The 115011-nt window shown below is 54.5% G+C and carries 109 protein-coding genes and 5 tRNA genes (2 of these 114 running past the window's edge); 75 read left to right on the forward strand and 39 right to left on the reverse strand.

All coding sequences use genetic code 11. The features are described 5' to 3' along the window. The 12 genes from serC to NQH49_RS06920 all read left to right on the forward strand — a co-directional run. Window positions 1-131: the end of a 3-phosphoserine/phosphohydroxythreonine transaminase gene (serC, locus tag NQH49_RS06865; RefSeq protein ID WP_256696091.1), read on the forward strand. 955 nt of this gene lie to the left of the window's left edge; 131 of the gene's 1086 nt are visible here — the last part of the coding sequence; its start codon lies off the left edge, out of view; its stop codon occupies window positions 129-131. 81 nt (window positions 132-212) lie between these two features. Further along, complete coding sequence (aroA, locus tag NQH49_RS06870; RefSeq protein WP_256696092.1) at window positions 213-1499, forward strand: 3-phosphoshikimate 1-carboxyvinyltransferase; 1287 nt, start codon at window positions 213-215, stop codon at window positions 1497-1499. Window positions 1500-1697: 198 nt separating this feature from the next. After that, entirely contained in the window at window positions 1698-2378 is a 681-nt protein-coding gene (cmk, locus tag NQH49_RS06875; protein WP_256696093.1) for a (d)CMP kinase, read from the forward strand. Window positions 2379-2499: 121 nt separating this feature from the next. After that, entirely contained in the window at window positions 2500-4176 is a 1677-nt protein-coding gene (rpsA, locus tag NQH49_RS06880) for a 30S ribosomal protein S1 (RefSeq protein WP_052025984.1), read from the forward strand. Between the two features lie 86 nt (window positions 4177-4262). Then, window positions 4263-4547 carry an integration host factor subunit beta gene (gene ihfB, locus NQH49_RS06885; protein WP_003849360.1) on the forward strand — a complete coding sequence of 95 codons (285 nt, stop codon included), beginning with the start codon at window positions 4263-4265 and terminating at the stop codon, window positions 4545-4547. A gap of 206 nt (window positions 4548-4753) precedes the next feature. Beyond that, a complete protein-coding gene (locus NQH49_RS06890) occupies window positions 4754-7012 on the forward strand; it encodes a DNA internalization-related competence protein ComEC/Rec2 (RefSeq protein WP_256696094.1) in 2259 nt (752 codons plus the stop codon). Window positions 7013-7046: 34 nt separating this feature from the next. Then, on the forward strand, window positions 7047-8795 hold the full coding sequence (msbA, locus tag NQH49_RS06895) for a lipid A ABC transporter ATP-binding protein/permease MsbA (protein ID WP_256696095.1): 1749 nt from the start codon (window positions 7047-7049) through the stop codon (window positions 8793-8795). Continuing rightward, window positions 8792-9793: a tetraacyldisaccharide 4'-kinase gene (lpxK, locus tag NQH49_RS06900; RefSeq protein ID WP_256696096.1), complete on the forward strand. Its 1002-nt coding sequence runs from the start codon at window positions 8792-8794 to the stop codon at window positions 9791-9793. Before msbA ends, lpxK begins: the two co-directional genes overlap by 4 nt. A gap of 22 nt (window positions 9794-9815) precedes the next feature. Beyond that, on the forward strand, window positions 9816-11033 hold the full coding sequence (locus NQH49_RS06905) for a winged helix-turn-helix domain-containing protein (protein WP_256696097.1): 1218 nt from the start codon (window positions 9816-9818) through the stop codon (window positions 11031-11033). Window positions 11034-11123: 90 nt separating this feature from the next. Beyond that, complete coding sequence (locus tag NQH49_RS06910; protein WP_007887424.1) at window positions 11124-11306, forward strand: Trm112 family protein; 183 nt, start codon at window positions 11124-11126, stop codon at window positions 11304-11306. Further along, a complete protein-coding gene (gene kdsB / locus NQH49_RS06915) occupies window positions 11303-12052 on the forward strand; it encodes a 3-deoxy-manno-octulosonate cytidylyltransferase (RefSeq protein WP_256696098.1) in 750 nt (249 codons plus the stop codon). Before NQH49_RS06910 ends, kdsB begins: the two co-directional genes overlap by 4 nt. A gap of 110 nt (window positions 12053-12162) precedes the next feature. After that, complete coding sequence (locus NQH49_RS06920; RefSeq protein ID WP_256696099.1) at window positions 12163-13056, forward strand: YcbJ family phosphotransferase; 894 nt, start codon at window positions 12163-12165, stop codon at window positions 13054-13056. On the opposite strand, the gene elyC is transcribed toward NQH49_RS06920, so the two are convergent. Further along, entirely contained in the window at window positions 13036-13821 is a 786-nt protein-coding gene (elyC, locus tag NQH49_RS06925; protein ID WP_256696100.1) for an envelope biogenesis factor ElyC, read from the reverse strand. The genes NQH49_RS06920 and elyC overlap by 21 nt on opposite strands. A 124-nt stretch (window positions 13822-13945) precedes the next feature. Between elyC and cmoM the strand changes: the two genes are divergently transcribed. The 7 genes from cmoM (at window position 13946) to NQH49_RS06960 (ending at window position 24622) form a co-directional block, all read left to right on the forward strand. Further along, window positions 13946-14716: a tRNA uridine 5-oxyacetic acid(34) methyltransferase CmoM gene (gene cmoM, locus NQH49_RS06930; protein ID WP_154192122.1), complete on the forward strand. Its 771-nt coding sequence runs from the start codon at window positions 13946-13948 to the stop codon at window positions 14714-14716. Window positions 14717-14727: 11 nt separating this feature from the next. After that, the gene (gene mukF / locus NQH49_RS06935) at window positions 14728-16050 is read left to right on the forward strand and encodes a chromosome partition protein MukF (RefSeq protein ID WP_007887410.1); all 1323 of its coding nucleotides are present in this window, start codon (window positions 14728-14730) and stop codon (window positions 16048-16050) included. Further along, entirely contained in the window at window positions 16031-16765 is a 735-nt protein-coding gene (gene mukE / locus NQH49_RS06940; protein WP_256696101.1) for a chromosome partition protein MukE, read from the forward strand. Before mukF ends, mukE begins: the two co-directional genes overlap by 20 nt. Then, the gene (gene mukB, locus NQH49_RS06945; RefSeq protein ID WP_256696102.1) at window positions 16762-21228 is read left to right on the forward strand and encodes a chromosome partition protein MukB; all 4467 of its coding nucleotides are present in this window, start codon (window positions 16762-16764) and stop codon (window positions 21226-21228) included. Before mukE ends, mukB begins: the two co-directional genes overlap by 4 nt. Window positions 21229-21384: 156 nt before the next feature. Then, window positions 21385-23214, forward strand: a complete 1830-nt coding sequence (gene ldtD, locus NQH49_RS06950) for a L,D-transpeptidase LdtD (protein ID WP_256696103.1) — start codon at window positions 21385-21387, stop codon at window positions 23212-23214. A 187-nt stretch (window positions 23215-23401) separates the two neighbouring features. Further along, window positions 23402-23953, forward strand: a complete 552-nt coding sequence (locus tag NQH49_RS06955) for a peptidoglycan L,D-endopeptidase MepK (protein ID WP_008102370.1) — start codon at window positions 23402-23404, stop codon at window positions 23951-23953. 36 nt (window positions 23954-23989) lie between these two features. After that, window positions 23990-24622: an MBL fold metallo-hydrolase gene (locus tag NQH49_RS06960; protein WP_256696104.1), complete on the forward strand. Its 633-nt coding sequence runs from the start codon at window positions 23990-23992 to the stop codon at window positions 24620-24622. Window positions 24623-24667: 45 nt separating this feature from the next. Here NQH49_RS06960 and NQH49_RS06965 read toward each other — a convergent pair whose 3' ends face one another. The 4 genes from NQH49_RS06965 to pncB form a co-directional block, all read right to left on the reverse strand. Continuing rightward, window positions 24668-25858: an amino acid aminotransferase gene (locus NQH49_RS06965; protein ID WP_179451358.1), complete on the reverse strand. Its 1191-nt coding sequence runs from the start codon at window positions 25856-25858 to the stop codon at window positions 24668-24670. A gap of 199 nt (window positions 25859-26057) precedes the next feature. Beyond that, window positions 26058-27179: a porin OmpC gene (gene ompC / locus NQH49_RS06970; protein WP_305961170.1), complete on the reverse strand. Its 1122-nt coding sequence runs from the start codon at window positions 27177-27179 to the stop codon at window positions 26058-26060. 299 nt (window positions 27180-27478) lie between these two features. Beyond that, on the reverse strand, window positions 27479-28879 hold the full coding sequence (gene asnS, locus NQH49_RS06975; protein ID WP_256696105.1) for an asparagine--tRNA ligase: 1401 nt from the start codon (window positions 28877-28879) through the stop codon (window positions 27479-27481). Window positions 28880-29031: 152 nt separating this feature from the next. Continuing rightward, entirely contained in the window at window positions 29032-30237 is a 1206-nt protein-coding gene (gene pncB / locus NQH49_RS06980) for a nicotinate phosphoribosyltransferase (protein ID WP_256698389.1), read from the reverse strand. A 252-nt stretch (window positions 30238-30489) separates the two neighbouring features. Here pncB and pepN point away from each other — a divergent pair, with 252 nt between their 5' ends. Beyond that, window positions 30490-33105, forward strand: a complete 2616-nt coding sequence (gene pepN / locus NQH49_RS06985; protein ID WP_256696106.1) for an aminopeptidase N — start codon at window positions 30490-30492, stop codon at window positions 33103-33105. Between the two features lie 39 nt (window positions 33106-33144). On the opposite strand, the gene ssuB is transcribed toward pepN, so the two are convergent. The 5 genes from ssuB to ssuE are packed head-to-tail and all read right to left on the reverse strand — an operon-like array spanning window position 33145 to window position 37411. Beyond that, the gene (ssuB, locus tag NQH49_RS06990; RefSeq protein WP_256696107.1) at window positions 33145-33936 is read right to left on the reverse strand and encodes an aliphatic sulfonates ABC transporter ATP-binding protein; all 792 of its coding nucleotides are present in this window, start codon (window positions 33934-33936) and stop codon (window positions 33145-33147) included. Then, window positions 33933-34721, reverse strand: coding sequence for an aliphatic sulfonate ABC transporter permease SsuC (gene ssuC, locus NQH49_RS06995; protein ID WP_256696108.1), 789 nt, complete (start codon window positions 34719-34721; stop codon window positions 33933-33935). The genes ssuB and ssuC overlap by 4 nt, the downstream gene beginning before the upstream one ends. Window positions 34722-34732: 11 nt before the next feature. Then, entirely contained in the window at window positions 34733-35878 is a 1146-nt protein-coding gene (gene ssuD, locus NQH49_RS07000) for an FMNH2-dependent alkanesulfonate monooxygenase (RefSeq protein WP_008102354.1), read from the reverse strand. A gap of 2 nt (window positions 35879-35880) precedes the next feature. Then, complete coding sequence (locus NQH49_RS07005; RefSeq protein ID WP_305961171.1) at window positions 35881-36849, reverse strand: sulfonate ABC transporter substrate-binding protein; 969 nt, start codon at window positions 36847-36849, stop codon at window positions 35881-35883. Between the two features lie 10 nt (window positions 36850-36859). Beyond that, on the reverse strand, window positions 36860-37411 hold the full coding sequence (gene ssuE, locus NQH49_RS07010) for an NADPH-dependent FMN reductase (RefSeq protein ID WP_256696109.1): 552 nt from the start codon (window positions 37409-37411) through the stop codon (window positions 36860-36862). A 754-nt stretch (window positions 37412-38165) separates the two neighbouring features. On the opposite strand from ssuE, the gene NQH49_RS07015 reads away from it, so the two are divergent. The 5 genes from NQH49_RS07015 (at window position 38166) to NQH49_RS07035 (ending at window position 43432) form a co-directional block, all read left to right on the forward strand. Beyond that, window positions 38166-38993 (forward strand): hypothetical protein, encoded by an 828-nt coding sequence (locus NQH49_RS07015; protein WP_256696110.1) that lies wholly within the window; start codon window positions 38166-38168, stop codon window positions 38991-38993. 97 nt (window positions 38994-39090) lie between these two features. Continuing rightward, the gene (locus NQH49_RS07020) at window positions 39091-40608 is read left to right on the forward strand and encodes a lipopolysaccharide biosynthesis protein (protein WP_256696111.1); all 1518 of its coding nucleotides are present in this window, start codon (window positions 39091-39093) and stop codon (window positions 40606-40608) included. Window positions 40609-40610: 2 nt separating this feature from the next. Continuing rightward, complete coding sequence (locus NQH49_RS07025) at window positions 40611-41612, forward strand: glycosyltransferase (RefSeq protein WP_256696112.1); 1002 nt, start codon at window positions 40611-40613, stop codon at window positions 41610-41612. Between the two features lie 119 nt (window positions 41613-41731). Next, on the forward strand, window positions 41732-42742 hold the full coding sequence (gene pyrD, locus NQH49_RS07030; RefSeq protein ID WP_256696113.1) for a quinone-dependent dihydroorotate dehydrogenase: 1011 nt from the start codon (window positions 41732-41734) through the stop codon (window positions 42740-42742). 147 nt (window positions 42743-42889) lie between these two features. After that, window positions 42890-43432: a cell division protein ZapC gene (locus tag NQH49_RS07035; RefSeq protein ID WP_256696114.1), complete on the forward strand. Its 543-nt coding sequence runs from the start codon at window positions 42890-42892 to the stop codon at window positions 43430-43432. Between the two features lie 5 nt (window positions 43433-43437). On the opposite strand, the gene NQH49_RS07040 is transcribed toward NQH49_RS07035, so the two are convergent. Continuing rightward, window positions 43438-44547, reverse strand: a complete 1110-nt coding sequence (locus NQH49_RS07040) for a YcbX family protein (protein WP_256696115.1) — start codon at window positions 44545-44547, stop codon at window positions 43438-43440. A 108-nt stretch (window positions 44548-44655) separates the two neighbouring features. On the opposite strand from NQH49_RS07040, the gene rlmKL reads away from it, so the two are divergent. From rlmKL to rmf, 6 genes are all read left to right on the forward strand, one after another. Beyond that, the gene (rlmKL, locus tag NQH49_RS07045) at window positions 44656-46773 is read left to right on the forward strand and encodes a bifunctional 23S rRNA (guanine(2069)-N(7))-methyltransferase RlmK/23S rRNA (guanine(2445)-N(2))-methyltransferase RlmL (RefSeq protein WP_061717099.1); all 2118 of its coding nucleotides are present in this window, start codon (window positions 44656-44658) and stop codon (window positions 46771-46773) included. A 5-nt stretch (window positions 46774-46778) separates the two neighbouring features. Further along, the gene (locus NQH49_RS07050) at window positions 46779-48689 is read left to right on the forward strand and encodes an ABC transporter ATP-binding protein (RefSeq protein WP_256696116.1); all 1911 of its coding nucleotides are present in this window, start codon (window positions 46779-46781) and stop codon (window positions 48687-48689) included. Between the two features lie 15 nt (window positions 48690-48704). Then, window positions 48705-49988, forward strand: coding sequence for a membrane integrity-associated transporter subunit PqiA (gene pqiA, locus NQH49_RS07055; protein ID WP_256696117.1), 1284 nt, complete (start codon window positions 48705-48707; stop codon window positions 49986-49988). Continuing rightward, complete coding sequence (gene pqiB, locus NQH49_RS07060; protein WP_256696118.1) at window positions 49960-51603, forward strand: intermembrane transport protein PqiB; 1644 nt, start codon at window positions 49960-49962, stop codon at window positions 51601-51603. The genes pqiA and pqiB overlap by 29 nt, the downstream gene beginning before the upstream one ends. Continuing rightward, on the forward strand, window positions 51600-52166 hold the full coding sequence (gene pqiC / locus NQH49_RS07065) for a membrane integrity-associated transporter subunit PqiC (RefSeq protein WP_256696119.1): 567 nt from the start codon (window positions 51600-51602) through the stop codon (window positions 52164-52166). Before pqiB ends, pqiC begins: the two co-directional genes overlap by 4 nt. A gap of 271 nt (window positions 52167-52437) precedes the next feature. Beyond that, window positions 52438-52605, forward strand: a complete 168-nt coding sequence (rmf, locus tag NQH49_RS07070; protein WP_071531634.1) for a ribosome modulation factor — start codon at window positions 52438-52440, stop codon at window positions 52603-52605. A gap of 66 nt (window positions 52606-52671) precedes the next feature. Here the strand turns inward: rmf and fabA are convergent, their stop codons facing one another. Then, window positions 52672-53190, reverse strand: coding sequence for a bifunctional 3-hydroxydecanoyl-ACP dehydratase/trans-2-decenoyl-ACP isomerase (fabA, locus tag NQH49_RS07075; protein WP_007887361.1), 519 nt, complete (start codon window positions 53188-53190; stop codon window positions 52672-52674). A 67-nt stretch (window positions 53191-53257) separates the two neighbouring features. Then, entirely contained in the window at window positions 53258-55120 is a 1863-nt protein-coding gene (locus NQH49_RS07080) for an AAA family ATPase (RefSeq protein WP_256696120.1), read from the reverse strand. A gap of 53 nt (window positions 55121-55173) precedes the next feature. On the opposite strand from NQH49_RS07080, the gene matP reads away from it, so the two are divergent. After that, the gene (gene matP, locus NQH49_RS07085) at window positions 55174-55641 is read left to right on the forward strand and encodes a macrodomain Ter protein MatP (protein ID WP_256696121.1); all 468 of its coding nucleotides are present in this window, start codon (window positions 55174-55176) and stop codon (window positions 55639-55641) included. Window positions 55642-55714: 73 nt separating this feature from the next. Here the strand turns inward: matP and ompA are convergent, their stop codons facing one another. Both ompA and sulA read right to left on the reverse strand, forming a co-directional pair. Continuing rightward, window positions 55715-56782: a porin OmpA gene (gene ompA, locus NQH49_RS07090; RefSeq protein WP_256696122.1), complete on the reverse strand. Its 1068-nt coding sequence runs from the start codon at window positions 56780-56782 to the stop codon at window positions 55715-55717. A 350-nt stretch (window positions 56783-57132) separates the two neighbouring features. Then, window positions 57133-57624 carry an SOS-induced cell division inhibitor SulA gene (gene sulA / locus NQH49_RS07095; RefSeq protein WP_256696123.1) on the reverse strand — a complete coding sequence of 164 codons (492 nt, stop codon included), beginning with the start codon at window positions 57622-57624 and terminating at the stop codon, window positions 57133-57135. Window positions 57625-57846: 222 nt separating this feature from the next. Here sulA and NQH49_RS07100 point away from each other — a divergent pair, with 222 nt between their 5' ends. Further along, window positions 57847-58473, forward strand: coding sequence for a TfoX/Sxy family DNA transformation protein (locus NQH49_RS07100; protein WP_256698391.1), 627 nt, complete (start codon window positions 57847-57849; stop codon window positions 58471-58473). Here the strand turns inward: NQH49_RS07100 and yccS are convergent. Together yccS and NQH49_RS07110 are read right to left on the reverse strand one after the other, a co-directional pair. After that, entirely contained in the window at window positions 58470-60608 is a 2139-nt protein-coding gene (yccS, locus tag NQH49_RS07105) for a YccS family putative transporter (RefSeq protein WP_256696124.1), read from the reverse strand. The genes NQH49_RS07100 and yccS overlap by 4 nt on opposite strands. 9 nt (window positions 60609-60617) lie before the next feature. Continuing rightward, window positions 60618-61061, reverse strand: coding sequence for a YccF domain-containing protein (locus NQH49_RS07110; RefSeq protein WP_008101434.1), 444 nt, complete (start codon window positions 61059-61061; stop codon window positions 60618-60620). Window positions 61062-61184: 123 nt separating this feature from the next. On the opposite strand from NQH49_RS07110, the gene helD reads away from it, so the two are divergent. Then, window positions 61185-63239 carry a DNA helicase IV gene (helD, locus tag NQH49_RS07115; protein ID WP_256696125.1) on the forward strand — a complete coding sequence of 685 codons (2055 nt, stop codon included), beginning with the start codon at window positions 61185-61187 and terminating at the stop codon, window positions 63237-63239. A gap of 3 nt (window positions 63240-63242) precedes the next feature. On the opposite strand, the gene NQH49_RS07120 is transcribed toward helD, so the two are convergent. Together NQH49_RS07120 and NQH49_RS07125 are read right to left on the reverse strand one after the other, a co-directional pair. Next, on the reverse strand, window positions 63243-63704 hold the full coding sequence (locus NQH49_RS07120) for a methylglyoxal synthase (RefSeq protein ID WP_061717079.1): 462 nt from the start codon (window positions 63702-63704) through the stop codon (window positions 63243-63245). A 68-nt stretch (window positions 63705-63772) separates the two neighbouring features. After that, entirely contained in the window at window positions 63773-64399 is a 627-nt protein-coding gene (locus tag NQH49_RS07125) for a YccT family protein (RefSeq protein ID WP_256696126.1), read from the reverse strand. 177 nt (window positions 64400-64576) lie between these two features. Between NQH49_RS07125 and NQH49_RS07130 the strand changes: the two genes are divergently transcribed. Continuing rightward, window positions 64577-64990, forward strand: coding sequence for a CoA-binding protein (locus NQH49_RS07130; RefSeq protein WP_256696127.1), 414 nt, complete (start codon window positions 64577-64579; stop codon window positions 64988-64990). Window positions 64991-65022: 32 nt separating this feature from the next. Here the strand turns inward: NQH49_RS07130 and hspQ are convergent, their stop codons facing one another. Both hspQ and rlmI read right to left on the reverse strand, forming a co-directional pair. After that, window positions 65023-65340: a heat shock protein HspQ gene (gene hspQ, locus NQH49_RS07135; protein WP_008101422.1), complete on the reverse strand. Its 318-nt coding sequence runs from the start codon at window positions 65338-65340 to the stop codon at window positions 65023-65025. Window positions 65341-65399: 59 nt separating this feature from the next. Next, entirely contained in the window at window positions 65400-66590 is a 1191-nt protein-coding gene (gene rlmI, locus NQH49_RS07140; RefSeq protein ID WP_256696128.1) for a 23S rRNA (cytosine(1962)-C(5))-methyltransferase RlmI, read from the reverse strand. 85 nt (window positions 66591-66675) lie between these two features. Between rlmI and yccX the strand changes: the two genes are divergently transcribed. After that, window positions 66676-66954: an acylphosphatase gene (gene yccX / locus NQH49_RS07145; RefSeq protein WP_256696129.1), complete on the forward strand. Its 279-nt coding sequence runs from the start codon at window positions 66676-66678 to the stop codon at window positions 66952-66954. Here yccX and tusE read toward each other — a convergent pair whose 3' ends face one another. Both tusE and yccA read right to left on the reverse strand, forming a co-directional pair. Beyond that, window positions 66955-67281, reverse strand: coding sequence for a sulfurtransferase TusE (tusE, locus tag NQH49_RS07150; RefSeq protein ID WP_061717573.1), 327 nt, complete (start codon window positions 67279-67281; stop codon window positions 66955-66957). A 98-nt stretch (window positions 67282-67379) separates the two neighbouring features. Then, entirely contained in the window at window positions 67380-68033 is a 654-nt protein-coding gene (yccA, locus tag NQH49_RS07155; RefSeq protein ID WP_007887332.1) for an FtsH protease modulator YccA, read from the reverse strand. A gap of 222 nt (window positions 68034-68255) precedes the next feature. Here yccA and NQH49_RS07160 point away from each other — a divergent pair. The 3 genes from NQH49_RS07160 (at window position 68256) to agp (ending at window position 70343) form a co-directional block, all read left to right on the forward strand. Beyond that, a tRNA-Ser gene (locus NQH49_RS07160) sits at window positions 68256-68343 on the forward strand. 38 nt (window positions 68344-68381) lie between these two features. Further along, window positions 68382-68469 (forward strand) — tRNA-Ser (locus tag NQH49_RS07165). Window positions 68470-68726: 257 nt separating this feature from the next. Then, window positions 68727-70343, forward strand: a complete 1617-nt coding sequence (gene agp / locus NQH49_RS07170) for a bifunctional glucose-1-phosphatase/inositol phosphatase (RefSeq protein WP_256696130.1) — start codon at window positions 68727-68729, stop codon at window positions 70341-70343. 54 nt (window positions 70344-70397) lie between these two features. On the opposite strand, the gene NQH49_RS07175 is transcribed toward agp, so the two are convergent. The 3 genes from NQH49_RS07175 to wrbA are packed head-to-tail and all read right to left on the reverse strand — an operon-like array spanning window position 70398 to window position 72679. Next, complete coding sequence (locus NQH49_RS07175; protein ID WP_256696131.1) at window positions 70398-71771, reverse strand: NAD-dependent succinate-semialdehyde dehydrogenase; 1374 nt, start codon at window positions 71769-71771, stop codon at window positions 70398-70400. A gap of 56 nt (window positions 71772-71827) precedes the next feature. Continuing rightward, window positions 71828-72058, reverse strand: coding sequence for a YccJ family protein (locus NQH49_RS07180; protein WP_007887329.1), 231 nt, complete (start codon window positions 72056-72058; stop codon window positions 71828-71830). 21 nt (window positions 72059-72079) lie between these two features. After that, window positions 72080-72679: an NAD(P)H:quinone oxidoreductase gene (gene wrbA / locus NQH49_RS07185; RefSeq protein WP_256696132.1), complete on the reverse strand. Its 600-nt coding sequence runs from the start codon at window positions 72677-72679 to the stop codon at window positions 72080-72082. 297 nt (window positions 72680-72976) lie between these two features. Here wrbA and NQH49_RS07190 point away from each other — a divergent pair, with 297 nt between their 5' ends. After that, window positions 72977-73141 carry a con-10 family general stress protein gene (locus NQH49_RS07190; RefSeq protein ID WP_061717065.1) on the forward strand — a complete coding sequence of 55 codons (165 nt, stop codon included), beginning with the start codon at window positions 72977-72979 and terminating at the stop codon, window positions 73139-73141. A 109-nt stretch (window positions 73142-73250) separates the two neighbouring features. After that, entirely contained in the window at window positions 73251-74165 is a 915-nt protein-coding gene (locus NQH49_RS07195; protein ID WP_256696133.1) for a DMT family transporter, read from the forward strand. On the opposite strand, the gene rutG is transcribed toward NQH49_RS07195, so the two are convergent. From rutG to rutA, 6 genes are read right to left on the reverse strand one after another with little or no spacing between them, the layout of a single operon-like run. Beyond that, window positions 74162-75487: a pyrimidine utilization transport protein G gene (rutG, locus tag NQH49_RS07200; RefSeq protein ID WP_256696134.1), complete on the reverse strand. Its 1326-nt coding sequence runs from the start codon at window positions 75485-75487 to the stop codon at window positions 74162-74164. The genes NQH49_RS07195 and rutG overlap by 4 nt on opposite strands. 45 nt (window positions 75488-75532) lie before the next feature. Continuing rightward, complete coding sequence (gene rutF / locus NQH49_RS07205) at window positions 75533-76054, reverse strand: NADH-dependent FMN reductase RutF (protein ID WP_256696135.1); 522 nt, start codon at window positions 76052-76054, stop codon at window positions 75533-75535. Between the two features lie 15 nt (window positions 76055-76069). Beyond that, a complete protein-coding gene (gene rutD / locus NQH49_RS07210; RefSeq protein WP_256696136.1) occupies window positions 76070-76873 on the reverse strand; it encodes a pyrimidine utilization protein D in 804 nt (267 codons plus the stop codon). Continuing rightward, window positions 76873-77268: a pyrimidine utilization protein C gene (rutC, locus tag NQH49_RS07215; RefSeq protein ID WP_008109435.1), complete on the reverse strand. Its 396-nt coding sequence runs from the start codon at window positions 77266-77268 to the stop codon at window positions 76873-76875. The genes rutD and rutC overlap by 1 nt, the downstream gene beginning before the upstream one ends. A 42-nt stretch (window positions 77269-77310) precedes the next feature. After that, on the reverse strand, window positions 77311-78021 hold the full coding sequence (rutB, locus tag NQH49_RS07220) for a pyrimidine utilization protein B (protein WP_179451326.1): 711 nt from the start codon (window positions 78019-78021) through the stop codon (window positions 77311-77313). Beyond that, the gene (gene rutA, locus NQH49_RS07225) at window positions 78021-79112 is read right to left on the reverse strand and encodes a pyrimidine utilization protein A (RefSeq protein WP_008109441.1); all 1092 of its coding nucleotides are present in this window, start codon (window positions 79110-79112) and stop codon (window positions 78021-78023) included. The genes rutB and rutA overlap by 1 nt, the downstream gene beginning before the upstream one ends. A 307-nt stretch (window positions 79113-79419) precedes the next feature. Between rutA and rutR the strand changes: the two genes are divergently transcribed. Further along, a complete protein-coding gene (rutR, locus tag NQH49_RS07230) occupies window positions 79420-80055 on the forward strand; it encodes an HTH-type transcriptional regulator RutR (protein ID WP_036649823.1) in 636 nt (211 codons plus the stop codon). A gap of 23 nt (window positions 80056-80078) precedes the next feature. Next, window positions 80079-81053 (forward strand): metal-dependent hydrolase, encoded by a 975-nt coding sequence (locus tag NQH49_RS07235; RefSeq protein WP_256696137.1) that lies wholly within the window; start codon window positions 80079-80081, stop codon window positions 81051-81053. Between the two features lie 351 nt (window positions 81054-81404). On the opposite strand, the gene cycA is transcribed toward NQH49_RS07235, so the two are convergent. Then, entirely contained in the window at window positions 81405-82796 is a 1392-nt protein-coding gene (cycA, locus tag NQH49_RS07240; RefSeq protein WP_256696138.1) for a D-serine/D-alanine/glycine transporter, read from the reverse strand. Window positions 82797-83204: 408 nt separating this feature from the next. Between cycA and NQH49_RS07245 the strand changes: the two genes are divergently transcribed. Further along, window positions 83205-83903, forward strand: coding sequence for an extensin-like domain-containing protein (locus NQH49_RS07245; RefSeq protein WP_256696139.1), 699 nt, complete (start codon window positions 83205-83207; stop codon window positions 83901-83903). Here the strand turns inward: NQH49_RS07245 and NQH49_RS07250 are convergent, their stop codons facing one another. Then, window positions 83904-84578: a DUF4396 domain-containing protein gene (locus tag NQH49_RS07250; protein ID WP_256696140.1), complete on the reverse strand. Its 675-nt coding sequence runs from the start codon at window positions 84576-84578 to the stop codon at window positions 83904-83906. It lies immediately after the preceding gene. Between the two features lie 565 nt (window positions 84579-85143). Between NQH49_RS07250 and sdiA the strand changes: the two genes are divergently transcribed. Beyond that, window positions 85144-85866 carry an autoinducer binding domain-containing protein gene (sdiA, locus tag NQH49_RS07255; protein ID WP_256696141.1) on the forward strand — a complete coding sequence of 241 codons (723 nt, stop codon included), beginning with the start codon at window positions 85144-85146 and terminating at the stop codon, window positions 85864-85866. A gap of 121 nt (window positions 85867-85987) precedes the next feature. Further along, window positions 85988-86599 (forward strand): acyl-homoserine-lactone synthase, encoded by a 612-nt coding sequence (locus NQH49_RS07260; protein WP_256698392.1) that lies wholly within the window; start codon window positions 85988-85990, stop codon window positions 86597-86599. A gap of 32 nt (window positions 86600-86631) precedes the next feature. Here NQH49_RS07260 and NQH49_RS07265 read toward each other — a convergent pair whose 3' ends face one another. Next, complete coding sequence (locus NQH49_RS07265; protein ID WP_007887303.1) at window positions 86632-86859, reverse strand: DUF2594 family protein; 228 nt, start codon at window positions 86857-86859, stop codon at window positions 86632-86634. Between the two features lie 430 nt (window positions 86860-87289). Between NQH49_RS07265 and uvrY the strand changes: the two genes are divergently transcribed. The 6 genes from uvrY (at window position 87290) to NQH49_RS07295 (ending at window position 90949) form a co-directional block, all read left to right on the forward strand. Beyond that, a complete protein-coding gene (gene uvrY / locus NQH49_RS07270; protein WP_256696142.1) occupies window positions 87290-87949 on the forward strand; it encodes a UvrY/SirA/GacA family response regulator transcription factor in 660 nt (219 codons plus the stop codon). Beyond that, window positions 87942-89774, forward strand: a complete 1833-nt coding sequence (uvrC, locus tag NQH49_RS07275) for an excinuclease ABC subunit UvrC (RefSeq protein ID WP_256696143.1) — start codon at window positions 87942-87944, stop codon at window positions 89772-89774. Before uvrY ends, uvrC begins: the two co-directional genes overlap by 8 nt. Before the next feature lie 68 nt (window positions 89775-89842). Continuing rightward, window positions 89843-90391 carry a CDP-diacylglycerol--glycerol-3-phosphate 3-phosphatidyltransferase gene (gene pgsA, locus NQH49_RS07280; RefSeq protein ID WP_008102316.1) on the forward strand — a complete coding sequence of 183 codons (549 nt, stop codon included), beginning with the start codon at window positions 89843-89845 and terminating at the stop codon, window positions 90389-90391. Window positions 90392-90660: 269 nt separating this feature from the next. Beyond that, window positions 90661-90736: transfer RNA gene (locus tag NQH49_RS07285), tRNA-Gly, on the forward strand. A 42-nt stretch (window positions 90737-90778) separates the two neighbouring features. Continuing rightward, a tRNA-Cys gene (locus NQH49_RS07290) sits at window positions 90779-90852 on the forward strand. Window positions 90853-90863: 11 nt separating this feature from the next. Next, window positions 90864-90949 (forward strand) — tRNA-Leu (locus NQH49_RS07295). Here NQH49_RS07295 and NQH49_RS07300 read toward each other — a convergent pair. Further along, window positions 90912-91169, reverse strand: coding sequence for a hypothetical protein (locus NQH49_RS07300; RefSeq protein WP_256696144.1), 258 nt, complete (start codon window positions 91167-91169; stop codon window positions 90912-90914). The two genes, NQH49_RS07295 and NQH49_RS07300, sit on opposite strands and share 38 nt — an antisense overlap. Before the next feature lie 121 nt (window positions 91170-91290). Between NQH49_RS07300 and NQH49_RS07305 the strand changes: the two genes are divergently transcribed. Continuing rightward, complete coding sequence (locus tag NQH49_RS07305) at window positions 91291-92463, forward strand: type I restriction endonuclease (RefSeq protein ID WP_256696145.1); 1173 nt, start codon at window positions 91291-91293, stop codon at window positions 92461-92463. Window positions 92464-92612: 149 nt separating this feature from the next. On the opposite strand, the gene NQH49_RS07310 is transcribed toward NQH49_RS07305, so the two are convergent. Continuing rightward, window positions 92613-92783 (reverse strand): hypothetical protein, encoded by a 171-nt coding sequence (locus tag NQH49_RS07310; protein ID WP_256696146.1) that lies wholly within the window; start codon window positions 92781-92783, stop codon window positions 92613-92615. Window positions 92784-93156: 373 nt separating this feature from the next. Between NQH49_RS07310 and NQH49_RS07315 the strand changes: the two genes are divergently transcribed. Next, a complete protein-coding gene (locus NQH49_RS07315) occupies window positions 93157-93969 on the forward strand; it encodes a hypothetical protein (RefSeq protein WP_256696147.1) in 813 nt (270 codons plus the stop codon). Between the two features lie 190 nt (window positions 93970-94159). Here NQH49_RS07315 and NQH49_RS07320 read toward each other — a convergent pair whose 3' ends face one another. Together NQH49_RS07320 and NQH49_RS07325 are read right to left on the reverse strand one after the other, a co-directional pair. After that, on the reverse strand, window positions 94160-95659 hold the full coding sequence (locus NQH49_RS07320; protein ID WP_256696148.1) for a SulP family inorganic anion transporter: 1500 nt from the start codon (window positions 95657-95659) through the stop codon (window positions 94160-94162). A gap of 151 nt (window positions 95660-95810) precedes the next feature. Next, window positions 95811-96068, reverse strand: a complete 258-nt coding sequence (locus NQH49_RS07325; protein ID WP_256696149.1) for a biofilm/acid-resistance regulator YmgB/AriR — start codon at window positions 96066-96068, stop codon at window positions 95811-95813. Between the two features lie 484 nt (window positions 96069-96552). Between NQH49_RS07325 and NQH49_RS07330 the strand changes: the two genes are divergently transcribed. From NQH49_RS07330 to NQH49_RS07430, 21 genes are all read left to right on the forward strand, one after another. Further along, window positions 96553-96984: a MarR family winged helix-turn-helix transcriptional regulator gene (locus tag NQH49_RS07330; protein ID WP_256696150.1), complete on the forward strand. Its 432-nt coding sequence runs from the start codon at window positions 96553-96555 to the stop codon at window positions 96982-96984. 2 nt (window positions 96985-96986) lie between these two features. Beyond that, entirely contained in the window at window positions 96987-98654 is a 1668-nt protein-coding gene (locus NQH49_RS07335; RefSeq protein WP_256696151.1) for an MFS transporter, read from the forward strand. Continuing rightward, window positions 98651-99742, forward strand: a complete 1092-nt coding sequence (locus tag NQH49_RS07340) for an HlyD family secretion protein (RefSeq protein ID WP_256696152.1) — start codon at window positions 98651-98653, stop codon at window positions 99740-99742. Before NQH49_RS07335 ends, NQH49_RS07340 begins: the two co-directional genes overlap by 4 nt. Further along, window positions 99739-101109: an efflux transporter outer membrane subunit gene (locus NQH49_RS07345; RefSeq protein ID WP_256696153.1), complete on the forward strand. Its 1371-nt coding sequence runs from the start codon at window positions 99739-99741 to the stop codon at window positions 101107-101109. Before NQH49_RS07340 ends, NQH49_RS07345 begins: the two co-directional genes overlap by 4 nt. Before the next feature lie 234 nt (window positions 101110-101343). Continuing rightward, window positions 101344-101733 (forward strand): hypothetical protein, encoded by a 390-nt coding sequence (locus tag NQH49_RS07350; protein ID WP_256698393.1) that lies wholly within the window; start codon window positions 101344-101346, stop codon window positions 101731-101733. 189 nt (window positions 101734-101922) lie between these two features. Further along, window positions 101923-102660 carry a beta-ketoacyl synthase chain length factor gene (locus tag NQH49_RS07355; protein ID WP_256696154.1) on the forward strand — a complete coding sequence of 246 codons (738 nt, stop codon included), beginning with the start codon at window positions 101923-101925 and terminating at the stop codon, window positions 102658-102660. After that, entirely contained in the window at window positions 102650-103447 is a 798-nt protein-coding gene (locus NQH49_RS07360; RefSeq protein WP_256696155.1) for a lysophospholipid acyltransferase family protein, read from the forward strand. The genes NQH49_RS07355 and NQH49_RS07360 overlap by 11 nt, the downstream gene beginning before the upstream one ends. A gap of 3 nt (window positions 103448-103450) precedes the next feature. Then, window positions 103451-103708 (forward strand): phosphopantetheine-binding protein, encoded by a 258-nt coding sequence (locus tag NQH49_RS07365; RefSeq protein WP_007887282.1) that lies wholly within the window; start codon window positions 103451-103453, stop codon window positions 103706-103708. A gap of 11 nt (window positions 103709-103719) precedes the next feature. After that, on the forward strand, window positions 103720-103974 hold the full coding sequence (locus NQH49_RS07370; RefSeq protein WP_256696156.1) for an acyl carrier protein: 255 nt from the start codon (window positions 103720-103722) through the stop codon (window positions 103972-103974). Window positions 103975-103978: 4 nt separating this feature from the next. Beyond that, window positions 103979-104533 carry a COG4648 family protein gene (locus NQH49_RS07375; protein ID WP_256696157.1) on the forward strand — a complete coding sequence of 185 codons (555 nt, stop codon included), beginning with the start codon at window positions 103979-103981 and terminating at the stop codon, window positions 104531-104533. Next, window positions 104530-105858 carry an AMP-binding protein gene (locus tag NQH49_RS07380; RefSeq protein WP_256696158.1) on the forward strand — a complete coding sequence of 443 codons (1329 nt, stop codon included), beginning with the start codon at window positions 104530-104532 and terminating at the stop codon, window positions 105856-105858. The genes NQH49_RS07375 and NQH49_RS07380 overlap by 4 nt, the downstream gene beginning before the upstream one ends. Next, window positions 105845-106192 carry an ApeI family dehydratase gene (locus NQH49_RS07385; protein WP_008102287.1) on the forward strand — a complete coding sequence of 116 codons (348 nt, stop codon included), beginning with the start codon at window positions 105845-105847 and terminating at the stop codon, window positions 106190-106192. Before NQH49_RS07380 ends, NQH49_RS07385 begins: the two co-directional genes overlap by 14 nt. Further along, entirely contained in the window at window positions 106186-107880 is a 1695-nt protein-coding gene (locus tag NQH49_RS07390; protein ID WP_256696159.1) for a glycosyltransferase family 2 protein, read from the forward strand. The genes NQH49_RS07385 and NQH49_RS07390 overlap by 7 nt, the downstream gene beginning before the upstream one ends. Continuing rightward, the gene (locus NQH49_RS07395) at window positions 107873-108289 is read left to right on the forward strand and encodes an acyl-CoA thioesterase (RefSeq protein ID WP_256696160.1); all 417 of its coding nucleotides are present in this window, start codon (window positions 107873-107875) and stop codon (window positions 108287-108289) included. The genes NQH49_RS07390 and NQH49_RS07395 overlap by 8 nt, the downstream gene beginning before the upstream one ends. Continuing rightward, on the forward strand, window positions 108289-108897 hold the full coding sequence (locus NQH49_RS07400; RefSeq protein ID WP_372340031.1) for an outer membrane lipoprotein carrier protein LolA: 609 nt from the start codon (window positions 108289-108291) through the stop codon (window positions 108895-108897). Before NQH49_RS07395 ends, NQH49_RS07400 begins: the two co-directional genes overlap by 1 nt. Then, window positions 108863-111184, forward strand: a complete 2322-nt coding sequence (locus NQH49_RS07405; RefSeq protein ID WP_256696162.1) for an MMPL family transporter — start codon at window positions 108863-108865, stop codon at window positions 111182-111184. The genes NQH49_RS07400 and NQH49_RS07405 overlap by 35 nt, the downstream gene beginning before the upstream one ends. Next, complete coding sequence (locus NQH49_RS07410; RefSeq protein ID WP_154192213.1) at window positions 111181-111753, forward strand: DUF3261 domain-containing protein; 573 nt, start codon at window positions 111181-111183, stop codon at window positions 111751-111753. Before NQH49_RS07405 ends, NQH49_RS07410 begins: the two co-directional genes overlap by 4 nt. Continuing rightward, window positions 111750-112907, forward strand: a complete 1158-nt coding sequence (locus NQH49_RS07415; protein ID WP_256696163.1) for a beta-ketoacyl-[acyl-carrier-protein] synthase family protein — start codon at window positions 111750-111752, stop codon at window positions 112905-112907. Before NQH49_RS07410 ends, NQH49_RS07415 begins: the two co-directional genes overlap by 4 nt. Continuing rightward, entirely contained in the window at window positions 112900-113373 is a 474-nt protein-coding gene (locus tag NQH49_RS07420) for a hotdog family protein (RefSeq protein WP_256696164.1), read from the forward strand. Before NQH49_RS07415 ends, NQH49_RS07420 begins: the two co-directional genes overlap by 8 nt. Further along, a complete protein-coding gene (locus NQH49_RS07425) occupies window positions 113370-114101 on the forward strand; it encodes a 3-ketoacyl-ACP reductase FabG2 (RefSeq protein WP_256696165.1) in 732 nt (243 codons plus the stop codon). The genes NQH49_RS07420 and NQH49_RS07425 overlap by 4 nt, the downstream gene beginning before the upstream one ends. Next, a protein-coding gene (locus NQH49_RS07430; protein ID WP_256696166.1) for a beta-ketoacyl-ACP synthase crosses the window boundary here: on the forward strand, window positions 114098-115011 show its 5' portion. Its footprint extends 322 nt past the window's final position; the window shows 914 of its 1236 coding nt (coding positions 1-914); the start codon lies at window positions 114098-114100; its stop codon lies off the right edge, out of view. The genes NQH49_RS07425 and NQH49_RS07430 overlap by 4 nt, the downstream gene beginning before the upstream one ends.

Below are 115011 nucleotides of genomic sequence, written 5' to 3' on the forward strand. Positions count from 1 at the left end.
CTGGTCTGCATGCATTGAAAGGCCATCGCGTGGTTGGCGGTATGCGTGCATCGATCTACAATGCGATGCCGCTGGAAGGCGTTAAAACGCTGACTGAGTTTATGGTCGACTTCGAACGTCGCCACGGTTAATTGCTTTTTTCATGCCAGCTTGTCTGGTATCAGACCCCGTCACACGATGGGGTCTCGTATTTTCTGGAGATTTGGTTTCACATGCAGGACTCCCTGACTCTACAACCGATTGCTCGCGTTGACGGCACGGTAAATTTACCGGGTTCAAAAAGCGTCTCAAACCGCGCGCTCTTGCTGGCTGCGCTGGCAAAAGGCACCACTCGCCTGACTAACTTGCTCGATAGCGATGACGTTAAGCACATGCTGAACGCCCTGAAAGCGCTGGGTGTCAGCTATACGCTCTCTGACGATCGTACCGTATGCGAAGTCGTGGGTAACGCGGGACCTTTAAGCGCTGAAAAGCCGCTCGAGCTGTTTCTGGGTAACGCAGGCACCGCGATGCGTCCATTGGCCGCCGCGCTGTGTTTGGGCCAGCAGTCAATTGTCCTGACTGGCGAGCCGCGCATGAAAGAGCGTCCGATTGGCCACCTGGTTGATGCACTGCGTCAGGGCGGAGCAAAGATCGACTATCTTGAGCAGACCGATTATCCACCAGTGCGTCTTAATGGCGGTTTTATTGGGGGCGAAGTCAGCGTTGATGGCAGCGTATCAAGCCAGTTCCTGACGGCGTTACTGATGACCGCGCCGCTGGCGCAGCAAGACACGATCATCACCATTAAGGGTGATCTGGTTTCTAAGCCTTATATTGACATTACCTTGCACCTGATGCGCTGCTTTGGTGTGGACGTTGATAACCAGGATTACCAGCGTTTTGTGGTCAAAGGGCAGCAACAGTATCAGTCTCCGGGCGATTACCTGGTGGAAGGTGATGCGTCTTCTGCTTCTTATTTTCTCGCTGCGGCTGCGATTAAAGGTGGTACCGTGCGTGTAACCGGTATTGGCCGTAACAGCGTGCAGGGCGATATTCGTTTTGCTGATGTGCTGGAAAAAATGGGCGCAGTGATTGAGTGGGGCGATGATTACATCTCCTGCTCACGTGGATCGTTGACGGCAATCGATATGGATATGAACCATATTCCCGATGCAGCAATGACCATTGCAACCACAGCACTGTTCGCAGAAGGCATCACGCTGATGCGCAACATCTATAACTGGCGCGTAAAAGAGACCGATCGTCTGGCGGCGATGGCGACTGAGTTGCGCAAAGTCGGTGCTGAAGTGGAAGAAGGGCACGACTTTATTCGTGTGACACCGCCGGCTCATTTGCAACATGCGGATATCGGTACCTATAACGATCACCGCATGGCGATGTGCTTCGCGCTGGTGGCTCTGTCTGATACGCCGGTAACTATTCTCGATCCGGGCTGTACCGCGAAAACCTTCCCAAGCTATTTCCAGCAATTGGCGAAAATCAGTCATACTTCCTGATCGTCTAACCCGGCGCACTATGCCGGGTTACTTTGCTCTCCTTTGGCCTTATCAGGCGGAAATTGTTCTGAATCTGTCTATATTTCTAGCGCTGTCTACGCTAAAGGGTAACTAACCTGATGCAGGCAGCGTATAATGCCGCGCAATCCAGGCGGCCTAGAAGGGCTGACAATAAGCACGCAGCAACAGGAGAGAACAATGACGGCAATCGCCCCGGTTATTACCATCGATGGGCCAAGTGGCGCGGGTAAAGGGACTTTATGTAAAGCGATGGCGGAGTCGTTGCAGTGGCACTTACTGGATTCTGGCGCTATTTATCGCGTTTTAGCATTGGCTGCACTTCACCATCAGGTGGATATTGAGTCAGAAGAAGCATTAGTTCCGATTGCCGCGCATCTTGATGTGCGTTTTCTGTCGGTTAACGGTGAAATGCAGGTGGTGCTTGAAGGTGAAGATGTCACCGGTGAAATCCGCACGCAAGAAGTGAGCAACACCGCATCGCGCGTAGCCGCTTTTCCGCGGGTGCGTGAAGCGCTGCTTCGTCGCCAACGCGCCTTCCGCGAGGAGCCCGGTTTAATCGCTGATGGACGCGATATGGGAACCGTGGTTTTCCCAGATGCGCCGGTGAAAATTTTCCTCGACGCCAGCTCGGAAGAGCGTGCGCATCGCCGTATGCTACAGTTGCAGGAGAAGGGCTTTAATGTTAACTTTGATCGCCTTTTATCCGAGATAAAGGAACGCGACGACCGCGATCGTAATCGTGCCATCGCACCTTTAGTGCCTGCCACAGATGCTCTGGTACTGGATTCAACCAGTATGTCGATTGAGCAAGTGATTGAAAAGGCGCTTGATTATGCCAAGCAGAAGCTGGGCATTTAATCTTTCGGCAACCGAATTGCTGTAACCCTGTACCAAGGACCCGGTGCAGGGCATGTGAAACAACCCCATCCGACAATGAAGTCAGGTGGACGTTAAATTGAAGAATCCTAAGATTATCAATATGACTGAATCTTTTGCTCAACTCTTTGAAGAGTCCCTGAAAGAAATCGAAACCCGTCCGGGTTCCATCGTTCGTGGCGTTGTTGTCTCTATCGACAAAGACGTAGTTCTGGTTGATGCGGGTCTGAAATCTGAATCTGCAATTCCTGCAGAGCAGTTCAAGAACGCAGCCGGCGAACTGGAAATCCAGGTAGGCGACGAAGTTGACGTTGCGCTGGACGCAGTAGAAGACGGCTTCGGTGAAACCCTGCTGTCCCGTGAGAAAGCTAAACGTCACGAAGCTTGGATCACGCTGGAAAAAGCTTACGAAGACGCTGAAACTGTTACCGGTGTTATCAACGGCAAAGTTAAAGGTGGCTTCACAGTTGAGCTGAACGGTATTCGTGCGTTCCTGCCAGGTTCACTGGTAGACGTTCGTCCGGTTCGCGATACTCTGCACCTGGAAGGCAAAGAGCTTGAATTCAAAGTAATCAAGCTTGATCAGAAACGTAACAACGTCGTGGTTTCACGTCGTGCAGTTATCGAATCTGAGAACAGTGCTGAGCGCGATCAGCTGCTGGAAAACCTGCAGGAAGGCATGGAAGTTAAAGGTATCGTTAAGAACCTCACTGACTACGGTGCATTCGTGGATCTGGGCGGCGTTGACGGCCTGCTGCACATTACCGATATGGCTTGGAAACGCGTTAAGCATCCGAGCGAAATCGTCAACGTGGGCGACGAAATCACTGTTAAAGTGCTGAAGTTCGACCGCGAGCGTACCCGTGTATCTCTGGGCCTGAAACAGCTGGGCGAAGATCCTTGGGTGGCTATCGCTAAGCGCTATCCAGAAGGCACACGCCTGACTGGTCGTGTAACCAACCTGACTGATTACGGCTGCTTCGTAGAAATCGAAGAAGGCGTTGAAGGTCTGGTACACGTTTCTGAAATGGACTGGACCAACAAAAACATCCATCCGTCTAAAGTTGTAAACGTAGGCGATGTGGTTGAAGTAATGGTTCTGGACATCGATGAAGAGCGTCGTCGTATCTCCCTGGGTCTGAAGCAGTGCAAATCTAACCCATGGCAGCTGTTCGCTGAGACCCACAACAAAGGCGATCGCGTTGAAGGTAAAATCAAGTCGATCACTGACTTCGGTATCTTCATCGGCCTGGACGGTGGCATCGACGGTCTGGTTCACCTGTCTGACATCTCCTGGAACGCGACTGGCGAAGAAGCCGTTCGTGAGTACAAAAAAGGCGACGAAATCGCTGCCGTTGTACTGCAGGTTGATGCAGAGCGCGAGCGCATCTCTCTGGGCGTGAAGCAGTTGGCTGAAGATCCATTCAACAACTACATCACCCTGAACAAGAAAGGCGCTATCGTGACTGGTAAAGTCACTGCAGTTGACGCTAAAGGTGCTACAGTAGAATTAGCTGACGGCGTAGAGGGTTACCTGCGCGCTTCTGAAGCTTCTCTGGACCGCATCGAAGATGCAACTCTGGTTCTGAGTGTTGGCGACGACGTTGAAGCTAAATTCACCGGCGTTGACCGTAAGAACCGCGTTGTGAGCCTGTCTGTTCGTGCTAAAGACCAGGCTGATGAGAAAGAAGCTATCAACACTGTTAACACCAAACAGGATGAAGGCAGCAACTTCTCTAGCGCGATGGCTGAAGCGTTCAAAGCGGCTAAAGGCGAGTAATCGACCTAAGGCACCGGACGATGAAAATCGTCCGGTTTCGGTAAAAGCTGTCATACCTTTCCCAATAAGGATTAACCGGAGGTTACATGACCAAGTCAGAACTTATTGAAAGACTTGCTGGCCAGCATACTCATATTCCGGCGAAAGTCGTTGAGGATGCGGTCAAAGAGATGCTTGAGCACATGGCCACTACGTTGGCCCAGGGCGAGCGCATTGAAATCCGGGGATTCGGCAGCTTTTCTTTGCATTACCGTGCACCGCGTACGGGTCGTAACCCGAAAACGGGTGACAAAGTGGATCTGGAAGGTAAATACGTTCCCCACTTTAAGCCGGGCAAAGAATTGCGTGACCGTGCGAACATCTACGGCTAAGCCGTTACCGAACGATAAAAACGACACTTTAGGGTGTCGTTTTTTTTTGCTTAAAGCATGCTGAACTGGGAGCTAGTCTCCAAAATAAAGTCTCACCAAAGTAATCTCTGCAAAAGTCTCTGAACCCATCGCGACACACACTCTTTTCACTGAAGCAAATCCCCCGTCTTCACTGCACACTCTTCCACCAATGAGGGAGAGCACAAATGCATATGAACTGGATTCTTCTGGCAAGATTGATGATTGCTTCGGCGTTACCGTTAGGCCTGTTGCCGCACATACCCACAGCGAGCGTAATACTCACCATGGTTGGATTCGCGGTGTTACTCGGGTTGATGCCAATCACATTGCTGCGTATATCAGGGATTACTCTGTTAATGTTGGCCTGGACATTGAATGAAGCTCGGCTGATGATCAATGCAATTGAGGATCTGACTGCCACATCGATTGAAGCCACAGTACGAATTACCGAAGTGCGTGAACAAAAGCAGCAGCTAACCGTGCAAATCTTGCGAGTCGGCCAGCGTTATCAATTTCCACCTCTCTTTGTGACGCTCAATAGTGCTTCTACTGAGCAACCATTTTGTGCCGGTCAGCGCTGGAAGATGAAACTGCGACTGCGTGCCGTGCACGGCAGACTGAATGAAGGGGAGTTCGATCTGCAACGCTTTGCTTTGTCGAATCACACTCCGCTGCAAGGTCGCATAATCAGTCAGCAGGCGGAATCGCTAACCTGCAACTGGCGTACGCGTTTCATTGATTACCATTTAGCTAAATTTGAGAGTATCCAACAACCCGCAATTATGCAGGCTCTAGCGTTTGGCATACGTGCCAACATGACTGAAAAGCAGCGACAGTTGCTGCGGGAAACTGGCACCGCCCACTTAATGGCCATCTCAGGCATGCACATCGCATTAGCTGCCAGCGTTGGATGGCTATTGGCGCGTGCAATTCAGGTGATTTTCCCCGCTCATTTGATAGGCCATTTGTTTCCACTGCTGATTAGCATCATAACCGCAGCCATCTACACGTGGGTTTCTGGTAGCCATGCACCTGCTCAGCGCGCGATTATCGCGCTCATGCTTTGGACAGGTATTCGTAGCGTTGGTTGGCAACTCAGTGGCTGGCAAGTCTGGACGTTGTGTATTGGCGCATTGCTGGCCCTTGATCCTTTAACCGTTCTGTCAGAAAGCTTTTGGTTGTCAGCACTGGCGGTCGCGATGCTGATTGTCTGGTATCAATGGTTTCCATTGCCGCATCGCTTGCGTGCAAAACGTCGATGGCTGCTATTGCAATTGCTGCATCTGCAGCTCGGCATGATGATCCTCATGGCTCCGCTACAAATCTTCCTGTTTCAGGGAATAAGCCTGAGTGCTGTATTGGCAAATCTTATTGCGGTGCCGGTTGTGTCATTTGTCACGGTGCCGCTGATATTGCTGGCAATGCTCTTGCCTGTGCCGCCGATTTCAGCGGGATTGTGGTATCTGGCGGACCTTTCTATAGACAAAGTATTGCTGGTGCTGCAGTGGTTACCCGCTGGCTGGTGGGCATGGAGTGATACCTTACCCGCGATCGTGCTGCTTTGGGTGGGATTACTTCTTTGGCGCAGCAAGCTGATTTATTACAGCCTGATGCCGTGTTGTAGCCTGGTACTCGCGATTACCCTCTGGCGGAGTTCTACGCAGCGTGATGACTGGCAAATCGACATGATTGATGTGGGGCACGGACTGGCCGTTGCCATCACTCAGGGCAAAGAAGTGGTGCTCTATGACGTTGGACCCGGCTGGAAGCAGGATGATGCCGGTTCACGCGTCATCCTGCCATGGTTGCGGTATCACAGCAGGAGCCTTCATTCTCTGATCTTAAGCCACAAGCATCTTGATCACCGTGGTGGACTACACTCATTGCTCAAAATTAATCCAGCGGTAGTAATCCGTAGTGCCTTAGCGGAAAAGGGTCATCTGCCATGCTTCCGTGGCCAGCAGTGGCATTGGGGCAAATTGCAATTTACCGCCTTGTGGCCGCCGGAGAGTCAGACCCAGGGACAAAATAACGATTCGTGTGTGGTGCGAGTCGATGATGGGCAATTTAGCGTTTTGCTAACAGGTGATATTGAGTTAGAAGCCGAGAGAAAAATTGTCGCGCTGGAAAAAGATGCACTCAACGCGACGATTTTGCAGGTGCCGCACCACGGCAGCAGGACATCGTCAGGCGCGTTACTGTTACGTAATGTTGCTGGAAAAGCAGCATTTGCTTCGGTGGCGCGATATAACACCTGGCGTATGCCGGCACCAGCCGTAGTACAGCGCTATCGTCAGCAAGGCTATATGTGGTACGACACGGCTCAATCGGGGCAGATTCATGTGGGTATCAGACAAGGTCATTGGCAAATTAAGGGCTTAAGAGAGCAAATAAAGCCTCGCTGGTACCATCAGTGGTTTGGCGTCAAACGCGATTCCAGGTAGAATGAGCGGCTATTTCAAACAGCGTGAATAAATAATGCATCAAGATAAAGATCTCTCAACGTGGCAGACATTCCGTCGACTCTGGCCGATGATTGCGCCCCATAAGGCTGGTCTGTATGTGTCAGCGGTGGCGCTGATACTCAATGCGGCAGGCGATACCCTGATGCTCTCTCTGTTGAAACCTTTACTGGATGATGGCTTCGGTAAAGCTGACAGATCCGTAATGCTGTGGATGCCGCTGGTGGTAATCGGCCTGATGCTGGTGCGCGGTGTAACCAGCTATGTCTCCAGTTACTGCATCTCATGGGTTTCCGGCAACGTGGTCATGAACATGCGTCGCCGTCTGTTCGGCCATATGATGGGCATGCCGGTTACCTTCTTCGATCAACAGTCAACGGGTACGCTGCTATCACGCATCACCTACGATTCTGAGCAGGTTGCCTCTTCTTCTTCAAGCGCACTGGTTACCGTGGTGCGTGAAGGGGCCTCGATCATTGGCCTGTTCATCATGATGTTCTATTACAGCTGGCAGCTGTCTCTGATTCTCATTGTGCTGGCGCCGATCGTCTCTTTTGCCATTCGTACCGTTTCAAAGCGCTTCCGCAGCATCAGTAAGAACATGCAGAACACTATGGGACAGGTGACAACCAGCGCCGAACAGATGCTAAAAGGGCATAAAGAAGTGCTGATCTTTGGTGGCCAGGACGTCGAAGCGAAGCGCTTTTCTCAGGTTAGCAACAAGATGCGTCAACAGGGCATGAAACTGGTGTCAGCGTCCTCCATTTCTGATCCGGTGATTCAGTTAATTGCCTCACTGGCACTGGCATTCGTGCTTTATGCCGCGAGCTTCCCAAGCGTGATGGATACGCTCACAGCCGGTACCATCACTGTGGTCTTCTCTTCAATGATCGCCCTGATGCGTCCGCTGAAGTCACTGACCAACGTCAATGCGCAGTTCCAGCGCGGTATGGCGGCATGTCAGACGCTGTTCTCGATTCTCGACAGTGAGCAGGAAGTGGATAACGGCAAGCGTGAGATGGATCGCGCCAAAGGTGATGTTGAATTCCGTAACGTGACCTTTACCTATCCCGGCCGTGAAATCCCTGCGCTGCGCGATATTAACCTGTCGCTGCCAGCCGGTAAAACGGTTGCACTGGTCGGTCGTTCCGGCTCGGGTAAGTCCACCATGGCCAGTTTGTTGACGCGCTTCTACGACATCGACAGCGGTGAAATATTGCTGGATGGTCACGATTTACGTGAATACACTCTGCGCTCGCTACGTAACCAGGTCGCGCTGGTTTCCCAAAACGTGCACCTTTTCAACGACACCATCGCCAACAACATTGCGTATGCCCGCAATGGCCAGTACACGCGTGAACAAATCGAGCAGGCTGCGACCATGGCGCATGCGATGGACTTTATCCAGAAGATGGATAATGGCCTCGATACCGTGATTGGTGAGAATGGCGTGCTGCTTTCCGGTGGTCAGCGTCAGCGAATTGCGATTGCGCGCGCGTTACTGCGTGACTGCCCAATCTTGATTCTCGATGAAGCCACATCAGCGCTGGATACCGAATCTGAGCGTGCGATTCAGGCCGCACTTGATGAGCTGCAGAAAAACCGTACTTCACTGGTGATTGCGCACCGTCTGTCGACCATTGAAAAAGCTGATGAGATCGTCGTGGTTGAAGATGGTCGCATTGTCGAACGCGGTACTCACAGCGTGCTGCTGGAACAGAAGGGCGCTTATGCGCAGCTTCACAAGCTGCAGTTCGGTCAATGATTGAACGCATCTGGAGCGGGCGCTCGCCGTTGTGGCTATTGCTATGGCCGCTGAGTTTGCTTTATGGGGCGATCACCTGGCTGATTCGCCTCAGCTTCCAGCACGGGTGGCGAAAAAGCTGGCGCGCACCTTGCCCGGTGATTGTGGTGGGGAATCTCACCGCAGGCGGGAATGGTAAAACGCCCGTAGTGATCTGGTTGGTGCAGGCGCTGCAACAACGCGGCTTACGCGCTGGTGTGGTGTCGCGGGGTTATGGCGGTAAAGCTGAACGTTATCCGCTACTGGTTACCGCTGAAACGCCCACGGCGCAGGCTGGCGATGAACCTGTTTTAATCGCTCAGCGCACGCAGGTGCCGGTCGCGGTTGCGCCGCAGCGGCGTCTGGCGGTAGAAGGCCTACTCGCTGCGCACGATCTGGATGTGATCATTACCGATGATGGCCTGCAGCACTACGCGCTGCAGCGCGATCGTGAAATCGTGGTGGTGGATGGGATGCGTCGTTTTGGCAATGGCTGGTGGTTACCGGCTGGGCCAATGCGTGAACGTGCTTCGCGACTTCAGACGGTGAATGCGGTGATCGTTAATGGCGGTGATGCGCAGGCGGACGAAATTGCGATGACATTGCAGCCCGGTCTGGCGGTAAACCTGATCAGCGGCGCAACCGTAGCGTTAGAACAGCTGCCGGAAATCGTCGCCATGGCCGGTATTGGTCATCCGCCGCGCTTCTTTAACACGCTCAAACAGCAAGGTATTCAGCCAGTGGCAGAAATTGCCTTCGCCGATCACCATGCTTACAGCGAAGACGAATTGCAACGTCTGACTCAGGCACAACAGTGCTTACTGATGACGGAAAAAGATGCGGTGAAATGCCGTGGCTTTGCTCGCCCAAACTGGTGGTATCTGCCGGTAGATGCGCATCTGCAAGGCACGGCGGTGGCAACCTTGTTAGACGATATCACTCATCTCTGCACCAACGCGTGCGACGCCCGTTCGCGCTAACCACCGAAAGGGGAATTGAGTCATGAACCTCGCCGCTTCCCTCTCGTTACAAACTGCTCGTCACCTTCATCTGGCTGCTCAGGGACTGTTACGTCCTTTGGGCCGTCGGGCGCGCTTTACCGATATTCACGCCACTGTGCGTCAAATGTCTTTGCTGCAAATCGATACCATCAATGTGGTGGCTCGCAGTCCTTATCTGGTGCTGTTTAGTCGCCTTGGCGCATACCAGTCCAATTGGCTGGAACAGGCGCTGGCATCTGGCGCGTTATTTGAGTATTGGGCGCATGAAGCCTGTTTTATTCCTGTCGAAGATTACCCACTGCTGCGTCATCGCATGCTGGAACCGCAGCGACTTGGCTGGAAGTACAACCAACAGTGGGTTGAGGAACACCAACAAGAAATCACTGATCTTCTGCAACATATCTCCGCCAATGGTCCGGTACGTGCTGCCGATTTCAGCAATGATAAACAGACCAAACCAGGCTGGTGGGCGTGGAAGCCGCATAAGCGTCATCTGGAGAATTTGTTCAGTGCCGGTCAATTGATGGTGGTGGAGCGGCGCAACTTCCAGCGGGTTTACGATCTGCACAGCCGCGTAATGCCGGACTGGATTGATGAACAGCATGCACTGAGTGAAGATGAAGCAGTGATACAGATGTTGAGTCACAGCGCGCGCAGCCTCGGCATTTTTCGTGACAGTTGGCTAGCAGACTACTATCGCCTCAAACGTGCACCACTCAAGTCGTGGCTCGCGGATGCCGCCGCACGCGGAGAGATAGTTCGCGTTGAGGTCGAGCAACTGGGTGAAATGTGGCTGCACCACGCGTTATTGCCGCTGCTGGAAAAGCCACTCTCGGCCACGCATACCACGCTGTTGTCACCCTTTGATCCGGTGGTTTGGGATCGTCGTCGCGCGCTGGAGCTGTTTAATTTTGATTACCGCATTGAGTGCTACACGCCAGCGGAGAAGCGCAAATATGGTTATTTTGTCTTGCCAGTGCTGCATCGCGGATTATTGAAAGCGCGCATCGACGCCAAAATGGAGCGTCAGGCCCAGCAATTGGTCATTCGTGCATTCTGGCTGGAAGAAGGCACACGCGTCAGTAATGCTTTCCTTAATGACGTACATAAAGCCATTAATCACTTTGCTGCGTGGCAAGGTGCCAACGAAGTGATTATCGAAAATGCGCCTGCAGAACTGTTGGCGGCCTGGTCAAATCGCTGGTCAATGGTTGAATAACACCGCCACTTGTCTGGCTTTAGTGCGCCATTCCTGCGCACGCTATTATGATATGCTAACCGTCTGAATCGGTCCTGAATGGAGAAGATTATGGATCACCGTTTACTCGAAATCGTTGCCTGCCCGGTATGCAACGGAAAACTCTATTTCAACAAAGAGCAGCAAGAGCTGATCTGTAAACCAGATGGCCTGGCTTATCCGGTACGTGACGGCATTCCAGTGCTGCTGGAAGTGGAAGCGCGTACGCTGTCTGTTGAAGAGATCCATCCATGAGTTTTGTTGCCATTATTCCTGCGCGTTATGCTTCAACGCGTCTGCCCGGCAAACCGTTGGTGGATATTCAGGGTAAACCGATGGTGCTGCACGTCATGGAACGCGCGCGTGAATCGGGTGCCGATCGCGTGATTGTCGCCACCGATCATCCGGATGTGGCGGCGGCGGTAACCGCAGCCGGCGGTGAAGTGTGCATGACGCGAGTCGATCATCAGTCTGGCACCGAGCGGTTGGCCGAAGTGATCGAAAAGTATCAGTTTGCCGACGACACCATCATCGTTAACGTGCAGGGCGACGAGCCGATGATCCCGGCGGAAATTGTACGTCAGGTAGCAGGTAATCTGGCGCAATCCGAAGCCGGAATGGCGACGCTGGCGGTGCCGATCACCGATGCAGAAGAAGCCTTTAACCCGAACGCGGTGAAAGTGGTGATGGACGCCAAAGGTTATGCGCTCTACTTCTCACGCGCCACTATTCCCTGGGATCGCGAGCGTTATGCCCAATCGCGCGAGCAGATTGGCGACACGCTGCTGCGCCACATTGGTATCTACGCTTATCGCGCCGGTTTTATCCGTCGCTATATCGCGTGGGAACCTTGCCCGCTGGAGCACATTGAGCTGCTCGAACAGCTGCGCGTGCTGTGGTACGGTGAAAAGATTCACGTCGCGGTGGCAAAAGCTATCCCAAGTGTTGGGGTGGATACGCCGGAAGACCTTGAGCGGGTTCGTCTCGCTATGCAGGGTTAATCTCCGACCGGCCAGCGGCTCTCGCTGGCCTTAAAGTTTGATCTGGCGCTAAGCTTTGCGCCGCCATCACCTCCAGCATATTCCAGCCCTTTGACTTCGGAGGATATTGCATGGAACAGCTCCGTTCAGAACTCGCGTTGGTGCTCGGTGAAAGCATCAGCCGTCTCGAAACCATTAGCGAGCAGACGCACACGCGGCTATATGCGCTTTACGATAACGCCGGTAAACCGATGCCGCTGGTGGCAAAGTATTTTCGTCATCAGGGACGCGCGGCGCTGGAAGCCAAAAAGCTGACCATGCTCGGGCATGATGGCTTGATCGCCGTGCCCGCTGTGTTTGGCCTGGTGCTCAGCCAGCAAAAGCCGGTACATGAAATGTTGCTGATGGCGCGCTTTAACGGCGTCTCGGCGGAAGCTCCGGCACGCAGCGCAGCACGCTGGGAACAGCTGTGCGAGCAGATCGTCGAAGGCGTATTGGCGTGGCATCGCATCGACAGTCATGGCTTAGTTGGCAGCGTGGATAGCGTGCAGGAAAATAGCTGGCCCGCATGGTATCGCCAGCGGGTGGATGTGCTGTGGTCAACGCTGGGTTATCTGTCGCCGCCGTTTTTCACGCTGGAAGATCGTCAGATTCTATTTCGCAGCCGTCAGCTATTAGCGCGTCTTTTCAACGGCTTTGACGATCCCTGCGTGCTGACGCACGGCAATTTGCGCTTAGCCAGTATGCTGAAAGATGCGCACAGCGATCAGTTGATTGCGATGATGCAGCCGGGCAACATTCTCTGGGCACCACGCGAATACGATCTGATGCGCCTGGCAGATAGCGGCGCAGAAGCATCACTCCTGCAACACTATCTGCAGCGTGCGCCTGTGGCGGAAGGTTTTCTTTGGCGACGCTGGTTGTATCAGTTGTGGGATTGCGTCGACACGCTGGTCAGCAGCGGACAGTTTGACCGTCCGCGTTTCGATCACGCCCGCGCGCAATTACTCCCCTGGCTGACTTGAGGTGAGATCGTCACCGCGCAGCTTCTGCCAGATCTGACCCAGCGTTTCATAAATCGCGCGCTCACTGTGACCGAGCCACAGCGGTGACGGAATCGCACGTTCCCACCAATTGAGCGGCGATGTCACCGCCAGCTGGTTCGCCGGTGCGGCTAGCGGATTCATGCCGGCACTTTGGAAGAATTGCATCGCACGTGGCAGATGGTTAGCGGAGGTCACCAGTAAAAACGGATGTTCGCCAATCGTCTTTTTCACCGCGCGTGCTTCACCAATCGTATCCCGCGGTTGATCCAACTGAATAATCGCTTTTGAGGGTACGCCCAGACTTTCCGCCACTTCGGCCGCCACGCTGGCGCTGCTGCGTGGGTTTTCGCCTGCCGCTGCGCCCGTAAAGATCATTTTCGCCTGCGGATAGCGCCGCCACTGACGCACGCCTTCGGCCACGCGCGGCAAACTGTTACTGATTAAATTCGAACTCGGCGCCCAATTCGGATTGAAGGTATAGCCGCCGCCGAGCACCACGATATAATCGACCGGCTCGTTACCGTTCCAGGTGGGATAATGATTTTCCAGCGGTGACAGCAGGCGATCCGCAACCGGCTGCAGGCTTAACACCAGCAGCAGCAGCCAACTGCAAGAGATAAGGATTTTGCCGCTTTTTTGCCAGCGGCTGAACCAGAGCAGTAAAAGTCCTGCCGCCATCAGCAATAACAGCAGCGGCAAGGGGAGCAACATCCCGCCAATGACTTTTTTAAATGCGAAAAACATCGAATATGGCCTCTTTTGTCCAAAAAAACAGCTGCCAGACGGTTACTGCGGCATGAAAGGTTCATTCTTGTTGAGCCTGTGACAAAATAGCACAAGTTGAATGCAGCAAAGCGGAGCCATCATCATGCAGGATCGTAACTTTGACGATCTGGCGGACAAATTTTCACAGAACATTTATGGCACGCGCAAAGGGCAAGTGCGCCAGGCGATTGTCTGGGACGAGCTGGAAGCCCTGTTACCGACACTGCCTGCCGGACCTTTACAGGTGCTGGATGCCGGCGGCGGCGTGGGACAAATCTCAAGCGGGCTGGCGGCACGCGGTCATCAGGTGGTGCTGTGCGATCTCTCTGCTGAGATGCTGAAGCTGGCGGAAGCCCATGCGCTCGCCGCAGGTGTGAGCCACAACATGCAATTCAAACAAATTAGCGCCCAGCAGGTGGGCGAACATTTGGATACGCAGGTTGATCTGGTATTGTTTCACGCGGTGTTGGAATGGGTCGCGCATCCGGAAGAGGTGCTCCAAGCGCTGTGGCACACACTCAAGCCCGGCGGCGTGCTGTCGTTGATGTTTTACAACGCGCACGGCTTAACCTTCCGCACCCTGACGCTCGGCAATTTCGGCTATATGCGCGCCAATATGAGCAAACGTAAAAAGCGCACGCTGTCGCCCGATTTCCCGCGCGATCCCGACGATGTGACGCGCTGGCTGACAAACTGTGGATTTGAAATTGAACGGCGTGCGGGCATTCGCGTCTTCTGTGATTACATGAAGCCGCAACCCGGCGCAGGGAAGAGCGTTGAGGAAATCATTGAGATGGAACGGCGTTTCTGTCGCCAGGAGCCCTTTTTGAGTTTAGGGCGCTATATCCACGTGACCGCGCGCAAACCCAGCTAGAAGGATCAACTATGAGCGAATTTTCCCAGACGGTCCCCGAATTGGTGGCATGGGCGCGCAAGAACGATTTTTCGCTTGCGCTGCCGGTAGAACGTCTGGCCTTTTTGCTGGCCATCGCCACCTTAAACGGTGAACGCATGGACGGCGAGATGAGTGAAGGCGAGCTGATTGACGCGTTTCGTCACGTTAGCAAAGCATTCGAACAAACCCACGAAACCGTGCAGGTCCGTGCCAATAACGCCATCAATGACATGGTGCGTCAGCGCTTGCTTAATCGCTTTACCAGCGAGCTGACGGAAGGCCACGCCATCTATCGTCTGACACCGCTCGCCATCGGCATTACCGACTATTACATCCGTCAGCGCGAGTTCTCCACGCTGCGCCTGTCGATGCAGTTGTCGATTGTGGCACAAGAGTTAAAACGTGCCGCAGACGCCGCTGAAGAAGACGGTGACGAATTCCACTGGCATCGCAACGTATTTGCACCGCTGAAATATTCGGTGGCGGAAATCTTCGATAGCATCGACATGACGCAGCGCCTGATGGATGAACAGCAGCAAGCGGTGAAAACCGATATTGCCGATCTGCTCAACAAAGACTGGCGCGCGGCGATCTCCAGCTGTGAAATGTTGCTGTCGGAAACCTCCGGTACGCTACGTGAACTGCAGGATACGCTGGAAGCGGCGGGCGATAAGCTGCAGGCCAATTTACTGCGCATTCAGGATGCGACGCTAAGCAGCCCGGATCTGGGCTTTGTCGATAAGCTGGTGTTTGACCTGCAAAACAAGCTCGATCGCATCATCAGCTGGGGCCAGCAGGCTATCGATCTGTGGATCGGCTACGACCGCCACGTACACAAGTTTATTCGTACCGCCATCGACATGGATAAGAACCGCGTGTTTGCGCAGCGTTTACGCCTGTCGGTGCAAAACTATTTCGATCAGCCGTGGGCGCTGACCTACGCCAATGCCGATCGTCTTTACGATATGCGTGATGAAGAGATGACGCTGCGTAATGACGAGGTAATGGGCGAGCTGCCGCCGGAAATGGAATACGAAGAGTTTAATGAGATTCGTGAGCAGCTGGCCGCGATGATCGAAGAGGCGCTGCAAATTTATAAGCAGGAGCAGAAGCCGCTCCATCTTGCCACGGTGATGCGCGACTATCTGTCGCAGTATCCGCGCGCGCGCCACTTTGATCTGGCGCGTATCGTCATCGATCAAGCGGTGCGACTCGGCGTGGCCGAAGCTGATTTAGCCGGTCTGCCTGCGCAATGGCAGGCCATTAATGATTACGGAGCCAAGGTGCAGGCACATGTCATCGACAAATATTGAACAAGTGATGCCAGTTAAACTGGCATTGGCTCTGGCAAACCCGATTTTCCCGGCGCTCGATAGCCAGTTACGCGCGGGTCGCCACATTGGCATTGAAGAGCTGGATAATCACGCCTTCCTGATGGATTACCAGGAGTATCTCGAAGAGTTTTACGCGCGTTACAACGTTGAGCTGATCCGCGCGCCGGAAGGCTTCTTCTATTTGCGTCCGCGTTCAACCACCTTGATCCCGCGCTCGGTGCTGTCCGAGCTGGATATGATGGTGGGCAAAATTCTTTGCTATCTCTATCTCAGCCCGGAACGTCTGGCGAATGAGGGGATTTTTACCCAACAAGAGCTGTATGACGAACTGCTGTCGCTGGCCGATGAGAGCAAACTGCTCAAGCTGGTCAATCAGCGTTCCACCGGTTCCGATCTTGACCGCGCCAAGCTGCAGGAAAAAATGCGTGCGTCGCTGAGCCGCCTGCGCCGTCTTGGCATGGTGTGGTTTATGGGCAACGACAGCAGCAAATTCCGCATCACCGAATCGGTGTTCCGCTTTGGCGCCGACGTGCGCAGCGGTGACGATGCGCGTGAAGCACAGCTGCGCCTGATTCGTGACGGTGAAGCGATGACGCTGGAAAGCGCGCCAGCTGCGGCAGAAAACGATGAAGCAGATAACGATTTTGACGCTGAAAGCGACGCGAGTGATAACGCGGAGGATGAACAAGCATGATTGAACGCGGTAAATTTCGTTCGCTAACGCTGATCAATTGGAACGGCTTCTTTGCCCGTACTTTTGATCTTGATGAACTGGTCACCACGCTTTCGGGCGGTAACGGTGCGGGTAAATCCACCACCATGGCCGCCTTTGTGACGGCGATGATCCCTGACTTAACCTTGCTGCACTTCCGTAACACCACCGAAGCGGGTGCAACTTCCGGTTCGCGCGATAAAGGCCTGCACGGCAAGCTGCGCGCCGGTGTCTGCTATTCGGTGCTGGATGTGGTTAACTCACGCCATCAACGCGTGATTGTTGGCGTACGTCTGCAGCAGGTGGCGGGACGCGATAAAAAAGTCGATATCAAGCCATTCAGTATTCACGGCTTGCCGAGCGATTCGCAGGCTACCGATATGCTGACCGAAATCCTTAATAACCGTCAGGCGCGCGTGTTGCCGCTGACGGAAGTAAAGGAGCGCGTGGAAGCGCAGGAAGGCGTGCAGTTCAAACAGTACAACTCGGTCACCGATTATCACGCGGTACTGTTCGAGCTCGGCGTGGTGCCGCGTCGTCTGCGTAACGCCAGCGATCGCAGCAAGTTCTATCGTCTGATTGAGGCGTCTCTTTACGGCGGTATTTCTAGCGCCATTACCCGCTCGCTGCGCGATTACCTGCTGCCAGAAAACGGCGGCGTGCGTAAAGCCTTCCAGGATATGGAAGCCGCGCTGCGGGAAAACCGCATGACGTTGGAAGCGATTCGCGTCACCCAATCGGATCGCGACCTGTTTAAGCATCTGATCTCGGAAGCCACCAGCTATGTTTCCGCCGACTACATGCGCCACGCCAACGAGCGCCGCATTCATCTCGACGGCGCGCTGCAGCTGCGTAATGAGCTGTTTACCAGCCGCAATCAGCTGATTTCCGAGCAGTATCGCCATATTGAAATGGCGCGTGAATTGTCGGAGCACAACGGTGCCGAAAGCGATCTGGAAAGCGATTATCAGGGCGCCAGCGATCACCTGAATCTGGTGCAAACCGCCATGCGCCAGCAGGAAAAAATCGAGCGTTATGATGCCGATCTGGAAGAGCTGACCTATCGCCTCGAAGAGCAGAATGAAGTTGTAGCTGAAGCGCGTGAAGTACAGGAAGAGAATGAAGCGCGCGCCGAAGCGGCTGAAGTGGAAGTGGATGAGCTGAAAAGCCAGCTTGCTGACTTCCAGCAGGCGCTCGACGTGCAGCAAACGCGTGCCATTCAATATCAGCAAGCCTTGCAGGCGCTGGAGAAAGCACGCACGCAGTGTCAGCTGCCCGATTTATCTATCGATAATGCCGCTGAATGGCAGGAAACCTTCCAGGCGCGTGAAGAAGAAGCCACCGAACGCCTGCTGCGTCTCGAACAGAAGCTGAGCGTCGCCGAAGCGGCGCACAGCCAATTTGAGCAAGCGTTAGCGTTAGTGACCAGCATTGCCGGTGACGTGGGTCGTCAGGACGCGTGGCAAGTGGGGCGCGAATTACTGCGTGACGCCGGCAATCAACGCCATCATGCTGAACAACTCTCCTCGCTGCGTCTGCGCCTCAATGAATTAGAAACACGTCTGCGTGAGCAGCATGATGCCGAGCGTTTGCTGGCGGATTTCTGCAAACGTCAGGGCCAGCAATACGATGCGGATGCGTTGGATGGCTTGCAGCGTGAACTCGAAGCGCAGATTGAACAGCTGAATAGCAGCGTTGCCGATGCCGGTGAACGCCGCATGTTGATGCGTCAGGAGCTGGAGCAGCTGCGTGAACGCATCACCGCGCTGACCGCGCGTGCGCCACACTGGCTGGCGGCGCAGGAAATTCTGACGCAGCTGAGCGAGCAAACCGGTCAGGAGCTGACCAGCAGCCAGCAGATCACTGAATTTATGCAGCAACTGCTGGAGCGCGAGCGTGAAACCACGGTTGAACGCGACGAGCTGGCCGCGCGTAAGCGTGAAGTTGAACAGCAGATTGAACGTCTGAGCCAACCAGGCGGCGCGGAAGATGCGCGCCTGACGCAGCTGGCGGAACGTTTTGGCGGCGTGCTGCTGTCGGAAATTTATGATGACGTTACGCTGGATGACGCGCCGTACTTCTCGGCGTTATACGGTCCATCGCGCCACGCCATTGTGGTGCCGGATCTGTCGCTGGTGCGCGACCTGCTCGACGGTTTAGACGAGTGCCCGGAAGATCTCTATCTGATTGAAGGCGATCCGCAAGCCTTTGACGACAGCGTATTTAGCGTCGAAGAGCTGGAAAAAGCAGTGGTGGTGAAAGTGGCTGAACGTCAGTGGCGCTACTCTCGCTTCCCGAAAGTGCCGTTGTTTGGACGCGCGGCGCGTGAAAACCAGCTTGAGTTGCTGAATAACGAACGTGAACAGCTGGCTGAGCGTTATGCCACACTGTCGTTTGATGTGCAGAAAACCCAGCGTCTGCATCAATCCTTCAGCCGCTTCATCGGCAGCCATTTAGCGGTGGCGTTTGATGAAGATCCAGAAGCGCAGATTCGTCAGCTTAACAACCGCCGTGGTGAGCTGGAGCGGGCGCTGGCGCAGCATGAAAATGACAATCAGCAGCAGCGTGCGCAGTTTGAACAGGCAAAAGAGGGCGTCAGCCAGCTGAACCGCCTGCTGCCGCGCGTGAATCTGCTGCTTGACGACACGCTCGGCGATCGTTGTGAAGAGATCCGCGAGCGCGTGGAAGAAGCGCAGGAAGCCGCGCGTTTCCTGCATCAGCACGGCAGCAAACTCAGCAAGCTGGAGCCGCTGATTTCTGTACTGCAAAGCGATCCGCAGCAGCACGATCAGCTGCAGCGTGACTATCAGCAGGCACAGCAGCAGCAGCGCGATGCGCGTCAGCAGGCCTTTGCCCTGACCGAAGTGGTACAGCGTCGTGCGCACTTCAGCTATGAAAGTTCGGCTGGCATGTTGAGCGGCAACAGCGATCTCAATGAACAGCTGCGTCAGCGTCTGGAACAGGCGGAAGGCGAGCGCAGTCGCGCACGCGAACGTCTGCGTGGACATCAGGCGCAGCTGACGCAGTATTCGCAGGTGCTGGCATCGCTGAAAAGTTCTTACGATGCCAAACGCGACATGCTGAAAGAGTTGCAGCAAGAGATGCAGGATATCGGCGTGCATGCCGATGCCAGCGCAGAAGAGCGCGCGCGCATTCGTCGTGACGAGCTGTACAGCGCGTTGAGCCACAACCGTGCGCGTCGCAACCAGCTGGAAAAACAGATCACCTTCTGTGAAGCCGAAATGGACAGCCTGCAGAAGAAACTGCGCAAGCTGGAACGCGATTATCATCAGATTCGTGAGCAGGTGGTCAGCGCGAAAGCCGGCTGGTGCACGGTGTTGCGTCTGGTTAAAGAGAATGGCGTTGAGCGTCGTCTGCATCGTCGTGAACTGGCCTATCTCAGCGGCGATGAGCTGCGTTCGATGTCGGATAAGGCGCTGGGTGCGCTGCGTCTGGCGGTAGCGGATAACGAGCATCTGCGCGATGTGCTGCGCATGTCGGAAGATCCGAAACGTCCGGAACGCAAGATTCAGTTCTTTATCGCGGTGTACCAGCATCTGCGCGAACGTATTCGTCAGGACATCATTCGTACCGACGATCCCGTTGAAGCCATTGAGCAGATGGAAATCGAGCTGAATCGTCTGACCGAAGAGCTGACGGCGCGTGAACAGACGCTGGCAATCAGCTCACGCAGCGCGGCGAACATCATTCGCAAAACCATTCAGCGCGAGCAGAACCGTATTCGTCAGCTGAACCAGGGCTTGCAGGCGGTGAGCTTTGGTCAGGTGCGCAGCGTGCGCCTCAACGTGAACGTGCGTGAAGCGCACTCAACGCTGCTGGATACACTGTCGGAAGAGCATGAACAGCATCAGGATCTGTTTACCAGCAACCGCTTAACCTTCTCGGAAGCGCTGGCGAAACTCTATCAACGCCTGAATCCGCAGATTGATATGGGCCAGCGCACGCCGCAAACCATCGGTGAAGAGCTGCTCGATTACCGCAACTATCTTGAGATGGAAGTGGAAGTGAACCGTGGCTCCGACGGCTGGCTGCGTGCAGAAAGTGGCGCGCTTTCGACCGGTGAAGCGATCGGTACCGGGATGTCGATTCTGGTGATGGTAGTGCAGAGCTGGGAAGAGGAATCCCGTCGTCTGCGCGGTAAAGACATCTCGCCGTGTCGTCTGCTATTCCTCGATGAAGCGGCACGTCTGGATGCACGTTCAATCGCCACGCTGTTTGAGCTGTGCGAACGTCTGGAGATGCAGCTGATTATCGCGGCACCAGAGAACATCAGCCCGGAAAAAGGCACCACTTACAAACTGGTGCGCAAGATGTTCAATAACACCGAACACGTACATGTGGTCGGTCTGCGCGGCTTCTCGGCGGATCCCGCACCGAGCAAAGATCAAAGTCCTACGGTCGGTCTTGAATATGAGAATTCATAACGCTTAATCTGGTTAAAAAACAGCACTACGTTTAATCTGTATGCGGCATCTGCACTTAGAGGCAGATGCCGTTTTTTATTCGTATACTCAACATTAAGAGTATGGCTGTACATGGCGATCACAGGGCGCTATGTCATTGGTGAGAAGGGGGCAGGGATGTTGCTAAACAAAAAGCGCAAAATGAGTCGTGCTGCAGTAGCACTCGGTTTGTCAATGGTATTATCGCCGCTGGCTGTCAGCCATGCGGCCATCACCTCCACGCTACCCAACTCGACGCATCACAGCTCGATGTCGGTTTCTGCCAGTCAGCAACAGATTCAGCAGGCGTTTAGCGCCACTGAACAACCCTTCTATCTACCAGGCTTGGCCGGTATTTATGCGTCGCGCGACATGGCACCGCTATGGCAGGACCCGCAAGCGGTGCAGGCCTTCCAGCAGCAGCTTGCGGAAGTGGCTCTCTCAGGCGTGCAGCCGCAGTTCACCCGCTGGGTGGAGCGGCTGACCAATCCGAACATTAAAGGTCTGGCGCGCGATATCGTGCTCAGTGATGCGATGCTCGGCTATCTGCAATTTGTTGCCAATGTCCCGACACAAGGCGAAAACTGGCTTTACAGCAACGTGCCGTACAAGCTGACCATGCCATCGCTGGCGGCCATCAATCAGTGGCAGAATGCGGTGAATGGCGGTGGCAGCCGTACTTTCGTGGTGTCACTGCAGCCGCAGCATCCGCAATATGCACCGATGCACAATGCCTTGAAAACGCTGCTAAACGATCATCATCCGTGGCCACAGCTGCGTGATACCGCTACGCTGCGCCCAGGACAAATCAGCAATGATGTGCCGGCACTGCGTGAGATTCTGCAACGCACCGGCATGTTGACCACCAGCCACAGCACTACGCCAACGCCAGCGGAAGATGCGGTACCAACAGCGCCGGTTCCGGTGAGTCAGAGCAATCAGCCGGTGGCGGTGAGCCCATCTGCGGCAAACTTTGATGATATTGATGCGGCTCCGGCACTCGCTGCTACGCCTGAAGTGGCCAATAATGTGGCTACCAACCCAACGGCAACCGGTCCCAACGTCTATGACGCTGGGCTGGTGGAGGGCGTCAAACGCTTCCAGCACTGGCAAGGCTTGGCCGATGACGGCGCGATTGGTCCGCGCACCCGTGAATGGCTGAATGTGCCGCCGCAGATGCGCGCCTCGCTGCTGGCGCTTAATATTCAGCGTCTGCGTCTGCTGCCGGATGATATGCATAACGGCATCATGGTAAACATTCCCAACTATTCGCTGACCTACTACAACAATGGCGCCACCATATTGTCGTCACGCGTGATTGTGGGTCGTCCCGACCGCAAAACGCCGTTGATGCGCAGCGCGCTAAATAATGTGGTGCTGAATCCACCGTGGAATGTGCCAACCACGCTGGTGCGCCAGGATATTGTGCCGAAGGTGAAGCAGGATCCGAGCTATCTGTATAAGCACGGTTATACGCTGCTCTCGGGCTGGAGTGCGGATGCGGAAGTGATCGATCCTTCAATGATTGACTGGCATATGGTGTCGGCGGCGAGCTTCCCGTATCGCATTCGTCAGGCGCCAGGCGCGACTAACTCACTGGGTCGCTACAAATTCAATATGCCGAGTTCGGATGCGATCTATCTGCACGATACGCCAAACCATACTCTGTTCCAGCGCGATATTCGTGCGCTCAGTTCGGGTTGTGTGCGCGTCAATAAAGCCTCTGAATTGGCCGATCTGCTACTGCAGGATGTGGGCTGGAATGATGGACGTATTTCGGACACGTTGAAAGAGGGGAATACCCGTTATGTGCCGATTCGCCATCGTATCCCAGTGAACCTTTACTACCTCACCGCCTGGGTTGCAGATGATGGGCTCCCGCAATATCGTACAGATATTTACAATTATGATAACCCTGCGCGTTCCGGCAGTCAGGTGCTGTATAAAGCCGGTCAATTGTTACTCTAGTACTTGATTTAGCTGTTTTCTCTTCACATGAATTTAACCAAGACCAGTCTCGAAAATTTGATTTTGAGCTGGTTTTGGTCTTCTGCAACATATTCTGGGTTGACTGAGTCTTAGGCGGACGTTAATGTTCGGCCTTGTGTATTTTTCGCACATATTTTATCCGCTTTAGACTAGGTAACCTCGCTTCATGGCTAACATTGATTCTCAACGTCGTCGATTACTCTTGATTGGAGGCGCAGCTGCAGGATTATCACTGCTTCCTGGCTCCGCTCTGGCTTCGCTTTCCACCGCCCGCCCTCGAGTATTGACACTTAGTAACCTTCACACCGGTGAAACCCTTAAAACGGAGTTTTTTAACGGTAAGCGTTATGACAAGGATGAGTTAGCCCGCTTAAATCACTTTTTCCGTGATTACCGCGCCAATCAGGTGAAGAACATCGATCCCCATCTTTTTGATCAGCTTTACCGCCTGCAAACGTTGCTGGATACGCGTAAGCCGGTGCAGTTGATTTCGGGTTACCGCACGTTAGCGACTAATACCATGCTGCGTGAATCGGGTCCGGGCGTGGCGAAAAAAAGCTATCACACCAAAGGACAAGCGATGGATTTCCACATTGAGGGAATTTCATTGAGCAATGTTCGCAAAGCGGCGTTATCTATGCGCGCCGGTGGTGTAGGATATTACCCGCGCAGCAACTTCGTACACATAGATACCGGGCCTGCAAGGCACTGGTCCTGATACCGGCAGCGCTGCGTGTGTCGGTCATGGAGCGCTATGAATTACCAAATTATTCCGGTTACGGCTTTTTCCCAGAACTGTTCAGTTATTTGGGATGACGAAACCCAACAAGCCGCATTGGTCGATCCCGGCGGCGATGCGGAAACCATCAAAGCCGTGCTGGCAGAACGTGGTTTAGTGCCGTCGCAAATCCTTCTCACACATGGACATCTCGATCACGTCGGTGCCGCTGCGGAACTTGCGGCACATTATCAGGTGCCCATTGTCGGTCCGCATCCGCTCGATGCTTTCTGGTTAGATAATCTGCCTACACAGAGCCGTATGTTTGGATTACCCGAATGCGCGCCGCTGACGCCCGAGCGCTGGCTGGAAGAGGGCGAAACGGTGCAGGTTGGTAATGTCGTGCTGGAAGTACTGCTTTGTCCGGGCCATACGCCGGGACACATCGTGTTCTTTGATCGTGCAGGACGTCTGCTGATCTCAGGGGATGTGATTTTCAACGGTGGCGTGGGACGAACCGATTTCCCACAAGGCAGCCATAGCGACCTAATCGATGCGATTAAAACCAAGCTGCTGCCGCTGGGCGATGATGTGACTTTTGTGCCGGGTCACGGGCCTATCTCAACGCTAGGCCGCGAACGCCTCAGCAATCCGTTCCTGCAAGAATAAAAAAATGGGCCATTTAGGCCCATTTGTCGTTATTCGCCGCCTGATTTATAACACCGCGACAATCGCTTCACACAGCGCCGACATGTTGTCAGGCGTCATGCCTGCCACGTTAACGCGACCAGAGTTCACAGCATACACACCAAACTCTTCACGCAGACGTACCACCTGATCTTTGGTCAGGCCGCTGAACGAGAACATACCGTTCTGCTTGATGATGAAGCTAAAGTCTTGATTAGCACCTTTCTCCGCCAACGTGTTCACAAATAGCTGACGCATGCGCTGGATGCGCTGACGCATATCGGTCAGCTCCTGAATCCAGATGGTACGCAGCGCGTCGTTGCTCAGAATAGTGGCTACCACCGCCGCACCGTGTGACGGCGGATTAGAGTAGTTGGCGCGAATGGTATATTTCACCTGGCTAAACGCGGTTTTGGCCACGTCGCTGCTCGCAGCGACCAGCGTTAATGCACCAACACGCTCGTTATATAAACCGAAGTTCTTCGAGTAAGAGCTGGCAACGATCAGTTCCTGATGTGAAGCGGCGAAAATACGCAGCCCTTCCGCATCTTCGTCCAGACCACGAGCAAAGCCCTGATAGGCGAAATCAAACAGCGGCAGCCAGCCTTTCTCTTGCGATAGCTGCGCTAACTGCTGCCATTGCTCTGCAGAAGGATCAACGCCGGTTGGGTTGTGGCAGCAGCCGTGGAACAGGACTACATCGCCCGCTTTGGCTTCCTGCAGTGATGCCACCATAGCGTCGAAATCCAGGCTGTGGCTTGCTGCATCGTAGTAATCGTAATCACACACTTCAAGGCCAGCGGCGTTGAACACATTGTTATGGTTCGGCCAGCTTGGGTTGCTCACCCAAACACGCTTCACGCTGGTCTGGTTTGCCAGAAAATCTGCCGCAACGCGCAGGGCACCGGTGCCGCCTGGCGTTTGTGCGGTGCAGGCGCGACCGGCTGAAATCAGTGCGCTCTCTTTGCCGAACAGTAACTCCTGCGTGCAACGTGCGAAATCCGCCAGACCATCAATGCTCAGGTAGTTCTTGGTGGTTTCATTTTCCAGCAAATACTGCTCAGCTTTTTTAACACTGGTGAGGACCGGCGTTTTACCGGTTTCATCTTTATAAACACCAATGCCAAGATTGATTTTATTCGTGCGGTCATCGGCACGAAAAAGGTCAGCCAGTCCCAGAATAGGATCGGCGGGTGCGGCAGAGATCGATTCAAACATGAGTCAGTTCCGTTTGGGTGAACTTTAGCGAAATGAGCTATCAGGTTAACGTCAGTCGGCACGCTTGCCAACCGCTGATATAAAAAAGAAATATGTCGGCAGGATAAAGTAGAAAAGCTAATTGCGAAGCCGATCACTGAAATGCAAAACGGAGCCCGAAGGCTCCGTTTTTAGGTATTACGCAAATCTAATCGGGTGATTAGAACTGGTATACCAGACCAACACCAACGGTGTCATCAGTAGAGATGCCAGCCGCGCGGGTGAAGTCGTTTTCGTCCATCAGGTTGATTTGATAATCAACATAGGTAGACATGTTTTTGTTGAAGTAGTAGTACGCGCCAACAGAAACGTATTTATAGATGTCTTGATCACCCCAGGTCTCGATGTCCTTACCTTTAGACTGGACGTATGCCAGGGATGGACGCAGACCGAAGTCGAACTGGTACTGAGCAACTGCTTCGAACTTCTGCTCTTTATTGATTGCGCCGCCTCGGGCTGGAGCAATATCGGTAGCATCAGTTGAAATCCAAGTTGAATTACGGGTTTCACCGTACATTGCTGCCAGGTATACGTTGTTCGCATCATATTTCAGAGCGGTTGACCATGCGTCAGCTTTTTTGCTGCCGTTGCCATAGAAGGATGCTTCCTGGCCATTAGTACGGTCTGAAGAGGTGTATGCAGCAGAAACGCCAACACCGATGTCAGAGGTATAAGTCAGAGAAGTACCCCAACCGTCGCCATTAGCACGGCTCAGGCTACGGCTGTTAGCGTTAGTGCCTTCTTCATTTTTGCCCTGATACTGAACAGCAAATGCCAGTCCATCAACCAGACCAAAGAAATCATTGTTACGGTAGGTTGCCAGACCATTAGAACGACCAACCATGAAGTTATCAGAGTAACCCGAGTCACCACCGAATACTGGCAGAACGTCGGTCCATGCCAGTGGGTCGTAACCTACACCGTAGTTACGGCCATAGTCGAACGAACCAACATTGGCAATTTTCAGACCGGCAAAGCCCAGACGGGTTTTGTTGCCATTTTGAGCATCGCTAGCGCCTTCAGAGTTGTTAGCCTGAATGTTGTATTCCCACTGGCCGTAACCGGTCAGTTGGTCATTAATCTGAGTTTCACCTTTGAAACCGAAGCGAACATACGTTGCATCGCCATCGCTGCTGGCATTATCAGAGAAAGTGTGGCGCGCATCGACTTTACCGTACAGGTCCAGTTTGTTGCCGTCTTTATTATAAATTTCTGCTGCGTTTGCTGCACCAGCAGCTAACAGAGCTGGAATAACCACTGCAAGAATGTTGCGCTTCATCATTATTTATTACCCTCATTGGAGTTATTTGGACATCTGCCACTGCTGCCAAGAAATCTTTACAGAACCTTGAAAGAAGTTTGATGTCTCCTGTGTCTGCACGCATCTTTCCATCACAGGGTTGCTAATTCTAGCCCGAAAATGATTCAAATCTCTCGATTGGGTATCAAAAGGAAAATATGTATTACAAAATGTAAAATATCGGGAACTTTGTGAGAGAACTCTAAATTTACAAAAATAAAAAAAGGCCGGCTAGGCCGACCTCTTTATATATATGAATTACTTATAATTAATCGCTAAATTTAGAAATTCGCGTTGCGTGGCGTACGTGGGAAGGGGATAACATCCCTTACATTTTGTACGCCGGTGACATAGGCGATTAATCGTTCGAAACCTAATCCGAAGCCAGCATGTGGCACGGTGCCGTAACGACGCAGGTCACGATACCACCAATAATCTTCTTTATTGAGGCCCATTTCTGCCAGACGCGCATCCAGCACATCCAGACGCTCTTCACGCTGTGAACCACCGATGATTTCACCGATGCCCGGTGCGAGAACATCCATCGCCGCCACGGTTTTGCCATCTTCGTTCATACGCATATAGAAGGCTTTAATGTCTTTCGGATAGTTTTTCACTACCACTGGCGCTTTGAAATGCTGCTCTGCGAGGTAACGCTCGTGTTCTGATGACAGATCCACGCCCCATGAAACCGGGTTTTCGAAGGTCTGACCGCTTTTCAGCAGAATATCAACCGCATCGGTGTAATCCACCTGAGCAAAGTCGGTAGTCACGAAACGTTCGAGACGCGCAATCGCATCTTTATCAACACGCTCGGCAAAGAAGGCCATGTCATCAGCACGTTCGTTGAGAACGGCCTGGAACACGTATTTCAGCATAGATTCAGCCAGAGCTGCGGCATCATCCAGCGTCGCAAAAGCAATTTCCGGCTCCAGCATCCAGAATTCCGCCAGATGGCGGCTGGTGTTGGAGTTTTCTGCGCGGAAAGTCGGGCCAAAGGTATACACCTTCGACAGCGCGCAGGCGTAGGTTTCGGCATTGAGCTGGCCGGATACGGTCAGGAACGCTTCTTTACCGAAGAAGTCTTTATCGAAATCGATTTTGCCCTGCGGATCGCGCGGCAGATTTTCCAGATCCAGCGTCGAAACGCGGAACATCTCGCCAGCACCTTCGGTATCCGAAGCGGTGATCAGCGGAGTCGAAACCCAGAAATAGCCATTTTCGTGGAAGAAGCGATGCAGCGCCTGCGCCAGCGTATGACGCACGCGCGCCACGGCACCCACCAGGTTGGTGCGCGGACGCAGGTGCGCCACTTCACGCAGGTATTCGATGCTGTGACGTTTCGCCGCCATCGGATAAGTATCCGGATCGTCGACCCAACCGGTGACTTCAACCTTGGTTGCCTGCAGCTCGAAGGCCTGGCCTTCGCCTGGCGATTCGACCACTTTGCCGGTAATGATCACCGAGCAACCGGTGGTCAGACGCAGCACTTCATCCTGATAATTATTCAGAGAATTATTGACGACGGCCTGAACGGGATTAAAGCAGGAACCGTCGTAAACGGCGATAAAGGAAAGACCAGCTTTGGAATCTCTTCGGGTACGTACCCAACCACGTACGGTGACTTCACTGTCAACCGCGACACGGCCGTGCAGTACATCCGCTACAGGCACAACGCTCATAAAGTTCTCTCTATATATAAAAGAAGGTGGATAAAAGCCCTTTTCCAGGGTTTTGCTATGTTACTTGCGAGCCGACAGGAAACAAGCAAAATTGCCGTGTAAACAGGAGATTTGTTGCGTGAGAGCAGGGTGCAAGCACCCTGCAATAAGAATCAGCTGGCTCTTTTAACCAGCGGCAGATCGAAGGCTTTGCGCAAGGCGCGCACGAAGGCTTTATCCTGGCAAATGGTTTTGCCGGGACTGTCGGAGAGTTTTGCTACCGGTTTGCCATTGCAGCTCACCAGTTTGATCACGATATTCAGCGGCGTCACGCCGGGAATATCGCATGACAAGCGCGTTCCGATACCGAACACCACGTTGGCCCGTTGGCCAAAGTGACGATAGAGCGCCAGCGCTTTGTCCAGATTGAGGTTATCCGAGAACACCAGCGTTTTGCTTTTTGGATCGATATCCAGACGCTGATAGTGGGCAATGGCTTTTTCACCCCATTCCACCGGATCGCCAGAGTCATGGCGTAGGCCTTGGTAACGATGAGCAAAGCCAGGACCAAAGTCGCGCAGGAAGGCATCCATGGTGATGCAGTCGGTCAGGGCGATACCTAATTGATCGTCATACTCGTCCAGCCAGGATTGCAGTGCCGCACGTTGGCTGTTCGCCAATACTGGACTGATTTGCTGGTGCGCCTGAAACCATTCATGCGCCTGAGTACCCACCGGATTAAGCTGCAGGCGACGCGCCAAATCGTAGTTGCTGGTGCCAACCAGCCACGGAAACTCCGCTTTGAGCGTCGCGACAATCGCTTCCTGCACCGCTTTGGAGTAACGACGACGCGTACCGAAATCCATCAGCTGGAAGCATGACATATCCAATTCGCCGACCTGCTGACGGAAATCCACCAGCTTATGCTGCAAGTGCGCAACCGCCTGATCCACACCCATCTGCGGCGTGCGATGGCGATGCACCACCTCACTGATCAGCGCCAGCAGCGGCACTTCCCACAGAATCACTTCACGCCACGGCCCGCTGATCTGAATCGTCAGATGGCCGTAGTTGTTACGCACGTTGACTTGTGAAGGATCGAGGCGGAACTGACGCAGCCAGTTAAGGTAATCGCTCTGGAAGAAAGGCAGCCCGCTGAGATAGTGATACTCATCGTCGCTCAGGGCGAGCGTTCGCAGGGTTTCAATTTGTGCGCGGATCTCATCCGCATAAATACCGAGCAGTTCGTCGCCACGGCAGCGAAATTCCGCCGTAACCGGGACATCATAATAGCGATGATAGACGGCCTGCTGCATGTGAAGCTTGTACGCATCGGTATCAAGCAGCGTGGTCAAAATCGGGGAAGCATGTCCAGTCATGGTGCGTTTCAGCATCCTCTTCCGCGGAGCAGAGCCCGGTGTTCAATAAGGTCATAAAGACGCAGGAGTATAAAACAGTAATGACCGCGATCACACCACAATTGCGGGTGGCAGGTCGAGGGGCATTTGTGCCATTGTTAATGAATTGTAGCCTTTTCAACGAACGCACGCATTGACCGTGGCAACCGAGGCACAACCCGCTTAGACTTTGACGGGTCAACATATTAACGAATAACGATGCGAGAAGGACTTATGACGCAACAGCCGCAAATTAAATATCGCCACGACTACCGTGCGCCGGATTACACCATTACCGATATCGACCTGACTTTTGATCTGGACGCGGCTTCGACGCGCGTCACGGCGGTCAGTCAGGTGAAGCGTATTGGCGCTGCCGATGCGGAACTGCGTCTGGATGGCGAAGATCTCACGCTGGTATCGCTGGCGGTGGATGGCAATCCGTGGTCGCATTACCGCGAAGAAGAGGGCGCGTTGTTCATCAGCCAGCTACCGGATAACTTCACTCTGACCATCATTAATGACATTCATCCGGATAAAAACACCGCGCTGGAAGGGTTATACCAATCTGGCGAGGCGCTCTGTACCCAATGCGAAGCCGAAGGTTTCCGCCACATTACGTGGTATCTCGATCGCCCGGACGTGCTGGCGCGCTTCACCACCACCATCATTGCCGATGCCGCGCGTTATCCTTATTTACTCTCCAACGGCAACAAGCTGGAGAGCGGTCGCCATGAAGATGGCCGCCATTGGGTGAAGTGGCAGGATCCGTTCCCGAAGCCGTGCTACCTGTTTGCGCTGGTGGCGGGTGATTTCGACGTGCTACGCGACAGTTTTACTACCCGCTCTGGCCGCGATGTGGCGCTGGAAATCTTTGTCGATCGCGGCAATCTCGATCGTGCTGACTGGGCGATGACTTCGCTGAAAGCCAGCATGAAGTGGGATGAAGAGCGCTTTAACCTTGAGTACGACCTCGACATTTTTATGATTGTCGCGGTGGATTTCTTCAATATGGGCGCGATGGAGAACAAAGGCCTCAACGTCTTCAACTCCAAATATGTACTGGCGAAAGCTGAAACCGCTACCGACAAAGATTACCTCGGTATTGAAGCGGTCATCGGTCACGAATATTTCCACAACTGGACCGGCAACCGCGTGACCTGCCGCGACTGGTTCCAGCTCAGCCTGAAAGAGGGTCTGACGGTGTTCCGCGATCAGGAGTTCAGCTCCGATCTCGGTTCGCGCGCAGTGAACCGTATCGATAACGTACGCGTAATGCGCGGTGCGCAGTTCGCGGAAGACGCCAGCCCAATGGCGCATCCGATCCGTCCGGATCAGGTGATCGAGATGAACAACTTCTACACCTTAACCGTGTATGAAAAAGGTTCAGAAGTGATCCGCATGATGCACACCTTGCTGGGCGAAGAGAACTTCCAGAAAGGCATGCAACTCTATTTCGAACGTCACGACGGCAGCGCGGCGACCTGTGATGATTTCGTGCAGGCGATGGAAGATGCGTCGAACGTTGACCTGTCACAATTCCGTCGCTGGTACAGCCAGGCTGGCACGCCAATTCTGACGGTGCGTGATGACTACAATCCAGAGCTGGAGCAATACACGCTGCACGTCACTCAGCGCACGCCGGCCACCGCCGAGCAGAAAGAGAAGCTGCCGCTGCACATTCCACTGGATATCGAACTGTACGATAACGAAGGCAAAGTGATTCCGCTGCAGCATAATGGTCATCCGGTGCATCACGTGCTGAACGTTACCGAAGAGTTCCAGACCTTTATTTTCGATAACGTTTATTTCCAGCCGGTGCCGTCGCTGCTGCGTGAATTCTCTGCGCCAGTGAAGCTCGACTACAAATGGAGCGATGCGCAACTCACCTTCCTGATGCGCCACGCACGCAACGACTTCGCGCGCTGGGACGCGGCACAAAGCCTGCTGGCAACCTACATTCGCCTCAACGTCGCGCGTCATCAGCAGGGCCAGCCGCTGTCGCTGCCGCTGCATGTGGCCGATGCGTTCCGCGCGGTATTGCTGGATGAGCAGGGCGATCCGGCGCTGAAAGCGTTGATTCTCTCGCTGCCGTCTGAAAATGAAATCGCCGAGCTGTTTGATGTTATCGATCCGCTGGCGATTTCGGCGGTGCGCGATGCGCTGGTGCGCACGCTGGCTAAAGAGTTGAGTGACGAATTCTTTGCGCTCTATCTGGCCAACCAAAGCAGCGAATACAAAATTGAGCATGCGGAGATTGGCAAGCGCACGCTGAAAAACGTCTGCCTCGGCTATCTGGCGTTTGCCGATGCGGCACAGGCCGACAAGCTGGTGCAAGCGCAATATCAGCAGGCGAATAATATGACCGACGCATTAGCGGCGCTGGCTGCAGCGGTAGCGGCGAACCTGCCGTGCCGCGATTCACTGCTGGCGGCCTATGATGAGCGCTGGCATCAGGATGGTTTAGTGATGGATAAATGGTTTGTGCTGCAAGCCACCAGCCCAGCGGCGGATGTGCTGAGCAACGTGCGTAAGCTGCTGAATCACCGTTCGTTCACCATGGGCAACCCGAACCGTATTCGTTCACTGATTGGTGCGTTTGCCTCAGGCAATCCAGCGGCGTTCCACGCCAAAGATGGCAGCGGTTATCAGTTCCTGGTGGAGATGTTGACCGATCTGAACACGCGCAACCCGCAAGTGGCTGCACGCATGATCGAGCCGCTGATTCGCCTGAAACGCTACGATGCCGATCGTCAGGCGCTGATGCGTAAGGCGCTGGAAACCTTGAAAGGGCTGGATAAGCTGTCTGGCGATCTGTACGAGAAGATCACCAAAGCGTTGAATGCGTAAAAGTAACCATGGGGTCGCCATTTATGGCGACCTCTATCATTAACTCTGCTGCGCAAACTTCAACGGCTGTTCCGACGAGCCCCGCTTCATCACCCGATCCAGCACTTCCGCTTCCAGCTCCGCCAGACGTGCCGATCCGCGGCGGCGTGGGCGTGGCAAATCGACGTTCAAATCCAGGCCAATCTGTCCTTCCTCGATGAGCAGCACACGATCGGCAATCGCCACCGCTTCGCTGACATCGTGCGTCACCAGCAGCACGGTGAAGTTATGCTGTTGCCACAGCGACTCAATCAATCCCTGCATTTCGATGCGCGTCAACGCATCCAGCGCACCGAGCGGCTCATCGAGCAGCAGCAAACCTGGGCGATGAATCAGCGCACGTGCCAGCGCCACACGCTGTTTCTGTCCGCCGGACAACGCGGCAGGCCACTCGTTGGCGCGGTCCGCCAAGCCCACGGCTTCCAGCGCGTCCAGCGCGGCGGCGCGCCATTCGCGGCCTTTCAGTCCCAGCCCAACGTTATCCATCACCTTTTTCCACGGTAGCAAGCGTGAATCCTGGAACATCAAACGCGTATCTTCGCGTGCCTCGGATAACGGCGCATTGCCAGCCAGTAACTCACCGCGCGTGGTCGATTCGAGTCCCGCCAGCAGACGCAGCAAGGTACTTTTCCCGCAGCCGCTGCGACCGACGACGGCGACAAACTGTCCGGAGGGAATGTGCAGATCGATATTATTCAGGATGGTGCGGTCGCCATATTGCTTGCTGACGCCATTCACACCCACCGGCGTACCGCGATTTAAACGCGCCGGATTCAGGGTTACGTTGCTCATGCGTTCTCCTTCAATTGGTAAGCCGGATGCCAGCGCAACCAGACGCGCTCCAGCAGTTGTGCCGCAACGTCAGCCAGTTTGCCGAGCAGGGCATAGAGAATGATGGCAACGACCACCACGTCGGTTTGCAGGAATTCACGCGCGTTCATCGCCAGATAACCAATGCCGGAGTTAGCGGAAATGGTTTCGGCCACAATCAGCGTCAGCCACATCAGGCCAAGGGCAAAACGTACGCCAACCATAATCGAAGGCAGCGCACCCGGCAGAATCACCTGAATGAACAGACTCCAGCCAGACAAGCCGTAGCTGCGCGCCATCTCAACTAAACCCCGATCAATGTTACGAATGCCGTGATACGTGTTGAGGTAAATCGGGAACAAGGTGCCCAGCGCCACGAGGAAAATTTTGGCGGATTCGTCGATGCCAAACCACAAAATCACCAGCGGAATCAGCGCCAGATGCGGCACGTTACGCAGCATTTGCACCGAGGTATCCAGCAAGCGTTCACCGACGCGCGAGGTGCCGGTAATCAATCCCAGAATCAAACCAATCGAGCCGCCAATGGAGAAACCGATGGCGGCACGCCAGCTGCTGATCGCCAGGTTTTGCCACAGTTCACCGCTGGCAGTCAGTTTCCAGAAGGTGATGAGGATATTTTCTGGCGACGGCAAAATGCGCGTCGACAGCCAACCCACTTGCGATGCCAGTTGCCACACCGCAATCAGCACCACTGGCAAAACCCAGGGCAGCACGGCATTACTCAGCTTGGTTTTAACGTTCGCCATGATCGGCTCCTTTAGCTCTGTGACACTTTTTGCGGCGTGAAATCGTTAGCCACCGCTTCACCGTGCGCTTGTACCACACGCGGCTTCGGTACTTCCGGAATCGCCAGATCGAGGTGCGGGAACAGCAACTCGCCCACGCGATAAGCCTCTTCCAGATGCGGATAGCCGGAGAGAATAAAGGTCTCGATGCCGAGATCCTGATACTCCTGCATGCGCGCCGCCACGGTTGGGCCATCGCCCACTAACGCGGTGCCTGCGCCGCCGCGTACCAGACCGACACCGGCCCACAGGTTCGGGCTGATCTCCAGCTTGTCGCGACGTCCACCGTGCAGTGCGGCCATGCGCTGCTGGCCCACTGAATCGGTGCGCGCAAACGCCGCCTGCGCTTTAGCAATGGTGGCATCATCAAGATGGGCAATCAGGCGATCCGCCGCTTGCCACGCTTCTTCATTGGTTTCACGCACAATCACGTGCAGACGAATCCCGAAGCGCACGGTGCGGCCTTGCGCTGCCGCTTTGGCGCGCACTTGCTCAATCTTCTCTTTAACTAAGGCGGGCGGTTCGCCCCAGGTGAGATAAACATCAACCTGCTCGGCGGCCAGATCCTGCGCGGCATCCGACGATCCGCCAAACCACAGCGGCGGACGCGGTTCCTGCACCGCTTTAAACATCAGACGCGCACCGCGCACCTTCACATGCTTGCCTTCGTAATCGACGGTTTCGCCTTCGCTAACGCGACGCCAGACGCGGGTAAACTCGGCCGATTCTTCATAGCGTTCGCGGTGATCGAGGAACACGCCATCGCCGGCCAACTCTTCCGGATCGCCGCCGGTAACCAGATTAAACAGCGCGCGACCATTCGACAGACGATCCAGCGTGGCGGCCTGACGCGCCGCTTGCGTCGGCGAAATCACGCCCGGTCGCAGTGCAACGAGGAAACGCAGACGCTGCGTCACCGGAATCAGTGATGCTGCCACCAGCCAGGCATCTTCACAGGAGCGGCCGGTGGGGATCAGCACGCCGCCGAAGCCAAGGCGATCCGCTGCCTGCGCAATCTGTTGCAGGTAACCATGATCAACCGGGCGCGAACCTTCCGCTGTGCCAAGATAGTGACCATCGCCGTGCGTCGGGAGAAACCAAAATACGGATACGCTCATGATTAATTTCCTTTGGGCTGGGCGGATTGTGGATGCCAGATGCGGTCAGCGATATTCACTTTGACCGGCATCAGATGATTGGCATAAAACAGATCGGCCGTTTGCTGTTGGGCCTGCGCGGTATGGGCGCTGACCGGCGTAATGGTGGTGGGTGGACGATGGTCGAGATAGCTGGCGATCACCGGTTTCGGTAAGCCCATGGCGTTTGCCAGCAGATCGATACTCTGGTCGCGCTGACTGCGCGTTAATGCATCGGCGTCGCTGAAGGTATTCAGTACCTGCTGCACGAAGGCGCCGTTCGCCTCGGTGTATTTGCGCGTGGCTAAATAGAAGGAACCGGTTTGATTGAGTTTGCTGCCATCGGCCAGCACGCGCACGTTGCCTTGCAGTAGGGCGGCTGAGTAGTAAGGATCCCAAATCGCCCAGGCATCGACGTCACCTTGCTGGAACGCGGCGCGTGCATCGGCGGGCGTCAGATAGGTTGGCTGGATATCTTTAAAGCTCAATCCGGCCTGTTCCAGCGCCCGCAACAGCAAGTTGTGCGAGCTGGAGCCTTTCTGGAACGCCACTTTATGACCTTTCAGTTCGGCCACGCTGTGAATCGGGCTATCTTTCGGCACCAGAATCACTTCGGCCTGTGGCTTCGGCGGTTCCGAACCGACATAAAGCAGATCGGCACCCGCAGCTTGGGCAAACAGCGGCGGGATGTCGCCGGTGCTGCCCAAATCGATGCTATCGACGTTAAGCGCCTCGAGCATCTGCGGGCCCGCCGGGAATTCTACCCACTTTATATTGGTATGCGGGAAGCGCTGCTCCAGCAGCTTGTGGGTTTTCGCTAAAACCATGCTCACCGAGCCTTTCTGATAACCGATGCGCAACTGTTCGGGTGCATCGGCAGCCTGTGCATTCACGCTCAAGGTGAGCAGTGCCGCTACGGCTGGCATAAGTAAACCCGTCAATATCCTTTTCATCTCTCTTCCTTTATACCGCTTGTGCGTAAGGTTGGTGGCGACGATGCAGCGCGTGCCAGAAGGTATCCAGCGCCTCGTCAATGCGTTGCGACAGCAGCGGATCGAGCAGCGGCTGGCGATCGTAATCAGTAATCTGGCTGTCAGTGGCGAACACGCCGTGCAACACTTCCTGCGCCTTCAGCGCATTCAGCACCGGCTTCAGCGCGTAATCCACCGCCAGCAGATGTGACGCGCTGCCGCCGCTTGCCAGTGGCAGCACCACTTTATGCTCCAGCGCGCGCTCTGGCAGTAGATCGAGCAGGGTTTTCAGTGCGCCGGAAAACGAAGCCTTATAAATAGGCGTGGCGACAATCACCCCATCCGCCAGCGCCAAATCGGCTTTCAACGCGGCTAAGGCAGGTGAATCGAAGCGTGCATAGAGCAAATCTTCAGGCTGGAAGTTGTGAATATTCCACGGAATCACGTCAACGCCGCGTGCTTCCAGCGCGTGCTGGCAAAGGCTCAGCAGCGCAGTAGAGCGTGAAGGGTAGCGAGGGCTGCCCGCCAGCGTAATAATCCGCATGGTCACTCCTTATAACTGAAAGTTATTGATTATCTGATATTCAGAACTGATGTGTTCAATACTGTCAGAGCAGGCAGCGAGGCTTAAATGATTTATCTGGTAATCCTAAGTCGCAAAATGGGATAGTCCGGAACAGATAAAGGAAGAATAAAAACCAGCGGAATTGATGCTTAGGGTTAATCTGAAAAGCACTCGAGCAATCGAGCAGTTATATCAGTTATTGCATCGCGTTTTACTGCGCCATTAGTTAAAGCGCTTAATGCATGACCTTAATTGAGGTATCAATAAAGAAACACATCCCCATAGCTCGTAACATCCTGTGATGAAGGTTGTTGCGAACTTTGAAATAAAAGAAGAAAAATGATGATTCTGATTTATTCTAAAGTTTGGGAATCAGATTTAACTTAGAGGGAGTGAAAGTTATTCTATTTATTTATGGTTTTTATTTGAGCTAACCGTTGAGATGGCGCGAGTAAATGTTAAATACAAGACGGGTCTCATGCTCGTCTCCAAAAAATATTGTTACTTTTTGCGCCCTGATTTACGTTTTACTAAAGCAATGCTGAACAATTAAAAGTTGTATTGATAAAACAACGGTGATCGTCGTTGGAATCAGAACGCTAAGCCTGTTTATAATTGGTTGAGCTAATTTCCGCTAGAACACGATAACGATATTTCACTTATTTATTTACGCCCGCGTTTTGTGGCGTGAACTGCCGTTGCGGCAAGCTACTTTATTCTTAGGGAGATAAATATGGGTAGTTCTTCATTTGCTCAGGATTTAACTGAGCAGCAGGTCGTGCCTGCCACCTTCAATCGCATCTCACCCTCACCTAAACCAGAAGAAGAGCTGGTGTGTTATTGGCTGCAACCCGATGCCGCAGGCGCGCATCTTATTTCTTCATTGCTGCCAACCTTCCCGCACAGCACGCCTGCTGAAGATGATTTCCTGCTGTTCAGCGCGGAGCGCAACGCCTTGCCGGCCAGCCTGCTGCAGGACGTGGCGAAGCTCAGTGACCAGCGTCCAGAGCTGAACTGCTTTATTGTCTCGCTGGCAAAGCGCGAGCTGCCAAACGGCTTACACTCGTCTCTGCAGCTGTTTCAACAGTTGCATGCGCAGCGCTGGTGGCAGGAGGGCGGCTTTGCGGTGATCTTGCGTGCTGGCCTGGCCCGCGTGGCTGCGCCGCTGACGCGTATTCAGGATGTGATGCTCGCCGGATTACTGCATACGCAAACGGCGTGGGTGCTCGATTACGCCAGCGAAGCCTCGCTGACCACCAAAGCCGATGCATCGCCGCGCTTAACTTATCAGCAATTTATTACTGATTATGAAAAACTCACGCGTTTGTCACACTATATTCCGGAGCGAAACCGCTATCGCGAAAGTTATTTACGCAGCGGCTTATTACAATTAGTCATGCAGGAGTTGAGTGGCGCGGCGAAATTCTCAGATAATACCCGCCACGCATTAACCTACTTTGCGGAAAACTTCCCGGCCAAAGGTGCAATGGAAAAACTTATGTTGAAACAACCTGACATCTATTTCGCTATCATGAAAATGAGAAAAAGGCTGGGCGCTTAGCACCAACGTTAATTTTAAGAATAACTCCGGTGTGCGCGTGAATACTTTTATGTCACGCTTAAGGCCACTGAGATAATCCCCAGATGCCAAAACACCTATGTCTATAAAACGTAACGCGATTGCCAACTATGTTGGTCAAATCTATCTGACGCTGTCAGGTATTTTGGTTGTACCACTTTATATTCAACACTTAGGAATGGAAGCCTACGGTTTAGTGGGCTTCTTTTCGATCTTATTAACCTGGCTGCAATTACTGGATGCCGGTGTTTCTACTACCTTAATGCGGGAAGCGGCGCGTTATCGTGCTAATCAGGCGGAGTTCGTCTGGTTCCCGGCGCTGTTTGCCACGCTGACCAAATTCTTCCTGTGCTCCACCATTGTGCTGGTGGTATTGGGTTGGCTGGCAACGCCATGGATTGCCACGCACTGGCTGGATGCACGTCATCTGCCTGCGGGTGATGTGGTGATTGCCGTGGCGATTATGGTGATCACCGCCGCGATTCGCTGGCGCACCAGTCCGTATCGCAGCGTGATTGTCGGCTTCGAACATCAAGTGTGGCTGAACGGCGTCAACTTGATCATCACCACCTTGCGCACTTTCGGCGCGGTGCTGGTAATCCAGTTCTTCTCCAATCCGGTATTGGCGTTCTTTATCTGGCAGCTGCTGGTGTCGATTGCTGAAGCGGCCTGCTGTATCTACAAATCCTGCCAGCTGATTCCCAAAGCGGCGCGCAAAGAGAAGCGCGGCGATCTGAAAGAGGTGCTGAAACCCTTTATTCGCTTTGCCCTCAGCGCGGCATTCTCCAGTGCGGTGTGGACCTTTATTTCGCAAATCGACCGATTGGTGCTCTCCAAAACGTTGCCGCTGAGCGAATACGGTTCGTTTACCGTGGTGGCGACGGCCGCGACCGGCATTTTGCTGCTCAGCAGCCCGATCATGCAGGCGATTGTGCCACGCATGACCGGCATGAAAACCCGTAAAGAGGGCGATGCGGAGTCGCTGAAACTCTATCGCTACACCACGCAGGCGGTGGCCATCTTTATGGCGCCGCTCAGCATTACTATTGCCTGTTACGCCGGCCCGCTGCTGTGGGCATGGACGCAGAAGAGTCAGATTGTTGATGAGATGTCGTTTGTTCTCAGCCTGTACGCATTGGGCAGCGGCATTCAGGCCATCTGTGGCTTGCTCTATCACCTGCAATACATCAACGGCAACCTCAAGCTGCACATGAAAGGCTTCACCTGCTTTGCCGTGCTGCTGGTGCCGCTCAACATCTGGTGTGCCGTTCACTACGGCGCATTGGGTACCGGTTGGTTGTGGCTGGGACAAAACATCTTCTATCTGGTGGGTTGGGCATGGTTGGTGCATCGCCGCTTCGCGCCGGGCATTCATTTCACCTGGTTAACCCGCGACGTGATGCTGATTTGGGCGGTTTCCGCCGCCATCGCCTGGTTGAGCACTTTCTTGCCTATCGAGTGGAATCAAAATCGCTGGATCAACCTGCTGTGGCTCGGCTTGATTGGCGCCTTCAATCTTGGTGTCTGCTGCCTGCTGCACAGCGTGGTGTTGAAGCGTCTCAGAATTCCGTTGTTTAACGTTGAGGAAAGAGGATGAGCATGATGTCATCTCACCGTATCCCTACGGTTTCGGTCATCATACCGAACTGGAATTGCGCGCCCTGGCTGCCAGAAGCGATGAGTTCTTTGTTGCGGCAGTCATCGCCGCCGGAACAGATCATTGTTATCGACGATGGCTCCAGCGACAGCAGCGTGGCCTGGCTAACGGCGTTTGCGGCCCAGCACCCGCAGGTGATGCTGCTGAGCGGCGAGCGCGGCGGCGTCAGCGCGGCGCGTATGAAAGGGCTCGCTGTAGCAACCGGCGATTTTGTTTACTTCATGGATGCGGATGATTTTGTCTCCACCGACTTGTTTGCCGACTTCCGTCGCGTGCAGGCGCGCCATGAGGATATTGACCTGTTCTGCTTTGGCGCAAAGATGTTCTTCGATCTGCCCGCCGCGCAGCGCCACTATCAAACCATTCACCAGCGTCATGTCAGTGGATTATTGCCCGGCGGCAGCACCAGCTTGCGTACGCTGATGCAGCATCAGTCGGCGCACCGCGTAGTGTGGAGCAGCATCATTTCGCGTCGCTTGATTGATCAACTGGCGCTGCAGTTTCTGCCGATCCAGAACCATGAAGATGCACCGTACATGTTCGCGCTCTATCTGCAGGCGCGTAATATTTATTGCACTAGCCAAAGCTACTACTACAAACGCTTTATGGTGACCTCGTTGTCGCAGAGCACGCGCGATTTTTCCTATGTGAAAAACTACTTCATTGCGCGCCAAAGCAGCGAACAATTCCTGCGTGAACAGCAACTGCCGGTGGATGCGGCCTTGCTGGATAGCTATTACCAAACGGTGATGCACAGCTGTCTGGCGCAGATCCGCAAAAATCATATGGTGATCCCGACAGACTGGCAGCCGCAGGTGAATCAGCTGGTGCGCAATGTGTTGCAGCACAGCGCGCGTCTGAAGCTGATGTGGTATTGCCCGACGATTTACAGTGGCCTGCAGGCGTGTCGTGAACAGCTTGGCCGCTATTCTGCACGACGCTGATAACGATCAAATTGTGATGCAGTAGAACAATTTACTTTTGCGCCAGAGCACCTTACCATTCTGGCGCACATTTTCCCGTGCACCCCGACTTCCCTGGTTTCCGTCATTGAGGAGAGTGCATGTTATATCCTATCGTCCGGCCGGCGCTGTTTAAGCTTGATCCTGAGCGTGCGCACGAACTCACCTTTCAACAACTGCGTTTTATCAGCGGCACCCCGCTGGAAGGACTGATTCGCCAGTCGCTGCCATCACGTCCGGTCACCTGCATGGGATTAACCTTCCCGAACGCGCTCGGCTTAGCCGCCGGCCTCGACAAAAATGCCGAGTGCATTGATGCCTTCGGCGCGATGGGCTTTGGTTTTGTCGAAGTGGGAACGGTAACGCCGCTGGCGCAACCGGGAAATGATAAACCGCGGATGTTCCGCTTAGTGCCTGCGGAAGGGATTATTAACCGCATGGGGTTTAATAATCACGGCGTTGATCATCTGATCGCCAACGTCAAAAAGTCGCGCTTTAAAGGCATTCTCGGCATCAATATTGGCAAAAATAAAGATACGCCGGTTGAGAATGGTAAAGACGATTATCTGATTTGCATGGAAAAGGTATATGCCCACGCCGGTTATATTGCCATCAATATTTCCTCACCGAACACGCCAGGATTACGCACGCTGCAATATGGTGAAGCGCTGGACGATCTTCTCTCCGCCATCAAATTAAAACAGCGAGAGCTGCAAGAACGGCACCTTAAATATGTGCCGGTGGCGGTAAAGATCGCGCCGGATCTTACCGAAGAAGAATTGATCCAGGTTGCCGACAGTTTGGTGCGCCACAATATTGATGGTGTGATTGCCACCAATACCACGCTCGATCGTTCGCTGGTGACCGGCCTTAAATATGCCGAAGAAGCGGGCGGATTAAGTGGTCGTCCGGTGCAGTCACGCAGCACCGAAGTGATTCGCCGCCTGGCGCAAGAGCTGCAGGGCCGCTTACCTATTATTGGCGTCGGTGGTATTGATTCGCTGGTTTCTGCGCGCGAGAAAATTGCCGCAGGTGCAACATTAGTGCAGATATACTCCGGATTTATTTATAAAGGCCCAGGCTTAATTAAAGATATCGTGACCCACCTCTAAGACATTTCCCACTTTACTGCGCCGAGGGGTTTATTTATCCCTTCGGCTCGTTTATATTTTGTCCTGCTGGTGCATTTTTCAGCTTTTTCTCAGATTTATTTTTTAATTAAGCGCCATTTAGCGCAGCGATAAACCACAGGGCAGATCATGAAAATCAAACCTGATGACAACTGGCGTTGGTATTTCGACGCAGAGCATGACCGCATGATGCTGGATTTAGCCGACGGCATGTTATTTCGCTCGCGCTTCTCGCGCAAAATGCTGACGCCTGATGCATTTAATGTCAGCGGTTTTTGCGTTGATGACGCCGCGCTCTATTTTACTTTTGAAGAACGTTGCCGTCAGAGTGGATTAAAAGGCGATCAGCGTGCCGAATTAGTATTAAACGCGCTGGTGGCCAGCCGATTTCTCAAACCCCTGATGCCTAAAAGCTGGCACTTCACCAATCACGCACACAGCTGGCAGCCGGCTGCAGGCGATATGGTGGCGGTGACGCTGGCCGATAGCGGCGAAAAGGCACAACTGTTTGTGGTTGAAAGCGGTGAAAATGCGGCGCTGTGCTTGTTGGCGCAAAACGCGTTAAGCGTGGCGGGTAAAGGTATGCAGCTGGGTGATGCGATCAAGATCATGAACGATCGTCTGCGTCCACAGCAGCAGGAACAAACCGCCCACTTCGCGCGGGCGGTGTGATCGGCTTACGCCAGTTCGATATCGCCTGCCGGAATACAGCTGCAGCTTAAGATCGTGCCATCTGCGCGCACCGCGCTTTTCTTCAGTGCTTTCACTTCACCCGCGACCAACGTCACTTTGCAGCTGCCACAAAGTCCGGCGCGGCACGAGTAGGGAATGCGGAAACCCTGCATCTCCAGTTGTTCCAGCAACACTTGCTGATTGTCGCCGCTAAAGCTCGCTCCCTGATAATCGATAGTTACTGCGCTGTGGCTGCTAGCGTCAGGTGCCAGCGTTTCGACCACGGCGCCCGCACCGTATGCGCGCGGCGTTTGCTTCTCTAAAATGGTCACCGCATCGCCAACGCGAATAATGCCGCTATTGAGCGCAATCAAATTCAGGCCGAAATCAATATCGCCGCTGCCATCCTGCGCGCTGCGGAAACCCTGCAAGGTGGTGAGCGGTTCGCCATTAGGATGTTTTTGACCCGTTTCGGTGCCGACGGTGGTAAACACGCAGCGGCTGCACGGCTTCGGCATCTCAAAGGTAATCTCGCCAATTTGCAGACGTTTCCAACTATCTTCTTCCCATGCGGCCGCGCCGCTTACGACCAGATTGGGTCGGAACTGCTCAACACGCACGCTGGCCGGACAGCGTTGTTGCAGATCCTGCAACGAGGCCATGTTCACCAGCAAGTAGGGAAAACCGTCAGCAAAGCTCAGCGGCACATGATCAAAACGCTTCACACGGCGCGTCGGTTCCGCGCCGGTCCAGCGCAGTTGCACCGGACGCGGGAAGAAGGTGCTCAACCAGCTATTAATCGTTTCCGGTGCAATACGCGCGGTGAAATGGTTGCCCCATACTTCGGTAGGTGACTGCTCAGCGGTAAAATCATTAAAGCGGATCAGCGCCTGCGATCCATCCGGTGCTTGTAAAAACAGGCCATCCGGCAGCAGCGCAGGCGTGAAACGCACCATTTCCGGAAACTGGCGCGCGGTGACAAACGTGCCGTCCAGTTCGGTCACCATAAAGATGCGATCAAAGCCCAGACCGCTTTCCAGCACCTGCGCATGCGACAGTTGCAGACCGCGCATAGATTTAACGGGATGGATGTAAAGGCGTGAAAGCGTAATCATCACCACTCCAGAAACAGGGTCATAAGTTTAAAAGAAGCTAACTTTATGACATAGCACGCTGATTCGCTATAATGCGCAGCAATTTAAGCAAGAGTAAAAAGTGACGATATGAATTCTCTGTTTGCCAGTACGGCGCGTGGGCTCGAAGAGCTGTTGAAAAGTGAGCTAGACGCGCTGGGTGCGCAGGATTTGCAGGTGGTGCAGGGCGGCGTCCACTTTCAGGCCGACGACCATGTAATGTACCAAAGCCTGCTGTGGAGCCGTTTGGCTTCGCGCATTTTGCTGCCGCTGGGAGAATTTGGCGTCTGGAGCGATCTCGATCTTTACGTGGGTGCGCAAAGTATTCCATGGACCGAGATGTTCGACAGCAACACCAGTTTTGCCATCCATTTTAGCGGCACCAATGAGGTGATCCGCAACAGCCAGTTCGGTGCGTTGCGTATTAAAGATGCCATCGTGGACAGCTTTACCCGCCAGAATCTGGAACGCCCGAACGTTGATCGTGAACAACCGGGCATCCGCATCAATGCGTGGCTGAACAAAGATCGCGTCAGCATCGCGCTGGATCTGAGCGGTGATTCACTGCATCAGCGCGGCTATCGCCAGCAAACCGGCGCGGCGCCGTTAAAAGAAACCTTAGCGGCGGCGATTGTGATGCGTTCGGGTTGGCAGAGCAGCACGCCGCTGGTCGATCCAATGTGTGGTTCCGGCACGCTGCTGTTGGAAGCGGCGCTGATCGCCTGCGATCGCGCGCCTGGCCTGTTGCGTACCCATTGGGGCTTCAATCGCTGGAAGAAACACAATCAGGCGGTCTGGCAGGAAGTTCATGCTGCCGCGAAAGAGCGCGCACGCGTGGGTACCGCTGCGGCGACCGCCCGTTTCTTTGGCTACGATAATGACAGCCGCGTGCTGGAATCGGCGCGCGCCAATGCTCGTCGTGCCGGCGTGTTCGAGCTGTTCACCTTCGCGCAGCAGGATGTGATCAAGCTGAAAAATCCGCTGGCGGGCAAAGAGATTACCGGCACGGTATTAAGCAACCCGCCGTACGGTGAACGTCTGGAAAGCGAACCGGCGCTGATTGCGCTGCACAGCCAGTTGGGCCGCATCATGAAGCAGAATTTCGGCGGCTGGAATCTGTCGCTGTTCAGCGCCTCGCCGGAGCTGCTGAGTTGCTTGCAACTGCGTGCCGATCGCCAGTTCAAAGCCAAAAACGGCCCGCTCGAGTGCGTGCAGAAAAACTATCAGCTGGCTGCGACCAGCGCAGAAGGCGGCGCGCAGATTGCGGAAGATTTTGCTAACCGCCTGCGTAAGAATCTGAAGAAACTGGATAAATGGGCGCGCCAGTCGAACATCGACTGTTATCGTCTGTATGACGCCGATCTGCCAGAGTACAACGTGGCGGTCGATCGTTACGCTGATTGGGTGGTGATCCAGGAGTATGCGCCACCGAAAACCGTGGACGCCAACAAAGCGCGTCAGCGTCTGTTCGATGTAATTAGTGCAACGCTGAGCGTGTTGGAGATCCCGGCGAATCGTCTGGTGATGAAAACCCGCGAGCGCCAGAAAGGCAAAAGCCAGTATCAAAAGCTGGGCGAGAAGGGCGATTTCTTCGAAGTGCAGGAATTTGATGCGCGACTGCTGGTGAATCTCACCGATTATCTGGATACTGGTTTGTTCCTCGATCACCGTATCGCACGCCAGATGCTGGGCAAAATGAGCGCAGGCAAAGATTTCCTCAATCTGTTTGCCTATACCGGCACCGCCAGCGTGCACGCCGGTTTGGGTGGCGCGAAAACCACCACCACCGTAGATATGTCGCGTACCTATCTGGAGTGGGCCGAGCGCAACCTGCGTCTTAACGGTTTAACCGGTCGTCAGCACCGCCTGATGCACGCGGATTGCCTGAGCTGGTTACGCGAGAGTGACGAACAGTTCGATTTGATTTTTATCGATCCGCCGACGTTCTCTAACTCTAAGCGCATGGAAGACGATTTCGACGTGCAGCGCGATCACATGATGCTGATGCAGAACCTGAAACGTCTGCTGCGTCGCGGTGGCACCATTATGTTCTCCAACAATAAGCGCGGCTTCAAAATGGATCTCGACGGCTTAGAACGTCTGGGTCTGCAGGCGCAGGAAATTACCCAAAAAACGCTGTCGCAGGATTTCGCGCGCAACCGTCAAATTCACAACTGCTGGCTGGTTAGCCACGCCGGTAAGGAATAAGTTTTATGTCACTGATCAGTATCCATGGCGCTTACCTCTCGTTCAGCGATGCGCCGCTGTTGGATAACACCGAACTGCATATCGAAGAGGGCGAACGCGTCTGTCTGGTTGGCCGTAACGGCGCCGGTAAATCGACGCTGATGAAAATCATCAACGGCGAACAGCCGCTGGATGATGGCCGCATCATTTATGAGCAGGATTTGGTGGTGGCGCGTCTGCAACAGGATCCGCCACGCAACATTACCGGCTCGGTTTACGACTTCGTTGCCGAAGGCGTGGCCGAGCAGGCTGAGCATCTCAAGGCTTATCACGCGATTTCCCATCTGGTGATGGAAGATCCGAGCGAGAAGAACCTCAACGAGATGGGCCGTCTGCAAACCATTCTTGACCATCAAAATCTGTGGCAGCTGGATAGCCGTATTAACGACGTGCTGCTGCAGATTGGTTTGGATGCGGATACCGAGTTGTCCTCGCTTTCCGGCGGCTGGCTGCGTAAAGCGGCATTGGGCCGCGCGCTGGTGAGCAACCCGCGCGTGCTGATGCTCGACGAACCGACGAACCACCTCGATATCGAAACCATCGACTGGCTGGAAACGTTCCTCAAGACCTTTAGCGGCAGCATCGTGTTCATCTCGCATGACCGTTCATTTATCCGCAACATGGCAACGCGTATTGTCGATCTCGATCGCGGCAAGCTGGTTTCCTGGCCGGGCAACTACGATCTGTTCCTGACCGGTAAAGAAGAAGCGCTGCGCGTCGAAGAGATGCAAAACGCCGAATTCGACCGCAAGCTGGCGCAGGAAGAAGTGTGGATCCGTCAGGGCATCAAAGCGCGCCGCACGCGTAACGAAGGCCGCGTACGTGCTTTGAAAGCGCTGCGTAACGAGCGCTCTGCACGCCGTGAAGTGATGGGCAAAGCCAATATGCAGGTCGGCGAAGCGGCACGTTCCGGTAAAATCGTGTTTGAGATGGAAGATGTCAATTACAGCGTGGGTGGTAAAACCCTGGTGAAAGACTTCTCTACTCAGGTGCAGCGCGGCGACAAAATCGCCCTGATTGGCCCGAACGGTTGCGGTAAAACCACCTTGCTGCGTTTGATGCTGGATCAGCTGAAAGCCGACAGCGGCCGCGTGCACTGTGGTACTAAACTGGAAATCGCTTACTTCGATCAGCACCGCGCTGAGCTGGATCCGGATCGTACCGTGATGGATAACCTCGCTGAAGGTAAGCAGGAAGTGATGGTTAACGGCAAACCGCGCCATGTGCTCGGTTACCTGCAGGACTTCCTGTTCCATCCGAAACGCGCCATGACGCCAGTGCGCGCCTTGTCTGGCGGTGAACGTAACCGCCTGCTGCTGGCACGTCTGTTCCTCAAGCCAAGCAACCTGCTGATTCTCGATGAACCGACTAACGACCTCGACGTCGAAACGCTGGAACTGCTGGAAGAGCTGGTGGATGGTTACCAGGGCACGGTGATGCTGGTGAGCCACGATCGTCAATTCGTCGACAACACCGTGACTGAATGCTGGATCTTCGAAGGCAACGGCGAAATCGGTACCTTTGTGGGTGGCTATCACGATGCGCAGCAGCAGCGCGCCGCGTATAAGCAAGGCAAAGCCACTCAGGCCAAACCGGCTGCACCGACGAAAACAGCAGAGAAAAGTGACGTCGCCAAACGTCCAGCCAACAAGCTAAGCTATAACCTGGCACGTGAGCTGGAACAGCTGCCGCAAAAACTCGAACAGCTGGAAACCCGCATCGGTGAGTTGCAGGCTAAAATGAGTCATCCGGACTTCTTCAGCCAGCCACACGATAAAACCCAGCCCGTTCTGGATGCGTTAGCGCAAACCGAGCAGGAACTGGAAGTGGCGTTTGAACGTTGGGAAGAGCTGGAAGCGCTGAAAAACGGCGCGTAATCGGAAGGAGTCAGCATGTGTGCAGCGGATCAAGCGCATCAGTGGAGTCTTTGTCCACAGTGTGATTTAACAGTAAAGCTGCCCGCTGTACCGGTCGGCAGCCGTGCGCGTTGCCCGCGTTGTCACACCACGCTGCAAGCCAACTGGCAGGAGCCGCGTCGACGTCCGACCGGCTACGCCCTTTCGGCGCTGTTTATGCTGGTGCTGGCCAATCTGTTTCCTTTCATCAATATGCACGTCGCGGGATTGAGCAGCCAGATATCGCTGCTCGAAATTCCGCAGGTGATGGATCGTGAAGATTACCGCAGCCTGGCAACGCTGTTTCTGCTGTTTGTGCAGGGCATTCCCGCCTTCTGCATGATCACCATTATCCTGCTGGTCAATAACGTTCGCATGCCGCATAACCTGCGGCTTGGATTGGCGCGCGTGCTGTTTCAGCTGCGTAGCTGGGGCATGGCGGAAATCTTTATGGCCGGCGTGCTGGTCAGTTTCGTCAAGCTGATGGCGTATGGCGAGATTGGCCTCGGCAGCAGTTTCTGGCCGTGGTGCCTGTTCTGCGTGCTGCATTTGCGGGCGTTTCAATGTGTTGATCGCCGCTGGGTGTGGCAACGTATCGATCCGTTACCGCCGCTGCCGAAAGTGCCACTGGCCGGTGTTAGTGGCTTAAAGCAGGGTTTGCGTAGCTGTCCGTGTTGCACCGCTATTCTGCCCGCCGACCAATTGGCGTGTCCGCGTTGTGGTGTGAAGGCGCATGCGCGCCGCAAGCACAGTCTGCAATGGACGCTGGCGCTGCTGATCACCTCGGTGATGCTCTACATTCCCTCCAATATCATGCCGATCATGGTGACCGAAACGCTCGGTTCGCAATATCCCTCGAACATTATGGCCGGGGTGATTTTGCTGTGGAGCGACGGTTCGTGGCCGGTAGCGCTGGTGATCTTCATCGCCAGTATCATGGTGCCTTCGCTGAAAATGCTGGCGATTGCCTGGCTGTGCTGGCACGGCAGCGGACGCGGCGGACGCGATGATGAAAAGATGCACGTGGTTTATGAGGTGGTTGAGTTCGTTGGCCGCTGGTCAATGATTGATGTGTTTGTCATCGCCGTTCTCTCCGCTCTGGTGCGCATGGGACGACTGATGAGTGTGTATCCTGCGCCGGGTGCGCTGCTGTTTGCCATGGTGGTGATTCTCACGATGTTTGCCGCCATGACCTTTGATCCGCGCCTACTGTGGGATCGACAACGAGAAACTGAACGTAAGGAGCCGCGTCTTGACGGACAACCATCACGGGACTGCTAAGGTCGACCAGATTAAACGCTGGTCACCGGTCTGGATTGTACCCATCGTCACGCTGTTAATCGGCGGATGGATTCTTTTTTATCACTTCAGCCATCAGGGTCCGGAAGTGACGCTGATTACCGAGAACGCGGAAGGCATCGAAGCCGGTAAAACCGCCATTAAGAGCCGCAGCGTTAACGTTGGCGTGGTGGAAAGCGCGGTTCTGACCGATGATTTGCACCACGTTGAGATTAAAGCGCGTCTCAACTCTGGTATGGAAAAGCTGCTGCAAGGCGACAGCGCATTTTGGGTAGTTAAACCGCAAATTGGCCGCGAAGGTATTTCCGGTTTAGGCACCTTGTTATCGGGTGCTTATATCGAACTGCAGCCGGGCGCGAAGGGTGATAAGCCAGAGAGATACCAATTGCTGGATGCACCGCCGTTAGCACCGCCGGATGCCAAAGGGATTCGTGTCACGCTTGACAGTAAAAAAGCGGGACAGTTGAATCCGGGTGATCCGGTGCTGTTCCGGGGTTATCGTGTCGGCTCGGTGGAAACCAGCACCTTTGATACCGATAAACGTATGATGGCTTATCAGCTGTTTATCTCGGCGCCCTACGATCGCCTCATTACCACCAATGTGCGCTTCTGGAAAGACAGCGGCATTGCGGTGGATATGTCGGCATCCGGCATGCGCGTAGAGATGGGATCGCTCACCACACTGTTCAGCGGCGGCGTCAGTTTTGACGTGCCGGACGGCGCTGAGCTGGGCCGTGCTGCGGAGAACAAAGCGGAATACCATCTGTACGACGATCAGCGCAGCATCCAGGATTCGCTTTACAGTGCTCACACCGATTTCCTGCTGTTCTTCACCGATTCGATTCGTGGCTTGCAGGTTGGCGCACCGGTTGAGTTCCGTGGCATTCGTCTGGGTACAGTGTCACAAGTGCCTTACATGATTCCGGGTGTGAATCAGGCGCTGAATACTGACTATCGCGTGCCGGTGCTGATTCGCATTGAGCCGGATCGTTTTGTTAATCGTCTGGGCGGAGATTTCAATCTTGAGCAGCATCTGCAGGAAGGCAAAAAACGCGGTCTGCGTGCGACGCTGAAAACCGGCAACCTGCTGTCTGGCGCGCTATTTATCGACCTCGATTTCTACGACAATGCACCGGCATATAAAGGCCCGAACGAAGTGGCGGGACTGGAAGTGATTCCAACCGTCAGCGGTGGCCTGGCGCAGATTCAGCAGAAATTGATGGCGGCGCTGGATAAGATTAACGGCTTGCCACTTAATCCTTTGCTGAATGAAGCCACCGGTACCTTGAAAGAGAGCCAGCGCACGCTGCAACAGCTGCAGAAGACGCTGGATAATCTCAATCAGATCACCGCAAACCCAGCGATGAAAACGCTGCCTTCAGACATGCAGCAAACCCTGCGTGAACTGAATCGCAGCATGAAAGGGCTGCAGCCAGGTTCACCGGCTTACAGCAAGCTGGTGGGCGATATGCAGCGGCTTGATCAGGTGCTGCGTGAGCTGCAGCCGGTGCTGAAAACGCTGAATAGCAAAAGTAACGCGCTGGTGTTTGAAGCCAAGCCGGGCCAGGATCCACAGCCAAAGAGGGCGAAACAGTGAAAAAAGGGCTAATGATCGGGGCGCTGTTGCTGCTAACAGGCTGCAGCAGCACCATTGAAAATACCTATTATCAGCTACCGACAGGCAATAATGTGGCGCGCGTTGAAAGTGCCGCTGGCACTGGACAGCCGATGATTTGGGTCGAGCAGGTGACGGTACCGGATTATATGGCGGGCAATGGCCTGGTGTATCAGACCAGCGATGTGAAGTACGTGATTGCGGCCAATAACTTGTGGGCCAGTCCGCTCGATCAACAGCTGCAGCAAACGCTGATCAGTAATCTCAGCAAAGCGCTGCCTGGCCGTTTGGTTGCTGGTGCTCCGCTGGGCGATAGCCACGACACGCTCTCCGTCAATGTCACCGGTTTCCAGGGACGTTACGATGGGCAAGTGGTGGTGAGTGGCGAATGGTTACTGCAGCATCAAGGGCGCCTAATCAAACATGGCTTTAATCTGACGCTGCCGCAAACTGAAGATGGCTATGATGCGTTGGTGCGTACTCTGGCTCTCGGCTGGCAGCAAACGGCGCAACAAATCGCAAATAGTGTCGTTTCGCTAAATTAAGATTTGTTCGATGCTTATGCTAAGTCCTTGATTTGCTGTAGTGTGATCGCAGTCAAATCAGGGGCTTTTTTTATTGCCTAATCAGCCAGATAGACATTCCACTGACAATTCTACATGGCACTTTAACGTCAAAAACATGACATTGGCGTGAATTTTGCGCATTGACCTTTCTTCTGCATCGGGTTAGAACATTACTGTGGTTGAACATTATATCGCCACTCTTTCTTTCCACCCAGATTCCACCAGACCTGAAAAATGAGGGAAACGAGGCATGAAGAGACAGAAGAGAGACCGCCTGGAACGAGCACATTCACGAGGCTACCAAGCCGGGATTACAGGGCGTTCAAAAGAGATATGCCCTTATCAATTGATCGATGCACGGTCTCACTGGTTGGGAGGTTGGCGTCAAGCCATGGAGGACAGGTCAGCGGTGGCCTAGCACTGCTGGATGTCTATCATTATGGAAGAAACCTCCGCTGCGTGCGGAGGTTTTCGTTTGGAAGGATTAGAAAGCGGAAGTGTCTTTGAACAGACCCACTTTCAAATCCGTAGCAGAGTAAATCAGGTTCCCGTCAACAAAGACTTCACCATCTGCTACGCCCATCACCAGTTTACGGTTGATCACACGCTTGAAGTGGATTTTGTAGGTCACTTTCTTCGCGGTAGGCAGGACTTGTCCAGTGAACTTCACTTCACCTACGCCTAATGCGCGGCCTTTACCTTCTGCGCCCAGCCAGCCGAGGTAGAAGCCAACCAGCTGCCACATCGCATCAAGGCCGAGGCAACCCGGCATCACCGGATCGCCAATGAAGTGGCAGTCAAAGAACCACAGGTCGGGGCGGATATCCAGTTCGGCTTCTACGAAACCTTTATCGAATTTACCGCCGTCTTCAGTCATTTTGACCACGCGGTCCATCATCAACATGTTGTTGGATGGAAGCGGCGGTCCATTTTCGCCAAACAGTTCGCCGCGACCCGAGGCAACCAGGTCTTCTTTACTATAGGATTCGCGTTTATCTACCATGTTCTCAATATGCCTTCTTTTAGTGAAGCCCGAATATTAGCGAACAGTTGTACGCTGAGCAATCTTATCAACTGTGGTTGAACCAGTTGAGCCAACGTAATGGCCATGGACGCAGGCGAGCTTCCTGCTGGTTCAACTGGGTAATGCGTTCCTGAATGGTGCTAAGCAGTGATTCGCCGCTTTCACTCTGCCAAACAATGCCGGTCAGCAGCGGCAGCGCTTCATCTACGCTCTCAATGGCCCAAAGATGGAATTGTCCGGCTTTAACCGCTTCCACTACGTCCTGATTCAAACTGAGATGGCGCGCGTTACTGGCAGGGAAAATCACACCCTGCTTGCCGGTCAGTTCACGTGAGTTACAGATGTGGAAAAAGCCTTCAATTTTTTCATTCAGGCCACCGACGGGCTGCACGTTACCAAACTGATCCACTGAACCAGTTACCGCAATCTGCTGATTAACCGGTTGATTAGCCAGCGCGCTGATTAACGCACACAGCTCGGCCAGCGAGGCGCTGTCGCCATCCACTTCAGAATAGGATTGTTCAAACACCAGCGAAGCCGAGAAGGGTAACTGTTGCTCCAGCTCCAGTTCGGCAATCAGATAGGCTTGCATGATCATCATGCCTTTTGCATGAATGTTGCCACCTAACTCAGCTTTGCGCTCTACATCGGTGAATTCGCCATCGCCGGGATGTACCACACAGGTAATGCGTGAAGGTTCGCCCCACGGACGCGGATGACCCGGGAACTCAACCACCGAAAGGCCATTGATTTGGCCGACCACTTCGCCTTCAGTCTCAATCATGATCTGATTAAGCAGGATTTCATCGCGCATGCGATCGGCGAGGAAGCCTTCACGCCACTGGCGTGCTTCCAGTGCTTCTTTCAACGCTTCGGCATTGATGCTGTCGCCATGCAGCGCCGTTTCCTGTAGTTGACGACGAAGCCAGCGTGGGCAAAGCGGTAAGGTGTCTTGATCACCGGTCATGCGTGCCGCTTCGGTGATCAACAATGGCCAGAAATCCGCTTCAGGCTGGGCTAACCCAGCTTGTTCAGCTTGTGTTAGCGTCCACTGGCACCATGAAGTCATGTCGTCTTCGTCGAGAATCTGTAAGCTCTCTTCAAATTCGCTGTACAGCGCCATCTCATGAACTTCGACGTCCATTTCCTGGAAGGCGGCCAGTGCATCACGGTCGCCACACAGTACCAGACGCAGTTGCAGCGGTAGCGAGGGAATGGCGACGGGCAGCGGTTGACGCTCATCCTGTGAATACCAATCGAAGCGACCTTGCTCAATGCACTTACGCAGACGCAGCCACAACAGCGGCTGTGCCAGCAAAGTATTGACCGCAAGTATTAACGTGCCGCCATTGGCGCGATGCAGTAGGCCCGGTTCAGGCTGCACACGGTCTTTATATTGACGTACGCAACCGAACAGTTGCTCAGCTTCAATCCAGTCGGCGAAATGCACGCCGCCCTGGCTGGTGAACGGGCGATTGATATCGGTTGGCGCGAGCAGGCTAACGTTATCGCCCATCACATGATAGTCACCACCGTAGAGAGCAATCTCATCCGGCTGGAAACGTTGCGCTGCATCGGCGATGCAGGCCAGGTAATCGCTGTTTTCCTGACTGCGCAACAGCAGCAGTGGGAAACCCAGGGTTTGATGATGCAAATGCGCCAGCGCATTCAGCAGACGCGGCTGAACCGCGGCAAGACTATCGCAATCTTCCAGTGAGACGTTCGAGAAAATGGATTGGTAGCGGTCGCTATCCGGCTGCAGGGCTTGCCACGTAATTTGAGTGCTGGTCAAAATATTCGCATTAGTCTGATTTAGGAAAAGCGCGATTATACAGGAATCAACCCGGTTAATCACGGCGGAGTTCCGGCCCGGATTGTGACGGCTGCAACATGTTTTTCCTTGCTGCATCCAGGAAAAAAGCTGTTATTCTTAGTTTGTTACGTGATCACGATGAGATTCCGATGAAATACCAGCAACTCGAAAATCTTGAAAGTGGATGGAAGTGGAAATACCTGGTGAAAAAGCATCGGGAGGGTGAACTGATCACCCGTCATCTTGAGCTTAGCGCGGCGCAAGCTGCGGTTGATACGCTGCTATCGATGGAAAACAGCCCGGTTGAGGTTAACGAGTGGATCGCCCAGCACATTCATCCTGATTTGGAGAATCGTCTCAAGCAGACGATACGTGCGCGCCGTAAGCGTCACTTTAATGCCGAGCATCAACATACGCGTAAGAAATCGATCGATCTGGAATATCTGGTGTGGCAGCGACTGGCGGGATTGGCGCAGCGTCGCAGTAATACGCTGTCAGAAACTATCGTCCAGTTGATTGAAGATGCTGAACGCAAAGAGAAGTATGCCAGCCAGATGTCTACGCTGAAACAAGATCTTCGGGCGATCCTTAGGAATGGTGGTTCGGAAAAAGAGTAGAGTTCTTTTCGTTCTCATTACATTCAGCCATAAAAAAACCCCGCCTAAGCGGGGTTTTTTACTGCGTGATAACTTAAGCCTGTGGCTGAGTTACAACGTCTTTGATACCTTTCACGTCGATTTCAACGCGACGGTCTGGCGCCAGGCAGTCGATCAGGGCATTGCGGCCTTTCACGCTGTCACAGGTGTTGCCAGTAACTGGGTTAGATTTGCCCATACCGCGTGCAGAGATCTTGTTAGAAGGGATACCTTTAGATACCAGGTAATCAACTACAGACTGAGCGCGTTTCTCAGACAGTTTCTGGTTGTACTGCTCTGAACCGATGCGATCGGTGAAGCCCAGTACTACAACAGAACCGTCTTTCGGATCCATTGAGCTCAGCTGGCTGTACAGCTGGTCCAGAGCCTGCTGACCTTCTGGCTTCAGAGTTGCCTTGTTGAAGGTGAACAGAACGTCAGACTTCAGAGTGAAACGCTTGGTTTCAACAACTGGCGCTGGAGCTGGAGCCGGAGCGACAACTGGCGCTGCATCATCTTCCTGACCGAAACGGTAAGAAACGCCGACGCTCAGCATGCTGTTGTCTGGACGTGTACCAACGGTACCTGCGTCACCGATGTTGTTAACCCACTGATAGTCCAGGCGAGTCGCCCAGTTTTTGGTCAGCGCATATTCAACACCAACAGCAGCCAGCGGAGAAACGCCGGTGTCGTGGTCGCTGTGACGAACGCCATCGGTGTTCTGAGTAGAGTCTGCGCGCCATACCATACCACCCAGACGGGTGTAGACATCGAAGTCTTCGGTGATTGGGTAGCTTAGTTTAGCAGCCAGCTGAACGCCTTGTGCTTTGAACGCGCCATTGGTCACGTTGCCTTTGTTAGGCATACGGCCCAACCAGTCGTAGCCCAGCTCGAAGCCCAGGTACGGGTTAGCTTGGTAACCAGCGAATGCACCAGCACCCAGCTGTGATTCGTGAGTTGGACCGTCGTTGTTCGCGTAACCGTTACCGTAGTAACCAGTATCGTGATACTGAGACCAGCCCAGTTTAGCACCGGTATACCAGGTGTTATCTTTAGGTGCGGCCTGCGCTACGGTAGCGAAGCCAGCCAGTGCCACTGCAATTGCGATAGCTGTCTTTTTCATTTTTGCGCCTCGTTATCATCCAAATAGGCAATGAGCAAAAAGGTTGCTCTTTGTGTTAATCCTTCGCCGGGTCTAAACGCTCGCTTTTGACTCTACCGAAAAAACGGAGGTTATTGAGCACCCTGGCGAGCTAAAGTCTACAACGAGATTGGAAACTTACAAGTATGATGTGACGCCGGGCAGCAAAAAAACAGCGATTTATACACACATTTTAACAAATCACCTGGCTAAATCTTCGGTATTAGAAAACAAAAAAGCGTCTAAGCCATTGTCATAGCTGGCGGGAAAAGAATCAGTAGCTTAGATGCAACTTATGCAAAAAAAATGCTGAGAAAATTCCTGGAATTTACTTAATGAAACAATTCAGACGGAATTTTTGCGGAGTTAGGTTGTCTGGAAGGGGCGTATTGACCTCCCTGCGGACGCAAAATCAGACCGAGTGCTTCACCTTCTGCCGCGGCTTTTTCCAATTCTAGACGCTCTTCATCGCTCAATTCGTACGGAATCCAGGCTAGAACCACGCTGTAATTGCCTGTACGTAATGCCTTCACCATACTTTCCACGGTGTTAAAACGCTCAGATTCGGTGATATGCATACTCTTTTCTAACGGCAATCCTGACTGCTGCATCCAGCTACGATTCAACTTATGCGCTGGAGTGAGCCACAGCTGCCAGCGCGATTGCTCGCTCAGCTGTTTCAGTACCGGCAGCAGTATAAGTTGCATCATTCCAGGTTGTTCGCTGGAGCGCAGTTCAGTGATTCCACCCAGCGAAGGTTGCGCTAAGCTGGATGAAGCGAAACGATGTGAACGGTCAGCAGAGCCAGAGAAATGAGTACGCATAATTTAATCACTCAGTAATGAACTGTATGGATGTACAGTAATGGCTTCCTGGATAAAGATCAACCTCAATTTCTGAAAACGCCTCGCAATTTCTGCACAAGATACCTCCCGTCTGCTTTTATTCATTGAACAGCTAAATCGTTTTTTTTATCTTCTAACCAGATGAATCTGCGAGCTTTTATAGGAAATTTCCCGCGCATGGAATCCATTGAAGGGGGCGTTATGAAGAGATATAACCCGGTAGTTGAACAATCGAAAGCGCAGTTGGCGGCATTAGGTAAAATTGAATCGCGCACGCAATTTGGTGGTTATGCACTGACTGTTGAGAAGGTGATTTTTGCGTATATCAATGAGGATGCACTCTATCTTCGAGCTAGCGAGGCGCTTCACGTCTATAACGCACAGCGTTCACTGGAACCGCTAGTGTACCGTAAGCGTGGCGTGCCGGTGACACTGAGCTACTTCAAAGTGGATACGCAATTGTGGCAAAACCCTGAACAGTTATTGCAGCTGTCAGCATGTTCTCTGCGTGCCGCACAGGACGAAGCAGCGACCAGACTTGTCTCGCTGCGTTTGAAAGATCTGCCGAATTTAAGCCTGCGATTGGAGCTGATGCTGCATAAGGTAGGGATCAGTTCGGTGCAATTGCTGTGTGAAACAGGCTCGCGACAAAGCTGGCTGAAACTACGCGCGGTGAATAAGCACATTGGGTTAAAAACGCTGTTGGCGCTGGAAGGTGCAATATCAGGACATCATGAAGCGGCGTTACCCAGCGCCATCAGGCAAGAGCTTTACACCTGGTATCTAAAAATGCTCCGCCAGCACGCGGCGGAGCATCAATCGCTTTAGTCATTGATGAGAGTACGGCGTAGACGGGCAATTTCAGGCAGCAGCGCGACTAACAAGCCCAATTGCTGAATCACTAATGGTGCGCGTGTATCCGGGCTGTTTTTCATCTCGTTCATGCGCTGCATTAGCGCCTGCTGCATCTCAGTGGCTTGAGTATCCGTAACCCGGTCGATCTGCAGCACATCTTCAATGAAGCAGACTGCGTCATCCAGTAAGTTCAGTAAAGTAGCATCCGCGAGATGTGCGCGGTGCGCTCCCAGTGCGGAGATATAGCTGAGGAAGGAGTGGTTCAGACATAGCAGTCGAAACGCATTTTCACGTAGCGGCTGTTGTAGCTTGAGTTCACCACTGATGTTTGACACCACTGACGCCAGCTCGGCATCGGCATTATGCGCATCGCGGCGTGCCACGCGATAAGCGAGACGATTGTCTTTGCCTTGGTGATATTGCTCCATAATCGCATCCAGATAGCGACAGTTCGCATCCAGTGTGCGATCGGCGACGGCGGTGATTTTGCGAAAACGCCAGTCTGGCCAGACAAAGGCCACGGCCAGCCACGCCAGTCCGCAGCCCAGTAAGGTATCCACCACGCGCGGCAGCGCCACTTCAAATCCTTCGCCGAGCAAGTTGAAGCACAGCAGAACCAGCAAAGTGATAAACAAAGTGGCTTGCGCATACTGAATCTGGCGGAAGGCGAAGAACAGCACGCCGCTCAGTACAATCAGCACCAACTGACCTTCAATTGAGGGCACCAGCCACAATACCGGCAGGCCGATGGCAACGCCGGCTAAGGTGCCGCCAATACGCAATGCGAGGCGTCGTCGGGTGGCGTTGTAGTTGGGCTGGCAGACAAACAGGCTGGTCAGCAAGATCCAGTAACCGCGATCGACGCCGGTGATTTGAATAAAGGCGTAGCCAACACACAGCACTAGCGACATACGCACTGCATGGCGGAACAGGGCCGATTGTGGGCTGAGATGGCGACTCAGGCGTAAGCGGATATCCGCCCAGCCGCTGAGCCCTTCGCGTGACAGATGGTGATCGCTCTGCGGAGACGGTTCGGCCAGCATCTGCTCTGACTCAATCGATGCCAGTTGCGCATCAATGGCGCGCAGATTACGCAGCAGCCAAAACAGTGCATGAATGTGTGGATCCTGCAGCTCGTTCTGCTGAAGGCGTTGCAGCGCGGTTTCCAGCCGTTCAAAGGTGCGTTCAAAATGGCTGTCGTGATGCCACGGCTGACGCAGCAAAATGGTCTCCGCCAGTTGCCGACACGCGCGCGCTTGCATGTTCATCAGACGCTGGAAACGGAATAGCACTTCGTTGTAACGCCAGTTATCACGCAGCAAATGGTATTGCAGATGCGAGGAGCTGGCGCGTTCATGGATATCCTGCGCGACAAAATAGTAGTGCAGGCTGCGACGCGTGCTGCGTGAACCGCGGTCGCCACGCAAACGACTTTGAATGGTGCTTTTAGTGAGATTGAGCTGGGCCACCAACTGGCTGTTGACCATCGCCGTGGCAACCAGCGTAGCGTCATCCTGATCGCCGCCATCAGGATCAAACAGGTTTGCTTTGGCTTCAAGATAGCGCGCCAGCTGGGAAAAACTGCCTGCCAGTTGTTCCTGCACCGGGCGCACCGGAAACATCAAATGACCAACAAAGGTCAGCAAGTTGTACCAAAGGGCACCGATCAACAGCAGCGCTGGCTGCATCCACCACTGCGGGAACAAGCCGATGCCCAGCATGGTATAAACCGCAATCAGCAGCGCACCAAAGGCGATGGTGGCATAACGCTGTCCCAGCGCACCGAGCAAAATAAAGCCCCAGCTGGAAAGCGCCAGACCCAGAGCAAACGCCCACGGATGGGGGAACAACAGTTCCACCGACACCGAAGCAATACAGAAACACACCAACGTGATCAACAGATTGCGCACACGCCCAATCCAGCGATCGTCGAGATCCGCCAGCGCCGCAGCGACGACACCCAGCGTCAGCGGAATGGTCCACTCTATTTGGTGCAGCCACCACGGCACCGCCGCGCATCCGGTCAAGGCAAAGAAGATGCGCAGCAAATAGCGCAGGCTGCTGTTAAACAGATAACGTCGCCAGCCTGGCAAGGCGTCATGAATCATTGAACGGCCTCAGTAACGGCGACGCGCATTAGCTTCACGCGCGGCCTGGGCTTCTTCAACGGAGACCACGCGACGGCCGACCGGCCACAGCGCAATCGCGGCGATTTTGAAGTTGGCGATGCCAACAGGAATGCCGATGATGGTCAGACACTGCACGATACCGGCCGAGATATGCGCCAGACATAACCACCAGCCAAACAGTATCAGCCAGAAGATGTTGAGGAAGGTGCCGCCGGTATTCATCACATGGCTTTTGCTGTCGGGGCGCAGCACATCGACATGCACCGCTTCGTTGCCAAAAGGCAGCAGAGACAGCTTGGTGATTTCCCAGCAGGAACGCGTCAACGGCAGCGTGAAAATCAGTACGATGCTCACCAACGTGGCGAACAGCCAGCTGAGAGTGGTGAAGAAGCCGCCGAGAATGAAATTAAGAATATTAAGTACGGTACGCATAAACGTGATTTTCCTTTTGCAATCCGCAATATGTGGCGCCAAGTTTAGCTCTTTTTAAGGCTGGAGCGCCAAGAGTCTGACAGGTAAACTGCGCGATATCGAATTCCACATGACGGTGCGGACATGGAACTGAAAGCAACATCAATGGGTAAACGTCTGGCACAGCATCCCTATAATCGGGTGCGCTTGCTGGCCGCCGGCGTGGAAGTCAGTGGCGATCGCCATGAATATCTGATTCCGTTTAACCAGTTGCTCAACATTGCCTGCAAGCGCGGCATGGTGTGGGGCGAACTGGAGTTTCTGCTGCCAGACGAGAAAGTGGTGCGCCTGCATGGCACCGAATGGCAGGAAACGCAGCGCTTTTTCCACTATTTGCAGCACGCCTGGCAGCAGTGGAGCGAGGAGATGAGCGAGGTGAGCGCCGAGGTGCTCGCCGCGCTGGAGCAGGAAATTCTCGCCTTTACGCAGCAGGATCGCTGGTTGAAACGCAGTGAGCTGAGCGCGGTGAAAGAGAGCATTACGCGCCAGTTTTCTGCCTTGCCGTTGCCTCTCGCGCGTATTGCCGAGTTTGACAACTGCCGTGAACGCTGGGAATTTTGCCAGCAATGGCTGGATCAGGGTGAAACGGCCATCCGCCAACGCAATCGCGAATGGACCAGTAAGATCCTCAGCGATTATCACGAATTCTTCTCCACGGTTGAAACCACGCCGCTCAATCCATCGCAATGTGAAGCCGTAGTGAATGGCGAAGATGCGCTGCTGGTGCTGGCGGGGGCAGGCAGCGGCAAAACCTCGGTGCTGGTGGCGCGCGCAGGTTGGTTGCTGAAACGCAAACTGGCGCAACCGGATCAAATTCTGCTGCTGGCGTTTGGTCGTCAGGCGGCAGAAGAGATGAATGATCGCATTCAAACACGTCTTGGCGAGAGCGCGATTCAGGCGCGTACCTTCCATGCGCTGGCGCTGCATATCATCCGTGAAGGCAGTAACAAACAACCGGTGATCAGCAAACTGGAGAGCGACAGCAAGGCGCGGCGACAGTTGCTGATTGAGACCTGGCGCGAGCAGTGCAACAGCAAGAAAGCGCAGGCCAGCGGCTGGCGTCAGTGGTTGCAGGATGAGCTGGAGTGGGAGATTCCCGAAGGTCCCTTTTGGCAAGATGACAAACTGGCGCAGCGCATCGCATCGCGCATGGAGCGCTGGCTGGGCTTGATGCGCATGCACGGCGGCGCGCAGGCGGCCATGATCGCGGATGTGGCAGAAGCGCAGCGCGATAATTTCAGCAAGCGTGTCAAACTGATGGCGCCACTGTTGAAGGCATGGAAAAGCGCGCTGAAAGAGGAGGGCGCGGTTGATTTCTCCGGGCTGATTCATCAGGCGATTGCCATTCTGGAGAAAGGGCGCTTTATCAGCCCGTGGAAGCATATTCTGGTCGATGAGTTTCAGGACATCTCACCGCAGCGAGCCGCACTGCTAACGGCGCTGCGTCAGCAAAACAAGCGAACCAGCCTTTACGCGGTGGGCGATGACTGGCAGGCAATCTATCGCTTTAGCGGTGCCGAAATGAGCCTGACCACCGCGTTCCATCACTATTTCGGTGATGGCGATCGCTGCGTGCTGGATACCACCTATCGCTTTAACGAGCGCATCGGTGAGATTGCCAATCGCTTCGTGCAGCAAAACCCGCATCAGCTGCGCAAGCCGCTAAACAGCTTGAGCAAGGGCAATAAAAAATCGGTGACTTTGCTGCCGCAGGAGCAACTGGAAGCGCTGTTCGATAAACTGAGCGGCTATGCCAAACCCCATGAGCGCGTGCTGTTGCTGGCGCGTTATCACCATTTGCGCCCGTCAATCCTTGATAAAGCCAAAACGCGCTGGCCAAAGTTACAGCTGGATTTTATGACCATTCATGCCAGCAAAGGCCAACAGGCGGATTTCGTCATTGTGTTGGGGCTGCATCAGGGACGCGACGGTTTTCCGGCAGAAGCGCGAGAATCCATCATGGAACAGGGTTTGCTGCCGCAGCCGGAAGATTTCCCGGATGCGGAGGAGCGGCGGCTGGCGTATGTGGCGATGACGCGCGCGCGCCAGCAGGTGTGGCTAATGTTCGATAAAGATCGGCCTTCGGCATTTGTCGAACACCTGCGCGATTTGGGTGTGCCACAAAGCCGTAAGGCCTGATGATTAGGGTTTCAGACGTTCGGCGAGATAACGCTGATAATCTGGAATCTGAATCTCAATCTGCTGGGCAAATTTCGGTGACTGAATAATAAAATCTGCGGTGGTGCGATTATTGGCCACCGGGATATTCCATACCGTGGCGAGGCGCAGCAGCGCTTTGACATCCGGATCGTGCGGCACCGCATTCAGCGGGTCCCAGAAGAAAATCAGCACATCAATTTTGCCTTCCGAAATCAACGCGCCCACTTGCTGATCGCCGCCCATCGGGCCGCTCAGCATGGCGTTAACGTCTAATCCCGTATGACGATTAATCAGATTGCCGGTGGTGCCGGTAGCGTAAAGCACATGCTGCTGCAGCGTGCTTTGGTTGATTTGCACCCACTCAAGCAGCGAGGCTTTGCAGTGATCGTGTGCAACGAGGGCGATATGTTTCTGAACCTGAAGGGTACGAACGGTCTGCTCCATAGGGCTTCCTGTTTCTTCTCATGCATTATGTGTTAATGCAGGAGTTTACCCCTGGCGTTTCATCACTATCAACTTGTGCGTAAGGTTTTCATCCAGCTAATAAAACGCAGACGTGTGGCAGCATCAAAACGCTTAAACCAGACTTGCAAAGAGGGAAGATCGCTAACGTCCTGCCAGGCGTAATCCATATCCAATTGCGCCTCGCTTACGCTCAGCGAATGCAAGGCAAAACGTGGAACCGAAGCGGCGTGGGCATCACGATTATAATTCACCATCGCCTTTTCGAAATCGTTATCACTTTCCTTCGGCAAATGGTCGCGCAGGCTGGTGATCTCCATGCCACGTTCATCAATCAGCTGGAAGTTGAGCGTTTTGTCAAAGGTGGTGCGTTCGCGACGATTATTGAGCGCGGGCAAACGAATCGCCACCGAATGGGCGTTAGCGTTAAAAGTGACGATCATCGGTACGGATTGAAAGTGCGCGGCGTCAGCGCCCGGTTTTTCCACACGAAACAGAAACTGATGCTGCCCACGCTCCAGCTCAAGGCTGCCAGCACCTTTCAGCAGTGAGCCTGAGATTTTACGCCCGTCCAGCACCAGCAGTTCGATCTCGGGATCGAGCTTGAGAGTGATGGCCTGGCATGAGGCTGATACGAGCAACAGCAATAAACCCGTAGCAGTTAAAGACAGCTTCATTTCAACTCCCGGCAGAAGGGGGTAAATCGATTATGTGTAGCAAAGTATTACATTATGGCAGTAAATTTACATTTTTACATATTTATTCGTGCTGCTGTGCAAAGTTCTCATGCTCGGCAGTTGCAGCCTAATGCGCAATGCCAACTACACTTAAGCGAATGAACCAGGAGAAAAAAGATGAATGATCAAACGATTCGCGATGTGCTGATTAAAACCAAACGTATCGCATTAGTAGGCGCCAGCGATCGCCCCGACCGCCCAAGCTATGGCGTGATGAAATACTTGCTCGATCAGGGATACGACGTGATTCCAGTGAGCCCTAAACTGGCGGGTCAACAACTTCTTGGTCAAACCGCTTATGCCACGCTGGCGGATGTTCCTGGAAAAGTGGATATGGTGGATGTGTTTCGCAATGCCGAAGCGGCGTGGGGGGTAGCGCAGGAAGCGATTGCCATCGGTGCAGACACGTTGTGGTTACAGCTGGGCGTGATTAATGAGCAAGCGGCGGTGCTGGCGCAGGACGCGGGTATGACCGTCGTGATGGATCGCTGTCCAAAGATTGAAATTCCGCGACTGGGTATCACGCGCTAAAACAAAAACGGCGACCTGAGTCGCCGTTGTCATTAATGTCGCAGGCTGGGTGCCTGCAGCTGCTGCCGAATTGACGCGGCCAGCTCATCCATTGAAGGTTGTTCGGGATGTTCAAAGGAGGTTTCTCCCGCCAGCTGAACTTCCGCCACGTAGGTATGCACCTGATCGCCTTCTTCATCTTCCATCACTACATGATACCAGGGCGCGGCGCGCAGCGTTTCGCTGGCAGCGACATCATCAACTTCTGGCTCATCAAGCGAAAACTCCGGATCGACATCCACGATAACGCCGAGCACGCCGGAGAGACGATGTCGGACCTGCTGTCCAATTCCAAATTTAGTCGTAATCATTGTGACCTCCCAAAAGACTGCCCTGTTACCAATATGGAGGCAGGGACAGCGTTTTCAAGTCACAGCACGCGGCAGGCAAAACCTTTCAGATAAAGCCCTTCAGGATAGCTGGCGATCACTGGATGGTCGGCTGCCTGACGGAACTGCTCAATAAATTGTACATCACGACCGGCATCAACGGCGGCATCCGCGATGATTTTCTGGAACAAATCGGTCGGCATCAGGCCAGAACAGGAGAAGGTCAGCAACACGCCGCCGGGATTCAACAGCTGAATAGCCAGCATGTTGATGTCTTTATAGCCGCGACACGCGCCCATCAACTGGTTCTTGTTCTCAACGAATTTCGGCGGATCCATGACGATCAGGTCGAACTTCTCGCCGCTGTCGCGATAACGACGCAGCAGCTTGAACACATCGTCACGCACGAACTGGGCGCGCGACACATCCAGACCATTAAGCTCAACATTCTGTTTCGCCACGTCGAGTGCGTCCTGCGAAGTATCAACGCTGATCACTTCACGGCAGCCGCCCATCAAGGCCGAAACCGCAAATCCGCCGGTGTAAGAGAAGCAGTTCAGCACGCGTGCATTCTCTGCGTAGCCACGCGTGGCAAAACGGCTGTCACGCTGATCAAGGTAATAACCGGTTTTATGGCCGCCCTGAATATCCACCAATAGCTTCATACCGTGTTCGGTAATCGGCAGCAGCGGTGGCGGCAGTTCACCCGAAACCGCGCCTTGCGCCAGCTCCAGTCCCTCTTTTTTACGCACCGCCACGTCTGAGCGATCGTAAATAGCGCAATCCGGGAAGCACTGCTGCAAAGCTGAAACGATGGCTGGACGTTGATACTCGGCACCCGCAGATAACAGCTGCAGCACCAGGAAGTTACCGAAGCGATCGATGGTAACGCCCGGCATGCCATCGGACTCACCGGCAATCAGGCGATAGCTGTCCAGCCCGTCACGTTTTGCCAGCCAGTCACGCCACAGCTGCGCTTGCTCAAAGCGGCGCACGAAGAAGGTGATGTCAATTGACTCATCCTGTTGCCAGCTCCAGACGCGTGCGCGAATTTGTGATTGCGGAGAGTACGCGGCGCGAGCCAGCCATTTGCCATTGCTGTCACAGACATCAATGGTTTCACCAGACTGGGCTTTACCTTCCATACGTGCAACGGCACCAGAAAACACCCACGGATGGCGGCGGAGCAGGGATTTTTCACGTCCCTTTGCGAGAATCAATCGAACGGTCATAGTTTGCTATGCTTACCTGAAAAAATGAGGCGCCATTTTCCGGCGGATGGCGGCAAATTGCAACGCAAGGTGATGGGAGAACGCAATGGCAACCACATGCTGCAAAATTTGGGTACATGGCATCGTGCAGGGCGTGGGGTTTCGCTACCACACGCAAGCGCAGGCCAGACAGTTGAATCTTAACGGTTATGCGCACAATCTGGCGGACGGCAGCGTTGAAGTGCTGGCGTCCGGTGAAGCGCAGCAGGTCGATGAATTGATCAGTTGGCTAAAAGCAGGTGGGCCGCGTAGCGCGCGCGTGGACAAAGTGCTGGTGGAGCCACATCAGCCCAGGGAAGTGCCTACCCGATTCACCACTGGCTGATTACAAACACTTGGCCGGTTTTGGCAATCCGGCAATTTTGGTCGCTTGCTTCGCTGGGCCTTCCGGAAACAGGCGGAACAGATAGCGGCTGTTGCCTTTCTCCTCCCCATACTTTTGCGCCATGGCTTTCACCAGCATGCGTACCGCCGGCGAGGTATTAAATTCCTGATAAAACGCGCGCACAAAGTGCACCACTTCCCAGTGCGCTTCACTCATCACGATCGCCTCTTGCTCCGCAATGGCGGCGGCCAGCGGTTCGCTCCAGTCCGCGCTATTTTTCAAATAGCCTTCCGCATCGGTGGCAATCTCTTTACCGGCAAAATTCACAGTCATTCCTCATTGCGTTAATGGACACATTGTAAATTCGCCCAGCCATAAAAAGCAAAAACCCCGCCGAAGCGGGGTTTGATAACGGTTACGGCATCTTAATCGCGGTTAGCGAAGCCCAGCAGGCTCAACAGGCTAACAAAGATGTTATACAGCGAGACATACAGACTCACGGTGGCGCGAATGTAGTTGGTTTCGCCGCCGTGAATGATGTTGCTGGTTTCCCACAGAATGGCACCGGCAGAGAACAGAATAAATAGGGCGCTAATCGCCAGATGCAGCGCAGGCAGTTGCAGGAAGATGTTGGCAACTACCGCTACCAGCAGCACCACAAAGCCCGCCATCATCATGCCGCTCAGGAATGACATGTCGCGGCGCGTGGTCAGTACATAGGCTGAGCAACCGAAAAATACCAGCGCCGTGCCGCCCAAGGCCATGGCGATCACATCACCCATGCCCGCAGTGAGGAACGAACTGAGGATTGGGCCAAGGCAGTAACCGAGAAAACCGGTAAAGGCGAAGGCGGCCAGAATACCTGCTGGGCTGTTAGCCAGTTTATGCGTCAGGAACATCAAACCATAAAAGCCCACCAGCATCAGAATCAGACCCGGCGAAGGCAATGCAAACACGGTGCTCAGTGTTGCGGTAACCGCCGAGAAGGCCAGCGTAAAGCCAAGTAACAAATAAGTATTGCGCAGCACCTTGTGGGTGCTGACTAACGACTGCTGCGACGAGCTAAAAATTCTTTCCATCACGCGCTCCTTAAAGAGAGAAACACCAAATATGGCACGAGGATACGCAGCGCCTGAAAGACAGAAAAGGCGTTTTACCCATCTTTACGCGATAAATTGCTGTTTCGCTGAGCAGAATGGCGAAATTGACGCCGAATAAATAGAATTTGGCTGTTTTTCAGCCGAACGATTCATTGCAGGCTTTACATCGTTATAGGGGATGTTTATAGTGCGCCTCATTGCGGAGGGGTGGCCGAGTGGCTTAAGGCAACGGTCTTGAAAACCGTCGATGGGAAACCATCCGAGAGTTCGAATCTCTCCTCCTCCGCCATCTCTCTTGCTGAGAGATGACGCAACAAAAAAATCCCCGGAGGGATGGCCGAGTGGCTTAAGGCAACGGTCTTGAAAACCGTCGATGGGAAACCATCCCAGAGTTCGAATCTCTGTTCCTCCGCCATATTAAAGAAGCCCGCAGAAATGCGGGCTTTTTGCTTTTCTACGTTCACAGATTCCGAAAAACATCGCGTTGCTTTTCAATCTGCTGCCCTTGCCCAACGCCAGGCGCGTTTACTGCTATATTCCATGCACGGTTTTTTGCAAACATCTGGCGATTTTCCGATGCAAGCTGAGTTACACTGTGCGGTAATTCGCTCTTTGGCGGGCTAATCGTTTGAAAGCCAGAGTGTTTCACTGATGAATTATGGAATAGGCACAATGATCAAGAAACTGAGTCTTTGCGCGTTGTCAGTCATCGCTGCGCTCCCGATGGGCATGTCCGCCTATGCTGCGGATGGAGATATGCAACTCCAGCAGGTGCTGATGTTAAGCCGTCATAACCTGCGTGCGCCGCTCGCCAATAACGGCAGCGTACTGGAACAATCCACCAGGAAGAGCTGGCCGCAGTGGGATGTCGCGGGCGGTGAGCTCACCACCAAAGGTGGCGTGCTGGAAGTCTACATGGGGAATTACACCCGTCAGTGGCTGGCACAGCAGGGCTTAGTCCAGAACGGAACTTGCCCGGACAGCAGCAACATCTTTGTCTACGCCAACAGCCTGCAGCGCACCGTGGCGACCGCGCAGTACTTTATCACTGGCGCCTTCCCAGGCTGTGATATCGCGGTAACGCATCAGGATGCGATGGGCACCATGGATCCTATCTTCAATCCGGTCGTCACCGACGGCAGCGAGGAATTCAACAAGAAAGCGTTGGCTGCGATGACCGCCGCCAATGAAAAGCTGGCACTGAAACCTGCCTTCCAGCATCTGGAAAAAATCGTTGATTACAAATCTGCCCCGGCCTGTAACGGCAAAAAGCAGTGTGATTTGAGCAGCGGCGATAACACCTTCAGCGCGGATAACGGTAAAGAGCCAAACGTAAGCGGTCCGCTGAAAATCGGCAACTCGCTGGTGGATGCGTTTACGCTGCAATATTACGAAGGTTTCCCGGCCGATCAGGTTGCCTGGGGCCAGATCAAAACGCCTGAGCAGTGGAAAGAGCTGGCGTCGATCAAAAACGGTTATCAGGATGCGCTGTTCGCCTCTCCTGAAGTGGCGCGCGAAGTGGCCGCACCGCTGGTGGATTACATCCGCAGCCAGTTAGTCGATCAGGACAAAGCCAACGCGCCAAAAGTGACGCTGATGGTCGGTCATGATTCCAACATTGCCTCCTTACTCAGCGCGCTGCAGGTTAAGCCTTATGAACTGCCGGGCAACGATGAGAAAACGCCAATTGGCGGTCAGGTGGTATTCGAACGCTGGCACGATGTGAAGAACAACAAAGATCTGCTGAAAATTGAGTATGTCTATCAAACGGCCGATCAGCTGCGCGATGCCGATGTGCTGAGCCTGAAAAATCCACCGAAGCGCGTCACGCTGCAACTGGCAGGCTGTGAAACGGATGCCAACGGCTACTGCAGCTGGGATCAATTCACCGGCGCGCTGAATGGCGCTCTGCAAGGTACGCCACTGCAGCCTGCTGCTGCACCAGCTCCGGCAGAACAGCCAGCACCAGCGGCGGCGGCACCGGCCGCAGATGATGCCAAGCAGAAAGCCGATCAGGCCGCTGCCGATAAAGCGGCTGCAGACAAAGCAGCAGCGGATAAGGCCGCAGCACAGAAGGCCGCAGATGCGAAAGCGGCTGAAGAGAAAGTGAAGGCGGATAAAGCTGCCGCGCAGAAAGCCGCTGACGAGAAAGCCAAAGCCGAGAAAGCCACTGCCCAGAAAGCAGCGGATGACAAAGCTAAGGCCGATGCGGCAGCTGCACAGAAAGCACAAGCCGATGCGACGCCAGCCAAGCCAGAAGAGCCGGCCAAGGCGGCGACCAGCAACTGAGTTTGCTGAAAAAACAAAACCCCGCCGAAGCGGGGTTTTTTTATGCCTGTGAACTTAACCGGCAACCACCACCAATTTTTGGTTGGCGAACTCTTTAATACCCAAATCCGACAGCTCTCGTCCGTAACCCGAACGTTTCACGCCACCAAACGGCAGCTCTGCTGAGGTATCGCTCTGCGAATTGATGAACACCATGCCCGTTTCAATCTGCGACGCCATCTTGCGTCCGCGCGCAATATCTTTGGTCCAGACCGAACCGCCAAGGCCGTAATTTGAATCATTCGCCAGCGCCACAGCGGCACGATCGTCCGCCACCACATACACCTGCGCCACCGGGCCAAAAAATTCCTGATAGTAAGCCGGATTATCTGGCGTCAGACCGGTAAGCACCGTTGGCTGGTAATAGCAGCCGACGCCATCAATGGCGCGTCCACCAAATTCCACGCGCGCGCCATTTTTCACTGCTTCATCAACCTGTTTCACTAAACGATCGCGCGCATCTTTAGAAGAGAGTGGACCGAGCGTGGTCTTCCCGTCGAGCGGATCGCCCGGCGTGGCCGATTGCAGAGCCGCGCTGAATTTGGCCATAAACGTATCGGCAATTTTCTCGTGCAGAATAAAGCGCTTGGCGGCGGTACAGACCTGGCCGCAGTTGCTGAGGCGAGCTTGCGCGCCCTGACGTACCGCTTCATCGATATCGGCATCGTCCAGCACCACAAACACATCGTTACCGCCCAGTTCCAGCGTCGATTTCTTCAGATGTTTACCGGCCTGTTCCGCCACGGCGCTACCGGCGCGTTCGGAACCGGTCAGCGCCACACCTTGCACACGTGGATCGGCGATCAGATCCGCAACCTGATCGGTAGAGATAAACAAGTTGGTCCACGCGCCTTTTGGCGCCCCGGCTTCTTCCACCAATTTCTCAAATACATCGGCGCAGTGCGGCACGATGTTGGCGTGTTTTGCCAGTACCGGATTGCCCAGCGCCAGGTTTGGCGCCAGCACGCGCATCAGCTGATAGTAAGGGAAGTTCCACGGTTCAACCGCGACAATCACGCCAATCGGATGATATTCAAGCCAGGCATCGCCCACATCGCTGGCGTAGGGTTGTGGCTGTAAAAAGGTCGCGGCATGTTCCGCGTAGTAGCGGGCGATCTGCGAACAGATTTTCACTTCACCGCGACTTTGCCCAATTAACTTGCCCATCTCTTTACTGGCGATGGTCGCCAGCTCTTCGACGCGTTGGTCGATCAGGTCGGCTAAACGGTGCAGCACCTGCAAACGCGGCTGAATATCGCCTTTACTCCACGCGGAATGATAAAGCGCATCTGCGGTTTTCAGCGCCTGTTGTGCATAGGCATCATCGTGCTCGTTCCACGCTTTTAGCAGTTGGTTATTGGCTGGATTGATACTTTGATAGGCAGACATACAAGGCTCCTTGGTGATGTAAAGGTAACAAAGGCGGGACAATGCCCGCCTGTCACTCAAACGTTTTTGCGCTCGACCGTTTTGTCGTCCCAGGTCAGAACATCCTGGTCGGTCTTTTTGAAGGCGCGAATCAGTACTTCATCGCTGCCTTGCTGGCTCCAGATCTGCTCGGCTAAACGTTCGTCGTAGTTGGCTACCTCAAAAATGGCTTCAGCGATTTCGCGTGAAGTGTGGCGCAGTGATGCCCATTCGCCCACGTGATGCTCTTTCGACTGTTCTGTTGTCATGAAGGTCTCCTGTTGTGGATTTTATCCCTGTAGCTTAACCGCCAGTCCGGCGACGTGTTGGCCCTGATAACGGGCAATATCCAGTTCTTCCGCCGAAGGTTGACGTGATCCATCTCCGCCCGCCAGCGTAGTCGCGCCGTAAGGCGTTCCGCCGCGTACGTGAGAAATGTCGAAAAGTTCTTTAGTGCCATAACCGATAGGAACGATCACCATGCCGTGGTGGGCGAGGGTGGTCCAGACGGAGGTGATGGTTTGTTCCTGGCCGCCGCCGGTGCCGGTGGAGGCAAAAACGCTGGCGATTTTGCCGTACAGCGCGCCCGAAGCCCACAGACCGCCAGTGCGATCCCAGAAGTTACGCATCTGGCCCGCCATGTTGCCGAAACGCGTGGGAGTGCCAACGATGATGGCATCGTACTGCGGCAAATCTTCCGGCTTCGCTTCAGGCGCAGCCTGATTCACTTTGCCGCCAACCTGAGCGAAACGCTCGGCATCCATGCTTTCCGGCACGCGTAATATCGTGACTTCCGCGCCACTCACGCTCTTTGCACCGTCGGCCACGGCTTGCGCCATGGTTTCAATATGTCCGTACATCGAATAATAGAGCACCAAAATCTTTGCCATAGTTTTCATCCTGCTGGGGTGATGAGTAATGAGAAGTATAGAAGAGCCTGCGCAGGCTGCTGTACAGAGGTTAAGCAGGTGCCAATAAGTGTCGGCTAACTGCTTGTAACACGGCGGTAAATTTGGTTTTTCGCAGTGAAATGAGTGGATTATCTGTTTCAAATTATGAATATCAGGCTCATTTCAGCGTTGCGTTGTCTATTCTTTAATCAGGCGTGCGGGATATCCGCCGCCGTGCTCTTCACGGCAGCATCGTGATCAGCCCCTAACCTGAACGCTCAATCCCTGGAGGAAATGATGGCCGAACATCGTGGAGGATCAGGCAATTTCGCAGAGGACCGTGAAAGGGCCGCAGAAGCGGGTCGCAAAGGCGGCAAAAACAGCGGGGGTAATTTCAGAAACGACCCACAGCGCGCTTCTGTAGCCGGAGAAAAAGGGGGACGCAGCCGCGGCAAGAAATAGCGCGACTGCCCGTTGATCCCCGGCCGCCGGGTTCGCCCGGCGGTAACAAGCATTGCAATTTCCCCGCTCTCTGAGCAAACTGACCGCCAACTGATTATTCTGGTGCGTTATGTCCGCTTCCTCTTCTCGTCTCAGCCTGCGTATTTCGCGTCAGGAGCTGGTGCTCATTTTTATTACCATGGTTTGGGGCGGCACCTTTTTGGTGGTACACCGCGCGATGGCGCATTCCGGTCCATTCTTCTTTGTCGGATTACGTTTTGCCACGGCATCGCTGCTGCTGGCCTTTTTCTTCCGTCGTTATCTCAAGCAGGTGACCTGGCTGGAAATTAAAGCTGGTGCGTTGATCGGGTTGTCGATTGCCGGCGGCTACGGTCTGCAAACCTGGGGCATGCAAACCATTTCCAGCAGCCAGTCGGCATTCATTACCGCGCTGTATGTGCCGGTGGTGCCGCTGCTGCAGTGGTTATTCCTGCGTCGTCCGCCGGGATTAATGGCGTGGCTGGGCATTTTGCTGGCGTTTACCGGTTTAGTGCTGGTGGCCGGTCCGCAGGATGGCAGTTTGACGCTGAACGCCGGTGAAATCGCTACCTTGCTGAGTACGCTGGCGATCGCGGCAGAGATCATCCTGATCAGCCGCTATGCCGGACAGGTTGATGTGCGCCGCGTCACGCTGATTCAGCTGATGGTGGCATCGGCCTGTGCCTTTGTTCTGATGATCCCGAATGGCGAATCGGTTCCTGCTCTGTCAACGCCGCTTCTGTTGAGCGCGTTGGGTTTGGGCGCAGCCAGTGCCTTAATTCAGGTGACGATGAACTGGGCGCAACGCAGCGTGTCGCCGACGCGTGCCACAGTGATTTACGCCGGTGAACCGGTGTGGGCGGGCGTAGTGGGACGTTTGGCGGGTGAGCGTTTACCTGCGGCGGCGCTGCTGGGCGCGGCATTGATTGTTTGTGGGGTGATCGTCAGCGAACTGCGTCTTCGTCGCAAGAAAGCGGTGCCCGATCAGGCACCGCTGGAACCTTAAGGATGTTGCCGTGCCGTCTGGTTCGCCAGTGCGGCGCCGCGACGTTGTAAAATGGCGTTCAGGATGATGGCACCAAAGGTGGCAGTGCCAATGCCGCCGATGGTGAAGCTGCCAATCTTCAGAGCAAAATCACCCGCGCCGAGCACCAGCGTGGTCGCTACCATGATCAAATTGCCATTCTGATTGAAATCCACGTGGTTCTGCACCCAGATGCGTGCGCCGGCCACCGCAATCAACCCAAACACCACAATCGATGCGCCACCAATCACCGGACCGGGAATGGTGTGAATCAGCGCGCCAAATTTCGGTGAGAAGCCGAGCACCAAAGCGATCGCTGCAGCGGCCACGAAGGCCAGCGTGGAATAGACTTTGGTTACCGCCATCACGCCAATATTTTCCGCGTAAGTGGTGACGCCGCTGCCGCCGATAGATCCCGACAGCATGGTTGCCAAACCATCGCCAACAAAGGCGCGCCCCATCCAGGGATCGAGGTTGCGTCCGGTCATGCCCGCTACGGCTTTGATGTGGCCAAGGTTTTCCGCCACCAGAATGATCGCCACCGGCGCGATCATCACGATGGCCTGCATATCAAAGATCGGAGCGGTGGTGTGCGGTAGGCCAAACCACGGCGCGTTGGCAAGGCCGCTGAAATCCACCGGTTTGCCAAAGCCCATCACGTTGGTCAGCAGCGCGTAGATCGCCCACGCGACAATCAGGCCGACCAGAATCAGCAGGCGCTGGATCATACCGCGTGTGAACACCGCCACCAGACCAATGCACAGCACCGTCATCACCGCCATCCAGCTGTCGAACATCGATCCGGAAACGCCGTGCACCGCAATCGGTGCCAGGTTCAGACCAATTGCCATCACCACCGCGCCCGTGACCACCGGCGGCATCAGACGCTCGATCCAACCGGTGCCGACTTTCATCACGATCAGGCCAATCACGGTATAGAGCGCGCCGCAGGCGATCACGCCGCCCAGCGCCAGCGCCAGATTGGGGTTGAGTCCCTGGCCGTTAAAGCCGGTTACCGCGATGATCACGCCGACAAACGCCGCGCTGGATCCGAGATAGCTGGGTACGCGTCCGCCGGTGATCAGGAAGAACAGCAGCGTACCGATGCCCGAAACCAGAATCGCCAGATTGGGGTCCAGTCCCATTAGCAACGGCATCAGCACCGTTGCGCCAAACATTGCCACAGCATGCTGCAGGCCAAGGACGACCGTCTGCGCAAACGGCAGCGTTTCGTCCGGCGCAATCAGCCCATCATCGGTCAAGGCTGACTTTTTCTGCCAGCGGGGGAACCAGGAACTCGCCATCGTCATCTCCAGGGTGTCAGTGAAAACCGTCCGCACAAGGCGGCGTTAGCGGGCGTCCTGCCGTAAAAGGTGATGATAGCCACGGTCAAACCATGCCAGACCGTGGGTTTCATCATTGCGTACCAGCGCATGCACTTCGCAAAACAGAATGTCGTGCGTGCCCACGCTGACCACTTGCGCCACTTTGCAATCAAACGACACCAGCGCGCCGTCTAACAGCGGTGAACCGCTGGCCAGCGTGTGCCAGTCAGCGGCGGCAAAGCGGTCTGCCATTGGCGTTTTGCCGCCAAACAGCGTCGAGAGTTCTTCATGCCCAGCGGCAAGTGTGTTGACGCACAGATAACCGTTGTCGCGGAAAATCGGCCACACCGACGCTGAGCGATTAAGACAAACCAACAGCGTCGGCGGCGAATCGGTGACGCTGCACACCGCCGAGGCGGTAAAACCGGCGCGTCCGGCGGGGCCGTCGGTGGTGATGATATTGACCGCTGCGCCTAAGCACGCCATCGCGTTGCGAAATGCATCGCGTTCTACAGCGGGTAAAACCGGCAGTTCATGCACGCTCATTGGCTGCTCCTGTGATTAGCTGGCCGCACGCTGAGCAGGCGCAGCCGTGTCGGCCAGCCAGCGCAGCAGCAGCGCATTAAAGTTGTCGGCATCGGTGACGCTCATCGCATGTCCACCCCAGGCCATCTCAATCAGGCTGCCGTTGGGCAGCGTCTGCGCCAGCTGCGGTGAGCAGCTCCACGGCACCAGCAGATCGTCCTGGCTGCAAATCGCTAATACCGGCTGGGTGATGCGCGCCACCTGTGGCCGGAAATCCGCGCTCTTTAGCGCATGCAAACGGCGCAGCAGGTTTTCCATGCCCTGGAAATGGGCGACATGGTGTGCATCTTCCGCGTTAATGCGATCCTGATTGCGCGCCAGCCATTCAGCGGGATAGAGGAACAGCGGCTGTGCACGCACAAAGGCTTCGACGCCGACGTTCATCAGCAGATCCTGACGTACCTGGAAGCAGCGTTGCGTGTGCGCATCCAGCGAAAGCCAGCCGTTGATCACCACCACGCGGCCCACGCGCTGCGGGAAGTCCAGCGCCAGCTGCAGGCCGATTAAGCCGCCCAGCGCATGGCCGATAATGTCGTAACGCTGGATGCCGTGTTGTTCCAGTGCCTCCGCCAGTTCTGCTGCCATCATCGCCATGCTGTAGCCGTCCGGCAGCGTATCTGCACTCCGGCCGGTGCCGCGCTGATCGTAGGTCACCACGCGATAATGCGGCGTCAGCGCCGCCAGCTGCGGCTGCCAGAAACCGGCGACGCCGCCCAAACCAGAGGCGAGCACCAGCGTCGGCGCATCTTCAGTGGTTAAACCCTGAATCTCCAGATGCATCACGCCTCCTGTTTCCCAATATGCGCAACGGTGGCAATTTCAATCAGCGCATCCGGTTTCACTAAGCCGCACTGGATGCAGAAGCGTGCCGGTTTATCGCCGGGGAAATATTCGGCATAGATTTGGTTAATCGCCGCGTAGTTGCTCCAGTCGGTGAGAAAAATCGAGTTGAAGGTCACGTCGTCCATGGTGCCGCCGGCGGTTTCGATCACCTTTTTGATGGTCTCCAGCACGTGACGCGTTTGCGCGGCGGCATCACCGACGTGCACCACGTTGTTATTGGCATCAAACGGCAAGGTGCCGGAGACGTACACAATGCCGTCAGCTAAGGTGCCGGGCACGAATGGCGCGATTGGCGTACCGCTGCCGGGCGGAATAATCACACTTTTAGGCATGGTGAAATCCTCTTGTTATTGATGTACAGGTGAATCGAGGCGTTAGCTTTTCAGCGTTTCGCAGAAAGTGTCGGTATCGCTGACCCAGCCAAAAAACGTTTCAATGTTGAAAATGGCCGCCTGCTGCGCAAACGCCGGACCCGCCTGATAGGTCGCGTCCTCCAGCACCACACCGAAATACTCCAGGAAGAAGCCGTCTCGCAGCGTCGATTCCACGCAGACGTTGGTAGCAATGCCGGTAAACACCAGATGGCGGATGCCACGGCTGCGCAGCATGCTATCGAGTGAGGTGTTGAAGAAGCCGCTGTAGCGCGGTTTCGGCAGCACGATATCGCCTTCCTGCGGCACCAGTTCATCGACCAGCGCATAATCCCAGCCGCCTTTCGACAGCAGCGTGCCCTGCAATTCCGGGCGCTTGCGCATGGTTTTCAGCGCGTTGGATTTGTGGAAGTTCGGGGATCCGGCATCACCGGCTTCGACGTATTGGTCGTCCCAACCGTTCTGGAACCAGATGATCTGCATCCCGGCGGCACGCGCGGCGGTGACCGCCTGATGGATTTTGGCAATCACCGGTTTGGTGGCGGAGACATCAAAGCCCGCCAGATCGAGATAGCCGCCTTGCGTGGCGTAGGCGTTTTGCATATCCACCACAATCAGCGCACTTTGCGCGGGCGGCAGCGCGATGGCTTCTGGGCGCGCCGGCAAGGTGACGTTCGGTAACGTTGAGGTGTGGGCGCAAACAACGGTACTCATCAGGCAACCTCCTGCTGGGATGCGATTAAATCGTGGCGACACTGCATTAAGGGCTGAATACGTTCACCGAAATCTTCGATGCCTTGCAGGAAGTCGTCAAAGGTGAGCAACACGCCTTGCGTACCATCGACTAAAGCAACCTCATCCAACATTCGTGCCACATTGGCGTAAGAACCCACCAGCGTGCCCATGTTGATGTTGACGGCGGAGGTCGGATCGGCCATCTGGCGCACGTTGGTGTCGCTACCGGATTTGGTGTCCTGCTGACTTTGTGTGGTGAGCCAGGCGAGCGCCTCTTCATCGGCACCGGCTTTGTAGTGCTCCCATTTGGCGCGTGCAGCTTCGTCGCTCTCGGCGGCAATGATCATAAACAGCACATAAGAACCGACGTCGCGGCCCGCTTTATCAGCAGCCTGCTTCATACGCGCGGCGGTTGGCGCGAAGGCGGTTGGCGTGTTGACGCCTTTGCCAAAGCAGAAGTTGTAATCGGCATGCTGCGCCGAGAACGCCATGCCCGCATCGCTCTGGCCGGCGCAGATCACTTTCATCGGTTTCTGCGGCTGCGGGCTGACGCGGCAATCGTTCATGGTAAAGAACTCGCCTTTGAAGTCGCTTTGGCCGGTGCCCCACAGATCGCGCAGCACGGTGACGTATTCGGTCAGGTATTCGTAACGACTGGAGAAGTAGGCATCGCCCGGCCATAAGCCCATCTGCTCGTACTCGGGTTTCTGCCAGCCGGTAACGAGGTTGACGCCGAAGCGGCCATTGGAGATGGAGTCAATAGTGGACGCCATACGCGCCACAATCGCGGGCGGTAAGGTGAGCGTGGCGGCGGTGGCGTAAATCTCAATGCGTGAGGTCACCGCCGCGAGTCCCGCCATCAGCGTGAAGGATTCGAGGTTGTGATCCCAAAACTCGGTTTTACCGCCAAAGCCGCGCAGCTTGATCATCGAAAGGGCAAAGTCGAAATGATAATGCTCTGCTTTCAGCACGATCTCTTTGTTCAGTTCAAAAGTCGGTTTGTATTGCGGTGCATGGGTGGAGATCAGCCAGCCGTTATTACCAATCGGGATAAAGACGCCAATTTTCATGTGAAACCTCTCTGTATTAGACGGGGACTGCTTCACGCGCTGCGCTGCTTCCAGCACGCATCCTGCGGGCGGCGCTCCATCACAAAATTGCAAAGGCTGTGCCACATTTTCAAAAGACTTAAATAACAATGTGTTAAAAGTAGCGATGTTTGTAAACTGGAGTGATTGGTCCAATTTAGACCGTTTGGTCAAAACGTTTTGCACGTTTTTCATGCGCGACATGGTCAAAAAAGGTGCAGGCGGGCGATTAGGCAGGAAAGAAGGCCTTTGTTATGATGCGTTCACGCAGGACGGAAGAGGTAACAGTGTGAAAAGCGATGAAAAAAAACCGGGACGCCGTTCGCGTGCGGTCGCCGCAAAGCGGGCAGCCATTCTGGAAGCGGCATTAGCCTTCTTCTCGCAATACGGCATTCACGGTACCAGCCTGGATAAAGTGGCGGAGCGCGCCGATGTCTCGAAAACCAATCTGCTGTATTACTATCCATCGAAAGAAGTGCTGTATGTGGCGGTTTTAAAAGAGATTCTTGATGTGTGGCTGGCGCCGTTGCGTGCGCTGCAGCACGATCACGATCCGCTGACGGCCATTCGTCAATACATTCGCCTCAAACTGGAAGTCTCGCGCGATCATCCACAAGCTTCGCGGTTGTTCTGCCTTGAGATGTTGCAAGGCGCGCCGCTGCTCAAAGGTGAACTGGCCGGTGATTTAAAAGCGCTGGTGGATGAGAAGGCAGCGATTATCGAGCAGTGGATCGCCGAAGGGCGGCTGGCGGGCGTGCAGCCACAGCACCTGTTTTTCCTGCTGTGGGCGACCACGCAGCACTATGCGGATTTCGCCTCGCAGGTGGAAGCGATTACCGGTCAGACGTTGAACGATGCGGCGTTCTTTGAACAGACGCTGGAAAATGTGCAACGCATGATTATTGAAGGGATCCGCGTGCGTTGATCCCGCTGGTTCAAGGAGAGTGCATGGATTCGTTATCACAACTGACGTTAGGCGCGGCGGTCACCGTTGCGGTGATGGGCAAACGCGTTCCGCTGTGGCAAGCCGCGCTGGTGGGCGGGGTGGCGGGCACTTTGCCGGATCTCGACGTGTTTATCGATCACGGCGATGCCATCCGCAATATGACGCTGCATCGTACCGAGAGTCATGCGCTGATATTCCTCACCTTATTTGCACCGCTGCTCGGCTGGCTGGTGGCCGGTGCGACACGCAGTCGCGCGTACTGGCGCGGCTGGACGCTGGCGATGTGGCTGGCGCTGATAACGCATCCGCTGCTGGATCTCACCACTGTTTACGGCACGCAGTTGGGCCTGCCGCTCACCGATTTCCCCTATGCCATTGGCAGCATGTACATCATCGATCCGCTGTATACCTTGCCGTTGCTGATTGCGCTGCTGGTTGCACTGTGGCGACGCGATGCGGTGGGGTTGCGCTGGAATCAGGCGGGATTACTGGTGAGTACGCTCTATCTCGGCTGGAGCATGGTGGCACAGAGCATTGCGACGCAGCACATTGAGCAAGCGCTGACGCAGCAATCGGTGCAGCCGGAGCAACTGTTGGTGACGCCGACCGCGTTTAATACGCTGGTGTGGCGCACGGTGATCATGACGCCGGATCGCTATGGCGAAGCCTATTGGTCGCTGCTGTCACCGGAGCGTCCGCTGCAAATCAGCTGGCACGGTCGTCAGCCCGCACTGTTTGCGCCGTTCAAAGGGCAATGGCATGCCGAGCGTGTGGCGTGGTTTAGTCATGGTTTTTACGCGATGAAGCAGCAGGGCGATCGTACGTTGATCAGCGATTTGCGCATGGGGGAAGAGCCGGATTACACCTTTACTTTTAATCTGGGATCGCCGCAGTCGCCGGAAGTGGCTCCTCAGCGTGAACCTTCGATGCGACCCTCGCTGTCGCAAGCATGGCACAAACTCCGCGAACGACTTTGATTCCGTGGGGCGTTATAAATGGCGACTCTAACTTCGTAGGGTCGCCATTTATGGTGACCTTGTTGCATTCTTTTTAGGATTGCTATCCGTGCGGGCTCTGTCACATCTGCTGCGTCACGGGCCGTCCTCGCGCCGCTAGCGCGGTGCCTTCGGCTTTAACATTGTGCCGACGGACCGTTCGCGGATCGGCCGTCCTGGCCGGCCCCGAACTGCCTCACGCATCCATGCGCGAGGCTCCTGGCCCAACGTAAAAGCCTCAGCGCTGCGGATAGCCCTTTTGCCGCAGCAGAGGCGCCAGCGCCTCTGGCAAATGTGCCACCGGCCAGCGCACGCGCCTTTGCCTTTAACGTTTTATGCTTTACGACGACGTAACAACCAGCCCATTGTCAAGATCACAAACCATAGCGGCGTCACCATCAGCGCCTGACGGGTATCTTCCTGCAGCGTCAGCAGCACTAGCACAAAGGCGAAGAACGCCATGCACGCCCAGCACATAAACTTACCCAGCGGCATTTTGAACGTCGATTCGGCATGACGCTGTGGATGCTGCTTACGGTACGCCAGATAGCTGCACAGGATGATGGTCCAGACGAACATAAACAGAATCGCCGACACCGTAGTAACCATGGTGAACACCGTCATCACATCCGGAATCAGGTAGATCAGCGCCACGCCCGCCAGCAGACACAGGCAGGAGAAGAACAGGCCGGTGGTTGGTACCGCACGCGCGGAGAGGCGACCAAAGGCTTTATGCGCCACGCCTTGTTCCGCCAGACCGTACAACATGCGGCTAGTGGAGAAGATGCCGCTATTGGCGGAAGAGGCGGCGGAGGTCAGTACCACGAAGTTGACGATGCTGGCAGCAGCAGGCAAGCCAATCAATACAAACATCTCAACGAACGGGCTGCGATTCGGCAGCACCTGATTCCACGGCGTTACCGCCATGATCACCATCAGCGCCAGCACGTAAAACATAATGATACGCAGCGGAATGGCGTTGATCGCGCGTGGCAGAACTTTGTGCGGATCTTTGGTTTCTGCTGCCGCAGTGCCAACCAGCTCAATACCGACAAAGGCGAAAACCGCAATCTGGAAGCCGGCAAAGAAGCCGCTCAGTCCTTTCGGGAACATGCCGCCGTGATCCCAGATATTGCTCAGGGAAGCGGTGCCACCGTTCGGCGACGGATAATGCATGCTCACCAGCACAATGCCGGTAATAATCAGTGCCACAATGGCGACGATTTTGATAATCGCGAACCAGAATTCCATCTCACCAAACAGCTTCACCGTGGCGATGTTCAACGCCAGGAAGACAAAGACGCACAGTAGGGCGCTCATCCAGATGGAGAAGTCCGGGAACCACAACTGAAAATAGGCGCTGATGGCGACCACGTCGGCAATGCCGGTCACCACCCAACAGAACCAGTATGTCCAGCCGGTAAAATAGCCCGCCCACGGACCAAGTAAATCAGCGGCGAAATCGCTGAAGGATTTGTATTCGAGGTTGGATAACAGCAGTTCGCCCATGGCGCGCATGACGAAGAACAGCATAAAGCCAATGATCATATAGACGAAAATGATCGACGGCCCGGCGAGGCTGATGGTTTTACCCGAGCCCATAAACAGCCCGGTGCCGATGGCGCCACCGATGGCAATTAGCTGAATGTGGCGATTATGCAGGCTACGCTGGAGCTTATCCGGCTGTTCGGCCTCAACGAGCGCCTCTTTTGATTGATCAACCATAAATTATTCTTTCCTGTCGGGATGTTGTGTCAGCTCTAATGGCTGTTTTGCCCGTCATACTTCGAGCCGCAGATGCGTTGGCTACGCGTGTTCACCCCAGTCACTTACTAAAGTAAGCTCCTGAGGATTCACACACTTGCCGCCTTCCTGCGGCTCGAATTATTTAGGGCAATCGTTATGAGCCGTTGTATAGGCAAGTGGCATAAGATAGTGGAAAGCTAAGCAGTTTCGGTAATGGTTTTTCCCCCTTTGTGACCTTTTACGCGCTTTGCTGTGTCAGTAATTATTTACAGAGTTTAAAGCGCAGTCATTTTGCGTAAATCTTCAACAATTAAGCGATTTACGTCACTTTCCATCCGCATGACTTCTACACTTGTTAGTTCATTTCATCAGGAAAAGTGAGGCATTGTGCGCGCTCTGTTCGCCGTCGCGTTGCTGGCTGTTTGCGGCTGGCTCAGTTTGCCGTGGTTAAAAAGCCATCTGCCGCCTCAGTGGAATCCCTTCACGCCACTCAACGTTACCGATCCGCCCGGTTGGATGACGCGCTACAAGCTGAAAAAGCTAAGTGGCGATCCGGCCGCCTGCATGGCGGTGATGCGGCAAGCCAGCGAACAGCAGCTGGTGCAGTTTCGCGCCGTGCCGCCGATGCAGGGTGATTGTCCAATCGAACAGCCGTTACGCATCAGCGGCTACGGCGATGTTTCTCTTAGCAGCAGTTTTCTCGCCAGCTGTCCAATGGCGGTGACCAGCACCATGTTCGTGACTAACAGCGATAGCGCGTTACGCCAGGCCGGTTTTGACAGCCCGCTGAAACGCATTGCTCATGTTGGCAGCTACGCTTGTCGCAATATCTATCATCGCCAGGAAGGGCGTTTGAGTGAGCACGCCAGCGCTGATGCCTGGGATATCACTGGATTTCAGCTGGCGAACGGGCGTTGGTTACAGGTAGGGAAAAACTGGCAACAGCCGGAGGATGCGGCGGCAGGACTGCATGCGCTGTGGCGTAACGGCTGCGCCACGTTCGGTAATGCGCTGGGCCCTGATTACAACGCTGCGCATGCCAGCCATTTTCATCTCGGCATGCGCGGTACAGGTTACTGTCGTTAGCTATACTGCAGGATTAAGCCCACGCTTTATCAGGAAATGATTAGCCGGCCAGGAGAAAATAAAGCCAATCATTATTGCCAGCTGCAGCATAAACCAGAATGCCACCAGCAGCGGATTGACTTGCTCGTGCAGCACAAACTTTAGGGCCAGCGCCATAAAGATAAAAATACCTAATTGATAAATCAGCAGGGGGAAAATCTCGGTTTTCAACGCCAATAATAATGCGCCGCCAAATGAATGTTTTTCACGTTGACGAATCGCCAGGAATTGAAATAGTAATCCGATGAACAATGAAACGATAATGCAAATAAGCGCCTGTATCCCCATCATTGGATAAAAGGCAAATTGTTTTAGTAATGTGACTATCGGGATTGTCATTATATCGCCGAATATACAGGCCGCTGCGGATAATGAAGTAGAAATAAATATGGTTTGCCAACTGGCATTACTGCGTATTTCTTGAGGAACCAGCAGCGCAAGTTTTTGCTGTTGTGATGGCTTACGGCCTAAGTACCACCAGGCTATCCAGCCAATAAAAGGCATATACAAGCCAGTAACAGGCCAAATGATATTCATCACCGCGACAGGATGCGGATGGCGTAACAGGTCTTTTAGAATCATCAGGGCAGTACAGCCGCCCAGAACAAGGAAAGGTAATGCCAACTGGTTCAACATAGTCGGTTCCGCTAAGTTTCCCACCTACCTACGACAATGCGCCTGAGTCGTTCGGCAGCACTGATCCCATTACCTCTTTGCCTTCATTTCTCATGCAGCGAGTATTAAGCGTAGCCGTGAATCAGCATGAGAGTAATCACATTATTACCAAAAGCATTATCTTAACCGCAGAAACAAATGGGATTAAGATCGAGTCAAAACTAATTCAACGCAGAAATGCCGTTGATAGCAAAAGAATGTGCTTTTTCACACGTTAATTTTAGTTATTGACGATGCTAAAAATTTATCAATCTAACGTCCATTTTCAATCAAACGGGTGATTGAAACTACTTCAGAAAAATCCTATTCTAATCTGCTGAGGAATTAAAGTTGTGAACCTGTTAACAAATAGCGAGAACTTACACATTTCCCTTACGTTAACGTATTGACATTAGGAGAGTTATGCTCATTGCTGACAAATATGCTCTCTTTTCAATCAATATTTTTTGTCTGGCTAATTTATTTTTTTTGCGTTAACAAGAATCAATTTCAGAATGTAAAAGCGTGAAACAGCGCTAAGGCAATAATGACGACCGATAATTATTTCGCCTGGCGAGGCGAAATGGAAAATGAATTTCTGTCGCTAACACAAGTAGCGCATTTGAAATCGCTATTGCAGCAGCAGATTGAAAAGCTGGGTTTTGATTACTTCGCTTTTTTGGTTCAGCATCCGGTGCCTTTTACCCGGCCGCGCCTGTTTTTGTTTAGTACGTACCCGGAAAGCTGGGTAAAACGCTACGAAAATGAGAACTATTATACGGTCGATCCGGTGCTGCTACTCTGTCAGCGGCCGGGACGCGGTGTGGAATGGACGCGCGATTTATTTACTGGTGCGGGTAATTTATGGGCGGAAGCTAACGCCGCAGGATTAATGAGCGGCTTTTCCTGCTCAGCAATGGCACCCAATCGTACCATTGGTATATTATCTATTGCATCGACGCTTCACAGTAAGACCCAACACTTACGTGTACAGCTAGAGGTGAAACTGCATCTTCTGGCGGAACTGAGTTTGCGCGTGCTGAAGCGTCTGAATGATGATTCTATGGTCGTTTTATCTAACGATTTTAGTCAGCGCGAATTAGAAATTCTAAAATGGACGGCGGAAGGAAAAACGTCTGCGGAAATTTCACTTATTTTAGCCATATCTGAACATACGGTGAATTTTCACCAAAAGAATATGCAAAAGCGTTTTAATGTTTCCAATAAAACGCAGATTGCCTGTTATGCCGCAGCGGTTGGCCTGATATAGCGAAAACGCAACTACTAATTTTAGTAGTTCCTTCTCCAGTGTCAGTTGTCTACCCTGCGCGCAATGTTGCCAGGCTGGCTCAAAGAAATCATTGCATACATGGGGATGTCAGAGGCGCATGATGAAAGTAATTCAAACACAGCTTAAGGATATGCCGTCCTCACTGTTGGCAGAACTGGGAACGTATCGCTACAGCGTGTTTGCGCGCGGCGAAGGGTGGTCTATTCCACCACGATTAAGTACGCCAGGACAAGAGTACGACCGGTTTGATCGTTCAGATGTTACCTGGCTGATTGCCTGGAACGCACGTCAGGGTATTTGCGGTTGCGCACGTCTGTTGCCATGGCATGAACCTGAAGTGCCTGAGGGTTTTGTTCTGCCTTTCGATCAGGAAAAGGTTTGGGAAATGTCGCGCTTCTCGGCGCGCCTTGAAGTCGATGCAGAGCTGCCGCTGAGTATTTTGTGGCACTCTGTGCAATTAGCAGAACTGAGCGGCATGGAGTTTTTGATCAGTTCGGCGACGCCGATGCTTGAGAAGATGTTTGAACAGCATCAGGTGGTCTATGAGCCGCTTTCACCGGGCTTAATCCAATCTGAAGACAATCTGTTTGCTATTCGCATTCCGGTTGATCAACCTGCGCTGGCGGAGAAGTATCGTGGAACGCGACGCTTTAGCCCGGAAGAGGTGCTGCCATCGCTGGGTGTTTCAGTGAACTGGCAATCGCACAGCTAAATACCCCGCGCATCGCGCGCGGGGCATATCGCTTACTGACGGTAAGCGGTTTTGATTTGACGAATCGTATTATTAAACACTTCCGCCTGCGGCTTATCGCCTAACGAAGCTTGCACATAACGCTCCATGTTGATGATCACCTTACCGGCATCGGCCTGTCCCATTCCTTTCAGAATCAGCGTCACCATCATTTTCAGACAGGCGACTTCGTCTGCCAGCGCCTGCGTGTCTCGTGAAGTTGCGAAATCTTCATCACTCATAATTGACTCCTTGGTGGTATTACTCGATGTAGACACATTCTTCCTGTGCGTAAAAAGAGAGTATATCATAGGGTTGTCACACGAATTTTAATGTAGGCGAAGCGGTAAAAGCCAAACCGCTATTTAATTGCCCATTGCGCTATTCGTCAGCAATCATAATTAGCGTTGAGCTGATATTTATCCGGCAAACTGAGTGTGGCAATAAAATCGAGCTATAAATTATAACTTAATGATATTAGGTGTAATTTTACTTATCCATTTTTGCGTGCTTTCGCCCGGTGCTATAAAAGCAAGATCTAAAGAATGTTATTGATTTGCATCATTTCATTTGAGATTTATCTGTGGCGATAGATGTTTTTTCCACCTGAAAACCGGTAAGATAGCCGCTCTGAAATATATTTCCCTTTCTTAACCTGCGGAGTACGTCCCGTTGATCAGCCTGCTTCTTGTTGATGACCATGAACTGGTCCGCGCCGGTATTCGCCGCATTCTGGAAGATATGAAAGGACTCGTCTTTGCCGGTGAAGCGGCCTGCGGTGAAGACGCCGTAAAATGGTGCCGCAGTAATCCGGTTGACGTAGTGCTGATGGACATGAACATGCCGGGTATTGGCGGCCTGGAAGCGACACGCAAAATTGTGCGCTTTAACCCGGATATCCGCATCATCATGCTCACCATTCATACCGAAAATCCACTGCCGGCGAAGGTGATGCAGGCGGGCGCAGCGGGTTATCTCAGTAAAGGCGCCGCGCCGCAGGAAGTGGTGAGTGCGATTCGCTCGGTGCATTCAGGGCAACGCTATATCGCTTCGGATATTGCCCAGCAAATGGCACTTAGCCAGATCGAACCGCAAAAAGCCGAATCACCCTTCAGCTGTTTGTCGGAAAGGGAATTGCAGATTATGCTGATGATCACACGCGGGCAGAAAGTGACGGAAATTTCCGAACAACTCAGTCTCAGCCCGAAAACCGTTAACAGTTACCGCTATCGCATGTTCAGTAAGCTGAATATCAGTGGCGACGTCGAGTTAACGCATTTGGCCATTCGACATGGCCTGTTCAATGCGGAGCCATTAATCAGTAGTGAGTGACGTTTTCGATTCCAAAGCCTTTCTCAGCACCGTGACCAGCCAACCCGGCGTCTACCGTATGTACGATGCGACCGGCACGGTGATCTATGTTGGTAAAGCCAAAGACCTCAAAAAGCGCCTGACCAGCTACTTCCGTACGCAGGTGGGCAGTCGCAAAACTGAAGTGCTGGTCAGCAACATCCAGAACATCGACGTCACCGTGACGCACACCGAAACGGAAGCGCTGCTGCTAGAGCATAACTACATCAAGCTCTACCAGCCGCGCTATAACGTGCTGCTGCGCGATGACAAATCCTATCCTTACATTTTCCTCAGTGGCGATAGCCATCCGCGTCTGGCGATGCACCGTGGCGCGAAGCACGCCAAAGGCGAATACTTTGGCCCGTTTCCGAACGGCTATGCGGTGCGTGAAACCCTCGCGCTGCTGCAGAAGGTGTTCCCGATTCGCCAGTGTGAAAACAGCGTGTATCGCAACCGTTCACGTCCGTGTTTGCAGTATCAAATTGGTCGCTGCCTTGGACCCTGCGTTTCGGGTTTGGTTAGCGAAGAGGAGTATGCGCAGCAAACCGATTACGTACGTCTGTTCCTCGCGGGCAAAGATGATCAGGTGATCAATCAGCTGGTCAAGCGCATGGAAAAGGCCAGTGAGGAACTGCGTTTTGAAGAAGCAGGGATCTTACGCGATCAGATTCAGGCGGTAAGGCGCGTTACCGAGCGGCAGTTCGTCTCCAACCAAGGAGAAGACCTGGATGTGATGGGCGTGGCCTTTGATGCCGGCATGGCTTGTTTGCACGTGCTGTTTATTCGTCAGGGCAAAGTGCTCGGCAGCCGCAGCTACTTCCCGAAAGTGCCCGCCGATACCGAACTGACTGAAGTGGTGCAAACCTTTGTCGGCCAGTTCTATCTGCAAGGCAGTGAAGCGCGCACTTTACCGGCGGAAATCCTGCTGGACTTTAATCTGCCAGAACGTGAGCTGCTGGCCGAATCGCTTAGCGTGCTGGCGGGGCGCAAGGTGAATATTCAAAGTAAGCCGCGTGGCGACCGCGCGCGCTACCTGAAACTGGCGCGCACCAACGCGGCAACTGCGCTGGTCACCAAGCTGTCGCAGCACTCGACCATTCAACAGCGTCTGGCAGCGCTGGCGACGTTCCTCGAGCTCGACACCATTCATCGCATGGAGTGCTTCGACATCAGCCATACCATGGGCGAGCAGACCATTGCGTCGTGCGTGGTGTTCAACCGTGATGGCCCGCTGCGTTCCGATTATCGACGCTACAACATTGAAGGTATCACGCCGGGCGATGATTATGCGGCGATGAATCAGGTGCTGCGCCGTCGTTATGGCAAAGCGCTGGAAGAGGACAAAATCCCCGACGTGATTATTATCGACGGCGGTAAAGGCCAGTTAGCGCAGGCGAAACAGGTGTTCGCCGAGCTGAATGTGCCGTGGGATAAAGATCGTCCGATTTTACTCGGCGTGGCGAAGGGCAGCGATCGTAAAGCCGGGCTGGAAACGCTGTTCTTTGAAGCGGAAGGCGAGGGCGTTTCTTTGCCGCCGGACTCGCCTGCACTGCATGTGATCCAGCATATTCGTGATGACTCTCACAATCATGCGATTTCAGGTCACCGAAAAAAACGCGCCAAAGTGAAGAACACCAGCGCACTGGAAAGCATTGAAGGCGTGGGACCCAAACGGCGCCAACAGCTGCTCAAGTATATGGGCGGCCTGCAACCGTTGATGAACGCCAGCGTCGATGAGATCGCCAAGGTGCCGGGAATTTCTACCGCGCTGGCGGAAAAAATCTACTACTCACTGAAACACTAACGTTGAAAGAGGGGGGGCAATGTAGGAACATACATGAAACCCTACTCACACCAGACAGTTACTGGCATATGCAATTTAACATTCCGACGTGTCTTACCCTGTTTCGAGTCGTACTTATTCCCTTCTTTGTCCTGGCGTTTTATCTGCCATTTCAATGGGCTCCTTTTGCTACTGCACTGATCTTTGTGATTGCTGCGGTCACTGACTGGTTTGATGGTTTTTTAGCGCGTCGCTGGAAGCAGACCACGCGTTTTGGCGCGTTCCTCGATCCGGTGGCGGATAAAGTGCTGGTGGCGATTGCGCTGGTGCTGGTGGCTGAGCATTTCCACGCGTGGTGGATTACGCTGCCTGCGGCGACCATGATTGCACGCGAGATTATCATCTCTGCGCTGCGTGAGTGGATGGCGGAAATTGGCAAACGCAGCAGCGTAGCGGTGTCGTGGATCGGCAAAGTGAAAACCACCGCGCAGATGTTCTCGCTGTTCGCTTTGTTGTGGCGTCCTGAAGCCACGGTGGTAGGCGTGGGCGTGGTTGCGCTGTACATCGCCGCGGTGCTGACTTTCTGGTCAATGTTCCAGTATTTGAGCGCCGCGCGCGGCGATTTGCTCGATAGCTGATCGATGCGATTTAAAAAGCAGCAAACGGACGCAGTGTGTGGATAATTATATTGACTCACTGCGTCAGATAAGTAGAATGCATCGCATCGAACAGCAGCGAGCCTGCAAGAAGCTGAGTGAAATCAGTAAGTTCGATGAAGAAATACAGAATCGAGTATTTCAGTTTGTAGCAAGGCAGCAACTGAACGAATCACAGAGAGCTTACTTCAGTAAGTGATCTGTGTGAGTGAAGGAAGCTAAGCAGCAACAAATTGAAAGACGAAGATTATGCGGGAATAGCTCAGTTGGTAGAGCACGACCTTGCCAAGGTCGGGGTCGCGAGTTCGAGTCTCGTTTCCCGCTCCAAATTTAGTAATTCGTATTCAACGGATTACATATCAGATTAAAGGCGCGTTGGCAGAGTGGCCATGCAACGGATTGCAAATCCGTCTACCTCGGTTCGACTCCGGGACGCGCCTCCAATTTACACCCTGCCCGGGTGGTGAAATCGGTAGACACAAGGGATTTAAAATCCCTCGGCTTATGGCTGTGCGGGTTCAAGTCCCGCCCCGGGCACCATATTCGCAGTTGATAAAACGAATAAAATAAAGCAATAAGCAGTAATGTCGTAACCGCCCAAGGGCGGTTTTTTTGTTTTTGTGTATCTGTCTTTACGTGAATCTTCCTGCAAACTGTAATGCTGCGATATCCTTTCTCTCTCAAAATCACTTCTTGCTGACTCAAAACACATCCCTGGCCATATCGTCGCAAATGAGGCTACAAATGCGTATTCATTCATAATTTTTCTTAACTTATGGAAATTGGCATCTGTAACATTGAAAACCGCGTTTCTTGAGTGTAATGTTTCGATTTGTAACGTTTTGTTTAATCATATTCGACATGACTACCAAGGAGTTAGGGTGGAAAACTTTACTGCAAAATTAGCTTCACACGCAAATCATGTAGCAACGATGGGCCAATTCTGTACGACTGAAGAGACAACAAAGCAAGCTCTGATAATGCCTCTTTTAGATATTCTTGGCTTTACACCTTATGATCCTACAAAAGTTAAAGCGGAATATTACGCAGACTTTGTCGGTGTTAAGGCTAATGAGCGAGTGGATTATGCTCTCTTTTGCCAGGGCGTTCCGGTGATGTTTATCGAAGCGAAGGGATTCAACGAACAGATTGAAAATCATTGCCCTCAACTTTCAAGGTATTTCAATTCAACTCCTGAAGTGACAGTTTCGGCAATAACAAATGGTAAAGAATGGCGTTTTTTCACCGATCTAAAACAGAAAAACATCATGGATCATAAACCCTTTCTTACTATTAAAATCGATTCCTTATCTGACTCAGATATTCAGCAACTTTTTAGATTCCGTTACGACAAATTTAAACCAGAAGCATTAAGAACACTTGCCGAAGAGAGTGTATATCTAAGTGCTTTTACTAAAACTATCAGAGCGAGTCTAAGGGATGTCGATAGCGAATTTGTCAGGTATGTTGCTTCAAGATCAAATATTGAGCGGCAGTTAAATCAAAGATTTTTAGATTCGATAACGCCTTTAGTTAAGCTGGCTGTTGAGAAATCTGTAAGTGACATGGTTGTATCGGGTCTTTCCACATCGAAGAAAGAGCTTGCTACGGAGGAAGTAGAAGACGAGCTTCCAGTAGTGCAAGCGAAGCAGCCTGAAAACATAATCGATCCAGACAATCCCAACATCATAACCACAGCTATCGAACTTGATATGTTTGAGAAAGTAAAAAGCATTGTGGGAAGCGAAGCTGATATCAAATATAAAGATACAGAGTCTTATTTTGGAATTCTATTTGAAGGTAAGACAACAAGATGGATAATACGTTTCTACGATAAAAAAAGCTCCTACGTTAACTTCCCTATTGAGCTTAATGATCTGCAAAAAAATGAGATTAAAAGGGCTCGGTTAGAGTTTGATGGGAAACGGTTAACTATTAATGAACCAAGCGATATATTGCGCATATCTGGCGTGATTATGGACTGCTATGAATTTGTTAAAGATGACGATAACTTTAAGCGAGCAAAATTAGAAAGCGAAGTTAGTCAGGAATAACCTGCGTGACATATTGACTAAAAAATCATAGTCACATCCAAATTATCAAAGTGGACGAGTCAGTAAATAACTTAGGTATGCGGAGAATGTGGAGTAACATTCTCCGCAGTTTTAGTAATCATATTCAAGCAGCAAAACGTGGAAAGCCATTAAGATTGTGGTTGTCCAACAGGACCCGCACCTTCGCTGGCGCCTGGCACTGGTTGGTTACTTGGCGCATGTGGACGCCCATCGTCGCCGACCGCGTCACTTTTATGCATACAACCGAAAAGCGAGACCATCGTTAACGTCACCAATACTGCTTTTGCTAAAACTTTCATCTGCTGCTCCTCACAAATGAGCGATTGAGTAACCAATCTCAAAGAGCTCAAAGAATTGATCATGAGGTAAGCAAAGGCAGTGACAGCAGATTACGCAAGCGAAGCGCATTAATAATTTCAAAAAAATCTAAAATCCATTTTTAGTACTAATCTGAAGAAGCAATAACTAATGCGTATTTAAGCGGTGCTTATTAAGTAATGATTTAAAATAAAATCAATTAGTTGTTAACGTGTTACATTTAAATTAATCAAATTTCATTTTTTATCTCAAGTAGCGTTACTTATTTATATAATGCTACATTAATGTTGGTTGTGGATGTTTGATCTTATTGGAATGTGTAAATTTTAATTTTTTCAATAAAGGATATTATTTATGGAGCGTTGGAGACAATATTTTACCCTTAATATGGCTAAAAATTCATATTTCATAGCTACAGGCCTCGGGGTGTTCATTTTCATGATGTACTGTCTAGAGGTGAGGTTTTTCCCATCAAAAGTATCTTTATCAGAAATTATCTTCTTTCTCTCTATAAGTGCCTCATTTTCACTGATTCTCTGCTTTTTTCTCTTAGGCTGGTATTCAGTATCAAGTGTATTTATTTATCTTCTGTTAAGTTTAGTTAAACTCATTGTTGTTCGGCTGAATCCTTTTAATAAGAAAATTAAAAATTACGTAAGGAAATATGAGTTGGTTGCAAATAAATTGCACATCATAAATGCCTTTTCGGCGCATTTTATCATTGCCATTATCACAATGTTGTGTGTGTATAAGCTAGTTACCGATCATGGAGTTTCACTGCCATCAATAATGATATCAATTGGTATTACTACTCTATTTATAGCAATAATCCCTAACGTTTATTTAGATCGACGAGTTAAGAAAGAAAAACGTAATTTCCATGTGGCCTCCATCGCCGCAGTAGTTATCTTCCTTTTTTTTATGCTTTCTGGGCTAACTACGTCACTTATTGATACTACGATGGGAATGATAGGCGTAAGGAAAGAGAATGCTATATATTCTATTAATGGTGCGGAATTAGATATGGCAAGATATCTTACAGGAAATATGAGTCAGTTATACTTTCGCGGTGATGTGATCTTTACAGGTATTGGTGAAAGTTCTTTGGTTACAGTTAATGGTAAAAACGTAATTGTTAACACTGACCATTTAACCATCGCTTATTAGCAGGCTGACATCACAATTGTCCCGGTAAACCAGACAATTGTTGGCAAAATTTTCTTCGATTAGAGAGTACCGCTAAGCACAGCACTTTCCGTAGCGGCGCGATTAATCACGCGATCAATTGCGCCGCTACGATACGTGTTAAAGCTGGTACTGGTTGCACGCCTTAACTGACAAGGATGAGGAGATATCTCTAACTCAAGTTCCCACTCAGCCGCTCGCGGAAATCGCTGCTGCGGTTATCCAGCCCGATAAAGGTAACTTTCGCACCGTGGCGCTGATAGCGATATTCGATGGCATCGAGGGCCGCCACGCTGGACGCGTCCCAAATCTGCGCATGGGTTAAATCGATGGTGACAGCTTTAGGATCGTGGCCGTAATTGAAGTGTTCAAACAAATCATTGCTGCTGCCGAAGAACAGCGGGCCGCGCACGGTGTAATTGACCTGTTCACCGTCGTCGCTCAACCGACGTTCAGCGTGAATCACATGGGCGATGCGGCGCGCAAACAGCATCATTGCCAGAATCACACCAACCAGTACGCCAATCGCCAGGTTGCCGGTCCACACGGTGACCGCCACCGTCAGCACCATCACCAAGGTTTCAGACCACGGCATGCGTTTCAGCGTTGCCGGTTGCAGGCTATGCCAGTTCACGGTTTTCACTGCCACTACCATCATAATACCCGCCAGCACCACCATTGGGATCTGCGCCATAATCTGGCTCAGTCCGGTCACTAATAACAGCAGCACGATACCCGCCGCGATAGTCGAAATACGCGTACGTGCTTTGCCCAGCTCGACGTTAACGATGGTTTGACCAATCATCGCGCAACCGGCGATACCGCCATAAAAGCCCGCCAGAATATTGCCAACGCCGAGCGCCCAGGATTCGCGGCGTTTACCGGAAGGCGTATCAGTGATGTCATCCACCAGTTTGGCGGTCAGCAGCGATTCCATCAGGCCAACAAAGGCGATGCTCAAGGCGGTTGGCCAGATGATTTGCAGCGTGTGCAGATTGATTGGCACCAATAAGGTGGTGAAGCCAGGCAGACCAGCAGTCATTGGCCCTTCATCGCCGACGTTCGGTACACGATAGCCGAGCAGCAACGCGACAGCCGTCACCACCACAATCGCGACCAGCGGTGATGGGACGCTTTTCAGCACTTTCGACAGCAGCAGCACAATCGCCAGCGTCACGGCAAACAGTGCCCATACCAAAGTGGACTGGCCCCAAACGTGCGGGACTTGCGCAAAAAAGATCAGGATGCCTAGGGCGTTGACGAAGCCGATCATCACCGAGCGCGGGATATAGCGCATCATGCGCGACAGTCCAGCGAGTCCAAAAATAATCTGGATAACGCCGCCCATAATCACGGCGGGCAGAATGTATTCGACGCCGTGCGCATGCACCATCGGGCCGATCACCAGCGCCACCGAACCGGCTGCAGCGGTAACCATCGCCGGGCGGCCGCCGAGAATCGACAGCGTCAGGCACAGCACCACCGAGGCCACAAGGCTGACTTTGGGATCGACACCGGCAATCACGGAGAAGGAGATCACTTCAGGGATCAGCGCCAGCGCGGTAATAATGCCGGCCAGACACTCGCGGGTTAGCAGGGCAGGCGAACGTAATACGCGTCCCACGGTGATATCGCTCTCCACCGCAGTGGCGCGCTCAGTTGGTTGGCTCATAGATTGTGCAGGCTCTTTTATTATTGTGCGCATACCGTCGCGGTACGGCAGTAACCAGTTAGAATTTTCGAGAGAGGATGTTACCGGGCAATAAGGTAAGACGCTAGCGCGTTGGGACAGGTGAGGGTGATTCCATCCCTGGAATCCGGCTTTAGACCGCGAGATCGTCAGGTGTTTTATTCACAACCAATTCTAGCAGGTGGCGATAAATATCCAGCTGAATCACATCGCTTTCCATCTCAAGACGGTTAATCAGCGATGTAATAATCGCTTTATTGGAAACCGGCATACCGGCTTGCAGGATTTCGGCGATGATCTGCCCGAAAACTTCCATCTCACTGCTGTCGCTGTTTCCGGCCAGTTTGAAGTAGTCAGCGATGGCAGCGCTACTGTTTGCGGCGTTTTGCATATGTGAAGCCCTTAAGATCGGCCTGATGGCAATGTGCCTTCAGCTCCATGATGAAAAAACGTGCACGCGGACAGGCGCACACCACCCAACTCATCAACCAACGCAAAAAGACACCTCTGAAGGTGGAAATCCACAACACCTTCAGAGGCGACGCAAAGTGCATCATTCGTTACGGAGCCATCAGCTGGCTCGCGGGATGTAAACTTATACAATCTGGAGCAACTTGTACAACTAGGATCTTAAGCAATTTGTGCTAATGCATATTTAACAATGATTTATAATTTGTAATGTTTTCTAAAATCTATACAAACCTATGCAGGAACAGCAGAAATTTCCGCGAGTTGTACAACTGATACAGAAAGCTGGAGATTTTTTGCCGTGCCCACTATGTTTGCTGATGTAAGCGAGGTTTTCATTGGTGAGCGGCTTCGCCTATAATAACGCTCCCGTTTAGTTAGATACCTAACCATTAGGCCACTACGTTTTGAGCGACTATCCGCAACCCTTTTCTCGTTTGCTGCATCTCACCGCGCACGCGTGGCGTTTGGCCGTTGATCGTCGCCTCAAAGAGAGCGGATTAAGTATGAGCAGCTGGATGGCAATTGCCAGCGTGGCTACCGCCGCCGAGCCGCCAACGCAAAAAGCCCTGGCGCAATTGCTCGGTCTTGAAGAGGCCAGCGTCGTGCCCTTGGTCGATCGCCTGGTGAAGCAGCAGCTGTTGGCGCGCGTGCAGCCGCCGGAAGATCGCCGTAAGCGCCTGCTGATTCTGACAGAACAAGGCAGCGTGGCCTTTGCCGAAGTGAAAACCCAGGCCGATGCGCTACGTGCGCAGTTGCTGGCGGATATCGATTCCGAATCGCTGGCGATAACGGAACAGGTGCTGAAACAACTGCTGGCGCGTCTGGGAAGTGTTTAACCGTGGCGAAACGTAATCCTTATGCCCCACGCGAATGGCTGCCACATGAAAAGCCGATGCTGCCGGGCTCGCCCTCAACGCCGCTGCATTCGCCCTCGAAGCGCATCGCGTTTGGCATCATCGGCTTACTGATCTCCCTTACCGGTGCGTTGAGTAACGCGTTGGTCTCTGCCAACCTCACCAATCTGCAAGGCACTTTTGGCGCCTATAGCAATGAAATCGCCTGGCTGCCTGCGGTGTATGTGATGGGCAACATCTCCATCAACCTGTTGTTGGTGAAGTTCCGTCAGCAGTTTGGTCTGCGGCTGTTCACCGAAGCGTTTCTGGTGCTGTATGTGATCGTGGCGTTTTTCCACCTGCTGGCCAACGATCTCAGCTCAGCCATCATTGTGCGCACCGCGCACGGCATGGTCGGCGCGGCGCTGAGCTCGCTCGGCATTTATTACCAGATTCAGGCGTGGCCCGCGAAGCATCGGCTTAAAGCGTTGGTGATCGGTATCACCGCGTCGCAGCTGGCGATTCCGCTGGCACGATTGTTTTCCACCGAATTGCTGCAGCTGCAAGAGTGGCGCGGTTTGTACCTGTTTGAACTCGGTCTGGCGCTGATCTCGCTGGGCTGCGTGCTGGTGGTAAAACTGCCGCCCGGCGACCGCATCAAAGCGTTTGAAAAGATGGATTTCCTCACCTTCATGCTGATGGCGCCGGGCATGGCGCTGCTGTGTGCGGTGCTGTCGCTGGGACGCATCGAATGGTGGTTCAGCACGCCGTGGCTCGGTGTGGCATTGGCGCTGGCGCTGGTATTGATCGTGGCGGCGATTGTCGTCGAACACAATCGCAAGAATCCGTTGATCAACACGCGCTGGCTAAGCAACGGCATGATTGTGCGGCTCGGCATTGTGATGATCATGATGCGTATTCTGCTGGCTGAACAAAACACCGGTGCGGTGGGTTTCCTGCAGCAGTTGGGCTTACTCAACGATCAGATGCGCGGTCTGGCGTTAGCGATCATCGCCGGGGTAATTTGCGGCATGATCGCCAGTGCGTTAACCATCAAACCTACGCATCTGAGCTGGCCGATTGTCGCGTCGCTGGTGGTGATGATCGTCGCCTCACTCATGGATGCGCAATCCAGCCCGCTGACGCGTGCCAACAATCTCTACTTTAGTCAGTTTTTACTCGGCTTTGGCAGCGCCTTCTTCCTCGGGCCCGCCATGCTGCTGGGGATTGGCGGCGTGGTGACGCAGCCGAAAAACCTGGTGAGCTTCTCGGTGCTGTTTGGCATGAGCCAGAACTTAGGCGGCTTGATTGGCGCGGCCATTCTCGGCACATTCCAAACGTGGCGCGAAAAATATCACTCCAGCTTGTTGGGCGATCAGCTGTCGCAGCTCGATCCCAACGTCACCGAACGCCTCAGCCAGTACAGCTCGCTGTTTAGCAGCCAGTTGCCGGATAGCGTGCTACTCAGCGCGCAAAGCAGCAGCCAGCTGCAAACGGTGGCAACACTGCAAGCTAACGTGCTGGCCTATAACGACACCTATCTTCTTACCGCCGCGCTGGCCTTCATCACCTTAATCTGGGTGCTGTATCGCCTGACGCGTTTACGCTATATCAACTGGCGTCAGACCAAAATGAATGCGGCACAACCAGTAACCCCGACGGAGAATTCATGAGCCAACAGGACGACATTCAGGCGGCAGAGCGCGAGCGCACCAACCGCCGACGCATTCTTTCCATCGCCGCTGGCAGCGGCATTGTTATCGTCGGCGTGCTGGTGATTCTGTATGCCTGGCAGCTGTGGCCGTTCACCAGCACCGTTCAGTCGACAGAAAACGCCTACGTGCGCGGCCAGGTGACCTTTATTAGCCCGCAGGTGAATGGCTATCTGACTGAGGTTAACGTGGTGGATTTGCAGCCGGTGACCAAAGGCCAGCTGCTGATGACCATTGACGATCGCATCTACCGTCAGCGCGTGCATCAGGCGCAGGCGCAGTTGGATATGAAAATCGCTGCGCAGAATAATAACCAGCAGCAGCGTAAAAGTGCCGAAGCCAACATTCTCAGCAACAAAGCCGCACTGGAAAATGCCAAAGCGCAGGCGCTGAAAAGCAGCCTCGATCTCAAGCGTGTAGAAAATCTGGCGGCTGACGGCTCGCTGTCGGTACGTGAACGTGACGCTGCGCGCGCGGCGAATGCCCAGGCACAGGCGCAATTGCGTCAGGCGGATGCGCAGGTCGCCGTTTCACAACAGAATCTGCAAACCGTGGTCGTAAATAAGGCTTCACTGCAAGGCGATGTCGCCAGTGCGCAGGCGGCGTTAGAGCTGGCAAACATCGACCTGGCGAATACACGCATCATCGCGCCGGACAGTGGCCAGCTTGGTCAGCTGTCGGTGCGTAAAGGCACTTATGTTACTGCTGGCACGCGTTTGACTTCGGTGGTGCCGGAAAATAAATGGATCATCGCCAATTTCAAAGAAACCCAGCTGGCGCACGTGCGTCCCGGCTTACCGGTGAACATCCGCGTCGATGCGTTAGACGGAAGGCATTACGATGGCCGCGTCGAGTTTATCTCGCCTGCCGCCGGTTCCGAATTCAGCGCTATCTCGCCGGATAACGCCACCGGCAACTTTGTGAAAATTGCCCAGCGTATTCCGGTGCGCATCAAAATTCTTGAAGACGATCTGCACGCGCTGCGTCCTGGCATGTCGGTGGAAGTGAGCATTGATACCGCCGCTGAACCGCACAAGGATGCGCCATGAAGCGCTTACTGTTAGCCACGTGCGTGGCATTAATGGTGGGCGGCTGTGCGACGGAAGTGGATAAAGCGCCGTCATCGTTGCCGATTCCCGATAGCTGGCGTCAGCAGGTTGGCCCGCATGCGCTGCCGGAAGCGCAGTGGTGGCAGAACTTTGGCGATGCCGATCTCAATCGTCTTGTCACGCTGGCGTTGCAGCACAACAGCGATATTCTCACGGCGCGTTCACGCGTGGATCAATACCGTGCCGAATTACGTGCCGCGCAGGGCGATAATTTCCCGACGCTGTCGGCGGGCGTTGCGGCTACGCATCAACGTGCGCTGTCGGCGGCGACCGGTCAGCCCTATGAAAACGCGGTGTTTCAGGGGTTGCTGCAGGCCAACTATGAAGTGGATTTATGGGGCAGCCGCAGCAACAGCATTCGCGCCGCGCAAGCTTCGCTGGATGCGCAGCGTGCCGCCGCGTCTGCCGCTGAGCTCACCGTCGCCAGTTCGGTGGCATCGGGCTATCTTAGCTTGTGCGCACTCGATGAGCAGCTACGCGTCACAGAAGCCACGTTAGCCACGCGCGAAAACTCGCTCAACCTGGCGCAGCGCCAGTTTGAAACTGGCTACACCTCGCGTCTCGAATGGATGCAGGCCGCCTCAGAATATCAAACCGCTAAAGCGCAGATCCCGCAGTTGCAGCATCAGATCGAGCAGCAGGAGAATGCGCTCAGTGTGCTGGTGGGCATGAACCCGCGTGAAATTGCGCGCAGTAGCCAGTTCGACCATATCAAACCGCAAACCTTGCCATCGCTGCTGCCGTCGCAGTTGCTGAATCGCCGGCCGGATATCGTGCAGGCGCAGCGCCAGCTGCTGGCCGCCGACGCGTCACTGGCGTCATCCCAAGCCAAACTGTTGCCGTCGCTTAATCTCACCGCCAGCGGCACCCTGCAAAGCGGTGAACTGCATCAGCTGTTGGATAATCCGTTCCGTTTGTGGAGCATCGGCGGCAGCATTCTGGCACCGCTGCTGAATCGCGAAGCGCTGACTGCTCAGGTTGATGTGGCGATGGCAACGCGCAATCAGGCGCTTTATGGCTATGAGAAAGTGGTGCGCAATGCGTTCTCCGATGTGGATAACGCGCTGGATGCCATTCGCCGCAGTCAGGAGCAGCTTGAAGAGTTGCAGAAGCAGGAAGGTTATGTGGCGGAAGCGTATCGCATTGCGCATAACCGCTATCAAAACGGTTACGCCTCCTATCTCGATGAGCTCGACGCCCAGCGCACGCTGTTCAGCACGCAGCTCAATATCGTGTCAGTGAAAAATACGCTGCTGCTGGCACAAATCGATCTTTATCGTTCGCTCGGTGGCGGCTGGCAGGATTAAACATCATGCGACAAGGCCATTTTTCGGTAGAAATTCAGCCGTAAAACGGCCTGCGTCTGGTTTTAAGTCGGCGATAAACGATTCTTAAGTGATTCATGCTTCTTTTTACTTGTCTTTACAAATAATGTTATTATCCGCCCGCTTTACACAGTCTGAACGGAACAGTGTTGGTAAGTTTACCAGCGCGGTCGCTCACCCAGGCGGCTTGCAAAGACAGGGGAAGAAAAGGAAATGATGAATAAAAAAATCGGTTTTGCGTTGTTCGTTACTGCGGTCCTGTTAACCGGCTGTGCACCGCGTACCGCGCCTATCCAGAATGTGAGCCAGACCGTGGGTCAGAGCTACTCGGATGAGCAAATGAAACAAGCTATCGTCCAGGCGGGTGCCGCTAACCATTGGGTGATGACGCCCGCCGGTCCGGGCGTGATGAATGGTCACCTGGCTGAGCGCGGACATACCGCGGATATTCGCGTGAACTACACCGCGAACAGCTATCAAATCCAGTATGTCAGCAGCCAGAATCTGAAAGCAGGCAGCGGTCAGATTCACCGCAACTACAATCGCTGGATTCAGAACTTGAGCCAGGGTATTCAAACGCGTCTGGCGGTTGAAGCCGCTAAATAAGCGCGAAGCGTGATTGCTGACATAATGTTGTAAAGTTAGCCGACACGCTGCCGAAATAGAAACAGGCGGGCCATGTGCCCGCCTTGTTAATCGGCGACATCCGCATGGGATGACGTGTATTGAGAGCAAGGAAGGGATGCCGCGCAGCGTAAATCTGACCATCCCTGAGGCTGAAGAAAGAATACAGGTATGAAACTCGCTTACTCCCTTGTTGACTGGCATGCCATTGCGCCGGGCAACAGCACCGCAGAAGAGTGGCAACGTTGGGCGCAACAGGCACCGGCGTTAGATGCCACGCAACCTATTGCGAAACCCCAATTTTTGCCGATGATGACCGCGCGTCGTCTCAGTCCAGGCAGCCGTGCGGCGGTTGAGTGCGGGCTGGCGCTATTGGCGCGGCAAAGCGTGGACGCCATCGTCTTCACCAGTCGCCACGGCGAACTGGAACGCAATCTGCGCATTCTCACCGCGCTGGCGGAACAGCAGGCGCTGTCGCCGACCGATTTCGCCATGTCGGTCCACAACTCTGCAGTAGGCAGTTTGACCATCGCTGCGCGTCAGCCGCTGGTTTCATCCTCGATTTCGGCCGGTATCGATAGCTTCCAGCAAGGATTGATTGAAGTGGCAACGCTGCATCATGCGGGTTACGCGCAGGTGCTGCTGGTGGATTTTGACGGCGTAGTGCCGGATTACTATCGCCCGTGGCTACCGGAAATCGATCGCTTTAATGCACCCTACGCGGTGGCGCTGCTGCTGCGCGCGGGCGAGACGTGGCGCTGCGAAGCGCAAGCGGGCAAACCCGCCGACACGCACAACGTTCTGCCGCAAAGTCTGCAATTCCTGGCGGCGATGTTGCACAACACGCCAGCTTTTAACGTGGCTGGCGAACGTCATCAGTGGCACTGGGAGCATCAGCATGGTGGATAATTCGCTGGCGCAGGCGCGTCCTGGTTTCAACTATTACTGGCGGCTGGTGATGACAGCCGTCAGCTTCACGCTGTTCAGCGTCGGCGGCCTGTTGCTGTCGCTGATCGGGTTTAATCTGCTGTTACTGGTGCAGCGCGATGGCCTGCGTCGTCGCCACATCGCCCGCAGCAGCATCGCGTGGAGCTTCCGCTGCTTCCTGCGTTTCTGCCGTTTCGTCGGCGTGTACGATTACCAGATCATTGGTGCAGAACAGCTGCGTCAGGATCGCGGCTGCCTGATCGTCGCCAACCATCCGTCATTGATCGATTACGTGATGATCGCGTCGGTGCTGCCGGAGATGGATTGCCTGGTAAAAGCCGAGCTGCAGCACAACATTTTCTTCCGTGGCGTGATTCGCGCCGCCGATTACCTGATTAACAGCGAAGCCGATACGCTGCTGCCAGACAGCCAACAGCGGCTGGCGCGCGGCGATACCATACTGATTTTTCCTGAAGGGACGCGCACCCGTTATGGCGAGCCGCTGAAGTTACAACGCGGTGCTGCCAACATTGCGGTGCGCGCTGGCTGCGATCTGCGCGTGATACACATTAGCTGCACCGAGCGCATGCTCGATAAGCAAAGCCGCTGGTATCAGATTCCGCTGGTTAAACCGATTTTTACTGTACGCGTACAATCGCGTATTGCCAGCCACGCCTTTAGTGAAGCCGAAGAGGATGCGCAGCCGCTGGCCGCACGTCGTCTGACGCGTCATCTGCAACAGGCGCTGGTGCCTGACGAGACCAACTAAGTTATGCAAGTACTGATTAACGACATCAAACAGATGATTATCGACACGCTGAATCTGGAAGATATCAGCCCTGACGACATCGAAACCGACGCGCCGTTGTTTGGCGAGGGGCTGGGCCTCGATTCAATCGATGCGCTGGAGCTGGGACTGGCGGTGAAAAATCGCTTCGGCGTACAGCTCTCAGCCGAGAGTGAAACGCTGCGCGCGCACTTTTTTTCCGTGGCTACCCTGGCCGCGTTTGTTGAACAACAGCAAGCCTGAGAACAGCCAACATGATGAACAAAGACGAAATTTACCAGGAAGTGGCTTCGCTGCTCACCTCGCTGTTTGAAATTGAGCCAGACGATATTCGCCCGGACGCCCGCCTGTATGAAGACCTCGAGCTGGATAGCATCGATGCAGTCGATATGGTGGTGCATCTGCAAAAGCGTACTGGCCGCAAAATCAAACCGGAAACCTTCCGCGCGGTGCGTACCGTGCAGGACGTGGTGGATGCCGTCGACCAACTGATGCGCGACGAAGCCTGATCGTATGCTGCTGCGGCTGCTAAACGGCGTGGCGCTGCTGGCGTGGCCGTTTCTGGTGTGGTTGACCATCACCCAGCCACAGTGGCGCGGCGTGACGGTTCTGCTGGCGCTGCTGTTTGTGCTGCGCGTCTGGACGCTGCGCCGTGCCGCCGGGCCGATGGCGCGCGTGATGCTGCTGCTGGCACTGGTCGGCAGCGCGTTATGCCTCGCCAGTCTGCTGCTGCGATCGCAACATCTGCTGTTGTGGTATCCGCTGGTGGTCAATACGCTGATGCTGCTGCTGTTTGGCGGGTCATTGTGGAGCCCCATGCCGCTGGTTGAGCGGCTGGCGCGGCTGCGCGAACCGGATCTGCCACCGCGCGCGGTGCGTTATACCCGCCGCGTGACGCAAGTGTGGTGCGGCTTTTTCATCTTCAACGGCAGCGTGGCGTTGCTCACCTGCCTGCTCAATGATGTCACGCTTTGGACACTCTGGAACGGGTGCATCAGCTATTTGCTGATGGGCACGCTGATGGGCGGCGAATGGCTGCTGCGTCAGCGCATAAGGAAACAGGCATGAACCTACATAGCCTTCGCGACTGGCTCAGCGCGCCGGATCGCATGGTGGCCTGGCACGGCCAACAGCAATATACGCTGCACACTTTGCGTCAGCAGGTGCAGGCGCTGGTCGATCGGCTGCAAAACCAACCCGGCCAATATTGGGCGCTGTGCTTTGATAACAGCTATGCCTTCACCGCCGCGCTGCTGGCGCTGTGGCATGCCGGTAAAACGCCGGTGATCCCCGGACACAGTCGCGCGGCGCAGTTGGAAGAGATGGCCGACAGCCTCGATGGCGTGATCAGCGATATGCCGCTGGCGGTCTCGCTGCCGCAGTTGCGCTGGGACGACGCACTGGCGAGCGGTGCGTTACCGCCGATCGCCGCCGATGCCTCGCTGGTGCTGTTCACGTCCGGTTCAACTGGCACGCCGCGTCGCGTGGTGAAATCGCTGCGCGCGCTGGATCTTGAAGCTTGCTGGCTCAACACCTTGTGGGGCGCACGCTTACGTGATTGCCATGTGATTGCCTCCGTCAGCCATCAGCATCTGTATGGCCTGAGTTTTCGCATCGTGTTGCCGATGGCGCTGGGTTTACCCTTCGCCGCGCAGCAAATTTTCTACAGCGAACAGCTGGCCGATCAATCAAGCGATCGTCGCTACGCGTTTATTAGCAGCCCGGCGTTTTTGCGTCGTCTCGATCCTGCGTTAGCCGGGCCGCGCTGTGAGCTGATCGTCTCCGCCGGTGGCGCATTGCCGTGGACGGCGGCGCAGCATGCGCAACAGGCGCTAAGCTGCACGGTTGATGAAATTTATGGCAGTACCGAAACCGGCGTGATTGGCTGGCGCTGCGCCCGCGAGGAGAACGCGCTGTGGCACTGTTTCCCGCAGATTACGTTGCGTGAGCAGGAAGCTGGACGCTGGCGGGTGTTTTCCGCTTTGCTGGAAACCGATGCCGGTTGCGCGCTCGACGATCGTATCGTGCAGCATCCGTCCGGGCAGTTTCAGCTGGCGGGGAGGCAGGATCGCGTGGTGAAGATTGAGGATAAGCGCGTCTCGCTAAGTGAGATTGAACGCCGCCTGCTGGCGCTGCCCGGTGTGGACGATGCCGCCGCGCTGGCAATTCAGCGTCACGGTCGTCACGCGATTGGCGTGGTGCTGGCGCTGCCTGAGATGCTGGATGCGGCGGCGCTGCATCAGCTAAAAATGGAGTGGAAACGCGCGCTGCAACCCTGGCTGGAGCCGGTGGCGATGCCGCGCTACTGGCGCGTGGTGACAACCATTCCTGTCACCGCACAGAGTAAACGCGCCTGGCCACAAATTGAGGAGTTGTTTGATGTTGCCGGTTGAACTGCATGCCGAACAGCAGGGCGATGCACTGACATTGCGCCTGCACGTTGCCGCCGATCTGTTTTGGTTTCGCGGCCATTTCCCAACGCTGCCGATTCTGCCCGGTGTGGCGCAACTTGACTGGGCGCTGCATTATGGCCTGACGCGGTTAGCTGTCGGGAAATCCTTTGCTGCCATCGACAATATTAAGTTCCAGCAGCCGGTGCCGCCGGATGCCGAACTGCAATTACAGCTGCAGTGGCAGGCAGATAAATCGCTACTCAGTTTCAGCTACAGCCTGATCAACGGCGACGTGGCAACGATCGCCAGCAGCGGGAAGATCCGCCTGTGTTAAGCCCTGACTTCACGCCCTGCATACTGATTCCCTGCTATAACCACGGCGCAATGCTGGCGTCGGTGCTGGCGCGGCTGGCACCATTTAACTTGCCGGTGATTCTGGTGGATGACGGCAGCGATACCATCACCAAACAGCAGATTGCAGCGCTGGATGCGCCACAGTTGCAGGTGCTGACGCTGCCGCATAATCAGGGCAAAGGCGCGGCGGTGATTGCCGGTTTGCGCGCGGCGGCGGCGGCGGGTTATAGCCACGCGCTGCAGCTCGATGCCGATGGACAACATCAGGTGGAAGATACGCCGCGCATGCTAGCCGAAGCGCAGCGTTATCCGCACAGCCTGATCTCCGGTCAGCCGCTTTACGACGCCTCGATTCCCAAATCGCGCCTGTATGGCCGCTACATTACCCATTTCTGGGTGTGGGTGGAAACGCTGTCGTTTTCGCTGAAAGACAGCATGTGCGGCTTCCGCGTCTATCCGCTCGCAGCGTCGCTGGCGTTGTGCGATCGACTCCCGATTGGGCAGCGCATGGATTTCGACACTGAAATCATGGTGCGTCTTTATTGGCAGGGCACGCCAAGCCGTTTTATCACCACCCGCGTAACCTATCCGGCCAGCGGCGTGTCGCACTTTGACGCGCTGCGTGACAACCTGCGCATCTCATGGATGCACACGCGTCTGTTCTTCGGCATGTTGCCGCGCATCCCGCAATTACTGCGCCAGCGTGGCGATGCGCAGCACTGGTCGGCGACGCCGGAAAGGCGCGGGCAGAGCGGTTTGCGCTTTATGCTGTGGCTCTATCGTCGTGCTGGGCGCTTACCCTTTATCTTACTGCTGTGGCCGGTGGTGGCGGTTTACTGGCTAACTGGACGCACTGCGCGCGCCGCTTCGCAGCAGTGGCTGACGCGCGTGCAGGCGGTGGCGCAACAGCAGAATATCGCGCTGCCTGCGCCGCTCAACAGCTATCGTCACTTCCTGCGTTTCGGTTACAGCATGCTGGATAAAGTCGCCAGCTGGCGCGGCGATCTACAATGGGGACGCGACATCGATTTCGCGCCCGGTGCCGAAGCCACCATTCGCGCCGCCGAAGGCAAAGGCCATTTGATTCTCGCTTCACATCTCGGTGATATCGAAGCCTGTCGCGCGATGGCCAAACAGGTCAGCGGATTGGTGATTAACGCGCTGGTGTTTACCGATAATGCGCAGCGCTTCCGCGAGGTGCTGGAGAGCATTGCGCCACAGGCGGGCGTGAATCTGATGCCGGTCACCGATATCGGCCCGGATACCGCCATTTTGCTGCAGCAAAAACTGGATGCCGGTGAATGGGTGGCGATTGTTGGCGATCGCACCGCCGTGCATCGCCAGCGTGGCGGCGAACGTCGCGTGGTGTGGAGCGAGTTTATGGGCCAGCGCGCGCCGTTTCCGCAGGGACCGTTTGTGCTGGCGGCGGCGTTACGCTGTCCGGTGCTGCTGATGTTTGCCCTGCGTGAACAGGGCCGTTTGCGGGTGCATTGCGAAGCCTTTGCCGATCCGCTCTCGCTGCCGCGCGCGCAGCGCCAGCAGGCGTTACAAGCCACCGTTGATCGCTATGCCGAACGGCTACAACAGCACGCGCTGATGGCGCCGCTGGACTGGTTTAACTTTTACGATTTCTGGACGTTGCCCGAGGAGAAAAGCCGCGATGAGTGAACGCATCTACCGCGCTGAGGTGGACATTACCGTGTCGTTTCACGACTGCGATCCGATGGGCGTGGTGTGGCACGGCAACTATTTCCGCTTTTTTGAAGTGGCGCGCGAAGCCTTGCTGCGCAGCGTCAATTACAGCTACAGCGAAATGGCCGCCAGCGGCTACGTCTGGCCGGTGGTGGATACCCACGTGAAATACCGCCAGCCGCTGCGCTGCGAAGAGGTGGTGCGCGTCGCCGCCAGTATCAGCGAATACGAAAACCGCTTGCGCATCGATTACGTGATCCGCAACGCGGCGGGGCAGGTGACCACCAAAGCCCACACGCTGCAGGTGGCGGTAAATGCGACCACGCAGGAGATGTGTTTTGTCTCGCCCGATATTCTGTTTGAACGCCTGGGAGTGAAACCGTGATCAGAATCCTTTGTCTGCTGCTGCTGGTGATCTGTGCCAACGCCAGCGCGGTTACGCTCGAGCAGCTGCAACAGCGCTTCGCCAGCCAACCGGTGATCCGCGCCAATTTTGTTCAGGTGCGCACCATTGCTGGCATGGCGCAGCCGCTAGTGTCACGCGGTCAGCTATTGATCGCCCAGCAGCAGGGTTTGTGGTGGCAGCAAGCCACGCCGTTCCCGCTGATGCTGATCCTCGATGATAAGCGCATGGTGCAGAGCATGAGCGGCCAGCCGCCGCAGGTGATCACTGCCGACAGCAATCCGCAGATGTTCCAGTTCAACCATCTGTTGCGCGCGCTGTTCCAGGCAGATGAAAAGGTACTGCGCGAGAACTTTGCGCTCGATTTCCACGATCTGGGCAACCACCGCTGGCAGCTTGGCCTGACGCCGAAAGCCGCGCCGTTAAATAAGATCTTTAACCGTATCGATCTGCAGGGCGAAGCCTTCCTCAACCGCATCACGCTGGATGACAAGCAGGGCGATAAAACCGAGATCACCCTCAGCGCTACCCGCACCGAACCTAAACAGTTAACCGATGAAGAGCGAGCCCGTTTTGCCCCAGCGCAGTGAGAAAACCGTTGCGCTGCTGTGGCTGGCGGTGTGCCTGACGTTAGCGCTGGTGCTGGCGGTGTTGCTGCCGCGCAGCCAGCTGAACAGCAGCGTGCTGGCGTTATTGCCGCAGCAGAACCTCGGCCAGGCACCGGCTGAGATCCAGCACGGCTTTATGCAGCGCCTCGATCGTCAACTGGTGTGGCTGGTGAGCGCCAACGATCAAGACGGCGATGCGGTCGCGGCCTGGTGGCAAGCGCAGCTGCAAGCTTTGCCGATGCTGAAACAGGTCAGCGGCGCGCTGGATGACGACCAGATGCAGCGTTGGGGCGCCTATGCGTTTCAGCATCGCAACGGTTTGATCGATCCGGCCACGCGCGCGCGCTTGCAGAACGGCGGCGGCGCGCAGGCTGACTGGATACTGGCGCAGCTGTTCTCGGCCTTCGCGGGCGTCGGCAGCAAAGAGATCGGCAACGATCCGTTGCTGCTGGTGCGCGGCGCGCAATTAGCGTTGCAGCAGAGTGCCAACAAAATGCTGCTGCATAACGGTTGGCTGACGGTCAACGATGCGCAGCAGCGCCGCTGGTATTTCCTGCACGGTGAACTGGCGAGCAATGCTTTCAGTATCAAAGAGAGCCATCAGCTGGTGACCGCACTCAATCAGCTGGAGCAACAGCTGAAAACCCGCTGGCCGGATGCGCAGCTGCTGACGCGCGGCACGGTGCTGTTCAGTGACAATGCCAGCCAGCGCGCGCAGCATGATGTCGAAACCCTCGGCAGTGCGACGTTAGCGGGATTGCTGCTGCTGGTGTGGCTGGTCTTTCGCTCATTACGGCCGTTGGCGCTGTGCGCATTGTCGGTGGCGATTGGCGCGATGGCGGGCACGGTGCTAACGCTGCTCTGTTTTGGTGAGCTGCATCTCACCACGTTAGTGATGAGCCTCAGCATTGTCGGTATCTCCGCCGATTATACGCTTTACTACCTGACGGAACGCATGGTGCACGGCGAGCAAGCCACGCCATGGCAAAGCTTGCATAAGGTGCGCGGCACGCTGCTGCTGGCGCTGGGTACCACGGCGATTGCCTGGCTACTGATGCTGCTGGCACCGTTCCCCGGCTTGCGTCAGCTGGCGGTGTTTGCTGCCAGCGGATTGAGCGCGTCCTGCCTGACGGTGATCTGTTTTTATCCGTGGCTGGTGCGCGGTTTACCGGTGCGACCGATTCCGGCGATGGTGTGGCTGGCGCGCTGGCTGGCCGCGTGGCGGCGCAATAACGGGCTGAAGCGCGGCTTACCGGCGCTGGTGGCGATCTATGCGCTGAGCGGCATGCTACAACTCAAAGTCGATGATGATATTGCGCATCTGCAAAGCGCACCGGCGCAACTGTTAGCGCAGGATCGTCAGCTGGCGCAGCTGACCGGTCAGCAGGCCGATCAAACCTGGTTTGTGGTGTGGGGCGATGATGAACAGCAAGCGCTGCAGCGGCTGAGCGCGCTGGCGCCGCAGCTACAGCAGGCGCAGCAGCAAGGCTGGCTTGCGAGTTATCGCGTGCTGCCGCTCAGTTCGCTGGCGCAGCAGCAGCAGGATGTAGCGCTGCTACAGCAGGCCGCACCCACCATTCTGGACCGACTGAAGCAGGCGGGCATCACGGTGGCGAATGCCAATCTCAACGCCATGCCGGTGATCGCCGCCGACTGGCTGGCGAGCCCGCTGAGTGAAGGTTGGCGGCTGCTGTGGCTGTCGCTGCCGGACGGACGCAGCAGCGTGCTGGTGCCGATCGGCGGCGTTAAAAACAGTGCCGCGCTGCAGCAGCTGGCATCCCAGCAAGCGGGCGTCAGCTGGGTTGATCGCAAGGCCAACTATGATGAACTGTTCCGCTTCTGGCGCACGCTGCTGAGCGGATTGCTGGCGCTGGCGTTATTGCTGATTACCGCCAGCTACATGCTGCGACTGGGCGTGAAAGCCGGCCTGCGCAGCGCGCTGCCGTCGTGGCTGTCGCTGGCGGCGGCGCTGGCGACCTTGGGCTGGATCGGCGCGAGCCTCAATCTGTTTGCCTTGCTGGCGCTGATTCTGGTGCTGGGCATCGGCATCAACTACACGCTGTTCTTCAGCAATCCGCGCGGCACGCCGTTAACCTCGATGCTGGCGGTGACGCTGGCGATGATGACCACGCTGTTAACGCTCGGCATGCTGGTGTTCAGCAGCACCGCCGCAATCAGCGGTTTCGGTACCGTGTTATGCAGCGGGATTTTTTGTGCATTCTTGCTGGCGCCGTTGGCGCTGGCTCCGGGGAAAAGGAAGCAACGATGAAAATGGGCATTTTGCTGCTGTTGAGCCTGCTGGTCAGCGGCTGCGCGCAGCATCAGAGCGATCTCAATCGACCGAGTGCGTGGCTGAAACCGGGCGTGCGCGTCACGCTGCCAGCGCCGGGAATTTCACCGGCGTTTCAGCAGCAGCAGTTGCTGACCGGCCACGCCAAAGGCAAAACCCAGTCGCTGCTGGTGCTACTGAGCGCCGATTCGCAACAGCTGAGCCTCGCCGGTTTGTCATCGCTTGGCATTCGCCTGTTCCGCGTCACCTATGATAAAAACGGCATTCACACGCAGCAGATGATGGCGCTGCCGGAAATGCCGCCCGCCAGTCAGGTGCTGGCGGATGTGATGCTCAGCCACTGGCCGATCAGCGCATGGCAGCCGCAGTTGCCGCGTGGCTGGACGTTGACCGACATCGACGATCGACGCGAGCTGCGCGATCCTTCTGGCAAAGTGGTGACGCTGATTCGCTATCTGCAGCGCGGCGAGTTGCGTGAGCCGATCAGCATCGACCAACGCGCCTTTGGCTATCAGATTCAAATCCAACATCTGGATGCCTCATCATGATCTACCTCTCCGCCTTTGGCATGGTGAATGCGCTGGGCAATAACCTGGCGCAGATTGCCGCGCAGCTGCAAGCCGCTGAAGCGCCGGGCATGCAGCCGCGCGACGGCTGGCTGCAAGATGGCAAACGCTGCTGGCTGGGCGAAGTGCAGGGCGCGTTGCCGCCAATTCCTGCCGCGCTGGCAGCGCATAACACCCGCAACAATCAGCTGTTGCTGGCTGCGCTGGCGCAGATACGCCCGGCAGTGGATGCGGCCATCGCACAACATGGCCGCGAGCGCGTGGCGATTGTGCTCGGCACCAGCACCTCCGGCGTCGATGAAGGCGATCGTCAGGTAGATGACGCATTGCCGGGCTACGATTACCGCATGCAGGAGCTTGGCGATCCGTCGCGTTTCCTGGCGCACTATTTAGAACTGGATGGTCCGGCTTACACCATTTCGACTGCCTGTTCCTCCAGCGCGCGCGCGATCATCAGCGGCCAACGTTTGATCGATGCCGGATTAGCGGACGTGGCGCTGGTGGGCGGCGCGGATTCGCTGAGCCGCATGCCGATTAACGGCTTCGCCAGCCTGGATTCGCTCTCTGAGCGTCACTGCGCGCCGTTCAGCGCCGATCGCGACGGCATTTCGATTGGCGAAGCTGCCGCGCTGCTGCTGCTGACGCGCGAACAGCAGCCGCTGGCGCTGCTCGGTTGTGGTGAATCCTCGGACGCGTGGCACATGTCGGCGCCGCATCCGGAAGGCATCGGTGCCGAGCGCGCTATGCTGATGGCGCTGCAACAGGCAGGTTTACAGCCGCAGGATGTCGGCTACATCAACCTGCACGGCACCGCTACGCCGCTGAACGATCAGGTGGAATCGGCGGTGATTCATCGCCTGTTTGGCGACCGCGTGCCGTGCAGCTCAACCAAACACCTTACCGGCCACACGCTGGGCGCGGCGGGCGCGACCGAAGCGGCTTTGGCTGTACTGATTCTGCAGCAGAATCTGCCGCTGCCGCCGCAGGATTTCTCGCAGTTGGCACGTGATACCTCGCTGCCGGAATGCGGTTTGATCACCGCGCCGCAGCCATTGGCGCTTCCGGTGATTGCTTCAAATTCGTTTGCTTTTGGCGGGAACAATACCTGCCTGATTGTAGGAAAGCCTCATGAGTGATTTTCTGCCGGTTCATGCTTATCTGCCGCATCGCGCGCCGATGCTGCTGCTGGATCGCGTCATCCAGGTGACGGACGACAGCGTGATCTGCGAAGTCAGTATCAACGCGACAGGCGTGCTGGCCCCTTTTCTCACCGCACAGGGCGATTTACCGGCGTGGTACGGCGTGGAGATCATGGCGCAGACCGTTGGCGTCTGGTCGGGCTTTCATGCGCGTCAGCGCGGCGACAGTGAGATTCGTCCCGGCATGCTGCTTGGCGGACGCGGTTATCGTGCCAGCAGCGCCGCTTTCGCCGCCAACAGCACGCTGCGCGTCGAAATGCGTCTGCTGATGCGTGACGACCGCTTGGGCAGCTTCGAAGGGGAGATCCGCTGCGGCGAGGCGATCATCGCCAGCGGGCGGCTGAATACCTATCAGCCCAATGAACACGAGTTAATTCAATTGCAACAAGGAGTTCAGCCATGACACGCAGCGTTTTAGTGACCGGCGCAAGTAAAGGTATTGGCCGCGCCATCGCATTGCGTCTGGCGCAGGATGGCTTTGAGATTGTGGTGCATTATCACCGCGACAGCGCCGGAGCAGCGCAGACGCTGGCAGAGATGGTGGCGGCGGGCGGATGTGGGCGCACCTTGCAGTTTGACGTGGCGCAGCGCGATGCCACACGCAACGCACTCGAACAGGACATTGCTGCGCACGGCGCCTATTACGGCGTAGTGAGCAATGCGGGCATCACGCGCGATGCGGCGTTTCCGGCGCTCACCGATGATGAGTGGGACAGCGTGATCCACACCAATCTCGACAGCTTCTACAACGTGATTCATCCGTGCGTGATGCCGATGATTGGCCTGCGCAAGGGCGGACGCATTATTACGCTCTCTTCGGTATCGGGGATCATGGGCAATCGCGGCCAGGTCAACTACAGTGCGGCCAAAGCCGGTATTATCGGTGCCACCAAAGCGCTGGCGATTGAGCTGGCGAAACGCAAAATTACCGTGAACTGCATCGCCCCTGGCTTAATTGATACCGGCATGACCGATCTTGAGCCGCTGGTGATTGATGAAGCAATGAAGCTGATTCCGATGAAGCGCATGGGCGCGGCAGATGAAGTCGCCGGACTGGCCAGCTACTTAATGTCGGACATCGCGGGCTACGTCACACGTCAGGTGATTTCAATCAATGGAGGTATGCTGTGATTCAGCGTGTAGTGGTAACCGGCATGGGCGGCGTGACCGCTTTTGGTGAGAGCTGGAGCGCGGTGGCTGAGCGGATCAAACAGGGCAAAAATGCGGTGCGTCATATGCCGGAATGGCAGGTTTACGACGGCTTGCACACGCTGCTCGGCGCGCCGGTGGACGACTTCACGCCGCCCGCGCATTACACGCGCAAACGCATTCGCTCGATGGGGCGCGTTTCACTGATGGCGACGCGCGCCACGGAACTCGCGCTGGAGCAGGCCGGTTTGATCGACCATCCGGTGCTGACCAATGGTGAAACCGGCATTGCTTATGGTTCCTCAACCGGCAGCACCGGCCCGGTGAGTGAGTTCGCCACCATGCTGACGGAAAAGCACACCAACAACATCACCGGCACCACTTACGTGCAGATGATGCCGCACACCACTGCCGTGAATGCGGGCCTGTTCTTCGGCCTGCGCGGCCGGGTGATTCCGACGTCCAGCGCCTGTACGTCGGGCAGCCAGGCGATTGGGTATGCGTGGGAAGCGATTCGCCACGGTTATCAAACCGTGATGGTGGCGGGTGGCGCGGAAGAGTTGTGTCCATCCGAAGCAGCGGTGTTCGATACGCTGTTCGCCACCAGCCAGCGCAACGACGCGCCGCACACCTCGCCCGCACCGTTTGACCAGCAGCGCGATGGTTTAGTGATTGGCGAAGGCGCGGGCACTTTGATTCTCGAATCGCTGGAACATGCGCAGGCGCGCGGTGCCACCATTTATGCGGAGCTGGTAGGTTTTCACACCAACTGCGACGCCGCGCATATCACTCAGCCGCAGCGTGAAACCATGCAGATTTGTATCGAGCGTGCGCTGAGAACCGCCGGTGTCACGGCGGAACAGATCGGCTATATCAACGCCCACGGCACCGC

It is taken from the genome of Pantoea trifolii (genome assembly GCF_024506435.1).
In the GTDB taxonomy this organism is placed as follows: domain Bacteria; phylum Pseudomonadota; class Gammaproteobacteria; order Enterobacterales; family Enterobacteriaceae; genus Pantoea; species Pantoea trifolii.

Excerpts from the sequence above, each read along its gene's own strand:
- NQH49_RS07320 (WP_256696148.1), bottom strand. The coding sequence starts at position 95,659 with ATGAGCCAACCAACTGAGCGCGCCACTGCGGTGGAGAGCGATATCACC.
- rlmI (WP_256696128.1), bottom strand. The coding sequence starts at position 66,590 with ATGACCGTTCGATTGATTCTCGCAAAGGGACGTGAAAAATCCCTGCTC.
- NQH49_RS07025 (WP_256696112.1), top strand. The coding sequence starts at position 40,611 with ATGATGTCATCTCACCGTATCCCTACGGTTTCGGTCATCATACCGAAC.
- NQH49_RS06905 (WP_256696097.1), top strand. The coding sequence starts at position 9,816 with ATGAACCTCGCCGCTTCCCTCTCGTTACAAACTGCTCGTCACCTTCAT.
- NQH49_RS07040 (WP_256696115.1), bottom strand. The coding sequence starts at position 44,547 with ATGATTACGCTTTCACGCCTTTACATCCATCCCGTTAAATCTATGCGC.
- rutA (WP_008109441.1), bottom strand. The coding sequence starts at position 79,112 with ATGAAAATTGGCGTCTTTATCCCGATTGGTAATAACGGCTGGCTGATC.
- sulA (WP_256696123.1), bottom strand. The coding sequence starts at position 57,624 with ATGCGTACTCATTTCTCTGGCTCTGCTGACCGTTCACATCGTTTCGCT.
- NQH49_RS07175 (WP_256696131.1), bottom strand. The coding sequence starts at position 71,771 with ATGTCTGCCTATCAAAGTATCAATCCAGCCAATAACCAACTGCTAAAA.
- NQH49_RS07410 (WP_154192213.1), top strand. The coding sequence starts at position 111,181 with ATGAAAATGGGCATTTTGCTGCTGTTGAGCCTGCTGGTCAGCGGCTGC.
- cycA (WP_256696138.1), bottom strand. The coding sequence starts at position 82,796 with ATGGTTGATCAATCAAAAGAGGCGCTCGTTGAGGCCGAACAGCCGGAT.
- NQH49_RS06910 (WP_007887424.1), top strand. The coding sequence starts at position 11,124 with ATGGATCACCGTTTACTCGAAATCGTTGCCTGCCCGGTATGCAACGGA.
- NQH49_RS06920 (WP_256696099.1), top strand. The coding sequence starts at position 12,163 with ATGGAACAGCTCCGTTCAGAACTCGCGTTGGTGCTCGGTGAAAGCATC.
- NQH49_RS07315 (WP_256696147.1), top strand. The coding sequence starts at position 93,157 with ATGGAGCGTTGGAGACAATATTTTACCCTTAATATGGCTAAAAATTCA.
- NQH49_RS07340 (WP_256696152.1), top strand. The coding sequence starts at position 98,651 with ATGAGCCAACAGGACGACATTCAGGCGGCAGAGCGCGAGCGCACCAAC.
- rpsA (WP_052025984.1), top strand. The coding sequence starts at position 2,500 with ATGACTGAATCTTTTGCTCAACTCTTTGAAGAGTCCCTGAAAGAAATC.
- cmk (WP_256696093.1), top strand. The coding sequence starts at position 1,698 with ATGACGGCAATCGCCCCGGTTATTACCATCGATGGGCCAAGTGGCGCG.
- ldtD (WP_256696103.1), top strand. The coding sequence starts at position 21,385 with ATGTTGCTAAACAAAAAGCGCAAAATGAGTCGTGCTGCAGTAGCACTC.
- NQH49_RS07180 (WP_007887329.1), bottom strand. The coding sequence starts at position 72,058 with ATGACAACAGAACAGTCGAAAGAGCATCACGTGGGCGAATGGGCATCA.
- NQH49_RS07345 (WP_256696153.1), top strand. The coding sequence starts at position 99,739 with ATGAAGCGCTTACTGTTAGCCACGTGCGTGGCATTAATGGTGGGCGGC.
- rutF (WP_256696135.1), bottom strand. The coding sequence starts at position 76,054 with ATGAGCGTGCATGAACTGCCGGTTTTACCCGCTGTAGAACGCGATGCA.
- NQH49_RS07100 (WP_256698391.1), top strand. The coding sequence starts at position 57,847 with ATGAAGAGATATAACCCGGTAGTTGAACAATCGAAAGCGCAGTTGGCG.
- elyC (WP_256696100.1), bottom strand. The coding sequence starts at position 13,821 with ATGTTTTTCGCATTTAAAAAAGTCATTGGCGGGATGTTGCTCCCCTTG.
- helD (WP_256696125.1), top strand. The coding sequence starts at position 61,185 with ATGGAACTGAAAGCAACATCAATGGGTAAACGTCTGGCACAGCATCCC.
- NQH49_RS07395 (WP_256696160.1), top strand. The coding sequence starts at position 107,873 with ATGAGTGAACGCATCTACCGCGCTGAGGTGGACATTACCGTGTCGTTT.
- NQH49_RS06890 (WP_256696094.1), top strand. The coding sequence starts at position 4,754 with ATGCATATGAACTGGATTCTTCTGGCAAGATTGATGATTGCTTCGGCG.
- cmoM (WP_154192122.1), top strand. The coding sequence starts at position 13,946 with ATGCAGGATCGTAACTTTGACGATCTGGCGGACAAATTTTCACAGAAC.
- NQH49_RS06955 (WP_008102370.1), top strand. The coding sequence starts at position 23,402 with ATGGCTAACATTGATTCTCAACGTCGTCGATTACTCTTGATTGGAGGC.
- NQH49_RS07250 (WP_256696140.1), bottom strand. The coding sequence starts at position 84,578 with ATGTTGAACCAGTTGGCATTACCTTTCCTTGTTCTGGGCGGCTGTACT.
- rutG (WP_256696134.1), bottom strand. The coding sequence starts at position 75,487 with ATGGCGAGTTCCTGGTTCCCCCGCTGGCAGAAAAAGTCAGCCTTGACC.
- NQH49_RS07420 (WP_256696164.1), top strand. The coding sequence starts at position 112,900 with ATGAGTGATTTTCTGCCGGTTCATGCTTATCTGCCGCATCGCGCGCCG.
- rmf (WP_071531634.1), top strand. The coding sequence starts at position 52,438 with ATGAAGAGACAGAAGAGAGACCGCCTGGAACGAGCACATTCACGAGGC.
- NQH49_RS07120 (WP_061717079.1), bottom strand. The coding sequence starts at position 63,704 with ATGGAGCAGACCGTTCGTACCCTTCAGGTTCAGAAACATATCGCCCTC.
- NQH49_RS07425 (WP_256696165.1), top strand. The coding sequence starts at position 113,370 with ATGACACGCAGCGTTTTAGTGACCGGCGCAAGTAAAGGTATTGGCCGC.
- NQH49_RS07300 (WP_256696144.1), bottom strand. The coding sequence starts at position 91,169 with ATGAATGAATACGCATTTGTAGCCTCATTTGCGACGATATGGCCAGGG.
- NQH49_RS07110 (WP_008101434.1), bottom strand. The coding sequence starts at position 61,061 with ATGCGTACCGTACTTAATATTCTTAATTTCATTCTCGGCGGCTTCTTC.
- NQH49_RS07050 (WP_256696116.1), top strand. The coding sequence starts at position 46,779 with ATGTCACTGATCAGTATCCATGGCGCTTACCTCTCGTTCAGCGATGCG.
- NQH49_RS06965 (WP_179451358.1), bottom strand. The coding sequence starts at position 25,858 with ATGTTTGAATCGATCTCTGCCGCACCCGCCGATCCTATTCTGGGACTG.
- NQH49_RS07415 (WP_256696163.1), top strand. The coding sequence starts at position 111,750 with ATGATCTACCTCTCCGCCTTTGGCATGGTGAATGCGCTGGGCAATAAC.
- NQH49_RS07080 (WP_256696120.1), bottom strand. The coding sequence starts at position 55,120 with ATGCAGCAAGGAAAAACATGTTGCAGCCGTCACAATCCGGGCCGGAAC.
- NQH49_RS07380 (WP_256696158.1), top strand. The coding sequence starts at position 104,530 with ATGAACCTACATAGCCTTCGCGACTGGCTCAGCGCGCCGGATCGCATG.
- asnS (WP_256696105.1), bottom strand. The coding sequence starts at position 28,879 with ATGAGCGTTGTGCCTGTAGCGGATGTACTGCACGGCCGTGTCGCGGTT.
- lpxK (WP_256696096.1), top strand. The coding sequence starts at position 8,792 with ATGATTGAACGCATCTGGAGCGGGCGCTCGCCGTTGTGGCTATTGCTA.
- wrbA (WP_256696132.1), bottom strand. The coding sequence starts at position 72,679 with ATGGCAAAGATTTTGGTGCTCTATTATTCGATGTACGGACATATTGAA.
- NQH49_RS07325 (WP_256696149.1), bottom strand. The coding sequence starts at position 96,068 with ATGCAAAACGCCGCAAACAGTAGCGCTGCCATCGCTGACTACTTCAAA.
- fabA (WP_007887361.1), bottom strand. The coding sequence starts at position 53,190 with ATGGTAGATAAACGCGAATCCTATAGTAAAGAAGACCTGGTTGCCTCG.
- NQH49_RS07265 (WP_007887303.1), bottom strand. The coding sequence starts at position 86,859 with ATGAGTGATGAAGATTTCGCAACTTCACGAGACACGCAGGCGCTGGCA.
- rutC (WP_008109435.1), bottom strand. The coding sequence starts at position 77,268 with ATGCCTAAAAGTGTGATTATTCCGCCCGGCAGCGGTACGCCAATCGCG.
- agp (WP_256696130.1), top strand. The coding sequence starts at position 68,727 with ATGATCAAGAAACTGAGTCTTTGCGCGTTGTCAGTCATCGCTGCGCTC.
- pyrD (WP_256696113.1), top strand. The coding sequence starts at position 41,732 with ATGTTATATCCTATCGTCCGGCCGGCGCTGTTTAAGCTTGATCCTGAG.
- aroA (WP_256696092.1), top strand. The coding sequence starts at position 213 with ATGCAGGACTCCCTGACTCTACAACCGATTGCTCGCGTTGACGGCACG.
- NQH49_RS07005 (WP_305961171.1), bottom strand. The coding sequence starts at position 36,849 with ATGAAAAGGATATTGACGGGTTTACTTATGCCAGCCGTAGCGGCACTG.
- hspQ (WP_008101422.1), bottom strand. The coding sequence starts at position 65,340 with ATGATTACGACTAAATTTGGAATTGGACAGCAGGTCCGACATCGTCTC.
- kdsB (WP_256696098.1), top strand. The coding sequence starts at position 11,303 with ATGAGTTTTGTTGCCATTATTCCTGCGCGTTATGCTTCAACGCGTCTG.
- matP (WP_256696121.1), top strand. The coding sequence starts at position 55,174 with ATGAAATACCAGCAACTCGAAAATCTTGAAAGTGGATGGAAGTGGAAA.
- ompC (WP_305961170.1), bottom strand. The coding sequence starts at position 27,179 with ATGATGAAGCGCAACATTCTTGCAGTGGTTATTCCAGCTCTGTTAGCT.
- msbA (WP_256696095.1), top strand. The coding sequence starts at position 7,047 with ATGCATCAAGATAAAGATCTCTCAACGTGGCAGACATTCCGTCGACTC.
- NQH49_RS07310 (WP_256696146.1), bottom strand. The coding sequence starts at position 92,783 with ATGAAAGTTTTAGCAAAAGCAGTATTGGTGACGTTAACGATGGTCTCG.
- NQH49_RS07405 (WP_256696162.1), top strand. The coding sequence starts at position 108,863 with ATGAAGAGCGAGCCCGTTTTGCCCCAGCGCAGTGAGAAAACCGTTGCG.
- yccS (WP_256696124.1), bottom strand. The coding sequence starts at position 60,608 with ATGATTCATGACGCCTTGCCAGGCTGGCGACGTTATCTGTTTAACAGC.
- NQH49_RS07370 (WP_256696156.1), top strand. The coding sequence starts at position 103,720 with ATGATGAACAAAGACGAAATTTACCAGGAAGTGGCTTCGCTGCTCACC.
- ssuD (WP_008102354.1), bottom strand. The coding sequence starts at position 35,878 with ATGAGCGTATCCGTATTTTGGTTTCTCCCGACGCACGGCGATGGTCAC.
- NQH49_RS07385 (WP_008102287.1), top strand. The coding sequence starts at position 105,845 with ATGTTGCCGGTTGAACTGCATGCCGAACAGCAGGGCGATGCACTGACA.
- yccX (WP_256696129.1), top strand. The coding sequence starts at position 66,676 with ATGGCAACCACATGCTGCAAAATTTGGGTACATGGCATCGTGCAGGGC.
- mukE (WP_256696101.1), top strand. The coding sequence starts at position 16,031 with ATGTCATCGACAAATATTGAACAAGTGATGCCAGTTAAACTGGCATTG.
- NQH49_RS07360 (WP_256696155.1), top strand. The coding sequence starts at position 102,650 with ATGGTGGATAATTCGCTGGCGCAGGCGCGTCCTGGTTTCAACTATTAC.
- pncB (WP_256698389.1), bottom strand. The coding sequence starts at position 30,237 with ATGACTGGACATGCTTCCCCGATTTTGACCACGCTGCTTGATACCGAT.
- yccA (WP_007887332.1), bottom strand. The coding sequence starts at position 68,033 with ATGGAAAGAATTTTTAGCTCGTCGCAGCAGTCGTTAGTCAGCACCCAC.
- ssuE (WP_256696109.1), bottom strand. The coding sequence starts at position 37,411 with ATGCGGATTATTACGCTGGCGGGCAGCCCTCGCTACCCTTCACGCTCT.
- ihfB (WP_003849360.1), top strand. The coding sequence starts at position 4,263 with ATGACCAAGTCAGAACTTATTGAAAGACTTGCTGGCCAGCATACTCAT.
- NQH49_RS07130 (WP_256696127.1), top strand. The coding sequence starts at position 64,577 with ATGAATGATCAAACGATTCGCGATGTGCTGATTAAAACCAAACGTATC.
- NQH49_RS07355 (WP_256696154.1), top strand. The coding sequence starts at position 101,923 with ATGAAACTCGCTTACTCCCTTGTTGACTGGCATGCCATTGCGCCGGGC.
- NQH49_RS07365 (WP_007887282.1), top strand. The coding sequence starts at position 103,451 with ATGCAAGTACTGATTAACGACATCAAACAGATGATTATCGACACGCTG.
- rutB (WP_179451326.1), bottom strand. The coding sequence starts at position 78,021 with ATGAGTACCGTTGTTTGCGCCCACACCTCAACGTTACCGAACGTCACC.
- pgsA (WP_008102316.1), top strand. The coding sequence starts at position 89,843 with ATGCAATTTAACATTCCGACGTGTCTTACCCTGTTTCGAGTCGTACTT.
- NQH49_RS07035 (WP_256696114.1), top strand. The coding sequence starts at position 42,890 with ATGAAAATCAAACCTGATGACAACTGGCGTTGGTATTTCGACGCAGAG.
- NQH49_RS07375 (WP_256696157.1), top strand. The coding sequence starts at position 103,979 with ATGCTGCTGCGGCTGCTAAACGGCGTGGCGCTGCTGGCGTGGCCGTTT.
- NQH49_RS07195 (WP_256696133.1), top strand. The coding sequence starts at position 73,251 with ATGTCCGCTTCCTCTTCTCGTCTCAGCCTGCGTATTTCGCGTCAGGAG.
- ompA (WP_256696122.1), bottom strand. The coding sequence starts at position 56,782 with ATGAAAAAGACAGCTATCGCAATTGCAGTGGCACTGGCTGGCTTCGCT.
- ssuC (WP_256696108.1), bottom strand. The coding sequence starts at position 34,721 with ATGGCGAACGTTAAAACCAAGCTGAGTAATGCCGTGCTGCCCTGGGTT.
- NQH49_RS07125 (WP_256696126.1), bottom strand. The coding sequence starts at position 64,399 with ATGAAGCTGTCTTTAACTGCTACGGGTTTATTGCTGTTGCTCGTATCA.
- sdiA (WP_256696141.1), top strand. The coding sequence starts at position 85,144 with ATGACGACCGATAATTATTTCGCCTGGCGAGGCGAAATGGAAAATGAA.
- pepN (WP_256696106.1), top strand. The coding sequence starts at position 30,490 with ATGACGCAACAGCCGCAAATTAAATATCGCCACGACTACCGTGCGCCG.
- mukF (WP_007887410.1), top strand. The coding sequence starts at position 14,728 with ATGAGCGAATTTTCCCAGACGGTCCCCGAATTGGTGGCATGGGCGCGC.
- NQH49_RS07015 (WP_256696110.1), top strand. The coding sequence starts at position 38,166 with ATGGGTAGTTCTTCATTTGCTCAGGATTTAACTGAGCAGCAGGTCGTG.
- NQH49_RS07350 (WP_256698393.1), top strand. The coding sequence starts at position 101,344 with ATGAATAAAAAAATCGGTTTTGCGTTGTTCGTTACTGCGGTCCTGTTA.
- mukB (WP_256696102.1), top strand. The coding sequence starts at position 16,762 with ATGATTGAACGCGGTAAATTTCGTTCGCTAACGCTGATCAATTGGAAC.
- NQH49_RS07235 (WP_256696137.1), top strand. The coding sequence starts at position 80,079 with ATGGATTCGTTATCACAACTGACGTTAGGCGCGGCGGTCACCGTTGCG.
- rutD (WP_256696136.1), bottom strand. The coding sequence starts at position 76,873 with ATGCATCTGGAGATTCAGGGTTTAACCACTGAAGATGCGCCGACGCTG.
- NQH49_RS07020 (WP_256696111.1), top strand. The coding sequence starts at position 39,091 with ATGTCTATAAAACGTAACGCGATTGCCAACTATGTTGGTCAAATCTAT.
- rlmKL (WP_061717099.1), top strand. The coding sequence starts at position 44,656 with ATGAATTCTCTGTTTGCCAGTACGGCGCGTGGGCTCGAAGAGCTGTTG.
- ssuB (WP_256696107.1), bottom strand. The coding sequence starts at position 33,936 with ATGAGCAACGTAACCCTGAATCCGGCGCGTTTAAATCGCGGTACGCCG.
- NQH49_RS07190 (WP_061717065.1), top strand. The coding sequence starts at position 72,977 with ATGGCCGAACATCGTGGAGGATCAGGCAATTTCGCAGAGGACCGTGAA.
- pqiA (WP_256696117.1), top strand. The coding sequence starts at position 48,705 with ATGTGTGCAGCGGATCAAGCGCATCAGTGGAGTCTTTGTCCACAGTGT.
- NQH49_RS06960 (WP_256696104.1), top strand. The coding sequence starts at position 23,990 with ATGAATTACCAAATTATTCCGGTTACGGCTTTTTCCCAGAACTGTTCA.
- NQH49_RS07260 (WP_256698392.1), top strand. The coding sequence starts at position 85,988 with ATGAAAGTAATTCAAACACAGCTTAAGGATATGCCGTCCTCACTGTTG.